We start from the raw sequence: 89,572 nt of genomic DNA on the forward strand, positions 1-89,572 counted from the left end.
TCCCACGCACCACCAACAAAATGACCCGCATGAAACCGCTTCCCCATCAAACGACCCTGCATGTCAACAAAACAAACCAAAACCGTGTCAATCTCACCCGCAGAAACCTGCGACCTCAGATCCTCCAAACGCGCGTCATCGCCCATTCCGTTCATCCCTCGTCACTGTTAGAGACCCCAGCCTCTTGCTGCTTTCAACGAGCCGTTAATCCTCGGCTGCGTTCTTTTCCATTTCCATAACCAGGCGCGTTTCCAGAACCTGCCCGCTTTTGTAGAGGATCGGATAGGCGATGGCGGCGATATGCCCGTGCAGGTCACGCATCGCGCGCAACGTCTCAAGATGCAGATCGCTGGATTGGAAGCTTTCAGTCTGTCCACGCTCAAGACGTTTCAGATGCGCCTTGCGGCTGTCGCGCGACATCCGTTTAACTTCGGCCTTGTCCAGCACCAGACGGCGGGCGCAATCCATGTCATCAACCAACAGAACGTGACGGGCCAGAGAGAAGCTTTCCAGTACCTCCGCATGCAGGTCCGTAAGCTCTTTCCAACCCTGCACCGAAAACTCGGAACGTTCGGTGTGCTTGATCTGCGCTGTTCGGGTCATGCGGTTTGAAACCACATCGCCGGCAGCCTCAAGCCGGATGGCGTATTCCACCAGCTCGCGTGCGGACTTCACCTGCGCCTTGCTCATGTTTTGACGCGGCATGCGGGCGACGAAGCGGCGGATTTCGGTTAGCTGCGCATTCACTTTCTTGTCCTGCTCCCACAGGGCAGAGATAGCGTCGCTGTCGTCCTTCTCATAGATATCCAGCACAGGGCGGAACATGCGCTCAACCTGGGTCACCATTTGCAGCAGTTCATGCCGAACCGAGGACATTGCCACGCTCGCTCCCGACGCGCTGGGATCGCCCAGCGGGCTAAGCACGTCTGTGAACTGGTCCATCACATTAGTCTCGACTTTGGGTTCGGGCAGCAGCACGGTCATCGGGCGTTCCAGCCAGTTCACAAAGCCGGTCGCCAGCAGGAACACAGCCAGGTTGAAACCGATATGCGCTAAGATCAGCGACTGCCCTGCCCCGGCAACCATCAGCGCCTCATGCGTGCCTGTCACGTTGACCGCGATGAGCATGATCAGCGCAGCACTGCCCCGCAATAGCAGGTTGGCTAGCGGGATGCGCCGCGCAGAAATCGTTAGATCGCGCGTCAGCCAGATCGGGATGAAGGCCGAGCCCAGATTGGCCCCCAGCACCAGTGACAGCCCGGCAGCAAATGGTATTGCCCCGATTTGAACAAGCGTCACGCACATCAGGATCGTTGCGACCGAACTGTGCATTACAAACGCCAATACCGCGCCGACGATAAAGGAGGTGAAATAGTCATTTTCCAGATAACCCGCGATTGCAGGCAGGAACGCGCTTTCGCGGATCGGATCTACCGCCTCGCGCAGAAACTGAAGTGAAACCAGAATGAACGCGACGCCTAGGATGATCCTGCCCATCAGCCGCACATTTGCGCGATCCGATTTCAGGTACAGCCACCCGCCAAGGGCTAGCAAGGCAGGCTGCAACCAACCCAGATCGTAAGACAGAACCTGAATAACCAGCGCCGAACCCAAATCGGCCCCAAGAACGCCAGCCAGAGCCATTCCAAAGCTGACCATGCCAGCCGCGGCAAACCCGGTCAGCAGAACTGCCACAGCAGCCGAGCTTTGTAGTATCGTTGCTAGAACCATACCGGCCCCACCCGCAACGAAGCTGTTGGTATGGCGGGTCAGGATCGATTGGAATAGGGCACCAAAGCGCCGCTCGATACCGGTGCGCACCAGGCGAACGGCAAACAGCAGCAACATGGTCGCCGCGAAAATCTCGATCAAAAAGCCTGCTATGGCCATATGCTCATACCTTCCCGCCCCGGTCAGCGCGGCGGCGCCTCAGGGGTCTTATTCTTGTTCTCGGTATGGATGCTAGCATATTGGGTTTCATTTCCCTCGGTCTAATCCCGACGCAAGGTCTTTCACTCGCGTCGGGATATTGGTTTTAGCCGTAGCGATAAGGTCGCCCTGCCTTTTGCATTTCGGCGTTGTAGCGTTTGAAGATATCGACCACCTTGGCCTTGAGCTCGGACTCGGCGGCGATTTCGTCCCAGAACTTGACGGCGGCTTGCTCGACCGTCGCCCATTCTTCGTCCGGAATTGTCGTCAGCTGCATTTTGGTGCCATTGACGCGCAGATTGGCTTCACCGCCCCAATACCACCACTGACGGTAGTAATGCGATTGGTCACAACAGGCGCGGAACAAGGTTTGCAGGTCTTCGGGCAATTCGTTCCAACGATCCATATTGGCAAAGAAGTGGCCCGCCCATGCACCCGAAATATTGTTTGTCAGGAAGTAGTTGGTCACATCCGCCCATCCGACGGTATAGTCTTCGGTGATGCCGGACCATGCAACGCCATCAAGCTCTCCGGTTTGCACAGCTACCTCGATATCTTCCCATGGCAACGTCACGGGAACCACGCCGAACTGGCTGAGGAACCGGCCCGCCGTTGGGAAGGTAAAGACGCGTTTGCCTTTCATATCTTCCAACGAGTTAATCGGGTCCTTGGTGGCAAAGTGGCAGGGATCCCAGGCCCCGGCGCTAATGTGTTTGACGCCGACCTTGGCATATTCCTCGTCCCAAATCTCATTCAAGCCCCATTGGTTAAACAGGACTGGAACGTCTAGGGAATAACGCGAAGCAAATGGAAAATATCCTCCAAAAACAGTTAGTTCCGTTGGCGAAGCCATCGAGTCATCATCAGATTGCACCGCGTCGATGGTGCCTTTCTGCATTGCGCGGAACAGTTCCCCGGTGGGCACGATCTGATCCGAATAGAACAGCTCGATCTGCATACGGTCGCCTGCGATTTGATTGAACATGGCAATAGCCGGGTCAATCACATGGGCTGCAAGCGACGGCCCTGCATAGGTCTGCAACCGCCACGTAATCGTATTCTGTGCCAGCGCGGGCGCGGCCAGAGGTGCAGCTGCAACGCCCACCCCGGCAGTTTTCAGAAACTTACGTCTTGTCGTCATGTCAATTTCCTCTCCGTTGAAGTTTGCGTGCCCGTTCGTTGGGCATTCTTATTAATTTCCATAGACATAGCCGGGCAGCCAAAGCGCAATTTCCGGGAATGTCATAATAATTATCAGGGCCAGCACCATCACTCCGACGAAGGGAATGACCGAGCGGTAAATGTCTTTCAGGCTGATCTCGGGCGGGGCCATGGCCCGCATCAAGAACAGATTATAGCCAAAAGGCGGTGTCATATAAGCGATCTGCGTGGTGATCGTATACAGCACCCCGTACCAGATTAGATCAAAGCCCAGCAGACCAACCAGCGGCACGTAAAGTGGCGCTACGATGACCAGCATCGCAGTGTCGTCCAGAAACGTACCCATGACGATAAAGCTTAGCTGCATCAGGATCAGGATCATCCAGGGCGACAGGCCCAGTTGTTCGGTGAACAGGTTTTCGATGGCTTTCACCGCTCCCAGACCGTCAAACACAGCACCAAAGCCCAACGCGGCAAGGATTATCCACATGAACATACATGAAATCGCCAGAGTCTGCTTGGTGCAGTCTTCGAATATCTTCCAGGTCATGCGGCGCTTGACGACCGACACGATCAGTGCCGCCAGCGCCCCGATGGCCGAGCTTTCCACCAGCGAAGTCCAGCCATTAACAAACGGCACCATCATCGCGGCGAAAATGATCAGCGGCAGTGCCCCTGCCCCGAGCAGCCGGATTTTCTCGGCCCGCGGCACGGTGTGCGCGTCTTCCATCGTAGGGCCAAGGTGGGGCTGAATTCGACAGCGTATCCAGATGTACAGGATGAACAGACCCGCCATCAGCAGGCCCGGAAGGATACCGGCCAGCCAAAGCTGCCCAACCGGTTGCCGCGCAATCATGGCATAAAGCACTAGCACCACGGATGGCGGCACAAGGATACCCAGACTGGACCCGGCCTGAATTACCCCGGTCACCATGGTTTTGTCGTACCCGCGCCGCAATAGTTCCGGCAGAGCAATCGTCGCTCCGATGGCCATACCCGCAACACTGAGGCCATTCATGGCCGAAACCAATACCATCAGCCCGATGGTTCCAATCGCCAGCCCACCATTCACCGGCCCCATCCACACATGGAACATCCGGTACAGGTCATCAGCCAGACGGCTTTCGCTGAGCACATAGCCCATGAAAATGAACATCGGCAGCGTCAGCAACGGATACCACTTCATCAGCTTCATCGCCGCCGAGAACGGGATATCCTGACCACCGGTCCCCCAAAGCGCAAGAGCTGAGATGGTGGCGACCGCACCGATCGCGCCAAAAACACGCTGGCCGGTGAACAGCATCAGCATCATCGACGCGAACATGAAAATGGCGATAAATTCGTGGCTCATGCCTGCGGCACCCCGATCTCCTGCCCGTTGATCCGGGCTATGTCTTTGAAGAATTCTGAAATCGCCTGCAGCAGCATCAGGAAAAAGCCGAAAACCATAATGGTTTTGATCGGCCAGATATAGGGCCGCCACGCGGTCGAGGACCGCTCCAACCGACCGATCTCTTCACTGCCGGTTAATAGGCCGGTGAAGTAGGACACCGGCTCGTCCCCCCAATAGCCAAGGCTATAGGCTGTCGAACCCAACCCGCCATAGAACAGAACGCCCAGATAGAGGATCAGCAGGATCACGGTAAACGCGTCGAACCAAGCTTTCTTGTGCGGGCTCCAGTTGTGATAAAACAAGTCCATCCGCACGTTCGATCCCATCTGGATCGAATATGGCCCGCCCACGATGTAATAGGTCACCATTGCGAACTGTGCCATTTCCAGCGTCCAGAGCGATGGCAGAAAGAAAGTTTTCGAAATCGAGGACCACAGTAGGATCCCCATCATCACGAACAGCCCCCACATCATCACTCGGCCAATTCGATAATTGACCGCATCGACCACGTGCACATATGCCGCCATCGCCCGGATCATGCCGCACCCTCTGTTTGAAACCCGGCCAAGGTGCGATTGATCCAATCCACAAGATGCCTGGCCATGGCGCGTTGCTGTTCAGGTGTGCGTATCAGGTCGTTGCGTATCTCAATCATCACGTTCGCCAAACCATTGGGCCACGCCTGGGTATCCAGCGTATGCGCCACTCCGTCCGCCGCCGTATAAGGTTCATTTAATTGGGTTACATAAGGTGAATCGGCTGGCACCGACTGCATCATAGCCAAGGCGAACCGATCATCTTTGCCATGTAGGATACCCAGTTCCACTTCCCGCTTATGGCCGTGATAAACCGGAGTGAAACTGTGCACTGTCACCATCAGCTGCAGCGAAGGATGTTGCATGATCTGCCCAGACAGGGTGTTAGAAAACGGCACATAAACATTTTCAATCCGGGCTTGCCGCTCATCCAAAGTCATCGCCGCGTTGGCGGGGACGTCGTACTCTTCACTTCTGACCGGCATGGCGCCTGCGGCTTCGGGCGGGCGGTTGCAGTCATAAACCAGCCGCGACACGCCGCCATGGACCAACGGTGCAGACATCTGCACCGCCATATGCCGCGCTACGCCCAACGCGCCGGGATCCCACGCTATATGGCTTTCACGCGCTTCGGGTGTCAGTCCCATATCGCCCAGAAATTCAGGGATACGGTTCGAGGCGTGTTCGCACACCAGCAGCACCATAGGTGCGCCGTCCGCTGTATCCGTATGAACAACAGTTCCGAAGTCCAATGTGCCGCCCTGCGATTCCGAGAGTAGTGTCGATGTAAAAATTTCCACATGAAGCATTCACCTGTCAATATTTTTCCTGTATAAAATGATCCAAACCTGAACGCGCTGTTAAATTTTTGACATAGCGCAGGATCGAAAGGACCCAGACGTGCGGGTAACGGACAGGCTTCTGGCCCACCGGGACAAGCTGACCCCATCCGAGAGGCAACTGATCAGCGTCCTGCTGGACGACTACCCCATGGCAGGTTTGGGTAGCATCACCGAACTGGCCAGCGCGGCCTCGGTGTCCACCACGACGGTTGCGCGCATGCTGCAGAAAACTGGGTTTGACGGTTATCCGCGGTTCCAGGCCGCCTTAAGGGGTGAGGTCAAAGAGATGATCTCGGGGCCGATTGCCAAGCGCGACGTCTGGCAAAACGACCTGCCCGAAGAGCATATTCTGAACCGTTATTCCCAACAGACGCTTGCCAATCAGAAACGCACGATTGACGAAGTCGACCCGGCGGAATTTGACAGCTTCTGCAATCTGCTCAGCGACTCTGAACGGCGCATCTTCATTACTGGAGGGCGCATCACCGGCACGCTGGCGCAGTATCTCTACTTGCACCTGCAGATGATCCGCCCGGACGTGCGTCTGCTGCCCTTCGCGGCCTCCTGGACCCATGACCTGCTGGATGTGCGCAAGGGCGACGTGCTTATTGCGTTGGATGTGCGGCGGTACGAGAACTCGACCATGCTGATCGGGCAGTTGTGCCAGGAACGCGAGGCCGAGATCGTACTGTTCACCGATCAATGGCGCTCGCCCATTCACCGTCTGGCCAAACATACTTTTGCTGCGCGGATCGCCGTGCCGTCTGCATGGGATTCGATGGCCGCCATTCTGATGCTGTTGGAATGCGTGATCGCCGAAGTTCAGGAACGCCTGTGGGATTCGGTCAAAGAACGCACTGACGAGTTGGAACAGGCCTTCGACCGTACCAAGCTGTTCCGGAAATTCGGCCAAAGCTCGGGTTCTTAACGCCGAATCTCTACAACTGAGCGTGAGGAGTGTTGCCAGCACGCGGGTGCGCGGTCACTTTGGTGTCATGACGTTTGTGACCGACAATCAACTGCCGCTGCTGATCTTGTTCTTTATCATCGGATCGGTTGGCACCGCGTTTCTGTTTCGCAAACCTGCCGGGCATCGGGCCTGGAAACTGGCCGATCTGGTCTGGGTCGTTCTGGGCGGAATCGGTGCGCTGGTGGCGGTTCTGGCCGGGCTTTATACATCGGACAGTTCGCGGCTGGATCGGCAGATTGACGTGGCCTATGCCGCAACGCTTGCCTTTGACCGCGATGCCGCACGGTTCCGGCTTCGGTTTTGCGACCCTGCTTATGACCCGGACACCGCCGTTCTGTGCGATAAGGTTGAATTCCTTTCAGCGTCAACCGCCAGCAATGCAGACCTGCCGCTATTCATCGCCGTAACCAACGAGGTCGCGCCTCTGCAGGGGCTGCATTTCCTGCTTGGAGGGCAAGCGAGGGACGAACAGGACGAAATACGCGCCATGACCGCCAAGGCCGATGCGTTCAGCATCGATCAGTTTCTGGTCTTCACCACTTTGGATGACGCTACTCGGGTTGCGATCGACAATATGCGCCGCAAGGTGCCCGCCATTGCCGGGGACTATCTGATCCTCGCCCAAAGCTATGATGATCTGGTAGAGCAGGTTGGAAAGCTGAAAGACGAATGGGAGTACCTGCAGGAGAATGCGCATATTCTGGTGTTGCAGATCGTGGCGCTATGTCTGGTCAGCTTTGCCGCCCCGTTCCGGTTGGGTAAATCCATTGTCGAGCTGCGCACAACGCTCAGCGCCGGTATGCCTGCGCCAAGCGTTCCGGATCGGCCCCGAGAAAATACCGGGTCAGAGTCCACAGATTCCGTGCCCCCCGACGTACCCACCCCGCCCGCGCATAGCGGTCCGCACTCGTAACTGCACGAGAGCTCAGCAGTGTGATGCGAGGCAAAGCGCGTACCAGCGCAACGTCCTCCATCAAAGGTTGGTCCGGGTAACCTTCGGCTTTCTCATAAACGCGACGTGGCACCAGCAGCCCCTGATCGCCATAAGGCAGGTTGAACACCTGGCTGCGCAGATTGGCCCAGCCGGCGACCCACGCTGGCCAGAACCCGCGCGCCCGAAAGGCTAGACGGAAAGCTGCAGGTTTGCCCGTTGGCAGATGCTCTCCTACTTCTTTGCTCCACCCGTCTTGCAGAATGGTATCGGCATGCAGAACCAACAGCCATTCACTTTTGGCAACCGCACAGCCCTGTCGCAGCTGCCCTCCGCGTGAGGGTGTCCCGGTCACGATCTCGGCCCCTGCCTCTTCGGCAATCTCAAGTGTCTGGTCGGTCGATCCGCCATCGGTGACGATCAGCTCGCGGACCAGACCCGTGTGCAATCCCTCCATCAAGGCAGGCAGGCTTGCCAACAAGGCCTCACCCGCGTTCAGGGTCGGGATGACGATGCTGATCGGTGCTGGCAAGGTGGAAACCCTCTGGTCATGGCGGCGCGATCTCCTATATCACGAGGCCAAGGGAAAAGACGAGGACCACCCCATGCCCAATCGCCGTATTCTGCGCCTTAGCGGTTCGGACACTGACAGCTTTCTTCAGGGGCTGGTCACCAATGATATATCCGGGCTGGATCGCGGGCTGGTCTACGCCGCACTGCTGACCCCTCAGGGCAAGTATCTGGCGGATTTCTTCCTGAAACGCGACGACGATACGGTGCTGCTGGACGTCGCCGAGGATATCGCGGACGGCTTCGTCAAACGGCTGAGCATGTACAAGCTGCGCGCCGATGTATCGATTGACGACAGCGGCCTGAACCTACAACGCGGCACAGGCCCCGCACCCGCGGGTGCCCTGCTCGACCCGCGCCACCCGGATATGGGGTGGCGGGCCTATACGGCTGGGGCCGAGGCCGAAGACGGTACCGACTGGAATGCCATCCGTGTGCAACATTGCATTCCGGAAACCGGCATCGAACTGACACCGGACAGCTACATCCTTGAAACCGGGTTCGAATGGTTGAACGGCGTTGATTTCAAAAAAGGGTGCTATGTCGGGCAGGAAGTCACCGCTCGGATGAAGCACAAGACCGAGCTGCGCAAAGGGCTGCGCAGCGTGCGGGTCAATGGTACCGCGCCTGTCGGGACCGAGATCACGTCGGGCGGCAAACCGGCTGGTACGTTGTTCACCCAGTCGAACGGTCGGGGAATTGCCTATCTCCGGTTTGATCGCGCCACTGGCGAAATGCAAGCAGCCGAGGCCACAGTCACGCTAGAGGCTTAACATGTTGCCATTCCAGCACGGCTGATCTGCTGAACGGCCCTGCACCCTTTGAACACATTCGGTGCGCTGCCACACTGCGATCCGTACATTGAACGGATGCGCCTATGCTTAAGTTATACGCTGCGATCTGGCGTGCCAGCGCCGGGCGGCAGATTATCCTGATCGTCCTGTCCATTGCCATCGCAGGCCTTGCCGCTGTTCCGTTGGAGTTTCAGCGCGATATCGTCAACCATCTAACCTCGGATAATATCGGCACCGAGCGGCTACTTTACCTTGGTGCGGGCATGATGTCGGTCATCCTGCTGAGCCTGGCCCTGAAATGGCTGCTGGGCTACCGCGCCGGGACGCTGGGCGAGGATCTAATTCGAATGATCCGTCAGAGGCTTTTGGTGCGCTCATCGGACCTGAGCGAAACCGGTGAAAAAATGCGCACCGGAACCATGACCACGGCCATCTCGGCCGAGGCCGAGGAATTGGGCAAATTTGCTGGCGGTGCCTTTTCGGACCCGGTGGTGCAAATAGGCACGCTGATCAGCGTGATCGGCTATATCTCATCCACACAACCCGGGCTGGGCATGATCGCCTTTTCAATGATCGTGCCGCAGATCGTGATTGTGCTGGTCTCTCAGCGCAAGGTGAACATCTTCGTGGCGGAGAGGGTCCGCATATTGCGCAGCTCTACCGACAGGCTGACGACCGAAGACATTGACGCTGTGGCGCGGGATATCGAGGCCCAGTTCGACGATATCTACAACACCCGCCGCCGCATGTTCCTGTGGAAACTGTCGGCAAAATTCCTGCTGAGTGTCATCAACGGCGCCGGCACGGTCGGTGTACTGATGCTGGGCGGTTATCTGGTTCTGAATGGCAAAACGGATGTGGGCACCGTTGTCGCCGCCACCAGCGGTCTGGGCCGCATTCAGGGGCCCACAGCCTTTCTGATCGCCTTTTACCGGCAGGTCAGCGCCAACCGCATCAAATACGAACTGATGCTGGAACTGTTCGGCCCCAACCCCGAACAGTATCGTCGGCCCAGAAAGCTGCGCTAAAAAAGACCGCGCGACCTATGCCATCGCGGTCTTTTCAAATCTCACCAAAGCGCCGGTTTATGCGCGCTCGGAATATTCCATGCTTTCGGTGTTCACCACGATCATCTCATCCTGACCGATGAAAGGCGGCACCATGACCTTGACGCCGTTGTCCAGAATGGCCGGCTTGAACGAGTTCGCAGCGGTCTGGCCTTTGACCACCGGCTCAGTTTCGACGATCTTGCAGGTCACTTTCTGCGGCAGCGTGGCGTTCAGCGCTTCGCTTTCATAGAATTCGACCACGATGGTCATGCCGTCCTGCAGAAACGGGCGGCGTTCGCCCAGCAGTTCGGCGGGCAGTTCGATCTGCTCATAGGTCTCAGAATCCATGAACACCAGCATGCCGTCAGATTCGTACAGGAACTGCTGATCTTTCTGTTCCAGGCGCACGCGCTCGACCTTGTCCGCCGAACGGAACCGTTCATTCAATTTCGAGCCATTGCGCAGGTTGCGCAGCTCGACCTGCGCAAAAGCGCCGCCTTTACCGGGCTTTACGTGATCGACCTTAACAGCAGCCCACAGCCCGTCGTTATGCTCAAGCACGTTGCCGGGGCGAATTTCGTTCCCATTTATCTTGGGCATGACATAAATCCTTCACAAACGGTTGATGCGTCAGTTCCCGACCCTATATCTGGCGGGACCACACCTGGCAAGACAACGAGACCTAGTGCTGCACTTGCAGCAAGCTATGCAAATGACGCAACGCAACTATGCATTTTAGCTGTATCCGAATCACATCTAATAGGTCATAAGAACCGTCACGCCGAAAATGCAAGAGCAAGAACAACAAGGAAGACGAGATGAGAGATTTCGTTGACGGCACTGCCTTTAACAACGAGCAAGGCAATCGTGCACGCAAACTTTTCGCGGCCGTTGTGTTGGCTGCACTGGATGACGCTATTGCCGACGACAAAAAATACGGCAATGGCCCCGAACAGATCGCCCGTTGGGCACGCTCGCGCGATGGCCGCGAGGTGTTGTCCTGCGCCGGTATTGACCCGAACGAGCGGGTTGTCAGCGGGCTGATGGAGTTCGTTGGTCGTGGCGTGCGCACCTCGGTTGCGCTGTCGCGTGAAGAAAGCGAGCGTCGCAATGCCGCTCAGCAGGCAGAAGCCGCTTAAATCAAGGCGACTTCTGCAGGAAAAAACGCGCGCCCACCTTCCGGGGCGCGTTTTTCTTTTCGGGTTAAAAGAACAGCAGCCATTGACGGGCTACCCAAATCTCGGCCCCCAACAAGACGGCAAAGAACAGCTTTGCAGGCCCTGACAGACCTCTGCTCCACAGCACCACGTATGACCCCGCACAAAGGGCGAATGAAACCGGCGCCACCCAAAGGGCATGATGCGTGCTGTCCCAATAACTGACCGGGCTGTGAAAGACCCAATCGCTTAGAGGCCAGAATTGCGGGCGTCCGTCCCCCGCATGCAACAGGAAATCCATCGTCAGATGCAACAGCCCCGCAGATGCGGCAACCGTTAGAAACTGCCATCCCCGCCAGACTCCAAGCATCAGCGCCAGCCCCCACAGGATGAACGAGTTATCAATGGCAAACACCGTCTGCCAGACTGATGAGAAGTATAACTCGTCAAAGACGACCTGCGGCGGGATGCCCAAAATGTGCAACGATACCCCGACCATGACATACAGCGACAGGTCGGGCAGCACAGAGCCCAGCACCGCAGCCCACAGGATTGGCCCCCGCGCAGGTCGCGCAAAAGCAGCGGCGCCGATCAAAAGATGCGCGGGCGTGTTCATCCGGGGCTTTCCCTTTGGTGCCAAATCAGGTCATCTGCGCCTCAAGGTATAGGAGACGACCATGGTTCGCGCCATCATGATTCAGGGCACCGGCAGCAATGTCGGAAAATCGGTTTTGGTGGCCGGGCTTGCCCGCGCCTATACGCGGCGCGGGTTGAAGGTGGCTCCGTTCAAACCGCAGAACATGTCCAACAACGCCGCAGTGACCGAAAATGGTGGCGAGATTGGCCGCGCGCAGGCCCTGCAGGCGCGTGCAGCCAAGCGACCAACCCATACGGATATGAATCCGATCCTGTTGAAGCCGGAGACCGATACTGGCGCTCAGATTATCGTTCAGGGCCAGCGCGCGGGTACAATAAAAGCGGGCGATTATCGCAAAGACAAATCCAAACTGCTGGGGGCCGCGCTAGAAAGCTTTGACCGGCTGTGCAGCGATGCAAATCTAGTGCTGATAGAGGGCGCAGGCAGCCCCGCTGAAACCAATCTGCGCAAAGGCGACATCGCCAATATGGGCTTTGCCTGTGCCGCTAACGTGCCTGTGGTTCTGGTCGGGGACATCCACCGTGGCGGTGTCATAGCGCAGATTGTCGGCACCCAGGCGGTTCTGGATGCCGGTGATCTTGAAATGATCTCTGGTTTCGCCGTCAACCGCTTCAAGGGTGACGTTTCCTTGTTCGACGAGGGGCGTGATGACATCGCCGCGCGCACAGGCTGGCCCTGCGTGGGCGTTGTACCGTGGTTTCAGGACGCCTGGAGATTACCGGCCGAGGATATGATGGACATCCGCTCGCACAGTGGAGGGGCCTGTAAGGTCGTTGTGCCGCAACTGGAACGCATGGCGAATTTCGATGATCTTGACCCGCTATCCGCCGAACCGGGCGTCACCGTCGAAATCATCCCTGCCGGACGACCACTGCCCGGCGATGCTAATCTAGTGCTGTTGCCGGGCAGCAAATCCACTATCGGCGATCTGGCTTATTTCCGGGCGCAGGGCTGGGATATCGACCTTTATGCCCATGTTCGTCGGGGTGGCCATGTGCTTGGCCTGTGTGGCGGCTATCAGATGCTGGGCAAAACTATCGCTGACCCCGATGGTGTCGACGGCCGTCCAGGCACGGTTGAGGGGTTGGGCCTTTTGGACGTGACCACCATCATGGCTGGTAAAAAGCAGGTCACCCTGCGTACGGCGCACACTATACCGGGCAACGAGTCGGTCACCGGATATGAAATTCACATGGGCCGAACCGAGGGCCCGGATTGCGATCGCGCCTGGCTTGAGATCGAGGGCCGACCGGAAGGTGCCGCCGACAGCACAGGCCGTATTCGGGGCAGCTATCTGCACGGCATCTTTTCATCCGACGCTTTCCGCGCCCGCTATCTAGAACAACTGGGTGCAGAATCTAATCTGTCATATGAGGATGGGGTCGAGGATACGCTAGACGCGCTGGCAGACCATCTGGAACAGCATATGGATTTGGATCGCCTGCTGGAAATGGCCCGAACGCCGAAGCGCCTCTAAGAATTATTTCAGCTCACGATCAGCCAGCACCCGGTGAATTTCACGTCGTACCATCTTACGAACGTTCCGAGTGATACGTTGCCCCAGAACGCCTTGCAGCTCTTCCCGTACGACCTGCGCGATCAAATCACGCAACGCGTCTTCGCTCATGTTCAACGCGTCTTGCTCTGCAGTTAGGCGAGCTTTGTCCATCGTCAGCGGTTTTTTGCCAGCAGTTAGCTCATCTTTGTCTGTGGGCCGCGCGCGCAGTCCTTTTATTTCCGGTTTCACCGCCGACGCAGAGGCCGCGACCGCAGGGTCCCGTACAAAAGTCGCCTTTGTGGCAGTATCAACTTCTTCGAACATCGTCTCAGCCTGACTGATCTTCGCGGAATAGGTTATGTTGAATTCGTCTTCTGCAGCCCACTCCAAAGGCTTCGTAGACGTCTCGGTCTCTGTAGCCCACTCAAGCGGCTTTGTCGGCGTCCCGGAATAGGCATCTTCACTGTCGCCATCCGGTTCCCATTGGTCTTCGGTTCGGGCAATGGCAGCTTCCAGCGCTTCAATCTTTGAGCTCAGACTGTCAGCCGCGCCGTCCTGCGGCTCGGTTCCCGTTCGTTGTTCGGCAGCGGGTTCAGCGTGTTTCACAACATCGCAGGCCCGCAAGAGCATCGGTTTTACGGAATCTTCAGCCTTGTAAACCGGCTCCACTTTTTCGGGCTGAGGCTTCTCTTTCACGGCCACGTCACCGACTCGCAATGCGTCGGTCAGGACCAGCCTGCCGGGTTTTCGCGAGTTGGGCGACGCCATAACACCCGGCAAATTCCGATCTTCTTCGCTGACCAGACGCTTAATCGAGGACAACACGTCCTCGATTCCCGCTTTTACGACTTTATCCGTCATTGTTCTCTACCGCTCTAACCTTACGGTCGAGTGTAGCCAAACAATCCGAACCAAACAACAGGTAGTATTTGCCCTTAGTCGCGACGCAACGCTTTGAGGACGCGATCCAGGTCCCGGCTTTGCCGGCTGACCTGCGCCGGAGCCTTCTTTACCAAGTTGTAATACAGGGTCGGATCATAAATCTGCACAGCCAGACCCAGACGCTCTGCCGTCAGCAAGCCTTGCGCATCCAGCAGCTGATAAGCGGCACGCGACCGTTCGGTGCGCGATGCGACCTCAGCCAATTGCGCGTCCAAAAGGTCCTGCTGAGCGTTCAGCACGTCCAGAGTGGTCCGCGCGCCCAGGGTTGCTTCCTCCCGGATACCGTCAAAAGCCACTTGCGAGGCCCGGACCCGTTCCGTTGATGCCCGCAGGCTGGCGCTTGCTGCCTGGTACGCAGCATAGGCGTCCGCGACCCCTTGGGTGATGTCTTTCTGCACGTTCAGCAAATTGGCGCGCGATGCGTCACGCGTTGCCATCGCCCGACGGACCGTGGCGGCCAGACGACCACCTGCATAAATCGGCTGCTCAAAACGTAGCGCGATGGTCGCGTCCTCGAGGCTGTCATCATTATCATAGCTTTCGCGCAAACCCGCATCCGCGTTCAGCCTGACATTCGGACCAAGGTTGGCACGCTGCTGTTGCACGAACAAATCCAGCGCTCGCACTTGATGCTGCGCTGACAGAATGGCTGGGTGGTTACGTTGCGCAAGGCTAGTAGCTTCACCCTCGGACCGTGGCAGATTCGGCAGGCTTGGCTGACCGGCGGTACGTCCCGGTGCCTTGCCCACGGCGTTGACATATTCCGCCTGCGCAATGCTCAGGTTTCCGCGCGCGACCGCAAGATCCGCTTGCGAGCTGGCCAGCTGCGCTTCGGACAATGCGACGTCGGTCCGGGTCACCTCACCCACGTCAAAGCGATCCTGAGAGGCCCGTAATTCCTCGGCCGATACATCCACGTTGTTCAGGCGGATCTGAACGGTTTCTTCCTGCAGAAGTACACCCAGATAGGCGTTTAGACCGCGAAACAGGACGTCCTGTTCGACATCCAGCAACGTCTGCCGCGTGGCCAATACAGTTTCCTGCGCCGATTGTTTGCCAAGAACCGAGAAGCCGCCATCATAGATAAGCTGGCTCAATGTAAGGCCGGTGAAAAAATTGGATGGCTCGTCTCTGACCACCCCAGCACTTGTGGAGCTGCGGTTGTAGTTCTGACTAACCTCGACCGCCCAGTTGATGATCGGACGCAGCGCTGACAAGGCAATTGCGACGTCTTCATCAGCTGCACGCAGCAAGGCGCGGTTCTGTTCCAGCAAGCCGCTGGTATTGTAAGCCCCGATAAACGCGTCGGTCAGGTTATCAGCCCATACCGCGCGCCCCGGCACAGCACTAAGCGCGAGTCCCGCAGTCAGTGCCATTGCCTTAAAAATCTTTCCCCCTGCCCTCGAACGCATGACGAAATCCTTCTCAAATCAAAATTACGCTGCCCTGACCGCAGTTTGCGCCGTTGTTTTCAACTAATCAAGGCGGCAGAAAAATATGCCGTAAAATTATAGCGAAAATACACACTCAGTAGAAAATGCCTGCAAAACCGGGGCGTTGGCATTGAATGCATGACGCCAGGTCACCCGACCAGCGGATTTATGCCCGATCCGCACTGTGCCAAGCTCTCCCTCGACAAACAGGCAGGCAATGCGCCCGTGATCCTTCAACTGTGCGATCAGTGCCTCGGGCACCTGCTCAACCCCGCCTTGAATCATGATGACGTCATAAGGACCGTGTTCTGTTGCGCCCTGCGCTAGCGGACCAACATGCACAATCGCGTTGTCCGCATCTGCCTCCATCAGGATCGTTTGTGCTTCGGAAGCCAGATCTTCGTCTTCTTCCACAGCGACCACCAACTGCGCCATTCGGGCCGCGACGGCGGTGGAATAGCCCAGCGCAGGGGCGATATCCAAAACCACTTCGTCATTCGAGATATTCAGTGCATCTAGCATTTTTGCCAACGTCCGCGGCTCGGGCAGACAGCGACCGTCCCCAAGATCGATCACGCCTTCAGCATATGCTGCTTCGCGTTGCGCATCGGGTACAAAATTCTCTCTCTGGACGGTCAGCATGGCGTCAATGATAGGAAATTTTGTTACATCCGAGGGTCGAACCTGTGTATCAACCATCGTACGGCGCCGGGTTGCGAAATCTGTCATTGGATCGCTCATGTTAGTCCCAAGTATTTCAGGCTTTTGCCATATCCGGACGGAACCAGCAACGGCTGCGGTGTTGAAAGTTTCGCCAGATCGCAGAGACTTGGTGTCGCGCCACAATAATCAGCACCCCATGGAAGCGGATTTTTTGCGAGCAACCCTCTGGACGCCCCTAGAGAAAGGTGTTAAAACGCCTGCCACACCACGGCAAGTATTTGATTTTACTTGAAAAGGCGAGTTGGCGGAGTGGTGACGCAGCGGATTGCAAATCCGTGTACACCGGTTCGATTCCGGTACTCGCCTCCAATCCTTTAAAATCTCAACCTGTTTCAAAGGCGTACGGTGCGCTCTATTCGGCCTGCCCTCTCTGAGGGATGACCTCATAGCCCGGCTCTTCCGGTTCATCATCCGTCATTTCGGTCGGAAAACCGGGTGCGGTGATATCCAGCCCGGTCGAGTCCTCCAACCGTTTGATGATGTTCGGCGACAGTTCACGCTCGCCATAACGGGCAATTCCATCCTCAAAGATACGGATCATCACAGGGTTGATTTCCAAGGGCACTCCGGCTCGGTCGGCGACGTCCTGGAACAATCCGATATCCTTTTTGACAAGATCCATGGTGAACGAGATGTCACGCGACCCGTTCAGAATGACCTGACTTTCGGTTTCATGCACAAAGGAGGTGCCCGAGGAAATCTTGATCGCCTCATAGGTGGTGTTCAGGTCCATTCCGGCCGCCTTTGCCGTCACCAACGCTTCGGCACAGGTGATCAGGTTGGCCGTTGCCAGATAGTTGGTCAAAACTTTCAGGACCGAAGCCGACCCCAGTTCCCCAGTATGCAGCACGCGCCGGCCCATCGTGGTCAAAAACGGCAGAATGCGTTCAAAGGTTTCGCGATCACATCCGGCGAAGATCGAGATATTGCCGGTTGCCGCCCGGTGGCACCCGCCCGAGACCGGGCAGTCTACGGCGGCACCGCCCCGTTCGATCACCATGGCGCCCAGCCGTTTGACCTCGGCCTCGTCGGTGGTCGACATCTCCATCCAAATCTTGCCCGGCCCGACTTCTGGCAGCATGCCCTGCATCACTGCGTCCGAGGCAGCCGGGGACGGCAGGCAGGTGATAACGGAATCACAATCCCGCATCATCTGTGCCGGGCTTTCGGCGGCATTGGCACCTTTGGCTACAAAATCGGCCACAAGATCGGAGTTGAGGTCATGAACCGTCAGGTCAATCCCATTGCGCAGAAGCGAGCCGGACAGTTTGCCGCCCACATTTCCCAAACCGATAAATCCGACTTTCATAATTCCCTCCTGACGGTCGTATTCGGGTTTGAGTATCCGTGTTGTCTTTCGGAAACGAAAATGATTAATAATGCCAGTTATGGTCAAAAAAATTTGGTGATACATGGACCGCCTGCCGAACCCTGCATGGCTGCGCAGTTTCGAAACCGCTGCGCGGCATCTAAACTTTACGACCACAGCGAAAGAGCTGGGGCTGACGCAGACGGCGGTATCTTTGCATATCCGCTCGCTCGAGGCGGAACTGGGCCAAAAGCTGTTCACCCGGAATGCCCGGCGGTTAGAGCTGACCGAGCTGGGCCATTCTTATTCCCTGACTGTGCGGCGTGCGCTCGGCGACATTGCGCTGTCCACCAACAGCCTATTCGGCCCCGCCTCGCGCCAGACTCTGACAATCCGCGCGGCGATATCGACAGCCACATACTGGGTCGCTGCGGAACTGCCCGGCTTTTCCGCGCGCCATCCGGATATCCCCGTGCGTCTGGTATCGCATATCTGGAATGACAGCGTGGCACCAGGCGATGTGGATGTGGAAATCCGGCTGGGTTATGGCGATTGGCCAGGGGTCCAGTCCGAAAAGCTGACAGATGAAAAGTTGGTTCCAGTGTGCCGGGCCGGGGACGGCCCCCTCACTCTGAATACCCTGCAAGAAGGCCCTCTCATTCACATCCTTGGATACGAGGACAACTGGGCGCGGTATTTTCAGGCCAACCATATCGCTCCTCCGGATCAACCGCCCAGCCATTCAGTCGACACCTCGGTCGCTGCGCTGCAACTAGTGATGGCTGGTGCGGGTTATGCGACGGTGCTGGAACGGTTCGCCCAAAACGCGATCCGGCAGGCTGCGCCCATCGCGATTGCAGGACCTGCGATTCCCTTTGCCCAGTCGCATTACCTGATCAGCGCCCAGGGTGCCGCCCAACCGACCGACGCAGCCGGGTTGTTTTGCGCCTGGCTGCGGGAACGGCTGGCTGCGCATGCCGCGGATTGACACAGGCTGGTCGCTTTTCTGACCTGATCGAAATCGCCGTGTGCCTCATGCTTGACAAGGCCCCTGCCCGTGCCGCATGTCCCTTGCGTTGGTGTCCATCTTCGGATGGATGAAAAGGGAATGCGTCAGCGGGCAACCGTCAAACGCAGCCGCCCCCGCGACCGTGACCGGAGAGGGTGCCCAATGCCACTGGCCTGTAAGGCCGGGAAGGCGGGACATCTGCCGGGGCAAACGCCCCGACATCCGCAAGCCGGGAGACCTGCCAGCGCCCGAAGTTGAAACCGGACGGGGTGATCCGGTGTCGGGTCCATGTGCAGACGTGGCCCGCATGAAACCCCGTCCCCTGCGAAGAGGATTTGGGGGGATGAGAGACGTGACCGAGGTTGCACCAGTCGAGCTGCTGGTCTGCACCACCTGTCGTCGTGGCCTGCCAATTGAGGACGATGCACAGCGTCCGGGCACCCTGCTGCACAAGGCATTGGAAGATGCAGGTTTGCCCGAGGGGATCGCGCTGAAGCCGGTCGAATGCCTGTCCAACTGCGATCAGGGATGCTCGATTGTGCTGCGCGGCGGGCCGACCCGCTGGACCTTTGTTTACGAAAACCTGAACGAAACCGACCATGTCGACACCATTGTCGAAGGCGTCACCAAGTACCTCGCCGCCGATGACGGTCTGGTCAAATGGCGCGAACGTCCCGAACATTTCCGCAAAAACTGTGCGGCCCGCATTCCCCCGATTGGAGCCCTGAAATGAGCAATCTCGAAAAACTCCCCGTCACTGTGATCACCGGCTTTCTGGGCTCGGGCAAAACTACTCTGGTCAAGCACCTGATGCAGAACCCGCAGGGCAAACGTCTGGCCGTTGTCGTCAATGAATTTGGCGATGTTGGCGTTGATGGCGATATCCTGAAATCCTGTGCCATCCCCGATTGCCCGGCGGAAAACATCATGGAGCTGGCCAATGGCTGCATCTGCTGCACCGTGGCCGATGATTTCATTCCGACCATCGAGGCCCTGATGGCGCTGGAACCGCGACCCGATCACATCCTGATCGAAACCTCTGGCCTCGCCTTGCCCAAGCCGCTGCTGAAAGCCTTTGACTGGCCCGATATCCGCTCGAAGATCACCGTGGATGGCGTGATCGCGCTGGCCGATGCCGAAGCCGTCGCCGCCGGGCGTTTCGCCCCGAATGTCGAGGCCGTTGACGCCCAGCGCCTGGCCGATGACTCGATCGACCATGAAACGCCCCTCTCCGAAGTGTTCGAGGATCAGATCTCCTGCGCCGACATCATCCTGCTGACCAAGCCCGATCTGGCAGGCCCGGAAGGTGTTGCTAAGGCCAAGGAAGTCATTGCAGCCGAGGCCCCGCGTCCGCTGCCCGTGGTTGAGGTTGCCGAGGGGGCTGTAGATGTCCGTGTTGTTCTGGGCCTTGAGGCAGCGGCCGAAGATGACATGGATGCCCGCCCGTCGCATCACGACGGACATCACGACCACGAGCATGACGATTTCCAAAGCATCATAGTCGAGTTGCCGGAACAGACCGACCCGGCCCAACTGGTCGCCAATATCGAACGTTTGGCGAATGAGCTGAACATTCTGCGCGTCAAAGGCTATGCCGCAGTTCAGGGCAAACCGATGCGTCTGTTGGTGCAGGCCGTTGGCGCCCGTGTGCGTCACCAATACGACCGCCCGTGGGAGCCCGGCGAGGAACGCCGCTCGCGTCTGGTCGTGATTGCCGAGCATGACGACATTAAGGAAGCCGCGATCCGCGAAATCCTCGTGGGTGTGACCGAGGCCGCCGAGTAAGCCATGCACGTCGTCTTCCGCGAAAGCCACGGGTTAGAGGAAACAGAGACCCCGACCGACCTGGGCCAGAGCCCGGCGGATCTGGTGGTGCTGTCCTTTTCGGACAGCGACCTTGGCGCTTTCGCTGCAGGCTGGCATCGCGGCGGCGGCGCTGACGGACGAATGCCCACGATGCGGCTGGCCAACCTGACGGCGCTAAAACACCCTCTGTCCGTCGACACCTATGTCGAGCAGACACTCGAGGGCGCGAAAGGCATTCTGATCCGTCTCATTGGCGGCGTACCCTACTGGTCCTACGGTCTGCAGCAGGTTTTGTCGTTGGCACAGGCCAAGGGCATCGCGCTAGCCGTATTACCCGCCGATGGGCGCGAGGATACGCGGCTGGACGACTATTCCACCTTGCCCGTGTCCACACTGCGGCGACTGGCGCATCTGTGTGATACTGGCGGAGAAGTCGCGGCGCAGGCCGCATTGGCGCAGATGGCGCTGGCGGCGGGGCTTTATGCCGGGCCGGTGATGGGAGCCAAGACCCTGCCGGAATGTGGTGCTTGGTGCCCGGATCGCGGCGTGATCGCGGCAGATACCGCGTTCTCAGGCGACGCGAAACGCATCATCGTCACGTTTTACCGCGCTTACCTGACCTCGGCTGACACCGCCCCGGTCGCAGCACTGATCAGAAGCTTGCGCGCGCGAGGGTTCGATGCGGTTGGATTATTTGCGCCATCCCTGAAAGCGCCCGCAGCCGCCGATTGGCTGCGCGAACAGGTCGTTGCTCTGACCCCATCGGCGATCATCAACGCCACCTCTTTTTCAGGCAAAGGCGCGTCTGGGACGTCCCCATTGGATGCGGCGAATGTGCCCGTATTCCAGATTGCACTCGCCACGTCGCGCCGAAAGGCTTGGGCCGAGGCGGAACGCGGACTGTCCCCCGCCGACCTCGCCATGCATGTGGTGCTGCCTGAGGTGGACGGGCGTATCTCAGCAGGCATTGCCTCGTTCAAGGAACCGGGCAAGCGCGATCCGCATCTGGAATATTCCCGCTTTGCCCATCGGGCCGAGCCCGAACGTATCGAGGCCATAATCGACCGGGTGACTGGATGGCTGGCGCTGCATAACAAGACCAAGGCCGATCAGATCCCGGCGCTGGTGCTATCCACCTATCCAGGCAAGGACTGGCAGATGGCCCATGCGGTGGGTTTGGACGCGCTGGCCTCAGCCGAGGCGATGCTGTCCGATATGCATGGCGAAGGCTATGACACCGCTCCCGCTGAGCCCATTGCCGACACATTGATGAACGCGCGAATTTCGTGGCCGCAACAAGACTACCAGACGGCGCTCGCAGACTTGCCTGAACAACTGCGCACTGACCTCAATACAGTTTGGGGACGGGCCGAGGATGACCCGACCTTCAAGGATGGAGCCTTCCACTTCACCGCTCTGCGACGCGGTAAGGCACTGGTCGCGTTGCAACCCGAACGTGGCACGCCCGAGCTGCGCGATGAAGATTACCACGACCTCTCGCGCACCCCGCGCCACGGCTATGTGGCCTTCTATCTGTGGCTGCGCAAAGGGTTGGGTGCCGATGCGCTGATCCATATAGGGGCGCATGGCACGCTGGAATGGTTGCCCGGCAAATCCGTCGCCCTGTCGGCGAACTGCTGGCCCGAGGCGTTGATCGGCGATCTGCCGGTCATCTACCCCTTCATCGTCAACGACCCCGGCGAGGCCGCGCAGGCCAAACGGCGGATCGGAGCCATCACACTGGGCCACATCCCGCCCCCGATGAAGGAAAGCGGCACGCCGGACCGGATGGTACGGTTGGAATCCTTGCTGGATGAGTTCTCGAACGCCGACGGGCTGGACCCCAAGCGCCGCGACCGTCTGCAGGAAGACATCCGGGATGAAGCTCAGGCCATTGGGTTGGAAAGCGATCTGGGTCTGGATCAGGCCACCTGCACCGCCGAAGCGATCACCCGCATCGACCGTTTTGTCTGCGACATCAAGGAAAGCCAGTTCGGCGACGGGCTGCATATCTTTGGTCGCGTGCCCGAATTCACTGGCAATTTCGACCCCGCCCCTTCCGCCCACGCCGAGCGCAGCGCCCTGATTGATGCGTTGGCAGTAAAACGGATCGAGGCCGGGCCGTCTGGCTCACCCTATCGGGGTCGGTCGGATGTGCTACCGACGGGGCGGAACCTCTACACCACTGATCCGCGTTCGGTGCCAACTCGCGCTGCTTATACGCAAGGCGTGAAACTAGCCGAAGAACTGGTGCGGCGCCATCTGCAAGAGGAAGGCGACTACCCGAAGGGGCTGATCGTCGACCTGTGGGGCTCGGCCACCATGCGCACAGCGGGCGAGGAATTCGCCATGGCGCTGCATCTACTGGGTGTGAAGCCCGTTTGGGACAAAGGGTCTGAACGAGTGTCGGGCATCGAAGTGCTACCGATCACCGATCTCAGCCGCCCGCGCCTTGATGTGACCCTGCGCGTATCGGGCCTGTTCCGGGACGTGTTCCCGACGCTTTCGGCACTGTTTGGTCAGGCCATCCGTGCCCTGTCAGATCGTGAAGAAGCTCCGGATTGGAACCCTTATGCCGGGCAAACGCCTACAGCACGGGTCTTTGGGCCGGCCCCGGGCAGCTATGGCGTGAACATGACGCAACTGTCTGAAATATATACGGGTGAAGCCAGAACACAGGCGGGCGAAGCATGGCTCCAGGCAAGTTCTTTTGCGTTAGAGGGCGACCATATCGTGCATGATGTCACCGGCATCACCGCACGTGTCGCCAATGCCGATAGTTTTGTCCACCTGCAGGATCTGACTGAGACCGACCTGCTGCTGGCCAACGATTATGCCACGCATGAGGCCGGGTTTGCCGCTGCTAAGAAGATCACCGGCGGCAGCGCGCAACTGTACCATCTGGATAATACCAACCCCGACAATCCCCGCGCCCGCACCCTGCCCGAGGAAATCAGCCGCGTTGTTCATGCCCGCGCTGCCAATCCCGGTTGGATTGCAGGGATGCAGCGCCACGGGTTCCGCGGGGCAGCCGAGATCGCAGCGACGCTGGATCATATGGCATCTTTTGCCCACCTGTCTGGGACGGTCGCGCCGCATCTGTTCGATCTGTACCACGACGCCACGCTGGGCGACGTCGAGGTTGATGCCTTTCTGCAAGACGCCAACCCGCAAGCCCATCAAGCCATGCAGGACCGGTTCCGCGCGTTGCTTGAGGCCGGGCTGTGGGACACGCGCCGGAACTCGATCCGCGCTGATCTGGAGGGGTTGGGATGAGCGCCCCCGCTTCTAAACCTGTTGTTCAGGGCTGGTGCCCCGGCGCGCATCGTCCGATGATGTCGGGCGACGGGCTGGTGGTGCGAGTACGCCCTCGACTGGCGCGGCTGAATGCAACGCAGGCTTTAGGGCTGTGTGAGCTGGCCGAGCGTTTCGGCAATGGCACCATCGATCTGACCAACCGTGCCAATCTGCAGTTGCGTGGCGTGAATGAGGCCGATCATCAAAGGCTGCTTACCGAACTCTCCGCGCTGGACCTTTTGGACGCAGAGCCCGGCATTGAAGTGCGGCGCAATATTCTGGTCTCACCGCTTTATGAAACGGGTGATCTGACGGCACGGCTGGCACAATCTTTGATCCATCATCTGGCCGACCTGCCTGCCCTTCCGGCGAAATTCGGTTTCGCCATCGACACAGGCCCTTCCCGTCTTTTGGCCTCGGATTCGGCGGATATCCGGCTGGAGAACGGCCCGGACGGCTTGATCCTGCGCGCTGATGGTTGCGGGACCGGGCGTGCCGTGTCCGAGGCCGAAGCCATCAACCGACTTATCGCACTGGCCGAATGGTTTGCCGAAAACCAAACCTCTGACAATCGCCGTATGGCACGTGTGGTTGCAGCCCAAAGCCTGCCACAGGACTGGCAAGGCAGCCTGCCTGGCGCGGACGGTACTCCACTGCAACCCGGCGCTTGTGAATTAGGCGCGCTCTATGGCGCAGCGTTCGGTCAACTGCCCGCACGGCGTCTGTTCAGCTTGATTGAAGACACGGGCGCATCCGCCCTGCGGGTGACCCCATGGCGGTTGTTCCTGCTGGAAGGCGGGGCGGCGATCCCGGCCCCGGCCTTTGTCACAGATGGCACCGATCCGCTGATGACAACCGACGCCTGCCCCGGCGCCCCGTTCTGCCCGCAGGCGCAGGTAGAAACCCGTGCAGTTGCCCGTACGCTGGCTCCACGCGTCGAAGGCAGCCTGCATGTCTCGGGCTGCTCAAAGGGATGCGCCCGAATGGGGAGCGCTGATGTCACTTTGGTTGGTCGCGATGGACGATTTGACCTTGTCAAACAAGGCCGCGCAGGGGATGAGCCCTGCCAGCGCGGGCTGACCCCCGAAACACTTATGACCATGGACCTGACCTGATGCCCTATGAATATGAAACCAATGGCGCGGCGATCTATAAGGAAAGCTTCGCCACCATCCGGTCCGAGGCCGATCTGGCCCGGTTCGACGCCGACGAAGAACAGGTCGCCGTCCGCATGATCCATGCCGCCGGGATGGTCGGGTTGGAAGAGTTCGTGCATTTCTCGCCCAATTTCGTGACCTCCGCCCGCACGGCCCTGGAAGACGGCGCGCCCATCCTGTGTGACGCGCGCATGGTCAGCGAAGGTGTGACCCGGTTCCGCCTGCCCGCCGACAACGAGGTGATCTGCACCTTGCATGACGAGCGTGTGCGCCCACTAGCCGCCGAGATGAACAACACGCGCTCGGCTGCCGCGCTGGAGCTGTGGCGTCCGCATCTTGAAGGTGCCGTAGTTGCTATCGGCAACGCGCCGACCGCTCTGTTTCACCTGCTGAACATGCTGGAAGACCCCGATTGCCCACGCCCCGCCGCCATCATTGGCTGCCCCGTGGGGTTCGTCGGTGCGGTCGAATCCAAGGACGCCCTGTGGGCAGCCCAGCCGGTGCCGTCCTGCATCGTCAAAGGCCGTCTGGGTGGCAGCGCCATCACCGTCGCAGCCGTCAACGCCATCGCGAGCCGGGCGGAATGAGCGCGGGCAAGATATACGGCGTGGGCCTCGGCCCCGGCGATCCCGATCTGATGAGTGTCCGGGCCGACCGTCTGCTGCGCAACGCGCGCCATGTGGCCTTTTTCCGCAAGCCGGGCCGCAGCGGTCAAGCGCGCAAGATCGTCAATGGGATGATCCCCAACGGTGCGATTGAATTCCCGATGGAATACCCCGTCACCACCGAAATCCCGCTGAACGACCCGCGGTATAACGAGCTGCTATCGGCCTTCTATAAAGACTGCGCCGCGCATCTGAAGAAACTGTCGGAACAGGGTGAAGACGTGGTGGTCCTGTGTGAAGGTGATCCGTTCTTCTACGGATCTTTCATGCATCTTTACAGCCGCTTGCGCGATGAAGCTAATGTCGAAGTTGTACCTGCCATCACAGGTATGTCTGGAGCGTGGACAGCAACCGGTGACCCGATCACATGGGGCGATGACGTACTGACCGTTTTGGTAGGTACCCTGCCCGAGGAAACGCTGGCGGAACGCATGGCGCAAACCGATGCTCTGGTCGTAATGAAGATCGGGCGCAATGTCGACAAGGTGAAACGGGCGCTGAAAACCGCTGGGCTCTATGATCGCGCGTGGATCGTCGAATTTGCGCAGATGCCAAACCAGCGCGTTTGCAGACTTTCCGAAAATTGCGAAGGCATCACCCCCTATTTCTCTATCATCATCGTGCACGGTCAGGGGCGACGACCATGAGCGGCTGGGTCAAGATCGCGGGCCTCGGACCCGGAAAGGAAGATCTGGTAACACCCGAGGTTGCCGCTGCATTAGCCGAAGCGACGGATATCGTCGGCTATATCCCATATGTCGCACGCGTGGCCGAACGCCCTGGCCTGACGCTACATGCCAGTGACAACCGGGTCGAGATCGACCGGTCGCAGCACGCGCTTCGGATGGCTGCCGAAGGTAAACGTGTGGTCGTTGTGTCCTCGGGCGATCCAGGCGTGTTTGCCATGGCGGCTGCTGTGTTTGAAGCGCTGGAGAACGGTCCAACCGAATGGCGCGAAATTCCCATCGACGTGCTGCCGGGTATCACCGCGATGCTGGCGGCGTCGGCCCGCGCGGGCGCGCCTCTGGGGCATGATTTCTGCGCCATCAACCTCAGCGACAATCTGAAACCGTGGTCATTGATCGAAAAACGTTTGCGCCTTGCCGCGCAAGGGGATTTCGCGATGGCGTTTTACAATCCTCGCTCAAAATCCCGACCCGAAGGCTTTGTAAAGACGCTGGAAATTTTGCGCGAAGAATGCGAGCCCGAGCGCCTGATCCTGTTCGCCCGCGCCGTTTCTCGCGCGGACGAGGCGATCCGTATTTCGACACTGGCCGAGGCGACACCGGACATGGCCGATATGCAGACCGTTGTCATCGTAGGTTCATCCCTCACTCGTGTAATCGAGCGGGAGAGCAACCCGATCGTCTATACCCCGAGGTTCACACCGGAATGAGCCAGCCAGTCCAGAACCTGCGTCACGCTTGTCAGCTCATGCCGCTGCGGCAGGGCAGGACGGTCGATCATCAGCACCGGCACGCCCAGCGCCCGGGCGGCATCCAGCTTGGCACGGGCTCCGGTGCCGCCTGCGTTCTTGGACACCACCAATTCAATGTCATGGCGCTGCATCAGCGCCCGGTCATCCGCTTCGGAAAACGGCCCGCGCGAGACAACCACATCGCAATTCGGCAGCGGCAAGGTCACGGGTTCATCCACCAGCCGCAACAGATAATGATGCTGGGGCTGGGCGGCGAAGTTCTCAAGATGCATTCGTCCCACGGCCAGAAAGACACGCTGCGCCGGGCCAGACAGAGCGCCCACTGCGCCGTCGATATCCGGGACATGCTGCCAAAGGTCACCCTGCTGCGCCGTCCAAGCCGGACGAGTCAGCGCGGTCAGCGACACATTGGCTTCGCGGCAGGCTGCAATAGCGTTCCGGCTCATTTGCGCGGCAAAGGGATGGGTCGCGTCTACCACGTGGGTAACCGCGTGATCGCGAAGGTACTGCGCCAGCCCGTCTGCACCGCCAAAACCACCGACACGAACCAGCAAGGGTTGGGAGCGAGGGTTATCGACCCGTCCAGCATAGGAATAGGTCGCCGAGATACCCTGTTCGGCCACGGCCTTGGCCAACCCGTTGGCCTCGGTCGTACCGCCAAGGATCAGGAGGTGTGTCATGCATGAAGCTCCGTGGCTGACCGTTCTGGGGTTGGGCGAAGATGGACTGGATGGCCTGCCGCCCGCAAGCCGTCAAGTACTGGAACGGGCCGAAATAGTCATGGGCCCGCCGCGGCACCTGTCGCTTATCCCCGAAACCGGCGCACAGAGGGTTGAGTGGCCGGTGCCTTTCGCCGATGGCTTGCCGATCCTGACCGGCTTTCGGGGCCGACCGACTGTGGTTTTGGCCTCGGGCGATCCCTTTTGGTTTGGTGCCGGGTCGGTTATCGCGCGTAACTTCGAGGCCGGAGAATGGACGGCCCTGCCCGGTCAGTCGACCTTTTCCCTTGCGGCTGCGCGCCTGGGCTGGCCGCTGGAATCTACGCTGACATTTGGTCTGCACGCGGCCCCGCTAACCCGGCTGCGGCCTGATCTGGCGCCCGGAGTGCGCGCCATCCTGTTATTGCGAGACGGCAAGGCGGTGGCGGAACTGGCCACCTACCTGACCGAAACCGGCTTTGCTGACACCCGCCTGCACGTGATGGAAGCCTTGGGCGGCCCTCGCGAACGGGCCCGCAGCGTGTCGTTGACAGAAGCTCTGCTGGGCGGGTTCGATCACCCGGTCTGCGTCGGGCTCGAGGTAGCAGGCGAAGGCCGTGCCTTTCCAAAGGCATCCGGCAAACCGGATGAGATTTTCGAAACCGACGGCCAAATCACCAAACGCCCTGTCCGGGCGCTGACCTTGTCGGCACTGGCCCCGCAGCGAGGCGAACACTTGTGGGATATCGGCGGCGGCACGGGGTCGATCAGCATCGAATGGCTGATGTGTGACCCGACCCTGACGGCCACAACCATCGAACCCCGCGCGGATCGCGCCGAGCGCATTCGCCGCAATGCTGATACATTGGGGCAGGACCGGCTGAACGTTGTGCATGGCACCGCTCCGGGCTCGCTTGGTGGCCTAACCTTGCCGGACGTGGTTTTCGTCGGCGGTGGTCTCAGCACCGAATTGATGGAGTGGCTGCAAGCCGCCCTGCCCAAAGGCACCCGGCTAGTCGCCAATGCTGTGACATTGGAAAGCGAAGCTTTGCTGGCGCAGTGGCAGGGTAAACTTGGCGGAGAGCTTTTGCGCATTGAACTGGCACAGGCCTCGGCGCTTGGCCCCCGACGCGGCTGGAAGTCCGCCTACCCTGTGGTGCAGTGGAGCGTCACCCTATGATCGTCGCGGGATTGGGGTTTTCGTCCACGGCCACGCTGGATAGCCTACACGCGGCATTTGATCGGGCCAGCAACGGGCAGCCTGTGGACGCGCTGGCAACGGTGGCGGATAAAGACGGCCATCCCGCACTGGCCGAATTCGCCTCGGTCATCGATTTGCCCCTGCATTTTGTTGCCCCAGCCGATCTGGTCGGGCAACGCACACTCACCTGCTCGAACCGCAGCCGCGCCACCTATGGCACCGGCAGCGTGGCCGAAGCATCCGCCCTTGCCGCCGCCGGTTCTGGTGCGCGGCTGATCTCACCCAGACAAATATCGGACGACCGGCTTGCCACCTGCGCCGTCGCCGTTGGAGGACAAAAATGACCGTTCATTTCATTGGTGCCGGACCGGGCGCTGCCGACCTGCTGACCCTGCGTGGACGTGATATCATCGCGTCATGCCCCGTGTGTCTTTATGCCGGGTCGCTGGTGCCTGAGGAAATCCTCGGTCACTGCCCCGAGGGCGCAAAGATCGTGAACACCGCGCCGATGGACCTAGACCAGATCATGGCCGAGATTGAGGCCGCGCATCAGGCTGGTCAGGATGTGGCGCGGCTGCATTCCGGCGACCTTTCGGTCTGGTCGGCGATGGGTGAACAAATCCGAAGGCTGAAGGAAATGGGCATCCCGGTCAGCGTAACCCCCGGCGTGCCGTCTTTTGCGGCCGCTGCCGCAGCCTTGGGCACCGAACTGACCTTGCCCGGTCTGGCGCAATCTGTTGTCCTGACCCGGACGCCGGGCCGTGCATCGTCAATGCCAGAAGGCGAGACGCTTGAGAATTTTGCCCGCACTGGGGCGACTTTGGCCATTCATCTCTCGATCGGCAATCTGGACAAAGTGATTGCTGACCTGACCCCTGCGTATGGCGCAGACTGTCCCGTGGCCGTGGTGTATCGGGCCAGCTGGCCGGATGAGCGGATCATCCGCGCCACGCTGGACAACCTGAAAGAGGCGCTGGATGACAGCATCGCGCGTACTGCGTTGATCATGGTTGGCCCGGCGCTGGCGGGCGAAGGGTTCGACGAAAGCTGCCTGTATTCAAAAGATTATGATCGTCGCTATCGCCCGCAAAGCGCCGATAGCCCGTGGTCAAGCTGGAGTCATGGAGATGACTAATCCTCCGGGTCTTCTGATTTCGGCCCCGTCGTCGGGAACAGGCAAGACAACAGTAATGTTGGGCCTGCTGCGGGCTTTGGCTGAAGATGGCCTAACCGTACAACCGTTCAAAAGCGGCCCCGATTACATCGACCCTGCCTTTCACCGGGCAGCCGCAGGGCGGGCCTCGTTCAATCTGGACAGCTGGGCGATGGGTGATCCGTTGTTGAACGCGATTTCGGCGCAAGCTGAGGGTGCGGATATAGTGGTCGCCGAGGGCTCGATGGGGTTGTTCGATGGCGTGGCCAAGCCGGGCGAGCTGGGGCATGGGTCTAGTGCCGAGACCGCGCAGCGCATGGGCTGGCCCGTGGTGCTGGTGCTGGATGTAGGCGGTCAGGCGCAATCGGCAGCCGCAACGGCTCTGGGGTTTCGGATGTATAACCCGGACCTGCCCTTTGCCGGAGTGATCCTGAACCGCTGCGCCAGCCCCCGGCATGAACGATTGACCCGTCTGGGCATGGAACGCGCCGGTTTGCCGGTTCTGGGCGTTTTACCCCGACGCGGAGATCTGACCCTTCCGGAACGCCATCTGGGATTGATTCAAGCGGTCGAGCATCCCGATCTGGAAAGCGCAATTGTCGGCTACGCCGCGTTTCTGCGCGAACATGTGGATCTTGAGGCTATTAAAGTGGCGGCCTCCTCAGGCCCCAATGAGCCATCGTCAGCCGCGCTGCCGCGCCCCCCGGCGCAACGGATTGCACTGGCCCGGGACGCCGCGTTTTCCTTCACCTACCCGCATTTGCTAGAAGGGTGGCGTGCTGCGGGGGCTGAGATATTGCCGTTTTCCCCCCTTGCGAACGAAGCACCTGCCGCTGATGCCAACCTGGTTTGGCTGCCTGGCGGATACCCCGAACTGCATGCCGGTACGTTGGCTGCTGCCGACACATTCCAGACCGGCCTGCGCAAACATGCCGAAACCAAACCCGTACATGGGGAGTGCGGAGGTTACATGGCGCTGGGTCAAGCATTGATCGACAAAGAAGGTGTCCAGCATCAGATGGCTGGCTTGTTGGGACTCGTGACTTCGTATGAAAAGCGCAAGTTCAATTTGGGATACCGACGCGCGGAATTGCTGGCCCCGATGCCCGGTTTTGCAGCCGATACCGCTTTGCGGGGGCATGAGTTCCACTATTCCTCGATCATGGAACAACCCGACGCACATCTGGCGCGGGTGTTTGATGCCGAAGGGGCCGAGGGTCCGCAGACCGGATCGGTACGCGGCAACGTTACCGGTACTTTCTTTCACTTGATCGCTGAGGCCTCGGCATGAGCGGGTTCGTATCCTTCATCGGTTCCGGCCCCGGTGACCCCGAGCTTTTGACCCTGAAAGCAGTCGACCGGATGCAAAAAGCCGATGCGGTACTGTTCGACGACCTTAGCAGCGGCCCTATCCTGAGCCATGCACGCGACGACGCCGATTTGGTGGGCGTGGGCAAACGCGCCGGGCGACCTTCGCCCAAGCAAGATCACGTCAGCCGCCTGCTGGTGGATTATGCCAAGACCGGTGCCCGCGTGGTGCGATTGAAATCCGGCGATGGTGGGTTGTTCGGCCGGTTGGAAGAAGAGCTTGTCGCCCTGCGCGCCGCCGGGATCGAGTATGAGATTATTCCCGGCATCCCGTCGGCCGTTGCAGCCGCTGCAGCGGCGGGGATACCGCTGACTCGACGTCTGACCGCGCGGCGGGTTCAGTTTGTCACCGGTCATGACGTCAGTGGCAAACTGCCCGAAGATCTGAACCTGCCTGCACTGGCCGATCCGGATGCGACGACGGTGGTGTTCATGGGTAAACGGACCTTTCCCCTATTGGTTAAGGCTCTACACGACCATGGCTTGCCACTGAACACTCCAGCCCTGATGGCCGAGTCCGTTTCGACCCCCGACCAGAGCCTTCATCGCGCTACCATTGGCGTGCTGTCGGACAAGCTGGAATCTGAAATCGGCACAGCTCCGGCCCTGATCTTGTATGGCCCATTGGCAGAGTTCGACGATGTTTGACCTGACTTTGATCGGAATTGGTACTGGCAACCCGGATCACGTGACCTTTCAGGGCGCGCAGGCTATTCGCGATGCAGACCTGATCCTGATCCCCCGCAAAGGCGAGAACAAGGCCGATCTGGCCGGGCTACGCGAAGAGATCATCGCCGCTGTGACCGACACACCGCCACAGATCGCCTATTTCGATATTCCCAAACGCCGGGCCGACGATGGTTATCTGCGTGGCGTCGACGAATGGCATGATGCAATTGCCCTACGCTGGCACGAGGCAATTGCGGCTCATCCGAATGCGCAGCATGTGGCGCTGCTGATCTGGGGCGACCCGTCGCTTTATGACAGCTCACTGCGAATCGCGTCACGATTAGACCCTCGGCCGCAGACACGGGTAATCCCAGGAATCACCGCCCTGCAGGCGCTGACAGCGGCTCATGCCATCCCAATCAATGATCTAGGTGCGCCTTATGTCGTGACGACTGGACGACGCATCCGGGATGAGGGTTGGCCTACAAATGCCTCAAAAGTTGCGGTAATGCTGGATGGTGAATGTTCATTTCAAACCTTGGACATGGCCGATTACGACATTTGGTGGGGTGCCTATGTCGGCATGAATGAGGAAACCCTAATCAAAGGCGCTCTGACCGATGTGGCGCAGGAGATTTTGGACACCCGCGCCAGGGCACGCGCCGACCATGGCTGGATCATGGATATCTATTTGCTGAAAAAGCGCGTGATCTGACCTAAAAGGTCGCAAATGACGATTGCGCGGTTGGCATCATAGCGGCTAAATAAAAGCGTCTGGTCCTGCCGGAGACATCCGGATGCTAAGAGGGAATGTGGTGCGACTGCCATGGCAGCCAAGTCCACAGCCGCCCCCGCGACTGTAAGCGGAGAGCCCCTGTTCAACCAGCCACTCCTGTTCTCAGGGGGAAGGCGAACAGAGGCATCGACCCGCAAGCCAGGAGACCTGCCAGGCGACAATTGAAACACCGGCCGTCGGGTGCGGCGGCAAAGGAGAATAAAAGATGGCAACACAAACGCAAACAGCATCCGCCTCGCGCGCTGGTATCCTTCCGGTCATGTTCGCGGTGGTTCTGGGTCTGGGCATCATTACCCTGACCGGTCACGTACAGGCTGCAGCGCTGCACGATGCAGCCCACGACGTGCGCCACGCGACCGGCTTCCCCTGCCACTAAGAACATGTTCAGTCGTATACTGACCAGCGCGTTGTTCGCTGGTGCTGCAGCGGGGCTGATAGCCGCCTTGCTGCAGTTGGTCTTTGTGCAACCTGTATTGCTACACGCGGAACTGTACGAATCCGGTGAGCTGGTCCATTTCGGGGCCGAGGCCGTTTCGGCCCATCCCGAACTGCCGGGCATGTTCTCGGAACTGACCCGTGACGGGCTGAGCGTTATCTTCACCATGCTGACCTATACCGGCTATGCGCTGCTGATGGTTGCGCTGATGTCAGTTGCCGAAGGCCAGGGTCACACGATTGATGGCCGTACTGGTGTTCTGTGGGGTCTGGCGGGGTTCATCGCCTTTCACCTGGCGCCCGGCTTTACCCTGGCGCCTGAAGTGCCCGGTGTCGCCGCTGCCGACGTCTATGCTCGTCAGGTCTGGTGGTTTGCCACTGTGGGTGCCGCGATTGTTGCACTGTGGCTGATTGCCTTTGGCGGCAACCTGATCAGCTATGTGATCGCTGCGGTTTTGTTGCTGGCACCACATCTGATTGGTGCTCCTGAACCAGATGTGTTCACCGGCCCCGTCCCGACGGAAATCGGTGCTTTGTTCGCCGCCCGCGCCTTTGGCATCGGTCTGGTTGCTTGGGTTCTGGTCGGCACCTTTGCCGGCTATTTCTGGCAGAGCGAAGGCAAACGCGTCGAAGCGACGGCTTAATCCTCCAACATAATGACGCGCCGGGTTCCGCCCGGCGCGTTTCTTTTTGCACTCAAGGAAAGAAAAATGGCACGCTCACTTGCCCTTTTTGCGATCGGCCTGGTGTTCGGCGGTGGTGCTGGCTTTGTGCTGGCGGCCGCCAATGGCGTCACTTTTGACGGCCACGATCACGGCGACCCGTCCCATCACGGCGGCGCGCATGCTGAAGCGATGGCACATGACCATTCGACTACGGTAAACTTGCCCTCCGGGGCGGACGCCCCCAGCGTCGCAATCGCTTTGACCCAAGACCCGATGGCCGGGTGGAACCTGCACGTCATGCCTCAGAATTTCCGGTTTGCCCCGGAAAACGCGTCGACTGACGACGTAGACGGCGAAGGCCACGCGCATGTTTACATAAATGGCGAGAAACTGGCCCGTCTCTACGGTAACTGGATCCACATTCCAGACCTGCCGAAAGGCGAAGTCGAAGTTTCCGTGTCGCTGAACGCAAACAGCCACAGTGCGTTGACAGTCGACAATGTACCAGTCGTCGCGGCAGTGACCGTTCAGGTCGACTAAAGCGCCGGAATACGTGCGCGCAAACACATCCGAAGCCGCCCGCAGGGTCGGGCGTCTTCGATCCAACCTGCGGGGCTGTCCAAGTAGGTCTGGCAGGTTGCCGCGATGTCTTCGGCATCGGCAACAACATTAACCCCCGAAAACACGTAAGACGCCCGCCCGTGGGCTTGCAGCGCCAGTGCCGTCGGCTCCGCGCAGCCACTGAAGCAGGCGTGATCCGTGACCTCAACCCGGTCATTCAAACCTGCCCGAGTCAGCGCAGTATCCACAGCCTGTTTCTCGGCCTCAGAGTCGCGGTTTCCCGCACAGCTGCTGCAAATCAATAGGCGTATCGGGTCCACGTGTGGCCTCGTGTTTGGTCGTTTGCATGTTTCTGCGGCTTTCCGGCCCTTGGCGCAATCCCGAATGCGCACAGGAATGTGCGTGCACCGAACCCGGATTTCTGGCATCACTCGAAAGGCCACATCAAACGAGGCACAATCATGCGCGCGCTTTTAGGTTTGCTCTGTCTTCTTGCCCTGCCCGTTGGGGCCGAGGAACCACTGTCAGGCTGGGCGGTATATCCGACTGACAAAACCTATGAACAGCTGGTTGCGGATACAAAGTCCGCCGTAAAAGAAAACGGGCTGATCGTGGTCACACAGGCCGGTCCGACCAAGGCCGCTGCGGCCCGCGGCATCATCATTCCCGGCAATCTGGTGATTGGGGCCTTCAACAACGACTACGCCGTGCGCGTTCTGGAAACCTCGGTCAGTGCCATGATCGAGGCACCGGTCCGCTTTTATGTAACCGAAAACGACGACGGTACGGCCACCCTGTCCTACAAAACACCCAGCTTTGTCTTTGCCCCCTATGTCTATGAAGGCGGAGAGCCATTGCGCGATATTGCCCAAGAACTCGACACAAAGTTTAAGGCAGTGGCGGAATCCGCCGTCAAATAGTCACACTGACGTGATCCTGCTTGCGTCCGGGCGCGTCCTCCGCAATCTGCTGAGCAGCGAAAATTTCGGAGCATAAAGAATGCAGGACCTCTCTACCCGCGCGGCTGACCTTCTGGCCCAACGACTGTACGAGGCCGGGTGCCGCCACGCGTTTGGCATGCCGGGCGGCGAGGTTCTGACGTTGGTGGACGCGCTAGAACAGGCCGGGATCACCTTTCACCTGGCCAAACACGAAAACGCCGCCGGTTTCATGGCCGAGGCGGTGCATCACCGCGACGGAGCGCCTGCCATTCTGGTGGCCACACTGGGCCCCGGCGCGATGAACGGGATTAACGTCGTCGCAAACGCGCTGCAGGACCGGGTGCCGATGATCGTTCTGACCGGCTGCGTCGATGAGGATGAGGCGCTGACCTATACACATCAGGTGATGGACCACGCGCAGGTTTACCGCTCGATCACCAAGGGGACGTTCAAACTGACGGCACAGGGCGCGGATGTTGTCACGGATAAGGCGGTTTCGCTAGCCAATCAGCCGCGCCCCGGTCCGGTTCACGTCGACGTGCCGATCTCGGTCGCGGATACGCGCGTATCCGGGATAAAACGCCGCCGTCTGGTCAAACCCGCTGCCGTAGCGCCCGAAGGGAACTGCGTTGAGAAAGCCCGCCGTTGGGTGGCCGAGGCTGAACGCCCCATCGCGATTGTGGGTCTGGACGTGCTCTACGACGACTCGCGCAATGTGGTGCAGGCCTTTTTGGAACATTTCAGTATTCCCTTCGTGACCACCTACAAGGCAAAGGGCGTCGTGCCCGAGGATCACCCTTTGTGCCTCGGCGGCGCAGGTTTGTCTCCACTGGCCGACAAGCATCTGGTGCCGCTGGTCGAGCAATCCGATCTGGTTCTTTGTCTGGGCTATGACCCGATCGAAATGCGCCCCGGCTGGCGCGAGATCTGGGACCCCGAGGAAAAGCGCGTTATCGACATCTCGTCTGTGGTCAACGATCACTATATGCATCAGGCTGGGTTGAACTTGGTCGCTCACACGGGTGCTACGCTTGAGGCCATCGCCAAGGGCAACCCCTCTCGGGCGACGTGGCCCGAAGGAGAGCCCGCGCAGGTCAAAGCTGCATTGGCGCAGGCTTTCCCCTCTGATGACGACTGGGGCCCGGCAGCGGTGATCGCCGAAACCCGTGCCGCCCTGCCCTCTGACACGCTGGCCACTGCCGACAGTGGCGCGCACCGTATCCTGCTGAGCCAGATGTGGAATTGCTACGAAGAGCGCGGGCTGATCCAATCCTCGGCCCTGTGCACGATGGGTTGCGCGGTTCCGATGGCCATCGGCCTGAAACTGGCCGAGCCAGACCGCCCGGTCATCAGTTTCTCTGGCGACGCCGGGTTCCTAATGGTTGCCGGAGAGCTTTCGACCGCAGCCGAGATGGGCGGCAACCCGATCTTTTTGGTCTTTGTCGATGCCAGCCTTGCGCTGATCGAGTTGAAACAGCGTCAGCGTCAGATGGGCAATGTTGGGGTGGATTTCGACCGCCACGACTTTGCCGCGATGGGACAAGCCTTTGGTGGCTATGGACATACCGTCCGCAACCGCGCAGAACTGCGGTCGGCGCTGGAACAGGCGGTCAAAACCGACCGCTTTACCGTCATCGCCGCAGAAATCGAGCGTGGAGGATATGATGGCCGCATCTGAGGGACCGCTGAAGGGCATCAAAGTACTGGACCTTTCACGCATTCTGGCCGGGCCAACTTGCACTCAGTTGCTGGGCGATCTCGGGGCGACAGTCATAAAAATCGAAAACCCGGCCAGTGGCGGCGATGATACGCGGCAATGGGGGCCCCCGTACGTTGAGGATGCCGAGGGTAATCGATCGGACCTCAGCGCATATTTCATGTCGGCCAACCGCAACAAGAAATCCGTCGCCATCGATATTGCCACGCCGGAAGGGCAAGCCGAGATCAAACGGCTGGCGTCGCATGCCGATATCCTGATCGAGAATTTCAAGCCAGGCGGGCTGGCAAAATATGGGCTGGATTATGCCGCGCTGTCGCAAGAATTCCCAAGCCTCGTCTATTGTTCGATCTCGGGTTACGGCCAAACCGGTCCGAATTCGTCCAAGCCCGGCTATGACCTGATGGCGCAGGGCTATGGCGGGATCATGTCACTGACGGGCGACCCCGAAGGCGCACCGATGAAAGTAGGCGTAGGTATCGCCGACGTGATGTGCGGGATGTACGCCTGTGTTGGCATTCTGGCCGCTCTGCGCCACCGGGATCAGACCGGCGAGGGCCAACAAATCGACCTGGCATTGGTCGATACACAGGTTGCGTGGCTGATCAACGAGGGCGTAAATTTCCTGACTTCGGGCAATGTCCCCCAGCGTAGAGGCAACGGTCATCCCAACATCGTGCCCTATGAAGTTTACGAAACCTCGGACGGTCACGTGATTCTAGCCGTGGGCAATGACGGCCAGTTCCGACGTTTCTGCGACTTTATCGGCAAACCTGAGCTGACGAATGACCCGCGCTTTGCCACCAACCCGGCGCGTCTGGAAAACCGGGATGCTCTGAACGCGGTGCTGCGCCCGACGGTTCAATCTTATGATACAGCCACCGTGATAGCCGAGCTTGAAACCCGCAAAGTACCCGTCGGCCCGGTGCGGACGCTAGATCAGGTTTTTGCCTCGGATCAGGTCGCGGCACGGCAAATGCAGATCGCGATGCAGGCCGCCCCGGGTGAGGTGCAACTGATCGGGAATCCGCTGAAACTGTCCCGTACTCCGGTCACCTATCGCAGCGCCCCGCCCGAATTCGGAGCGGATACTCAGACCGTATTGAACTCCGAAAATCCGTTCGAAGATTGAAACACAGTGCCCGTTTCGGCGGCATGTTGCTGAAACATGCCGTTGAATCGGCGGTTTTTTTCACGTTTTCCACACACAGCTTTTCACCAATTCGAGAGCAGCGGCGATACTGATACGACGCCGTCAGAGTCTCTGCTACATCGAATAGTGTAGAAATTCGCAACTGGATCGGACCAATCGCATGAAACAGGATGTTTTCGGACAGATGAACACCCTCAGCCAATCGGCAAGCGTCGAGGCGTGGAATGGTGTTCTGCTTGGGTTCATGGCACACGCGGCCATAACGCCGCAACATCTGGGCAAGGTGCTTGAGCTTGAGCCCGACTTTGCGCTGGGTCACGCCATCAAAGGCCTGTTTATGGTTCTGTTGGGCCGACGTGAGATGACAGCAGTCGCGGTCGATGCCCTGTCAGAGGCCAAATCCGCGATGGAGCGGCAACCGATCACGGAACGCGAGCGCATGTATGTCGAGGCGTTAGGTCTATATCTGGACGATCTCCCCTCGCAAGCCATTCAGAAATTCGAGCAGATTCTGCGTGCCCATCCGCAAGATACCCTGGCTATGAAACTCAGCCACGCCACCCGGTTCGTTCTGGGCGATCCAACCGGTATGCGCCGGTCAATCGAGCGGGTTTTGCCCGCTTATGAACCAGATCACCCAGGGCGTGGCTATCTTCTGGGCTGTCACGCCTTCGCGCTGGAGGAAACGGGCGAATACCAAAAGGCCGAGATTGCCGGGCGCCAAGCCCTTTGGATGGTTTCTGATGACGCCTGGGGTTTGCATGCGGTGGCCCATGTGCACGAGATGCAGGGCAATGCGCAGCTAGGTCTGGACTGGTTGGCCGGACGCGAGGACGCCTGGACCCATTGCAACAACTTCCGCTATCACGTTTGGTGGCACAAAGCGCTGATGCATCTGGACTTGGGTCAGGTCGAGCAGGTGATGGAGCTGTATGACACTCATGTTCGCCAAGACAAAACGGACGATTACCGCGATATCTCAAACGCAACCTCGCTGCTGTCACGCCTGGAACTGGAAGGCGTCGACGTGGGCAATCGCTGGGAAGAACTGGCCGACCTCAGCGCGGCCCGGACCGAGGATGGCTGTGTGGTCTTCGCCGACCTTCACTATCTGCTGGCATTGACTGGTGATAACCGCAGCGAAGCGACCAGCAAGATGTTGCAGCGCATCCAGAAAGACGCGCAGCGCAATCAGGGCGATACCCCGGTCCGCATGTCCGATCCGGGCATTGCGGCCTCCAAAGGGTTAGAGGCTTTTGGCGAGGGGCAGTACGCCGCCGCCTTCGACTTTTTATCGAGTGCCCGCAATGGTATGCAGCTGGTAGGTGGCAGCCACGCCCAACGTGATGTATTCGAGCGCATCACCATTGATTCGGGCTTGCGCGCGGGTCGCCTGGATGCTGTCGAGCGCATCCTGGATGATCGCCGCGCCAAACGGGCCGGTGGCGAGGACAATTACGCACTGGCGCGCCGCGCATTGATCGACGCGGCCCGCGACGACGGAGACGCACAAAGCGTCCCGGCTGAATAACAAAAACAAAGACCAAGAAGGACAGAACACGTATGGCGACTGCATCGCCCGCTTCTGATTTTGCACCTGTGGCTGCTTCGGCAGCCGCCCCTGTCCATGTGCGTGACCCGCGCCTGGACTTCTATCGCGGCATTGCGATGTTCATCATCCTGATCGCGCATATCCCGAACGACCCCTGGGCCAAGTGGATTCCAGCGCGGTTCGGTTTTTCTGATGCGACCGAGATCTTCGTGTTCTGTTCCGGCATGGCTTCGGCCATCGCCTTTGGTGGAGCTTTCCTGCGCAAAGGCTGGTGGATGGGCACCGCCCGCGTGGCGTTCCGCATCTGGCAGGTTTACTGGGCACACATCGCACTGTTCTTCTTTGTCGCCATGTCCATGGCCGCGCTGAACGAAAGCGGGTTATTCGAGAAGGACTATATCTCTGCCCTGAACCTGCAGCATTTCTTCAACGACCCTGCCCCGCAGATCGTTGGCCTGTTCACACTGACCTACGTGCCAAACTATTTCGACATCCTGCCGATGTATCTGGTGGTTCTGGCGATGATGCCGCTGGTCATGGGCCTGTCGCGGATTGGCTTCTGGGCGGTTGCTTTGGCATCGGTCACACTCTGGCTGGTGGCGCAGACCGACGTTCTGGACCTGCCGGCCGAGCCGTGGTCCGACCGACAATGGTTCTTCAACCCCTTTGGCTGGCAATTGCTGTTTTTCACCGGTTTTGCCTTCATGCGCGGTTGGATTCCCGCACCTCCGGTGTCAAAAACGCTGATCTGGGCGGCGGCGCTGTTCCTGATTTTCTCGATGCCTTTTGGATCATGGAAAGTATTCACCTGGATCAACGCAATTGCCCCCGATCTGGCGGATGAAATCCGCAAGGTCTGGCCGGTTACGAAAGAGCTCCGCGACAAGACCGATTTTGGCCTGTTCCGGTACCTGCACTTCCTGTCGCTGGCTTATCTGGGCTGGGTCGCTGCAGGTGAGCATGGCCATCGCCTGATCGCCACCGGTCACGGCGCGGCGACTAAAGTCTGGCAATTCCTGCTGACCGTGATCACCAAGGTTGGACAGCAATCACTGGCGGTATTCGTATTTTCCATGGCAGCAGCACGGCTTATCGGCGTCGGACTGGACCAGAGTGGGCGGGATTTTGCCAGTGTGTTCATCGCTAACATGATTGGCTTTGCGATGATCATCGGCGTGGCTTACATGGCCGCTTGGTTCAAATCACAACCTTGGAAGTCAAAGAAATGAATTTTACACGTCGCGCATTTTTGGCCTCGACTTCGGCGCTTGCCTTTGCGCCGGCCACATTTGCCACCGGCGGGGAAACCCCCTTTGACCGCAATGACGTTATCGCGATGGCCAAGGATCTGGCCAGTCGCCCCTATGCTGAACGCGAAATGGTGCCGCAGGAATGGCAAGACCTGACCTACCAGCAGTATCGCTCGATCCGGTTCCGTCTGGACCGTGCGCTTTGGTATGAAACCGAGACGCCCTTCAACGTCGATTTCTTTACGCCGGGCCTGTACTTCCCGCGCACTGTAAAAGTCGAAACCGTTGAAAACGGCATGACAACTCCGGTCGTTTTCGATCTGGAGATGTTCGACAAATCCGAGGATGTGCCCGAGTTGCCGATCGACGACACGCTGGGCTTTTCCGGCCTACGCCTGCGCACCGAGATGCACCGCCCCGGCAAAACCGATGAGTTCTGTGTCTGGCAAGGTGCCAGCTATTTCCGCGCCATCGGCCTGCACGAGGTCTATGGCCTGTCCGCCCGCGGTCTGGCGCTGAAAACCGGCGATCCGGATGGCGAGGAATTCCCCGAATTCATCCGGTTCTGGCTGGAGCGCCCCAAGCCCGGCCAACGTGACATGGTGGTTCACGCGCTGATGGACAGCCCCAGCGTGACTGGTGCCTATCGGTTCAACGTCACCGCAGGCGCGGATTGCGTAATGGACATCGAAGCCACCCTGTTCCCGCGCGAAGAACTGACGCATGTGGGCATCGCACCGGGCACCTCGATGTTCCTGTTCGATCAGACCAACCACAGCCGGTTCGACGATTTCCGCCCCGCCGTCCACGACAGCGATGGCCTGCTGATCCGCAACGGCGCCGGAGAAGTCATTTGGCGGCCGCTGGCCAACCCGACGCGCCTGCAGATTTCGTCCTTCGTCGACATGAACCCGCGCGGGTTTGGCCTGTTGCAGCGGAAACGTGAGTTCTCGGACTATGCAGACCTTGAGGCGAACTACCACAAACGCCCCGGTCTGTGGGTCGAACCCGGATCTGATTGGGGCAAAGGCTCGGTCACGCTGGTCGAGATTCCGGCAGATCAGGAAATCTATGACAATATTGTCGCCTACTGGCGCCCGATGGAGCCGTACGCCGCAGGTAGCCAGGTTGACCTGTCCTACCGCCTGATTTGGGGGGATGAGCCGCAGCGCACGCCGATGCCGCGCGTAATCAACACCGCCATGGGTGAAAACACTTTTGGCGAAGGGCGTCTGGCCGTCATCGACTTTGAACCGTCCGAGTTGTTCGAAGACCCCGAGGCGATGACGATCTTTGTCAATTCACCCCATGCCGAAACATCCGAGGGCGTGCTGCAGCGCAACCCGGACACTGGTGGGCTGCGGCTGGCCTTTTCATTCCAGCCGGGCGACCGGAACCACGTGGAACTGCGGGCGCAGTTACTGAAAGACAAACAGCCGGCCTCTGAAGTCTGGCTTTATCGTTGGACCGCATGACCGAAGACTTGCATATCATGCCGCCCGAGGCACCGTTGGCCATGCCTGCGCAGGACTTCAGCGCAGGCTTCCGTGACGCGCAGGTGCCCGAGGGCCAGCGCCCCTCGACCGGGTTCTGGCGCGCTTTGGCGTTTTCGCCTGCGATGGCGGCGACCTTGGGCCTGCTCTGGGTGATGTCCGACTGGTTCGGGGCCGAAGGGATCAACCTGATCGAAGCCATCCTTCTGGCGCTGATCTCGTTCAACTTCTTCTGGATTTCCTTCACGGTCTGCACTGTGCTTCTGGGCATGGTCTCACTGTCCCGGCAGGAACAGCCCATCCGTCAAGGCCGCCCGCAACCGCTGCGCGTGGCGCTTCTGATGCCGGTCTATAACGAGGTGCCGTGGAACGTGCTGGGCAACGCCCGCACAATGCTTGAGGATTTACAGGCACGGGGTGGTCAGCACCACTATGCCATGTTCATCCTGTCCGACACCCGCGACCCCGAGATCGCGGCACAGGAACAGGCCAGTATCGAGGCGCTGCGCACGACCCTCGCCCCTGGGCTGGAGCTGTATTACCGCCGTCGCGAGGAAAACACAGATCGCAAAGTCGGCAACATCGCCGATTGGGTCAGCCGCTGGGGCGCGGATTGGGATGCGATGTTGGTGCTGGATGCCGACAGCCTGATGACGGGCCGCGCTATCCTGCGCCTGACCGATTCACTGGCACGTGATTCCGGTGCCGGCCTGATCCAGAGTTACCCGCAACTCATCGGTGCGCAATCGGTCTTTGCCCGGATGCAGCAATTCGCCAACGGCGTTTATGGCATCGCCTTTGCCGAAGGTTTGGCCCGTTGGTGCGGGCAAGAGGGCAACTATTGGGGCCACAACGCCATCATCCGTACACAAGCCTTCGCCAATTGCGCGGGCCTGCCGAAACTGCGGGCGTTCAACGGCCAGGAAAAGCTGATCATGAGCCACGATTTTGTCGAGGCCGGTCTGATGCGCCGCGCGGGCTGGGGCGTTCGGTTCTTGCCGCGCATCCGGGGCTCTTATGAAGAAACGCCCCCCACACTGATCGACCATGCTCTGCGCGACCGTCGCTGGTGTCAGGGCAATCTGCAGCACCTAAAACTGCTGGGATCAGCCGGGTTCCGTGCGGTCTCGCGGTTCCACATGTTCCACGGCGCAGTTGGCTATCTGATGTCGCCACTGTGGTTTGCGCTGCTGGTGATGTGGGCGTTGATTGGACAGGGCGAGGATGCATCGGTGCTGCATTATTTCAGCCCGGATAACCCGCTATTCCCGCAATGGCCCGAAATGTCGGAAACCCGCCATGTGCTGATCATTCTGGTGATGTATGCGATGTTGCTGGCACCTAAAGTGTTGGGTGTTCTGGCCCTACCCCTCAGCGGTGTGCGCTATTCGGATTTCGGCGGCGGTTCAAAGTTCCTGACGTCGTTCCTAGCCGAGGTTATCCTGTCGATCCTTTACGCTCCGATCCTGATGGTACAGCAGATGATCGCGGTGTTCCGCACGGCCCTGGGCTTGCAAAAAGGCTGGTCGCCCCAAGCCCGGGACGGTGGCAGCTATAGCCTGCAAACGCTGATCCTGTGCCATATGCTGGAAACCGTCAGTGGCATCGCGCTGAGCGTCGGGATCCTGTCTGGCCTAGTTTCGATCTGGCTGGCTCCGATTGCCATCAGCCTTGCGTTGGCAGTTCCTCTGTCTGCGCTCAGTGGCGTGTCCGCTGGTACTGCGCGGCGCATGGTCGGGATGAAAGAGGATTTCCACGAACCCGCCATCACACGTTCAGCCCGGCGTCACCGAAATGAATTGAAACGCCTGATTGAGGGTAAGGCGGTCATGACCCCTGCCGAGTGATTAGCCGCCCGGCAGGCCTTCGTACCAATCCACCATCATGTCTGCCCAGCCATTGGGCACGGTGTGGCCGCCGGGAAACAGCGCGAATTCCAGCATGCCGCCTTCCGCACATCCGGTCCACCTGCGCCGCATGAACTGACCCGTGGTCGAGAAACCGCTGGGTTTGGTGTCAACGCATTCATTCGCAACCCGCCAGATTTCCAACCCAGCAAAGATGTCGCCCTGATGGAACCGGCCACCGCCTAGAATACGGCCCTCTAACGGCACCACATTGTCGGTCCAGCCATGAGTGTGGAACATCCGCACCGGCCCTTCACAGCTTTCGGGATGTGGTCGCCAAAATCCGCCGGAAACCGGTACATAGGCCGAAAACGTATCGGGTGCTGCGCAGGCAAGATAATACACCATGAACGCCCCGGCCGAGAATCCTCCCAACACCACGCGATCCTCATCCACGCCGAACCGCGCCGAGGCATCCTGTACTGCTTCGGTCAGAAAGGCGGCTTCGTCCCGCCCATCCCAGCCGGGAAAGAAGTTCCAGCTTTGGCGACCATTGCGCTCCGAGCCCTCGGGGGCCATGACAGCATAGCCGCGCGCCAGCAAAGGCTCGACCATACTGCGGTTTTTCAACGTGCCGGTCGCTGACCCACCATAGCCGTGCAGGAAGACGACCAGTGGCGGGTTATCCGCCTCGGGCAATTCGATGTGATAGCCGCCCGACTCGGTTTCGCACATGCCCTCTTGTTCAGCACATGCGGCCCATCCGGCATGCCCCGCAAATGCCAACCCCGCAGCCAAGGTGAATGCCCGGATCATCCTGTCTCTCCTGTATCATGTTGAACCGGCAAACCGGCACGCACCCATCCCGGCCCTGCTGCCGAACCCAGCATGCCCTCGGGTACGTCAATGATGTTTGTGAACCCTTCCTCGGTCAATCTATTGCTCAGCCGGGCTGATCGGACCCCGCGCGCACAGATCAATGCAATGGGGGCGTCGCGATCATTGCCCGTCAGTTCTGCCAGCGCCTGTGCAAAATCATCGCGGCGCATGTCCAGCGGATGTGCCCCTTGACCCACGCCCGTAGACTGCCATTCCCGAGGGGTGCGAATATCGACCAGCAAAATTTTCCCGGAAACTGCCTGCTGATGCGCGTCCTGTACGCTCAGCCGGTCGCCCGAGTAGTCTGGGGGGATCAAGCGGTATTCCCGAACTGCAAAGCCTGCGACGACGGCCGCGCCTGCGCCCAAAAGAACCCATCGACGTGTTTGTTTTGCTTTGTCTGCCACGCGGCTCCCTCCTGGTCCGACGGGATGTGTTTATCACAGGCCGAATTTCGAATCCGCGTTGAATTTCAACCGGCAGATCAAGATCGCGTCATTGTTTCGCACCCCAATCTACGGTGCTAGGACTGTGTGTAAAACTTGCAATAGCTGGACAGTTAGAAAATTATCCTTAAAAACCAGTACTACTTTTGACCGCCCAGACCGGAGTATCGCACTTGTCCCTATTCCTCATCGCGGCCCTTCCCTTCCTCGGAGCTGTTTTCCCAGCCCTTCTGATCCGGGCAGGACGAAACGCAGCAGCATCAGCCGCCGGGCTGACCACCTTTCTGGCGCTTATGGGGCTGTTGATCCACATCCCGTCCGTCATGCGCGGAGATGTCGTCACAGCCCGGTTCGAATGGATACCGGCACTGGGACTGAACGCGAATTTTATGCTGGACGGTCTTGGGTTTCTATTTGCGCTGCTGATCCTGGGGATCGGGTTGCTAATCATCCTCTACGCGCGGTTCTACCTGTCACGCGAAGACCCGATGGGGCAATTCTATACCTATCTTTTGTTGTTTCAGGGCGCGATGGTCGGGATCGTCCTGTCAGACAACATCCTTCTTTTGCTTATTTTCTGGGAACTTACATCACTAAGCTCATTCCTTCTGATCGGGTACTGGAAACATCTGCCTGAGGGCCGTCAGGGTGCGCGCATGGCGCTGGCCGTGACCGGCGGCGGCGGGTTGGCGATGATCGCGGGGATGCTGATCCTGGGCAATATCGTGGGCTCATATGACCTGAGCGTCATCCTACAGAACAAAGAACTGATCCAATCCTCGCCCTTTTACATGCCCGCGCTGATCCTGATCTTGCTGGGCGCTTTCACCAAGTCGGCGCAGTTCCCGTTCCACTTCTGGCTGCCGCATGCAATGGCCGCGCCAACACCGGTTTCTGCTTACCTGCACTCAGCTACGATGGTGAAGGCCGGACTGTTCCTAATGGCGCGGATGTGGCCCGTTCTGGCGGGGACGGATGCGTGGTTCTACATCGTGGCGACTACAGGTCTGGTGACCATGCTGATCGGGGCTTGCATTGCCCTGTTCAAGGATGATCTGAAAGCGCTGCTGGCGTTTTCGACCGTGTCACATTTGGGTCTGGTCACGATGCTGCTGGGCTTTGGCACCAAGATTGCCGCTGTGGCCGCGATATTCCACATCATCAACCACGCGACCTTCAAGGCAGCATTGTTCATGACCGCCGGGATCGTGGATCACGAAACCGGAACCCGTGATGTCAAACGTCTGGGCGGGTTGCGGCAGTTGATGCCAATCACCTTTACCATCGGCACCATTGCAGCCCTGTCCATGGCGGGCCTGCCGCCGTTGAACGGCTTCCTGTCCAAGGAAATGATGCTTGAGGAGACGGTCCACACCACCTGGCTGCACTCGCATTACCTAGTGCCGGGTCTGGCTCTGCTGGCGGCGCTGTTCTCGGCCGCCTATTCCTTCCGCTTTGTCGGGCATGTGTTCCTTGGCCCGCAGCGCAATGATTATCCGCACCATCCGCATGATCCACCCGTGGGCCTATGGTTGGCCCCGGCATTCCTTGTGGTGCTGGTGGTGCTGATCGGTCTGTATTCGGCTGCAATTGTTGGGCCTTTGGTCGCGGTTGTATCCAGCGCCGTGATTGGTGGAGAGAAACTGCCGTATTATTCCCTGAAATTGTGGCATGGCTTCACACCAGCGCTTTACATGTCGGTTGTGGCCACGCTGGGCGGTTTGTTCCTGCTGGCGCTGCATCATCGCGGTGAACAGCTGTGGAACGCACTGCCTCGCCCCGAGGCAAAGGTTATCTTCGAAGCCGTTATTGGCGTGTTGACCACACTCAGCCGTTGGATCACCGACACGTTGCATAACGGTGTGATCAGTCGCTACGCCATCATCCTGGTCGCGTTCACTGTCGGGCTTGGCTATTACGCCTATACAACAGGTACGATCGGACCCGAAACACGCGATCCTCTACCTATCCAGATCATCCCATTCATCGGCTGGATTTGTCTGGTGGGCGCAACACTGGCGATCATGTGGTTCCATCGCAACCGCCTGCTCTCGCTGGTGCTGATCGGCGTCGTCGGTTTGATCGTCTCGATGGCGTTCAACTACCTCTCGGCCCCGGATCTGGCGTTGACTCAGATATCGGTCGAGGTGGTGACGATGATCCTGTTGCTGCTGTCGCTAAACTTCCTGCCCACGGATACCCCCTGGGACAGTAGCGCAGCACGGCGTTGGCGGGATGCGGCGATCTCGGTGGTGGCTGGCCTTGGCGCGGGCGGGCTGATCTATGCGCTGATGCTGCGGGACTTCGCCTTTCCGACGATTTCCGAGTTCCACCTGGCCAATTCCTACAAAGGTGGCGGCGGCACCAATGTGGTCAACGTGATCCTGGTGGACTTCCGGGGCTTTGATACCTTTGGCGAGATCATCGTTCTGGGCATCGCCGCCCTGATCATCTTTGCCCTGACTGAGGCCGTTCTGGGCACCAATGTCCGCAGCTATCTGTTGAATCGTAAGCCGCACTGGCCGCAATCGGGGGATTCACATCCGCTGATGATGGTTGTGGCCACCCGCGTGATGATGCCAATTGCCCTGATGGTTGGTGCCTACATCTTTTTCCGCGGTCACAACCAGCCGGGGGGCGGGTTCATCGCCGGTCTGATCGTCGCGATTGCCTTCCTGATGCAATACATGGCGAGTGGCTACACATGGGCCATCGAACGGCAACGGTTCTACTATCACGGCACCATCGGTTGGGGCGTTCTGATCGCCGCCGCCACGGGGATCGGAGCGTGGTTTAATGAGCGCCCGTTCCTGACCAGCGATTTCGGCTATCTCCATTGGCCACCACTGGAAGAGTTCGAATGGGCCACCGCCATCCTCTTTGACACCGGCGTATTCCTGGCCGTGCTGGGTGCGGTGATGCTGGCATTGGACAGCCTGTCGCGGTTCGCGTGGCAGCCGGGCATGGCACAGGAATTCCCGATGGATATCAACCCGCTGCGGGATGATCAGAAAGAAGAAGATAAAAAGGAGCAGGCCTGATGGAAGCGCTCGTAGCCTCAGCCGTAGGCATAATGACCGCCGCCGGGATTTTCCTGATCCTGCGTCGCCGCACATTCCCTGTCATTCTGGGCCTGTCGCTGATCACCTATGCGGTGAACGTGTTCCTATTCGCCACCGGGCGGTTGGCGCTGGACGCGCCTGCCGTTCTGAACAAGTACGAAGAGGTTCCCTATACCGACCCGTTGCCGCAGGCTCTGGTGCTGACCGCCATCGTAATTTCCTTTGGGATGACTGCCGTGATCGTAATGATCGCACTGTCCGCATATTTGTCCTCGAAGGATGACCATATCGACATGACCGCACAAGACAGTGTCGACCGCGCGGGAGAAGACGCATGAACCACTGGATCGTAGCGCCGATCGTCCTGCCCGCGATCCTGGCCCCGTTCATTATTATGGTCCTGCGATACCATCTGGACCTGCAGCGCATCTTTTCGGTCGCCGGTGTGGTGGCTTTGCTGGGGATTGCCCTGACCATCACTGCGCAGGCCGCAGGCGGTGATATTTTGGTTTATGAGTTGGGCGACTGGCCCGCACCCTTCGGCATCGTTCTGGTGCTAGACCGCCTCTCTGCGATGATGGTCTTGCTGACCGCCCTGCTTGCCTTGCCCATTGTGCTGTACGCCATCGCATCCGGATGGGATGACCGGGGGAAACACTTTCATGCGCTGTTCCACTTTCAGCTCATGGGCGTTTGCGGCGCCTTCCTGACGGGCGACGCCTTCAACCTGTTCGTGTTCTTTGAGGTACTGCTGATCGCGTCCTACGGTCTGATGACGCATGGCGGCGGTTCGGTGCGGCTCAAGGCTGGGGTGCAGTATGTGGCCTATAACCTGCTGGGCTCAACCCTGTTCCTATTTGCCCTCGGCACGCTTTATGCAGTGACCGGAACACTGAACATGGCCGATCTGGCCGTTCGCGTCGCTGAAATCCCGCCCGAGGATACGGCCCTTCTGCGGGTTGGCGCGGTGCTGTTGCTGCTGGTTTTTTGTATCAAGGCTGCTGTCTTACCACTGCATTTCTGGCTGCCTGCCAGCTACGCCAACGCGCCTCTGCCCGTCGCAGCCCTTTTTGCGATTATGACCAAGGTGGGTGCCTATTCGATCCTGCGTGTTGATACGCTGGTATTTGGGCCGGATGTGGCTGTAACGCAAGGATTGCTGGGCGACTGGCTGCAACCCGCAGCGCTGCTGACGCTGGCTGTAGGTGCCATTGGTATTCTGGGTACGCAACACATCGCGCGGATGGTGGCCTTTTGCGCCATTGCATCGATGGGTACTTTGCTGATCGCGATTTCGCTGTTCACCGAAACCTCCACCGCAGCCGCGCTGTACTACATATTCCACTCGACCCTGGCGACGGCGCTGCTGTTCCTGGTGACCGATCTGGTGATGGCACGTCGGGGCGGAGCCATCGTACCAATGGCGCCGATGGCACAAAGCGGGCTGATCTCGGCCCTGTTCTTTGTCGGGGCAATTGCGCTGGCGGGGATGCCACCGCTGTCGGGCTTTATCGGCAAGCTGTTGGTGCTGGACGCAGCACGCGACGCGCCGGATGCAACCGCGATCTGGGCCGTGATCCTGATCGGATCTTTCGTCACCATCGTCGGGCTGGCGCGCGCAGGTACGCTGATCTTCTGGAAAAGCTATGACGCCCAGCACAACCCCGCGCCCGAGGTGGAAGACGAAGAAGAAGCCCCGGCCCTGCCCGCGCCCGAGCCGAACCCCGGGATGGCCTTCACCGCCATCTTCGGCACAGTTCTGGGCCTGGTCATGTTGACCCTGTTCGCGGGTCCTGCCCTGACTTACGCTGGCAAAACAGCAGAACAGTTGTTTACACCTGAAAACTACATCTCGGCCGTTCTGGGAGGAGAAGAGTAATGAGACTTCTGCACCGGATATTCCCGCACCCGCATCTAACAATACTGCTGACGCTGGTGTGGATGCTGCTGGCGAACTCACCTTCGCTGAATTCGTTGGTGTTCGGGCTGCTGCTCGGGATCATCATTCCCTTCATCACTCAGCCCTACTGGCCCGACCGCCCCAAGCTGCGCAACTGGCCGATGATCATCGAATACATGCTGGTGGTGTTGTGGGATATCGTAATGGCCAACATCACGGTGGCCCGGATCATTCTGTTTAAGCGCGATGCGGACCGGCAACCCAACTGGGTCTGCATTCCGTTGGAACTGCGCACCCCTGAGGCCATTACTGTATTGGCCGGAACCATCACAATGACCCCCGGCACGGTCAGTTGCGATCTGTCGGCGCAAGGCCACAACCTGCTCGTTCATTGCCTGGACGCACCTAACCCTGACGAAGTGCGTGACCAGATCAAAAGCCGCTATGAGCGCCGCCTGAAGGAGATTTTCGAATGATCGAGATTGCGATCTGGTTTGCCTTCGCCTGTTTTGGGACAGCTATCATGCTGTGCCTGTATCGGATTATCTCGGCCGAAGGTGTCGGCACCCGTGTTCTGGCGCTAGATACGATGGTGATCAACACCATCGCGCTGATGATCCTTTATGGGCTGGCCCTGGGGACTGAGATTTTTTTCGAAGCCGCCATGATTATCGCCATGCTCGGATTTGTCTCAACCGTGGCCTATGCGCGCTTTATGCTGCGCGGCAACATCATCGAGTGAGGGCATTATGAGTTTCTTGTTCGAATTTTTAGTCGCCTTCTTTCTGGTGGTTTCCGGCATATTCGGCTTTGTCGGATCCTTCGGAATGATCAAGCTGAAAGACCCCATGTCCCGCCTTCATGCCCCCACTAAGGCAACCACTCTGGGTGTTGGCGGCGTGTTAATTGCGTCGATCATCCATTCGGCTCTGATTGAAGAGCACCTGTCACTGCATGAACTGCTGATCACCCTGTTCCTGTTCCTGACCGCTCCGATCACAGCCCTGTTCATTGCCAAATGGCATATTCACCGCCATGAAAAACCCAGCGATCTGCCAGATGCGGGCGAGGATGAGCTTTGGGCCACCCACGCGGTCGAACAGGTCGAAGACGTCCCAGATCACAGCAAGACCTGAGTTCCATGCATCACCCTCCGCTGCCCCTGACCCGTGATCTGGTTTTGATTGGCGGCGGCCATACCCACGCGTTGGTGCTGCGGAAATGGGGGATAAACCCATTGCCCGGGGCGCGAGTGACGGTGATCAATCCCGGTCCCACTGCGCCTTATTCCGGCATGCTACCCGGCTTTGTCGCCGGGCATTACCAGCGATGGGAGCTGGACATCGATCTAGTGCGCCTGGCCCGTTTTGCTGGTGCATGCGTTATCCTAGGTCCGGTCGAAGGTATCGACGTCGACCGGCGGCAAGTACACGTGCCTGGACGGCCGCCTTTGGCATTTGATGTGGCCTCGGTCAATGTCGGGATCACCTCGGACATGCCGACCCTGCCCGGATTTTCCGACCATGCGGTTCCGGCCAAACCTTTGGGGCCATTTGCCTCGCGATGGGCTGAGTATCTGGATGGCACCGGTCCTGCTTCGGTTGCAGTGATTGGCGGCGGGGTCGCGGGCGTAGAGTTGGTGATGGCCATGGCGCACGCCCTGCGCACTAAAGGCCGCACGGCGAAGGTGGCGCTGATCGACAACGCTTCGGTTCTGGCAGCAACAGGGGCCAAGGCGAGCATGACCATTCGAAAGTCGGTGGCTGACCTAGGTGTTGAGGTAGTCGAAAATACCGCAATTTCACGCATCGAACAGGATCACATTCTTTTGGAGGATGGCCGCAAGGTTCCGGCCACGTTTATCACCGGGGCTGCAGGCGCGCGTCCTTATGATTGGATCGCTCAAACGGGGCTTGATTTACATGACGGCTACATCCGTGTGGACGCCAATCTGCAATCCAGCGATCCGGCAATTTTTGCCGCCGGGGATTGCGCCCATCTGGCGGACAACCCACGCCCCAAGGCCGGGGTTTATGCGGTACGAGAAGCTCCGGTATTGTTCGGCAATCTGCGCGCCGCTCTGGGAGCCGGAACGATGCGGCGATATCAGCCGCAGAAGGATTACTTAAAGTTAATCTCACTGGGTGGCAAATCCGCACTGGCCGAACGCCTCGGAACCTCATTCAGCGGGCCGGTGATGTGGCGATGGAAGAACCATATTGACCAGAGCTTTATGAACAAATTCCGCAACCTGCCCGAAATGGAACGCCCCGCCCTGCCGCGTCACCATGCGGCGGGCTTGCAAGAGGCGCTGGGTGAAAAACCCATGTGCGGTGGTTGCGGGGCTAAGGTTGGACGCGGCGCATTGCGGTCCGTTCTGGATGAGCTGCCAGCGCCGAACCGCGACGACATCACCCCCTTACCCGGTGACGACGCCGCCTTGCTGAAAACCGGCGGGGCGCGTCAGGTTATGACCTCGGACCATCTGCGCGGCATCACCGATGATCCGGTGATGATGACTCGCATCTCCGCCGTTCACGCGCTGGGGGATATTTGGGCCATGGGGGGCAATCCGCAGGCGGCGACGGCTACGATCATCTTGCCGCGCATGTCACCGCAATTGCTGCACCGTACCTTGTCCGAGATCATGACCACCGCCACCGAGGTCATCCGCGATGCCGGGGCCGAGATCGTCGGCGGGCACAGCTCGTACGGGGATGAGATGACTATCGGTTTCACCCTGACCGGCCTGTGCGACAATGACCCGATCACTCTTTCGGGTGCACATCCGGGGGATGTGCTGATCCTGACGAAGCCACTGGGCAGCGGAGTGTTAATGGCCGCCGAAATGGCCGGTCAAGCCAAGGGTAGCTGGGTTGCAGATGCATTTCGGCAAATGGTTCAGCCGCAGGGCGAAGCCTCGAGCATTTTGTCGGGGGCGCATGCGATGACGGACGTAACCGGCTTCGGGCTGGCCGGGCATCTGCTGGGTATGTGCGAGGCCTCGGATTGCGGAGCGGTTCTGGATCTGGATGCAATCCCCCTGATGACCGGTGCGTTGGAACTGGCAGCTCAAGGCGTCAGGTCGACGATTTTCAACGAAAACCGCGCGACCGTTCCGGAAATTCCGCCTTCAGAAAAGGCCGATCTTCTGTTCGACCCACAAACCGCCGGAGGGCTACTGGCCGCGGTCGCTGCCGAACAGGCGCATGAACTGTGCGAACAGTTAAGGCACGCAGGCTATCCGGCGGTCATCATTGGGCATCTGACCGATATCCGGGGATTGCGGCTTCAAAGCTGATCCAGAATTCCCTCAACTTTTGCGGCGGCATTGTTCAAACCTGCTTCGTCCAGCTCCGCCATTTCCACCTGTGCGATAATCTTGGAAGTACGCGCGCGGGTCGATTTGGAATAAGCCGGGTCATAATGCTGTTCCATCAGGGCCCGCGTTAGCGCCCGCTTGTCGCCTGCGTCAATCAGCGCCAGCCATCCATCCACCACGTCATGCCCCCGATGAAAGCGGAGCGGAGACAGGCGATCGCGCAGCCGTTCTGCATCCGAGAGGATATCGTCGTAGGCCTTCACCAGATACTCTGAACGCGCCGCAAGGGACGCAGACACCTGAATGCGCGGCGCCGCGCGCAACGTGGCCCACAGGCTTGGCGGCAGGACCAGGGACCCGATCTTGGAGGATTCTGCCTCGACCACCACTGGGCGCGCGGGGTCCAGACCGCACAACGCTGCGGCCAAAGCGGACTCAAAGGCTTTCTGACTGGGCTGACCGCCTGGCATTTCACCCAACAAAGATCCCTTGTGGTTTGCTAGATCTTCGAGGTCCAGAACCAGAACGCCGCGCAATTTCAGGTGCGCCAGAAGGTCGGTCTTGGCCGTGCCCGTATACCCATCCAAAGCTACCAACCGATGCGGCAATGGATCGTCATAGAGGTAGCGATTCACCAGTCGGCGGTAGGTTCGATATCCGCCGTCGACTACTTCGGCCCGCCAGCCGATCTGTTGCAGCATCCATGTGAATGACCCTGATCTCTGCCCACCACGCCAACAATAGACCAGGGGTTTCCAGCCACCCTCGTGGTGCGACAGGTTGTGTTCGATATGGTTTGCGGCGTTTCGGAACACCAGCGCGGCACCCAGTTTGCGGGCCAGAAACGGGCTTTCCTGCACATAGATCGTGCCAACCTGCGCGCGCTCTGCGTTGTCCAGAACCGGTAGGTTGATGGCGCCGGGCAGATGATCCTCGGCATATTCCGCAGGACTGCGCACGTCGATCACAGTGTCGAAATCATGCGCATAAAGGCCGGGCAGATCAGAAAATTTCAGAGCCATGCCAATGATCTATCCTGCGGTACGTGGAATGGAAAGGTACAGTGTCAGGCCGGAACAGGCTCAATCAATTCCGGCCCGCTGGCTCGGTTTGAATTCACCGTTGGATCAACGCGGTAGAAATCTAAGACACCCTCGGCCCCGGGTATCATAAGACGCGCGGCCCCCTTCCCCGCCTCTCCCAACCAAAGAGGCCAGTCGTCGGGTTCCAGGATCAACGGCATCCGGTGGTGAAGGGTGCTGAGGCGGCGATTGGCCGGGGTTGTGACAATAGCGCAAGTGCCTTGCCGCGTGTCCTTAGCCCCCCAATCTTGCCAGACCCCGGCAAAGGCAATCGGCGCACCATCCTTGCGGTGAATGTACCACGGCAGTCGGGTGCCTTGTCCGGTCTTGGTCCATTCGTAAAAGCCCGTCGCCACGATCAAACAGCGCCGTTCGCGGCAAGCAGCGCGGAACGCAGGCTTTTGAGCCAATGTCTCGGCCCGGGCATTTATCAGCAGCGGCCCGGCCGTCTCGGATTTGTACCAATGCGGAAGAAAGCCCCAGCGCAGCGGATCCAACTTGCGCCCCTCTTCACCGGCTCGCACCACATGTACTTGATTTGTTGGGCAAACATTGAAATTCGGCACAGCAGGCAACGTGTTTGCAGGTCGCGCAGAAAACAGCTGCGCCATTGCATCATTGGGAAGGGTTATTGCAAACCGTCCGCACATGGGTAATGAACCATCATTAATCGTTTCATACAGGCACAGGGTGTCACGGGGTCACATGCAAAATCAAACAGCGAAAACCCTTAAAGGCAAGGCAGTGGCAGCTCTGGATGCAGGCAAACTGCAACAGGCACTGAAAAAGGCACAGTTGGGCGTCAAAAAATTCCCCAAGGATTCAGATTTCCACGCCATCTCGGGCTTTGTGCTGACTGAAATGAAGCAATACAGGAAGTCCATCCCTCATTTCATCGAAGCCTCCCGGATGAAGCCGGACGATCCGCAATTCGTGGAAAACCTGGCAAATGCCTTGATGCAGACGGGGCAGATTCCTAAGGCGCTGGATTACACCGAGCAAAAATTGGAACAGTTCCCTAATAACAAAGAACTAAACCGTGTACTAGATGAGATCCATTTAAAAGGCAGCAACTGGCGCATGATCATAGAACATGCGAGCAAGAGGCTGGAAAGTGAACCCGACGATGTGAACCTTCTGGCCAAGCGGGCCAGAGCCTATTCGAAGATCGGTTTTGTCGAAGATCATTCACGAGATATTGCCCGAGCGTATGAGTTGGAACCAGAAAGCATAAAGATTGCCTTCCAGAAATCAGTCAACCTGCACCAGAGTGGCGACAAGGACGGGTCAAAAGAAATTTTACAACGCATTCTGGATGCAGAGCCCGAAAACACATCCGCCCTGCTGCAGATGTCGACAATGGTCTCCAAAGAACACGTACCGAAATTGATGGCCGAAGTTGAAACCGCCGTCGCAAACAGGGGCGAGGACCACAGCGAATTAGAGTTCGCCAAGGCGAATCTGATCTCAAAGATTGATGGCATGAATGCGGCCATGCCTCAATTTGAACGAGCCAATAGGATACAACACGACAGCAACCCCTATGATGCCGTCGAAGAAGAGGAAAAACTGAACCGGATCACCGGTCTGTTCTCTGTTGATGTTCAGTTGCCTCAATCCACGTCAGCCGACGCACCGGTTCCGATTTTTGTTCTAGGTCAACCACGCTCGGGCACTACTATGATGGAGATGATGCTCAGTTCGGCTCCGGATATCGCAGGATGCGGCGAGCTGACGTTGGGGGCTGACCTCTCGCGCGATATTGAAACGGGCGAACAAAGGTTTGACGCTGCAAAAGCCGCTGAATTTGCAGAACAGTTTCGTAAGCTGATGCCGCCGATCCCTGTTGGATCGATCGCTTTTGTCGACAAGATGCCGCACAATTATCAGCGCGTAGGCTTCCTGTTGGCCGCCTTCCCCAACGCAAAGATCGTTAATATGCTGCGTGATCCACGCGATGTCGGATTGTCCAAGTGGATCAGGCGGTTCCCGGCTGGTGGGATGCGCTATGCTTCAAACCTGGCCGCAATTGCCCATTCGGCGAATATGTACCGCCGTTACATGGCCCATTGGGATGCCGTGTTCGGAGATCGAATTCTGACCGTTCCTTACGAAAAACTCGTGGCCGACCCGAAAACCTACAGCCAGCAAGTTGCCGCGTTCTGCGATATCGAGTGGAACGACTCCATAATGCATCCCGAGAAAAACACCAAGCAGGTCAGAACGGCCAGTGTCGATCAGGTCCGCAACAAAATCTCGACAAAGTCTATTGGTGGTTGGCAGAGCGTATCCGAACACCTGCGTCCCATGTTGGACGGGTTCGATCCGGCGCTCTGGCCCGAGTATGACTTGGGCTGAACAGGGCTAAAACACGAATGGCCGCATCCGGGATGCGGCCTATTTCTTTGCTAAGGCGCTTACTTATTTCTGTTTGATGCGACCGTCCAGGTAAGGCTGATATGGCGCATTTTCGGCTAGATATTCAGCGGCTACATCCGCCAGATCCGGACCGAAGTCATAGGCGTTCTTGTCGTCACCCGTAAACATTGTGTAGCCATTCCCACCATTGCGAAGGTAGTTATTCGTCACCACCAAGTATGTGGCTGTTGGATCAATCGGCTCGGCACCATTTTCTTTCACTACCATTACGTCACTGACGCGGCCTTCATTGGGCGCAATTTCCGGATCCCAAGTGAAGGTAATGCCAGCCACCTGCGGAAACCGGCCGTCGACTTCGTCCACTTTACTCACACCGCTTTCCAGGGCATCGATTACACCTTGCCCGCTGAGTTCAAAAGTCGAAAGTGTGTTCTGAAATGGCAGAACCGTCATCACTTCACCCATGGTGATATCACCGGGATCTATCGAGGCTCGCAACCCACCTGAGTTTGCTATCGCGATCTGTACGCCCTGATCAGCGACACGCGCCAGCATGGCGTCGGCCACCAGATTACCCATCTCGCATTCCTGCACACGACAGATAGATCGGTCGCCCTCGATGGCGTCTGCGGCACTGGCCACCACCTTGTTACGGATTTCATCCAGCGGCACAGCCAGTTCTGCGATACGGTCCAGCGCGGACTGATCCTCGGTCACGGTATTGTCCATGATCAGCGGTTCACCTACCGCTTCGACCACGTTGCCGTCATCGTCGAAGATCACGTTCAACTCACCCAGAAACTTGCCGTAGGCATAGGCCTGCACGATTTGGACACCATTTACCTCGGTCGGGTACGGGCCCGCCGCCTTGTCTGACACGTTCGACAGATAAGTGTTCGAATGCCCACCTACGATCACGTCCACGCCACTGGTTTCCTGCGCTACGCGTTGATCCACACCATATCCGGAATGGCTGAGCACGATGATTTTGTTCACGCCTTCTCCGCTCAATCTGTCCACTTCTGCCTGCACTGCCGGGGCCGGATCAGAAAAGCTGACATTTGGGCCAGGCGAGGAAATTTCATGCGTATCTTCGGGCGTTAGGCCAATCAGCCCAATCATTTCCCCGCCCACTTCAATGACAGTGGACTTCTTGATTTTATCGGTCAGCAACTCTTCGTCGGCAATATCCGCATTCGACATCAAAACCGGAAAATCGACCGCGTCGATAAATCCCCGTAGCACTTCGGGGCCGTCGTCGAATTCGTGGTTACCCACGGTCATCGCGTCATACCCCAGTTTGTTCATGAACTCTGCCGCGACCTTGCCCTTGTAATAGGTGTAGAACAAAGATCCCTGGAACTGATCACCACCATCAACAAGGATCGAGTTTTCTGCCCGTGCCCGTGCGTCATTTACTGCAGTAACCAACCGGGCCGAACCGCCGAAACACTTGCCCTCTGCCTGGTCTTCCTCGTCACAGGCGCTGTCATATTTGTTGATCGGCTCAAAACGTGCATGGAAATCATTGGTATGCAGAATCGTCAACTTATATTCAGCTGCGGCCATGCCTGCGGTCAGGCCCAGAACCGCGGCGGACGCTAAAAAGCGGGTGAACATCTTCATACTCCTTTTATTTGATTGACGTGATGGTGCGCTCGCCGACAAGAAGAGTCAAAGGGGGAAATCCGTCTTGATTCTGCCCGCCCAGCGGGGCATCAGAGCCTTATGCTGATTTACAAGATTTTTCGGGCCGATGAATGGGCTGCGTTGCAGGATCAGGGTGCCTCGGACGGCGCGACGATTGATATATCCGACGGCTATGTCCATTTCTCGACCGCCGAACAGGCCGCCGAAACCGCGGCTAAACACTTTGCCGGTGTCGAGGGGCTGACGCTGCTGGCCTGTAATGCCGACGCAATGGGTGATGATCTGAAATGGGAGGTCTCGCGCGGGGGCGCTTTGTTCCCGCATCTTTACCGTCAGATACGCATGACGGATGTCGTCTGGTCACGCCCCCTTCCCCTCGACGGACAAGCCCACCAATTCCCCGAGGGGATGGAATGACCACTTTCATCGACCCAGATCGAAACCAGTTCGAAGCATTCAAGGCGCTGGACCGTGATCATCCGATTGAGATGTTGAATCTGGTGAAGTTTCGCGACAAAGCCGTATATCCGGCGGGTCACGATCTGGCAGATGCAGGTCTTTCTGGCGCGCAGGCCTATCGCAATTACGGTGTGGAAACCGCTCCGATCATCGCTCGACTGGGAGCGTCGATCTTATGGCGCGGCGCGTATCAGACCACTCTGATCGGTCCCCAGGATGAGGAATGGAACGAGGTCTTCGTCGCCCGCTATCCAACCGCGCACGCGTTTCTGGAAATGGTAACGGATCCAGATTATCGGGCCGCAGTGGTGCATCGGCAGGCGGCAGTGGAAACCTCGCGCCTGATCCGCTGCGCACCGGCCAAAGGTGGAGAGGCTTTCGGATGAAACTGACCGAGAAACTGGGGCTGGCTATCCTGCACAAGATGGATCCCGAAGGCGCCCATGGTATGTCAATCAAGGCGCTGAAGGCTGGGCTGGCCCCAATGCCGGGACCGGTCACATCGTCCCGTCTGAAAACCCAAGTGGCCGGACTGGACCTGCCCAACCCGGTCGGTCTGGCCGCTGGTTTTGACAAGAACGGAGAGGTTCTGACCCCCCTCTCACGGACCGGCTTTGGCTTTATCGAAGTGGGCGCCGTTACCCCACGCCCGCAGCCCGGCAATCCCAAGCCTCGCCTGTTCCGCCTGACCGAGGACAAAGCCGCCATCAACCGCTTTGGCTTCAACAACGAAGGCATGGAGGTCATGGCACGCCGCCTGGCTGACCGCCCCAAGAATGCGGTCATCGGCTTGAACCTTGGTGCGAACAAGGACAGTGAGGACCGCCCGGGCGACTTTGCCAAAGTGCTAGCCCATTGCGCCGCGCATCTGGATTTCGCCACGGTCAATGTCTCGTCCCCCAATACTGAAAAGCTGCGGGACCTACAGGGCAAGGCCGCGCTTGGCGCGCTGCTGGGCGGCGTAATCGAGACTCGAAACGGCCTGCCCCGGCCTTTGCCGATTTTCCTGAAAATTGCCCCTGACCTGACCGAGGCTGAATTGCAAGACATCGCTGATGTTGCGCAGGAAACAGGCGTTGACGCGGTGATCGCGACCAACACCACGCTGTCGCGTGATGGGCTGCGCAGTGGGTACAAGGGTGAAACCGGCGGCCTGTCCGGCGCGCCTCTGTTCGAAAAATCAACCCGTGTTCTGGCGCGGCTCAGCCATCTGACCGAAGGGAAAATTCCGCTGATCGGCGTGGGTGGTATCAGCAGCGCGGAACAGGCCTATGCCAAGATCTGCGCCGGGGCATCTGCCGTGCAGCTTTACACCGCGCTGGTGTATGGCGGCATTTCGCTGGCTGCGGAAGTTGCGCAAGGCTTGGATGAATTGCTGGCGCGAGACGGGTTCAACAACGTTGCGCAAGCCGCTGGAACTAAAAGAGAGGATTGGCTGTGATTGCATATTGGCACAACCCGCGTTGTTCGAAATCCCGCGCCGGGCTGGGGTTGCTGGAAGAGAATGGCGCGCAAGTCGAGGTCCGAAAATACCTGGAAGACGCGCCCTCGGCTGATGAGCTACGCGCAGTTCTGGGTAAGCTGGGCGTCACCGCCATCGACATGATGCGCACAGGTGAGAAGCAGTTCAAAGAGCTGGGTCTGACCAAAACCTCCTCTACTGACGAGCTGATCACCGCAATGGCCGAAAACCCGATTTTGATCGAGCGTCCTTTGGCCATTGCAGGTGACAAGGCCGCCATCGGGCGCCCGCCCGAGAGCCTGCTGGCGCTGCTTTAAGCCACCTGCGCCTCAAGCCGGGGATAGCGCCAGCCCATAGTGACGCCGCGCGCGATGTTCAGAACCATCAGCGCGGCCCACAGGCCGTGGTTGCCAAAGGCAGGCACCAGAATCAACAGGGCAACCACATAGATCGCAACCGACTGGATCATCGCGTTGCGCATCGCACGGGTCCAGGTGGCACCGATATAGATACCGTCGAACATCCAGCTGGCCACCCCGATCGCCGGGGCCAATGCCGCCCAGATCAGATAGTCCCGCGCTGCCGTGCGCACCTCATCCGAGGTGGTCATCAGGTCGATCAGTGCAGGCCCCGCTAGCCAGAACACGGCCGCCAGCACGAACGCTCCGCCAACGCCCCATTGGGAAGCCATGATGGACGCTCGCCGAACCTGAACCCGGTTCCTTGCGCCCACGGCACTGCCGACCAGGGCCTCGGCGGAAAAGGCGAAGCCGTCCAGGGCAAACGCGGTGATTTCAAGGAATTGCAGCAAGACCTGATTGGCAGCCAGATTCACATCGCCTAGATCGGAACCCACGAACAGAAACGTCGTGAACGATCCCGTCAGCAAAACCGACCGGATCAGGATGTCAGCGTTCACCTGCATCATCCGGCGCAACCGTGCCGCATCGAAAATTCGAGGCCAATCGCGCCACTGGTTCCCTTTGAACGCTTCGCGGCACAGCCACAGGCCCAGCGCCAACCCGGTCCATTCCGCGATAAGGGTGGCAATGGCCACTCCTTCGACGCCCCAACCCAGCCCAAGCACGAACCACAGGTCCAGCAGGATATTCAGCCCATTCATCCAGATTTGTAGGATGAACACGCCACGGGTCTGCTCAATCGCGATCAGCCAGCCCGTCACGGCAAAAAGTGCAATCGTCGCCGGGGCACCCCAAATGCGGATTTGCAGATAGTCCCGTGTCAGCGCCTCAACCTCGGGGCTGGCGGGCGACAGTGCAAACGTCCCCCAGAACAGCCCGACTTGCGTCAGGATAAAGAACAGCCCCGCCGCGCCGCCCAACAGCAGCCCGCGCATCAAAAGCGCGCCGGTTTCCACCGTATCCCCTGCCCCGCGCGCCTGTGCCGCCAGACCAGTCGTGCCCATGCGCAGAAAGCCAAAAATCCAGTAGATTGCTGACAGGATAACCGCGCCCATGCCCACGGCCCCGATGGGCGCAGCCAGCCCCATCTGTCCGACCACACCGGTATCCACGGCCCCTAGAATGGGGACCGTGGCATTCGACAGCACGATCGGAACAGCAATTTTCAGTACCCGCTTATGTGTCAGGGGTGCTGAGGTATGCTGCGTCACGGGTTACTCACTTTCCACCTTCGGCTGCGGCATCAAGAAATGCCCCGTTGCCTGCGCGATGGGTCGTGCGTGGTTGTCCTGCCAGGCCTCAACCCGGACCGAGGCGTAGCGCCTGCCGGACCGGCTGACAAAGGCACGGGCGTATGCGTCCCGCGGCAGGCCAGAGCGTAAGTAATCAACTGTGAAATCAACAGTTTTGGGGAATCGTACCGCATCGGCTTTGAACAATTCTTCCGGGTCAATCTCACCACTTTCAATACGGGGAAAGAAATGCTCCCAACTCAGAGTGATGACCGCCGTCACCTCAAGAAAAGCAGCTGTGACCCCGCCATGCAATGCAGGCAGCAAAGGGTTTCCGATCAGCTTGTCGTCAAAGTTCAGCACACCGGTCAGTTCATCACCACGACGGTCGAAGGTGATGTTGAGAAAGCGGATATAGGGTACGCCGTCGACAATCGCTTTCAGCGCCGCATCGCGACGTTGCTTGACCACCTGCATGGGTTCTGGACGAGAACGCGCCATTACAATCCCTCCACCGTGAAGGCGCCCGCTGCTGTTGCGACCGGAAGTTCTTGATCTTCATCCATCGCAGTCGCCCGGACAAACGCGACGTTGCGGGTGATGTGGTAGCAAGTGGCATGCGTGGTGATGACCTGCCCTGGCGACGCCGCCCGCATATAGTCAATTCTCAGGTCAATTGTCGCCGTCCCGCCAGGGGCAGACGGGTGGGACATGACCGCTGCGCCACAACACGTGTCCAACGCGGCAAACACGGCACCGCCGTGGATGACGCCTGTTCTGGGATCTCCGACCAGATCCGCATTATAAGGCATTGAGATTTCAGCCTCGCCATCACCGATTGTCGTCAGCTTCAGACCAAGCGCTTTTGCATGCGGAATCGCCTCAATGAACTGGCGCGCAATCTCTACTTTGTCGACCATGTTTGCATGTCCTTTGAATTCCGCCCTTTATGAGCCTGCGCCTTGCAAAAGCGCAAGACCGCCTGTTGCGCTTGCCGCCACGACGCCCTAGTTTGCTGCTGAGGAGGCCGCGAATGACTGACAACCGTTTGTCATTAAACGAGATGTGCGACGAGTTCGACGTAACCAAGCGCACCTTGCGTTATTACGAATACATCGAACTGCTGCAGCCTGAACGCGAAGGCCGCTCTCGTTATTACGGGCCGCGGGAATGCGCGCGCATGAAGTTGATCCTGCGCGGTCGACTGTTTGGATTTTCGCTGGAAGAGATTCGGCAGTGGCTGCTGATCTACGAAGATCAGGGAAATCAGGCCCAGATGGCCGAGTTCATAAAGTTGGCGGATCGTCAGATGCCGGAGCTGATAAAGCAGCGTCAGCAACTGGACGAGGCGATGGAAGAACTTCAGCGCCTGCGTGACCAGACCGCTAAATCTCTGGGTTGATCCCCGGCGGGTTCGAACGGCCAAACTGACCTTCAGATCATTCTGACATCGCGGCCCTGCGCTGACCTCGCCCAACCTCAACGAAATTCCGTTACGTAACGTCTACAATTGAGCGCTATCTCCGCCTTGACGCGAGAGGATGCTACGTCAACTTTCATAGTGACGTAGCGTTTGCATTACGTGAACGTCATCTACGTGTTGTAACCTGCGCATCGACTGCGCAACTGACTTTGATAGACGCCAGTGACGAGAGTGCTGAAACCATGACCGAAGATCTGATGACCATCCGTGAAATGTGCGAGACATATGATGTCACGCCGCGCACTTTGCGATTTTACGAGGCCAAGGAACTTTTGTTTCCGATCCGCGAGGGCCAGAAACGTCTATTCACTAAACGTGACCGGGCGCGCCTTAAACTGATCCTGCGCGGCAAGCGCTTTGGCTTTAGCCTGGAAGAGATCCGGCAGCTGCTGGACCTGTACCATGTGGGCGACCAGCAAATGACCCAGATGACCCGTACGTTTGAAATTGCGCGGGAGCGTCTGGCGGATATGGAAGCCCGCCGGGAAGAGCTGACGCAAGCCATTGACGATCTGAAAGAACAGTTGCGCTGGGGCGAAAAAGTCATCGCCTCGATGAAGAACGAGAACAAAGCCGCCGAGTAACCCTGGCGGCTCAATCCCCGGACATCTGAAATTAAGGGAGCTTCAAATGCCCGTCTACAACGCGCCAACAAAAGACACTCAGTTCATTCTGCACGATGTTCTGAAAATCTCAGACTCGGATATTCCGGGGTACAGTGAACTGGAAGCCGAATTTACCGGTGCCGTTTTGGAAGAGGCCGGCAAAGTCGCGACCAATGTGCTGCATCCGTTGAACGTGGTGGGAGACACCGAAGGCTGTCGCTTGGAAAATGGTGTGGTTTACACGCCCACGGGCTTCAAAGACGCGTTTGAGCAGATGAAGGAAGGCGGCTGGACTGGCCTCGACATGCCCGAAGAGTATGGCGGTCAGAACATGCCCTACGTCATCGGCACGGCTGTGGGCGAGATGTTCTCAGGCGCGAACCAGGCCTTCACGATGTATCAGGGCCTGACCCATGGCGCGGCCTCGGCCATTCTGGCGCACGGTTCGGACGAGCAGAAGAACAAGTACCTGCCCAACATGGTCAGTTGCGAATGGACCGGCACCATGAACCTGACCGAACCGCATTGCGGCACCGATCTGGGCCTGATGCGGACCAAGGCGGAACCGCAGGGCGATGGCAGCTACAAGATTTCGGGCCAGAAGATATTTATCTCGGCCGGCGATCACGACATGGCCGACAACATCATCCACCTGGTGCTTGCCAAAATCCCCGGCGGCCCCGAGGGGATCAAAGGCGTGTCTCTGTTCATCGTGCCCAAGTTCATCGTGAACGAAGACGGGTCACTGGGTGAGCGCAACGGTGTCTCGGTTGGTAAAATCGAAGAGAAAATGGGCATCCACGGCAACTCGACTTGCGTCATGAACTATGACGAAGCCACCGGATGGCTGCTGGGCGAGGAACACAAGGGCATGCGTGCCATGTTCACCATGATGAACGAAGCGCGACTGGGTGTGGGCATGCAGGGTCTGTCCCAAGCCGAGGCTGCGTTCCAGAACGCTCTGGAATACGCCAAGGATCGCCTTCAGGGCCGCGATGTAACCGGTGTGAAGAACCCCGACGGCCCTGCCGACCCACTGATCGTACACCCGGATATTCGCCGCAATCTAATGGATCAGAAAAGCTTCACCGAAGGCGCACGCGCGTTCATCCTGTGGGGCGCGACCATGATCGACAAGGCGCACCGCTCGGGCGACAAGGACGCGGATGGGCTGATCTCTCTGTTGACGCCAGTCATCAAAGGCTTCCTGACTGATGAAGGCTACGACATGACCGTTCAGGCGCAGCAGGTCTATGGCGGGCACGGCTACATCGAGGAATGGGGCATGTCGCAATATACCCGCGACGCCCGGATTGCGATGATCTACGAAGGCGCGAATGGCGTTCAGGCGCTCGACCTCGTGGGCCGGAAACTGGCGCAGGATGGCGGCAAGCACGTCATGGCGTTCTTCGAAATGGTCAAATCCTTCTGCAAGGAAAACGGTGGCCAGGACGAAGCCTATGACAAGGCTTTCATCGAACCGCTAAAGGCCGCGTCCAAAGACCTACAGGCTGCTGGTATGTATTTCATGCAAGAAGGCATGAAGAATCCGAACAATGCTCTGTCTGGTTCTTATGACTTCATGCACATGTTCGGTCATGTTTGTCTGGGTCTGATGTGGGCGCAGATGGCTAAAGCCGCGCAGGAAGCTCTGGACGGCGGTGCCTCGGACAAAGCGTTCTACGAGACCAAGATCAACACCGGTCGCTTCTACATGGCGCGCCGCCTGCCCGCCACGGGCATGCATCTGGCGCGCATCCAGACCGGCGCGGATACAGTCATGGCGCTTGAGGCTGCTAACTTCTGATCACAACCCGGCTTCGGGACCCAGTCCCGAGGTCGGACTTTCCAAGGAGAGACAATGCCAAAACGCTTTCGCCTGACCCGCCGTTTTCCGGTCGCCATGACCGAGGACAGCTATCGCAAGCTGCGCGGGTTCGCGCACGAGGCCGGGTTAGACGAAGGTGAGGCGTTGTCCTTTCTGTTCGAGAATTTCAACAGCGTGATTAACGAGGAAAAACTGACCCGAAAACTTCGCGTTTTCAATTCCGAGCTCGAGGCGCGCAAGCGCTGAGGGAATCATTCACACCCACGAAGGGTGTGCGTGTTTTCAGCAAGACGAACCCCATGTCGGCTATGCCGGTTCGGCTTTCTCGAAATACGCAGATTGCGGCACTGCACCATGCGCCTTGGGAGGGGCGATAGCATGACCATAAAACTTCACTGTTTCGGAGAGAGCGGGAATTCCTACAAGGCCGCACTGGCGCTTGAGATGTCGGGGCTGGGCTGGGAGCCCGTCTTTGTCGATTTCTTCAACGGTGAGACCCGCACGCCAGAATATCGTGCCGACGTCAACGAGATGGGCGAGGCGCCTGTTCTGATCGACGGCGATTTCCGGACCACGCAATCAGGTGCCATTCAGGCCTATGTGACCGAGAAATCGGGCAAGTTCGGCGGCAAGGATCGCGACGAGAATTTCGAGATTTTCCGCTGGGTCCTTTGGGACAATCACAAGCTCAGCTCGATGGCCGGGCTGACTCGTTTTCTGATCAATTTCCTGCCCGAAAAGCACCGCAACCCGGACGTCATCGCCTTTAACCAAGGGCGACTGAAGGCAGCTTATCAAGTTTTGAACGACCATTTGAATGGCCGCGACTGGATCGTTGGCGATGGCGTGACCAACGCCGATATCAGCTGTTGCGGTTACCTGTATTACCCCGAACCATTCGGCTTTGAGCGTGCCGACTGGCCCCATATCGATGCTTGGTTGACGCGCCTTAGCGAACAGCCCGGTTGGAAACACCCCTATGACCTGATGCCCGGCAAACCGTCGGATCGAGCTTGAGGAGAAGACCCATGACCGAAGCTTATATTTATGACGCCCTGCGCACCCCGCGCGGCAAAGGACGCAAGGATGGCAGCCTGCACGAGGTGACCTCGGTGCGTCTGTCCGCCCTGACCTTGAACGCGATGAAAGAGCGCAACAACCTGGAAGGCCACGCCGTCGAGGACGTAATCTGGGGCAACGTTACTCAGGTGATGGAGCAAGGCGGCTGTCTGGCACGCTCGGCAGTTCTGGCCTCGGATTTGGAGCAGTCGATCCCCGGTCTGGCGATCAACCGCTTTTGTGCCTCGGGCATGGAAGCCGTGAATTTGGCAGCAAACCAGGTCAAAGGCGGCGCAGGTGAAGCCTATATCGCAGGCGGCGTTGAAATGATGGGCCGGGTTGCCATGGGCAGCGACGGTGCGGCGATTGCCGTTGACCCGACGCTGGCGATGGACACCTATTTCGTACCGCAGGGTATCTCGGCCGACATAATCGCCACCGAGTATGGGTTCAGCCGTGATGACGCCGACGCGCTGGCTGTCGAATCGCAAAAACGTGCCGCTGAGGCTTGGGAAGACAACCGTTTCGAGAAATCGGTCATCACCATCAAAGATCAGAACGGCCTGACCATACTGGACCGCGACGAGTACATGCGCCCCGGCACCGACATGCAGAGCCTTGGCGCGCTGAACCCCTCATTCGCGATGATGGGTGAACAGATGCCGGGCTTCGACAAGGTCGCGATGATCAAATATCCACATCTGGAGCGGATCAACCATATCCACCACGCTGGCAACAGCTCAGGCATCGTCGATGGTGCCGCCGCCGTGCTGATCGGCAACAAGGAGTTTGGTGAGAAATACGGTCTGAAGCCGCGCGCCCGCATCAAGGCGACCGCCAAGATTGGCACCGACCCGACCATCATGCTGACCGGCCCGGTTCCGGTGACCGAAAAGATCCTCGCCGACAACGGCATGAAGATCAGCGATCTGGACCTGTTTGAAGTGAACGAAGCCTTCGCCTCGGTCGTGCTGCGGTTCCAGCAGGCGTTCGATGTGGATCCGGCACTGGTGAACGTGAACGGCGGCTCAATCGCGATGGGTCACCCACTGGGCGCGACCGGTGCGATGATCATCGGCACATTGCTGGATGAGCTTGAGCGTCAGGACAAGGAAACCGGTCTGGCCACGCTCTGCATTGCATCTGGCATGGGTGCAGCAACCATTATCGAGCGTGTCTGATGCCCAAGCTGGACCTCTCTCAGATCCCGTTCAAAGGGGGCTCGTCCTATCCCGGCAAGCTGGCGCAGGCGACCGCCGGTCGTTTCGTTCAGCGCGTGGGCGATGCGGGTGGGTTGACTCAATACGGGGTCAACATCGTGCGGCTGGAACCGCAGGGCACGTCCTCGCTGCGCCACTACCACATGGAGCAGGACGAGTTTGCCATCATTCTTAGCGGCAGTTGCACGTTGATCGACGATGATGGTGAGCATGAATTGCACCCCGGCGATTGCGCCGCTTGGCCTGCAGGTGAGGCCAATGGCCATCACCTTGTGAACAAAACCGATGCGCCCATGACCTTTCTGGTCGTGGGCACACGGACCCCGACCGAGACCGGCTATTACAGCGACATAGACATGATGGTGAAGGATGACGAAAACGGCTTCGCCTTCACCCGCAAGGATGGCAGCCCGCTGACGGCTGACCAGATTGGAGATGACAATGACTGATTTCACTCTGACCAAAGACGCGGACGGCGTCGCCTTCATCACCTGGGATGCCCAGGGCAAATCCATGAACGTCATGACCCGCGAGGCGTTCGAACTGGTCAGTGCGTTGATCGATCAGGCACTTGAAGATGATGAGGTCAAAGGCATCGTAATCATCAGCGGCAAGGAAGGGTCTTTTGCCGGTGGCATGGACCTAGGCACGCTGGCCACCATCCGTGAGGAAGCAGGCGATGAACCGGCGCAAGCCCTGTTCGACTTTGTCATGGGCGGCCACCACATCCTGCGCAAGCTTGAGCTGGCAGGCATGGACCCCAAGACGAAAAAAGGCGGTAAGCCGGTGGTATGCGCTATCAATGGCACTTGCGCCGGGATCGGAACCGAGATTGCGCTGGCCTGTCACCACCGCGTCATGACAAGCAACCCCAAAGCCAAGATCGGCCTGCCCGAGATTCTGCTGGGCATCTTCCCCGGCGGTGGCGGCACCACGCGCTTTAGCCGAATGGTTGGTGCGATGGCTTCGGCCCCTGTCCTGCTGGAAGGCAAGATGATGGACCCGGCCAAAGCCAAGGGAGCGCAGCTGATCGACGCCGTGTCTGACGATCCGGTCGCTGCCGCGAAAGAGTGGGTGCTGAACGCAAAAGACGCCGATCTGGTCAAACCATGGGATGCCAAAGGTTACAAGATGCCCGGCGGTGCCCCCTATCACCCTGCTGGCTTCATGACCTTCGTCGGTGCCAACGCGATGGTGAACGGCAAAACCCAAGGCGCTTTCCCGGCCGCTAAGGCTTTGCTGAGCTCGATCTACGAAGGCGCAATGGTCGATTTCGACACCGCCCTGCGGATTGAGGCGCGGTGGTTCACCTCGATCCTGATGAACCCATCTTCGTCGGCGATGATCCGGTCACTTTTCCTGAATAAGGAAGCGCTGGAAAAAGGCGCAGTGCGTCCTAAGGATGTGCCCGACCAGCGTGTCAGCAAGGTCGGTGTTCTGGGCGCGGGCATGATGGGGGCCGGTATTGCTCTGGTTTCTGCACAGGCTGGTATGGAAGTGGTTCTGGTCGACCGTGACCAAGAGGCCGCCGACAAAGGCAAAGCCTATACCGAGAGCTATCTGGACAAGGGTATCAAGCGCGGCAAGGTCACGACTGAAAAGAAAGAGGCCATGCTGGGCCGTATAAACGCGACCCCGAATCTGGAGCACCTGAAGGGCTGCGATCTGATCATCGAAGCGGTCTTCGAAGACCCAGGCGTAAAGGCCGAGATGACCCAGAAAGTCGAGGCGATCATCCCCGAGGATTGCATCTTTGCCTCGAACACCTCGACCCTTCCGATCACCGATCTGGCCAAGGCCAGTGCGCGGCCTGAACAGTTCATCGGCATCCACTTCTTCTCGCCCGTCGAGAAGATGTTCCTGGTCGAGATCATCAAGGGCAAGGAAACTGGTGATCGCGCGGTCGCCAAGGCTCTGGACTATGTGCGCCAGATCCGGAAAACACCGATCGTGGTCAATGATGCGCGCTTCTTCTATGCCAACCGGTGCATCATCCCTTACATCAACGAAGGTGTTCGGATGATCGCCGAAGGTGTGAACCCTGTGCTTATCGACAACGCCGCGCGTCAACTGGGCTTCCCTGTCGGTCCGATCCAACTGACCGACGAGACCTCAATTGATCTGGGGGCCAAAATTGCCCGCGCCACCAAGGCTGCGATGGGCGACGCCTATCCGGAGAGTCCGTCGGACGATCTGATCTTTTGGATGGAAGAGCAGGGTCGTCTGGGCCGCAAGGCAAATGCGGGCTTCTTCGACTATGACGACAAGGGCAAGCGTGTCGAATACTGGAAAGGCCTGCAAGAGAAGTATCCGCATGCCGAAGACCAGCCTGACCTGATCGAAGTGCAGGAACGTCTGATGTTCGCGCAGGTTCTGGAAGCAGTCCGCGCGCTGGAAGAAGGTGTTTTGGAAGACATCCGCGAAGGCGACGTGGGCGCAATCCTGGGCTGGGGTTTTGCGCCCTGGTCGGGCGGTCCGCTCAGCTGGTTGGACATCATCGGCACGCCTTATGCGGCCGAGCGCTGTGATCAACTGACTGAGGCCTATGGCGAGCGTTTCGCCTGCCCGCCGCTGCTGCGTGAGATGGCAGAGAAAGGTCAATCCTTCTATGGCCGCTTCAACCCGGAAGCAAAGGCCGCCTGAAGAAAAACGCTGGCGCATGCCCCCATGCGCCAGCGTTACCTTGCTGTCTCAGATACAGCTTCCCAATCAGATCATCATGGCGGGACGACCCGGCCGCCCCGGGCGCCGTGCCCCCCTGGCGGGTCTCGTGGGTACAATCGGGTGATCAAAGACCGGTGCTGGCAGCGAGCCCAGCGAATTTGCCAATACTGCAACGTCACCGCGCCTTGCGGTCAGATAGATCAAATCTGCAGCGGCCTCGGCCGCAACGACCTCATATGATGCGCTACCAGTGACATTGCGCGACCCAAAGCGGCCCGAGGGACAGAAGGCCCGGAAGCCGCCTTCGATATAGATCACCTCATCCTGATCGAAGAACAAAGTGCTGATGTCGAAACAGGACGCAGGCACATTCGATGTGATGCGGAACATGCCGCTTAGCAGCCTGGCCGACACAACAGGCAGACTTACCGGCAGCGTGATCGGATCATGACCCAGTTTGGTGTTATCCAACGCCACGCCCTGTTCTGGCATCAACCAGACTGGCCGGCCATTATAAGCCGCATGTGACGGCACACGGATCGGCATTCTTTCCGCCTTGGTCTCATCAGGCGGAACCGTGATACAATCCGTCGCAATACGGCTTACAGCCTTGAAACCATTGTTCAATGTACGAATAAGGTCGCCTACCTGAAGCTCTTCTACCGGCTTCCAACCACCCTTGGTTGCAACCTTGGTGCCGTGTACCAGACCGCCTCGGCGTGCGTTCAACGCGGCCTGCGGTTCTGCGACGTTCTGGTATTCAGAACGTTCTGCATAATCAATTACACTGTCTACTTTCAACAAGAACCGAACCCACTTTTTACTCACTACAACTACGTTCGATGATTAACACGGGATTAAGTGGGGTGACTTATTTTTGACATACTGCGGCCAAATTTGGGCCCTTTCGGGGTCAAAAAACGCCCCAAACTCAAACAACATAGTAAAAATTTGCAAAATTGGACTCGAATTGGAAACTATTCGCGGTCAATCGCATCAAATGCATAGCCGAATCTGGCGATGTCTTCAGCGCAGGCTTCGGCGACAGCTTTAGCCGTCTGTTCCGAATAATATTCCCGATAATCTTTCAACCGCTCGGATCGGTTGAGCCTTGGTAAGGTCAGGTGAAACCCTAGATAATCAAACAAGGGGTCCGCGTCCTGATCAAACTGTTCCAGGCGGATGTAGAACTGGCATTGTTCTACCCCATCCGCGCGCGTCATATAGTGCCGTGCCGCGTTCCGCCGGGAGGACCGCGTTGTGTCGGGGTGCAAGACGAACTCATCAAAGGTCAGCGCCTTTGCCAATGAAACCGCTGGATGGTCAAAACCCTGAACACGCAACCAGTGATAATAGCTGACGATCCGATCCCACGGGTTACGCACCAGAGTGAAGGTGGTCAGCGACTGCAATTCCTCAATCGAAACAACGCCGTCGATATCGGCCAGGGTCGAATGTTTCCACAAACGGCCCCTGCCCTTCAACGCTTTGGTCCGTTTACGTCGCCGCACAGCCTTGGGTGTATCGCCGATCAAGATGTCATCCTTCATCGCTCGCTCTTCGAGCGCCTGCGCCAAGGATGTGCCGCCAGTCTTGGGTATATGGACGAACACGTACCCGCGCCCGCGCGAGATGATCAAGCGACCTCTCCCAATGCAGCGGCGCGCTTTGACCGCCAGCCCAGCAACGCCCCTGCCGCTGCGATCAGCCCGATCCCGGCGATCTGCATGACGCCAATTGTCTGGCCCAGCGTCACCCAGGCGAACAGCGGGCCAAAGATCATCACCGAGTATTCAAACACCGCCACATAAGAGGGCTCACCGATCTGATAGGATTTGATCAGCATGAAGACCGCAATCGTTGAGCCAACTGCCTGAATGACAATCCAAATCAGTGCGGGTTGCATCTGCCAGACCATACCGCGAGTCACGAACCCATCGGGGAAGGAATGCGGCACGAATGAAAGCACCGCCAGTCCGATCGCCCCGGCCAACCCAAGCGTTATGATCATGGCCGCCAACAGCGCCACCGTGCTTTCCTGCGCGCAATGGCTGCGTGTGATGATGGCGCTGAGGGCATAAAAAAACCCTCCGGCAACCGGCAACAAGGTCTTGGCGTCGAACTCATAAGGGTTGAGCTGCAGCACGCACAGAGTGCCTGAAAATCCGATCACAACCGCCAGAATACGCCAAGGGCCAATCCTTTGACCTAAAGCCAGCGCCGAGATCAACAGCACGAAGATTGGAGATGTAAACAGGCCCGCCAGCGCTTGCGCAATCGGCATTAACGCCAGCGAAGCGAAATAGAACAGCATCGCCAGCGTAATCAGCACACTGCGCAATATGACCGGCCCAAGCCGCTGCGGGCGCAGACTGCCCATGCCCAACAGTGACAGGCCAACGATCAGCGGCAGCATTAACAAGGCTCGGCTAAGATGGAACTGCCACAGGCCAATCGTTTCGGACAACAGGATCACGACATTGTCGATCACACCAATGATCGCCATGGAGCTGACCATAAGCACCGCGGCCAATATCGGTGAGGTCTGAGTATCTGCCTGCATTCTGCGCCCCAGTTGCAAAGTGGTGCGTGACACTCTGATTTGCCGCGCATCGCGATATACAGCACATTTACAAATCGGCGTGCAACAGGTTTGCGCCTTTGGATTTTACCATGCTAAGCTGATGCAAAATAAGTACGAGCAACCCTCATCTTGAAGACAGCACTTAAACAGTACCAGCGGATCGAAGCCACCGGTCTGTGGCGTCCCACGCCCGATATGCAACGGCGTGAGGTGGTGGTGTCGATTGGTGAGGCCACGCTGACCATCTCAGACTTTAACGAACAGGCGCTGACCCATTGGTCTTTGGCCGCGCTGGTACGACAGAATCCGGGCGGTTTTCCTGCAATCTTTAATCCGGACGGCGACCCGGCCGAAACGCTAGAGCTGGAGGAAACCGAAACCACGATGATCGAGGCCATCGATCGCCTGCAGCGCGCCATCGACCGGGCACGGCCGCATCCCGGTAGGTTGCGCTGGCTCAGTGTTGCTGGTGTGCTAGCCGCCGTTGCCGCACTTCTGCTGCTGTGGATGCCGGCAGCGTTGCAGAACCACGTTGTTTCAGTCGTGCCTGATATCAAGCGCGAGGATATCGGGAATACGATTCTGCAGCGGATCGAGCGTGTCTCGGGGCGGGCCTGTACGTCCGAGGATGCGCAGGTCGCGCTGGATCAACTAGCCTCACGCACTGGCGTACGGAAAATTGTTATCCTGCCCGCCGGGGTGCAGACCAGCCTCAGCCTGCCGGGCGGTATCATTCTGCTGAACCGGTCGCTGGTCGAAGATCACGAAGACCCTTCGGTCGCCGCGGGTTATATCATCGCTGAACGCGCCCGAACGCAGGCGCAGGACCCGCTGGACGATCTGCTGGACCGCACAGGTCCCACAACCGCATTCCGCCTGCTGACGACCGGAGAGCTGACACCCGCGAATATCGACGCCTATACCGAACAGGTTCTGTCCGAACCGCGCCCCACCCTGCCAGAGGATGAATTGTTGGAGGTGTTCGCGCAGGCCGCGCTGCCGTCAACGCCATACGCCTATGCCGTAGATGTCACGGGTGAGACAGTGCTAGGCCTGATCGAGGCCGACCCGATGGCAGGTCGCCCCCTACAGCAGGTTTTGCCGGACCGTGATTGGGTCCGGCTGCAAAACATCTGCGGCGAATAGCTTACTTGGTGCCAAACATCCGGTCGCCTGCATCGCCGAGACCGGGCATGATATAGCCTTTTGAGTTCAACTCGCGATCCAGAGAAGCAGTGACGATTTTGACATCCGGGTGTGCTTCCTTCATGCGTTCCACGCCCTCGGGCGCGGCAAGCAGGCAGAGGAAGCGGATATCGGTCGCCCCGGCCTCTTTCAGCAGATCAATCGCAGCGGCTGAACTGTTGCCGGTGGCCAGCATCGGATCAACGGCAATGACCAGTCGATCCTTTAGCCCTTCGGGGGCCTTGAAGTAATACTGCACCGGCTTCAGCGTTTCCTCATCCCGGTAGAGCCCGACAAAACCAACACGGGCCGAGGGGATAAGCTCCAACACCCCGTCCAGCATCCCGTTCCCGGCGCGTAGGATCGACACCAGCGCCAATTTCTTACCGGCCAGAATGGGGGCGTCCATTTCTTCCATCGGAGTTTCGATATGGCGGGTGGTCAACTTCAGCTCGCGCGTGACTTCATAGGCCAGCAACAAAGTGATCTCGCGCAGCAACTGGCGGAACACAGCGGTGGATGTGCCTTTGTCCCGCATGAGCGTCAGCTTGTGCTGCACCAGCGGGTGGTCAACGACGGTCAGGTGTTCGCTCATGTTCTCTCCAGTCTTTTCTTGACCCGCGCGCGGGTGTCATCATCGCAAAAGGCAGCCGCAAGGGCCGTGTCATTTAGGGCTGCAAAATCCTCGGCTTCCCAGCCGAAGGCTTTGCTCAGCATCTCATATTCACGTCGCATGGTGGTATGGAAAAACGGCGGGTCATCGGTGGAAACGGTGACTTTGACGCCTGCATCGCGCAGTTTCGCGATCGGATGGGTGTCGAAATTGGGAAACAGGCCCAGAACCACATTAGATCCGGGGCAAACCTCAAGCGTGATTTCACGGTCGACCAGCTCCCGGATCAGGTCCGGGTCTTCAATGGCGCGAACACCGTGCCCAACCCGTTCCACCCCCAGATCGCGGATCGCATCACGCACGCTTTCGGGGCCGCCGAACTCGCCAGCATGGGTGGTCAGGCGCAACCCGGCCTCACGCGCGCAGTCAAAGGCCCACTGGTAATCGCCCTGCGCACCCACGGATTCGTTGCCGCCCATACCGAACCCGGTGATCCAGTCTCCGGCGGTCTCTGCCGCACAATGGGCGCTGATCTTCGCCTGTTCCGGTCCGAAATGGCGGACACAGGTGACAACGCCTCGCAAGGTGATATCAAACTTGCGCTCGGCCTCATCGGCCGCGTCCTGAATGGCGTTCAGATAATCACGCCAGGCGCCCAGATCTCCACCACCACAGAAATCGGGGCTCAGGAAGGTTTCGGAGTAAACCACACCGTTGGCAGCGCTCTCTTCGAGGATTGCTAGCGTCAGACGGCGGAAATCCTCGGGCGTTTTCAACACTTCGCAAGCGGCCTCATAGACGCTGAGGAAATGGGCGAAGTCGCGGAAGTCGTAACTTCCGTCAGTCTTAAAAACCCCACTCAGGTCGATGCGTTTTTCATGCGCCAGTTGGCGAATAAACGCAGGCGGGGCCGCGCCTTCGTGATGCAGGTGGAGTTCGATCTTGGGCAGGTCTGCGACGGTCATAGAAAACTCTTCCCCGGCCCTTGTGCCGGAATATTCAAGTGATGCGCGACGCTGGCAGCGACGTCGGCGAAATTGACCGCGCCGATCTGGCCTGCGCCCCGCCCGACGATCAGAACAGGTACTTGCTCGCGCGTGTGGTCGGTGCCGATCCAGCTAGGATCGTTGCCATGATCGGCTGTCAGCACCATCAGGTCTCCGGGGCGTAGTTTTTGCAGGATCACACCGATCTCGTGGTCGAACCATTCCAGCGCGCGGGCATAGCCGCTGATGTCGCGGCGATGACCATAAAGGCTGTCGAACTCGACGAAATTGGCAAAGGTCAGGCTGCCCTCTTCGGCCTTATCGACCAGATCGGACAGATGGACCATCAGTTCGGCGTCCGAGCCCTTGCGCAGGGTGTCGATCCCCTGCATCGAGAAGATATCACCGATTTTACCCACCGCGTATACGCGCCGTCCGGCGTCCTGCGCCCAGTTGGTCAGAACCGGCGCGGGTGGCAGGATGGCGAAATCTTTGCGGTTGGTGGTGCGGATGAAGCCGTCTTCAGGTGAGCCGACAAAGGGCCGCGCGATAACACGCCCCACTTTCATCTCATGCAGACGGGGCGCCAGCGCTTTGCACATCTCCAGCAAGCGTTCGAGGCCAAAGCTTTCCTCATGCGCTGCTATTTGGAACACACTGTCGGCCGAAGTGTAGCAAATCGGCCATCCAGTCCGCATATGCTCGGCCCCTAGTTCGGCAATAATCGCCGTGCCTGAAGCATGACGATCGCCCAGAATGCCTTCGGTTCCGGCGGCCTTGGCTGCGGCGCGGGTCAAATCAGGTGGGAAAGACGGCGTGGTATCCGGGAAATAGTGCCAATCCCACGGCACCGGCAGCCCGGCCAATTCCCAATGCCCGGACGGCGTATCCTTGCCCGGGGAGTGCTCTCGCGCGCAGCCCCATAGTCCTGAGGGAGTGGCCTGCAATCCGGGCGTTTCTGCACCCGATGCCAGACGCGTCGCTGCCCCCAAACCCAACGCGTCCAGATTGGGTAGGTGCAGTGGTCCTGTGCGCCCTTCTTCCGCCCGCCCTTCTGCACAGGCCTGAGCGATATGGGCCAGCGTATTGGCGCCGGTGTCGGGGATTTCACTATTAAAGAAGCGCCCTGCGTCCAGCGCGCCGCCGATACCAACCGAGTCCATCACCACCAGAAAGGCACGGGTCACGGCGTGATCCTTTCATGCACAAGCGTCGGGGTGATGGTGGCGCCTGAGCCGACTGTGATGGCCCGCAGGACCGAGTCGGCAGCCTGCCGCGCGGCGTCTTCGCGGGCGGCGTGGACCACGGCCAAGGGGGTGCCTTTGTCAACTTTGTCCCCCAGCCGAACAATGCCCGACAGGCCAACTGCGGGGTCGATGACATCGTCTTCGACCTGCCGCCCACCGCCCAGCGCAACTACGGCGAGGCCCAGCGCCTCACCGTCAATCGCCGCTATGTAGCCCGCATCCGGTGCCGGAACTTCGAGGATTACACTTGCTTCGGGCAAGTATCGCGACCAGTTGTCGACAAACTGTAACGGCCCGCCCACGGCAGCCATCATACGGCCGAAGCGTTCAGCTGCACGACCGTCACGGATCACATCCGTGATCTTATCGCGCCCCTCATCTGCAGATGCGAACATACCGGCATCGGTCAGCAGAACCCCGCCCAGTTCCGCCGAAATTTCGGCCAAAGGTTCGTAATGCGCGTTGGTCAAGACATTCATCACCTCGGCCACTTCCAAGGCGTTGCCCAGCGCCGGGGCCAAAGGTTGATGCATGTCTGTAATCACTGCCGACGTCCGGCACCCTGCCGCATTCGCGGTTTCCGTCAGGGCCTGCGCCAGTTTGCGGGCGTCTTCCAGCGTTTTCATGAACGCGCCGCTGCCCACCTTTACGTCCAGTACCAAAGCTTCGGGGCTGGCAGCCAGTTTCTTGGACAGAATCGACGCTGTAATCAGGTCCAGGCTTTCCACCGTCGCCGTCACGTCGCGGATCGCATAAAGCCGCTTGTCCGCAGGCGCGATCTGCCCGGTAGCACCGACAATTGCCGCACCGGTATCGCGCAGGATCTGCGTCAGACGGTCCTGCCCGATCTGGGTACTGACGCCGGGAATAGCCTCAAGCTTGTCTAGCGTACCACCGGTGTGGCCCAATCCACGGCCCGAGATCATTGGGACATAAGCCCCCAGCTCAGCCAGAGCCGGGGCCAGCACCAGACTGACGCTGTCGCCCACCCCTCCGGTCGAGTGTTTGTCGATCACCGGACCGTCAAAATCCCAGCTTAGAACATCGCCGCTGTCACGCATCGCCACAGTCAGATCGGCGCGGCCCTGTGCTCCCAGCCCGCCCATGCAGACGGCCATGGCAAAAGCCCCGGCCTGCGCGTCACTGACGCCACCATCTGCAAGGCCTTGTGCGAACCAGGTCAGTTCGGCACTGCTGGGCACTTGTTCTCGGCGCAGTTTGGCAATGATCGAACGGGCATCCATTTGCTCAGACATCCGCCATGTGTGTGGCGTCAAACGCGCCCGGTAGAAGGTCACCGATAGTGGTTTCCAATTCGGCGCCGTCGACACTGGCCAAGGTCACCTTGACGTCACGCTTGCCGAACTCGGCCAGTTTCTGTCGGCACCCCCCACAGGGCGGAACCGGCTGCGGCGAGGAGGCAACAACATAGACTTCAGTCAATTCCTGTTCGCCGGCTGCGACCATGGCAGCGATGGCACCGGCCTCAGCACAGGTGCCTTCAGGATACGCCACGTTTTCGACGTTACAGCCTGCAAACACTTCACCCGACGCCGCGCGGATCGCAGCGCCAACCTTGAAATTGGAATAGGGCGCATAAGCTTTTTTCCGGACAGACAGAGCTGCATCTTTCAAAGACATGGCGATTCCCTAATTTTTGATCATCTGGTCAGAAAGTCATACCCTAAATGAAACCGGCCGGGGAGTTGAAGCCCCGGACAGCAGATTTCTGGGCCAAAATCCTCTTAGCCCAGCGTTGTGTTGAACGTGCCCGGCAACGTGACCTCGAGCAGTTCCACATCTTCCGACGGATCGGACAAGCGCGTGCGCATACCTGGCGGGATGACAAAAGCATCACCCTGTTCCAACCGATAAGCATCGCGCCCTTCGCCCTCAAGCGTAACCTCCCCACCCATGACAAAGGTAAAGTGGATATCCGTGTCATGAACAGCCCAAACCGGATCGCCCTGCCCTTTGCGCACGACCTGCACCCCGGCCACGCCTTTGGTGTTTTCGGCAATCGTAGTATCGCGGCAGATATAGCCCGGCAGGCGGAACGGCTCCCACTGGGCGCCTTCGGCCTGATTGAAGACGAACCGCTGGCCTTGCCACTCCCGTTCAGGGCGGTAGTGGGGTGTGGGCAGGTCCATATCATGGTCAATCTCCGTGACATGTTCAGCCGGAACGCCGATCTCGATCACCTGTACATTGTCCGAGGCCTCAAGCACGCGGTGGCGGATTTCGGGTGGCTGGATAAAGCAATCGCCCGCAGTCAGATGCATCTTGTCACCCTGATCTTCATAAACAACGTCCACCCAGCCATGGATGCAGAAGATCAGCTGAAACCCGACCTTGTGAAAATGCACCATATCCGGCACCGGCCCTCCATCAGGAATGCGGATATGGCTGGCGATGATCGATCCGCCCAACCGATCCGGCACAAGATCACGGTAGTGCATTCCCGCCCGCCCAATGATCCATGGCGCCTGATCCTTGAGCCTGCGCACTACGAAGGAATGCACCGTTTCAGGCATGATCATCGGCGGGTTCAACTCATCAATCTCGACCCGAGTGCCGTTTGGGGCCACCAGAGTGCGCTGGCCCCCGGCAAATTCATCCGGGTTATCCGTCAGGATGCGTAATGTGCCGGGTGTTTCGGGAGCATCCTTTTCAATCCGCACGCGCAGACCATGACCAGAGAATACGGCGGTGCGTGGATCGTCGGCGGGATAGATCATGTCCATCCGCATCCCCAGAACCTTGGTATAAAACGGTATGTCTTCGCGTAATTCCTGCGTGGGCAGGCGGATTTCAGCGCATGTCCGGCTTTGCGATTTGCTCATCTGATGTTCCATCGGGCTTGGATTTTGGCCATCCGATCAGAACGGCAGCCAAAATGCCAATCGAAAAGAACATCTCGAGCGTTTCTTCCAGCACGAACAGACGGGTCGCCATGACAGTCGTCATACCCTCACCCAAGGCGCTGCTGATCTCTTCCAATCCCTGCGCCACAACGGCACACATACCCGCCAAAAAGAACACCAGTAGAAATGGCGCCCGTTCCCTTAACGCCCGCCATCCATTCGGTATCCCATGCCAGACGACCCCGCCTAGTACGATCACGGCCAGAACCACACGCAAAATCGTCATGTCTAATAGAAGGTCCAACCCGTGCAGAATGAAGTAAGGAACGCTGTCTACTGCATAAATATCTGCTTCAAGCTCTCGTTCCGCCAACAGCAGCAGAACCACGCCAATATATAGCCGGCTGATCCCACGATAACGGTACAGCGCCGCCAAACCCGCAACCAGCAACGCCGCAGCTGAGCCTGTTTCTATCAGACCACCTTCCTGGTTGAACGCCTCGGCCTGCATCGGCCACACTGAAATCGCGCATAATATCAACACCGCCACGACCAGGGCCGCCCGAAAGGCGAAATGGTCAATTCCAAACTTGTTTGTGTTCAGCGAAAGGGTCTTCTCCATCTCGCCGTTTTCTTTAAAGCGCATGCCGATATTCTCGATCCGGAAGGGGGTATTTTCGAAAGTTGCGGGAGTTTAGGTCTTTTGCTGCGGAAAGCAACCACAGCGGCGCAACAGTCGCGTTTAACGAATTAAGTAACGCAGCGTAGCCAAGCAGAAAAAAATAGTTTAATGCTAAATCAAATTTCAAAACGGAGCTGAAACGCCATGTCAGATACACCCAGCCTGCGGCAGGCCGCGCTTGATTACCACGCCTATCCAAAGCCGGGAAAGCTGGAGATCAGAGCCACGAAACCGATGGCAAATGGCCGTGATCTGGCCCGTGCGTACTCGCCGGGCGTGGCTGAGGCATGCCTTGAAATTAAAGCCAATGCAGCCGATGCAGAACGCTATACAGCGCGCGGGAATCTGGTGGCGGTCGTCTCGAACGGGACAGCGGTTCTGGGGTTGGGCAATATCGGTGCGCTCGCCTCGAAACCGGTGATGGAAGGCAAGGCGGTTCTGTTCAAGAAATTCGCTGGGATCGACTGTTTTGATATTGAGGTCGATCAGCCTGACCCTGAAAAGCTGGCTGATATCGTCTGCGCGCTCGAACCGACCTTTGGCGCCATCAATCTGGAAGACATTAAGGCACCCGATTGTTTTATCGTGGAAAAACTGTGCCGTGAGCGCATGAACATCCCTGTCTTTCACGACGATCAGCACGGGACAGCCATCGTCGTCGGTGCCGCCGCCAAAAATGCGCTGCATGTGGCCGGCAAAAAATTCGAAGACATCAAAGTCGTCTCGACTGGCGGCGGCGCGGCAGGAATCGCCTGCCTGATGATGCTGGTGAAACTGGGCGTTAAACGCGAGAATATCTGGCTGTGCGATATTCACGGTCTAGTTTACGAAGGCCGCACTGAGGATATGAACCCACACAAGGATCAATTCGCGCAAAAATCGGACTTACGCACGTTGGACGACGTGATTGGCGATGCAGATCTGTTTCTAGGCCTTAGCGGCCCTAACGTGCTGAAGCCCGAGATGGTTCAGAAAATGGCCAAACAGCCGATTATTTTTGCGCTGGCCAACCCTACCCCCGAAATTCTACCGGATGCAGCGCGCGAGGTTGCCCCTGATGCAATCATCGCCACTGGTCGTAGCGACTTTCCCAATCAGGTGAATAACGTTCTGTGTTTCCCCTTCATTTTCCGCGGCGCGCTGGATGTGGGCGCAACTGAGATCAATGATGAGATGCAGATCGCCTGTGTGGACGGCATCGCAGAAATGGCACGCGCCACCACCAGCGCCGAAGCCGCCGCTGCGTATAAGGGTGAACAGCTCACTTTCGGGCCGGATTACCTGATCCCGAAGCCCTTTGACCCGCGTCTTGTGGGCGTAGTATCTTCGTCCGTTGCCAAAGCGGCAATGGAAAGTGGCGTGGCCAAACGCCCGATTGCAGACATCGAAGCGTATAAAGAGCGCTTGAACCAGACCGTGTTTAAGTCCGCGTTGCTGATGCGTCCGGTATTCGAGGCCGCGTCGGTCGCCTCTCGCCGGATCGTCTTTGCCGAGGGCGAGGAAGAGCGGGTACTACGAGCCGCACAGGCCATTTTGGAGGAAACTACCGAAACTCCGATCCTGATCGGCCGCCCCGAAGTGATTGAGACGCGTTGTGAACGGCTGGGGCTGACGGTGCGTCCGGGTCAGGACTTTCAGATCGTCAACCCGCACAACGACCCTCGTTATTATGACTATTGGAATTCGTATCATGAGATTATGCAACGCCGCGGAGTGACGCCCGATCTGGCGAAGGCAATCATGCGCACGAACAACACCGCAATTGCTGCCATTATGGTGCACAGGGGTGAGGCTGACAGCATGATCTGTGGTACCTTCGGCGAGTACCGCTGGCATCTGAATTATGTGCAACAGGTTCTGGCCGACGGTGACCTGCGCCCTCATGGCGCGCTGTCACTGATGATCCTTGAAGACGGCCCTCTGTTCATCGCTGATACCCATGTACGGCAATTGCCAACGCCCGAAGAGTTGGCCGAATCCACACTCGGGGCCGCGCGCCACGTTCGCCGGTTCGGGATCGAACCCAAGATCGCATTCTGCTCGCAATCGCAGTTCGGCAATCAGGCTGAAGGTTCGGGCAAACGTTTGCGGGCCGCCCTGGATATCCTGGATGCCGAGCCGCGAGATTTCACCTATGAGGGTGAGATGAACCTCGACCTGGCGCTGGACCCGGAACTCCGGTCGCGGATTTTCCCGAATTCGCGTCTGGAGGGCACGGCAAATGTTTTGGTCTTTGCCCATGCAGATGCGGCCAGTGGCGTGCGCAATATACTGAAGATGAAAGCCGACGGGCTGGAGGTTGGACCGATCTTGATGGGGATGGGCAACAAGGCGCATATCGTAACTCCGTCCATTACGGCTCGCGGGTTGCTGAACATGGCCGCCATTGCAGGTACACCCGTGGCGCATTACGGCTGACCTCAAGAAACAAAAAACTCAGGCACCCGCGCGGGTGCCTGAGTCGTTTCGACCTCTGATGATTCTTTGCACGCAAGAGTTTGCAGGTTTGCAAACACGTGCTCTCAAAGATCGAAAATTTATACAAGAAAATTACTTTGCAAAAATTTGCAGCTCAACCCAGCTAATTCTGCAAATTTTTTGCGATAAACTGACGCGCTGTCAGCCGCATGGCTTGCCCGGTTTGCCGGGGATGCCTAACACATTCCAAAAGCTGTGTTGGAGGAGAGGACGCCATGGCCTATCAGGATGTGTATGAAAGCTGGAAGACCGATCCCGAAGGGTTCTGGATGGAGGCCGCCAAGGGGATCGATTGGATAAAGCCGCCGACCAAGGCTCTGTTTGACGACAACGCGCCGCTTTATGAATGGTTCTGCGACGCCAAGGTCAACACCTGCTGGAATGCGGTGGACCGCCACGTCGAGAACGGCCGCGGAGAGCAAACGGCCATTATCTATGACAGCCCAATAACCCACACAAAGCGCGAGATTTCCTATGTCGAGCTGCGCAACCGCGTGGCCACTCTGGCTGGGGCGCTGCGGGCCAAGGGCATCGAGAAAGGCGACCGGGTCATCATCTACATGCCGATGATCCCCGAAGCGCTTGAGGCGATGCTGGCCTGCGCCCGTCTGGGCGCTGTGCATTCCGTCGTGTTTGGCGGTTTTGCCAGCAACGAACTGGCGGTGCGGATCGACGATGCCAAGCCCAAGGCGATCATCGCTGCGTCCTGCGGGATGGAGCCAGGCCGCGTGGTCCACTACAAACCACTACTTGACGGCGCCATCGACATGGCTAGCCACAAGCCCGAGTTCTGCGTAATCTTCCAGCGCGAACAAGAAGTCGCGCAACTGGTCGAAGGTCGCGATTTCAACTGGCACGGGTTCCAATACGGGGTCGAACCGGCGGAATGCGTGCCGGTGGATGGCAACGACCCGGCCTATATCCTCTATACTTCCGGTACCACCGGCGCCCCGAAGGGCGTGGTACGCCCCACTGCCGGTCATCTGGTGGCACTGAACTGGACGATGAAGAACATCTATGACGTCGACCCCGGAGACGTCTTCTGGGCGGCGTCGGATGTGGGTTGGGTCGTTGGGCATTCTTATATTTGCTATGCGCCGCTGATCCACGGCAACACCACCATCGTCTTCGAAGGCAAGCCCGTCGGCACCCCCGACGCGGGCACGTTCTGGCGGGTGATTTCCGAACATAAGGTCAAAAGCTTCTTCACCGCTCCCACCGCAATTCGCGCCGTCAAGCGCGAGGACCCTTCGGGCGAATTGATCACGAAATACGACCTATCTAGCCTGCGTGCCCTGTTTCTGGCCGGCGAACGCGCCGACCCTGACACGATTGAATGGGCTCAGGACGCCCTGCAAGTGCCAGTGATTGACCACTGGTGGCAAACCGAAACCGGCTGGACAATCGCCGGTAACCCGCTGGGGATCGAGGAACTGCCGGTCAAGCTGGGTTCTCCCGCCAAACCGATGCCGGGCTATGATGTGCAGATTCTGGATGAAGGCGGTCATCCGATGAAACCCGGCGAATTGGGCGCGATTGCAGTGAAATTGCCGTTGCCTCCGGGTACGTTGCCGACGCTTTGGAATGCGGAAGAGCGGTTCAAAAGCTCATACCTCAATCAATTCCCCGGATATTATGAGACCGGTGATGCGGGCATGATTGATGAGGACGGATACCTATATATCATGGCGCGCACGGATGACGTGATCAACGTCGCAGGCCACCGCCTGTCCACTGGTGGGATGGAAGAGGTTCTGGCCGCACACCCCGACGTCGCCGAATGTGCCGTGATCGGTGTGTCGGACCAGCTCAAGGGTCAGATGCCCGTTGGCTTCCTATGCCTGAACGCGGGTTGCGACCGCGATCATGGTGAGGTTGTGCAGGATGTGGTCAAGCTGGTGCGCGAAAAGATCGGCCCGGTTGCTGCGTTCAAAACGGCCGTGGTGGTGGATCGTCTGCCAAAGACCCGGTCGGGAAAAATCCTGCGCGGGACAATGGTGTCGATTGCCGACAGCAAAGACTACAAAATGCCCGCAACCATCGATGATCCGGTCATTCTGGATGAAATCACCGTGGCGCTGAAATCAATCGGGTTCGCGCAGTAACCAAGCCTCGGGCGGCCTTTGGTCGCCCACCCTTCGGCTTTCCCTTGCAACCGGACACAAGGCCCCTACTGTCTGCTCAAGACAGTGAGGCCCCATGACACATAAAGACATCTGGCGTCTGACCGCCACCGACCTGACCGCCCTGACCCGCAGTGGCGACCTGAGCGCCGAGGACGCGGTGCAAAGCGCCGTTGACCGAATGCACCAGACCAATCCCGACCTGAACGCGGTGGTCGAAGATCTGAGCGCCGAGGCGCTGGAGCGCGCGCGCGCCCTCGATCAGGCGCGGTCTCAGGGCGCGCCAGCTGGTCCGCTGCACGGGGTGCCCGTCACGATCAAAATCAATGTTGACCAAAAAGGCCACGCTACTTCCAACGGCGTTGTCGCTTTGAAAGATGTGATTGCGCCGGATGACGCACCGATTGTCCGTAACTTGCAGAACGCCGGGGCCGTGGTGATTGGACGCACCAACACGCCCGAGTTCTCGTTCCGAGCCGATACCGACAACCCGCTGCACGGTCGTACGCAAAACCCGTGGGGACGCCATATCTCGCCCGGCGGGTCCTCGGGGGGTGCAGGGTCTGCCGTGATGGCTGGGATTGGAGCGCTGGCGCATGGTAATGACATTGGCGGCAGCTTGCGGTTTCCGGCTGCCGCCAATGGTGCTGTCACCGTTAAACCCGGCCTCGGCCGTGTACCCGCCTGGAACCCAAGTCAACAAGCCGAGCGCGGACTCCTGGCCCAATCCATGTCGGTACAGGGGCTGATTACCCGCTCGGCCGCGGATCTTCACCTATCGATGCCCAGCCTGATCGCGGCTGACCCGCGTGATCCGTTTCACGTCCCGATGCCCTGGCGCGGTGTACCCATGGAAGGCCCCATCAAAGTCGCCTTTACCAAAGACACCTTTGGCTATGCGCTGCACCCTGAGGTCGATAAGGCGCTGGACACTGCACGCGATGCGCTGATCGATGCGGGTTATCAGGTGGAAGAAGTCTCACCTCCGGATGTGTTTGATTGTGGGCGAACTGGTTACCGCGCACTGATGGGTGAGGTCCTAACCCTGTTGAAAAACGATATCGAGGCTTCAGGTTCTGAAACCATACGCAGTATTTTCGATGTCTACTTTCAGGAGTTCCCCCCCATTACCGGCACCGAACTGCTTCAGATGATGGCTAAGCGCAGCCACTATGCGCGGGAATGGTCACTCTTCATGCAGGATTACCCGTTGGTCCTGTCACCGTTCCTACCACAGCCCTTTTTCAAACCTGACCGGGACACCGAAGGGGCCGAAGGTGTGCACGAGGTTCTGGGCTGTGCCGTCTATTCCTACGCGATGAATTTCCTTGGGCTCCCCGCCGCCTGTGTCCCCGCTCGGCTAGCCGAACTGCCACAAGGGCCACAACCGATCAACGTCCAGATCGCCGCCCAGCACTGGCGCGAAGATATGGCTGTTGACGCCGCCGCCGCAATAGAGTCGCGCGTGGGACAGATGTGCCTGCCGCTTTGGCAGAAAATGGAAACATCCGCCTGAACAGGGCCAACCACAAAAATTGACCCCGGGTTTTTGTGCCCGGGGTCCGCTTGCTTAAATAAACCTGGAGATCTGACAACGAGCGTAGCACCACCTACCCTCGCCGGCGCGAAAACTGCGCAATCATTCGAATACGCCGTCTGGTGGCCACTCACTCCCACCTTTGGCGTGTTCTCCGGGCAAGACTAGATTACCAAAGGATGAATCAAACACCTGTGAACTGGATCACATAAGTCGGAAAAAGGTTCACCGTCGAGGCATCAGGTGAATTGTTCCGAGATCAGTCGCTCTTCTAATCCGTGTCCGGGGTCAAAAAGGATACGGTGCTGGATCGCGGGTTCGGAGCGAATTTCAACCCAGTCGATATCGGGAAAGGAAACCGAATCCGCATCAGCCATGACCGGGCGTTTATCCGCGTCCAGCACGTCGAAGCGAACCTTCGCAATCTTGGGCAGCAGAGCCCCGCGCCATCGGCGTGGACGGAATGCCGCAATCGCCGTCAGGGCCAGAACGTCCGATCCGATCGGCAAAATCGGTCCGTGTGCTGAATAATTATATGCCGTCGACCCCGCGGGCGTGGACAGCAAGGCACCATCGCAAACCAATTCGGCCATCCGCACGCGACCATCGACGCTAATTTTCAGCCGCGCAGCTTGCGGACCGGCTCGCAACAACGACACTTCGTTGATCGCCAGTGCCTCGTGCAACTTACCGGACTGATCCATGGCCTGCATGGCCAGCGGGTTGATCACCTCTTCTTCGGCCGCAGCCAGACGATCCAACAGGTCGTCTTTGTGGAACTCATTCATCAGGAACCCGATGGTGCCGCGATTCATGCCATAAACCGGCGTGTCCAGATGCTGCATGTTGTGCAGCGTGTGCAACATGAACCCATCACCCCCCAATGCGACCACCACATCCGCATCCCTGGGTGCTGCGTTGCCATACCGTTTCACAAGGCTTTCCCGCGCGGTTTGCGCCACTTTGACGTCGCTGGCAAGAAAGGCGATTCTCTTAGTCATCTTTTCCGGTTTCCGGTGTTACGCATTTGGTTCCGAAACAAACATACCTTTCCCCAATAGGCCAGACTTGACGCCACAGCGGACCAAATCGTCGCTTTACGGCTTTTGCATATGAATCGTTTCCGATAGGAAATCCGCAAGATTCTTACCCAGCCCTGTGGAGCCCCCATGAACGCTAATCTTCGTGATACCGGTTTTTTCACCCAGTCCCTATCCGAGCGTGATCCTGAGCTTTTCGGCTCGATCACATCCGAGCTGGGCCGCCAGCGCGACGAGATCGAGCTGATCGCGTCCGAGAACATCGTTTCTGCCGCCGTGATGGAGGCGCAGGGCTCGGTGATGACCAACAAAT

The 89,572-nt window shown here is 58.7% G+C and carries 86 protein-coding genes, 1 tRNA gene, 2 pseudogenes and 2 riboswitches; of the genes and pseudogenes, 55 read left to right on the plus strand and 34 right to left on the minus strand.

Features of this window, described 5'->3' with window-relative positions; translation table 11 throughout:
- From ACR0DT_RS21860 to ACR0DT_RS21885, 6 genes and pseudogenes are all read right to left on the minus strand, one after another.
- A pseudogene (locus tag ACR0DT_RS21860) lies at positions 1–146 on the minus strand (glutamine synthetase); the annotation flags it as partial.
- A 58-nt stretch (positions 147–204) separates the two neighbouring features.
- Positions 205–1,890 (minus strand): Na/Pi cotransporter family protein, encoded by a 1,686-nt coding sequence (locus ACR0DT_RS21865; protein ID WP_480712795.1) that lies wholly within the window; start codon positions 1,888–1,890, stop codon positions 205–207.
- A gap of 145 nt (positions 1,891–2,035) precedes the next feature.
- The gene (locus ACR0DT_RS21870; RefSeq protein WP_480712796.1) at positions 2,036–3,070 is read right to left on the minus strand and encodes a TRAP transporter substrate-binding protein; all 1,035 of its coding nucleotides are present in this window, start codon (positions 3,068–3,070) and stop codon (positions 2,036–2,038) included.
- Between the two features lie 51 nt (positions 3,071–3,121).
- Complete coding sequence (locus tag ACR0DT_RS21875) at positions 3,122–4,441, minus strand: TRAP transporter large permease (RefSeq protein WP_480712797.1); 1,320 nt, start codon at positions 4,439–4,441, stop codon at positions 3,122–3,124.
- The gene (locus tag ACR0DT_RS21880; RefSeq protein ID WP_480712798.1) at positions 4,438–5,022 is read right to left on the minus strand and encodes a TRAP transporter small permease subunit; all 585 of its coding nucleotides are present in this window, start codon (positions 5,020–5,022) and stop codon (positions 4,438–4,440) included. Before ACR0DT_RS21880 ends, ACR0DT_RS21875 begins: the two co-directional genes overlap by 4 nt.
- A complete protein-coding gene (locus ACR0DT_RS21885) occupies positions 5,019–5,819 on the minus strand; it encodes an N-formylglutamate amidohydrolase (protein WP_480712799.1) in 801 nt (266 codons plus the stop codon). Before ACR0DT_RS21885 ends, ACR0DT_RS21880 begins: the two co-directional genes overlap by 4 nt.
- A gap of 100 nt (positions 5,820–5,919) precedes the next feature.
- Between ACR0DT_RS21885 and ACR0DT_RS21890 the strand changes: the two genes are divergently transcribed.
- On the plus strand, positions 5,920–6,789 hold the full coding sequence (locus tag ACR0DT_RS21890) for a MurR/RpiR family transcriptional regulator (protein ID WP_480712800.1): 870 nt from the start codon (positions 5,920–5,922) through the stop codon (positions 6,787–6,789).
- An 830-nt stretch (positions 6,790–7,619) separates the two neighbouring features.
- Here ACR0DT_RS21890 and ACR0DT_RS21895 read toward each other — a convergent pair.
- Positions 7,620–8,294, minus strand: a complete 675-nt coding sequence (locus tag ACR0DT_RS21895; RefSeq protein ID WP_480712801.1) for a TIGR04283 family arsenosugar biosynthesis glycosyltransferase — start codon at positions 8,292–8,294, stop codon at positions 7,620–7,622.
- A gap of 73 nt (positions 8,295–8,367) precedes the next feature.
- Here ACR0DT_RS21895 and ygfZ point away from each other — a divergent pair, with 73 nt between their 5' ends.
- Both ygfZ and ACR0DT_RS21905 read left to right on the plus strand, forming a co-directional pair.
- Positions 8,368–9,105 (plus strand): CAF17-like 4Fe-4S cluster assembly/insertion protein YgfZ, encoded by a 738-nt coding sequence (ygfZ, locus tag ACR0DT_RS21900; protein ID WP_480712874.1) that lies wholly within the window; start codon positions 8,368–8,370, stop codon positions 9,103–9,105.
- A gap of 104 nt (positions 9,106–9,209) precedes the next feature.
- Positions 9,210–10,154, plus strand: a complete 945-nt coding sequence (locus tag ACR0DT_RS21905) for an ABC transporter transmembrane domain-containing protein (protein ID WP_480712802.1) — start codon at positions 9,210–9,212, stop codon at positions 10,152–10,154.
- Positions 10,155–10,211: 57 nt separating this feature from the next.
- Here ACR0DT_RS21905 and efp read toward each other — a convergent pair whose 3' ends face one another.
- Entirely contained in the window at positions 10,212–10,775 is a 564-nt protein-coding gene (gene efp, locus ACR0DT_RS21910) for an elongation factor P (protein ID WP_170349189.1), read from the minus strand.
- 218 nt (positions 10,776–10,993) lie between these two features.
- On the opposite strand from efp, the gene ACR0DT_RS21915 reads away from it, so the two are divergent.
- On the plus strand, positions 10,994–11,314 hold the full coding sequence (locus tag ACR0DT_RS21915; RefSeq protein ID WP_037310273.1) for a DUF6280 family protein: 321 nt from the start codon (positions 10,994–10,996) through the stop codon (positions 11,312–11,314).
- Between the two features lie 64 nt (positions 11,315–11,378).
- On the opposite strand, the gene ACR0DT_RS21920 is transcribed toward ACR0DT_RS21915, so the two are convergent.
- Positions 11,379–11,948 (minus strand): cobalamin biosynthesis protein CobQ, encoded by a 570-nt coding sequence (locus tag ACR0DT_RS21920; RefSeq protein WP_480712803.1) that lies wholly within the window; start codon positions 11,946–11,948, stop codon positions 11,379–11,381.
- Between the two features lie 61 nt (positions 11,949–12,009).
- Between ACR0DT_RS21920 and ACR0DT_RS21925 the strand changes: the two genes are divergently transcribed.
- The gene (locus ACR0DT_RS21925; protein ID WP_480712804.1) at positions 12,010–13,467 is read left to right on the plus strand and encodes a cobyric acid synthase; all 1,458 of its coding nucleotides are present in this window, start codon (positions 12,010–12,012) and stop codon (positions 13,465–13,467) included.
- Between the two features lie 3 nt (positions 13,468–13,470).
- On the opposite strand, the gene ACR0DT_RS21930 is transcribed toward ACR0DT_RS21925, so the two are convergent.
- The 3 genes from ACR0DT_RS21930 to ACR0DT_RS21940 all read right to left on the minus strand — a co-directional run bounded on the left by ACR0DT_RS21930 (position 13,471) and on the right by ACR0DT_RS21940 (position 16,592).
- A complete protein-coding gene (locus ACR0DT_RS21930) occupies positions 13,471–14,349 on the minus strand; it encodes a prolipoprotein diacylglyceryl transferase (protein ID WP_480712805.1) in 879 nt (292 codons plus the stop codon).
- 74 nt (positions 14,350–14,423) lie between these two features.
- Entirely contained in the window at positions 14,424–15,842 is a 1,419-nt protein-coding gene (locus ACR0DT_RS21935) for a TolC family outer membrane protein (RefSeq protein ID WP_480712806.1), read from the minus strand.
- A 96-nt stretch (positions 15,843–15,938) separates the two neighbouring features.
- Entirely contained in the window at positions 15,939–16,592 is a 654-nt protein-coding gene (locus ACR0DT_RS21940) for a protein-L-isoaspartate O-methyltransferase family protein (protein ID WP_480712807.1), read from the minus strand.
- 229 nt (positions 16,593–16,821) lie between these two features.
- On the opposite strand from ACR0DT_RS21940, the gene ACR0DT_RS21945 reads away from it, so the two are divergent.
- A tRNA-Cys gene (locus ACR0DT_RS21945) sits at positions 16,822–16,895 on the plus strand.
- Between the two features lie 43 nt (positions 16,896–16,938).
- On the opposite strand, the gene ACR0DT_RS21950 is transcribed toward ACR0DT_RS21945, so the two are convergent.
- Entirely contained in the window at positions 16,939–17,895 is a 957-nt protein-coding gene (locus ACR0DT_RS21950; RefSeq protein WP_480712808.1) for an NAD(P)-dependent oxidoreductase, read from the minus strand.
- A gap of 103 nt (positions 17,896–17,998) precedes the next feature.
- Between ACR0DT_RS21950 and ACR0DT_RS21955 the strand changes: the two genes are divergently transcribed.
- From ACR0DT_RS21955 to cobJ, 8 genes are all read left to right on the plus strand, one after another.
- Positions 17,999–18,883, plus strand: coding sequence for a LysR substrate-binding domain-containing protein (locus ACR0DT_RS21955; RefSeq protein WP_480712809.1), 885 nt, complete (start codon positions 17,999–18,001; stop codon positions 18,881–18,883).
- 72 nt (positions 18,884–18,955) lie between these two features.
- Positions 18,956–19,164: riboswitch (cobalamin riboswitch) on the plus strand.
- Positions 19,165–19,247: 83 nt separating this feature from the next.
- Positions 19,248–19,637: a DUF1636 family protein gene (locus ACR0DT_RS21960; RefSeq protein ID WP_480712810.1), complete on the plus strand. Its 390-nt coding sequence runs from the start codon at positions 19,248–19,250 to the stop codon at positions 19,635–19,637.
- Positions 19,634–20,689: a cobalamin biosynthesis protein CobW gene (cobW, locus tag ACR0DT_RS21965; RefSeq protein WP_480712811.1), complete on the plus strand. Its 1,056-nt coding sequence runs from the start codon at positions 19,634–19,636 to the stop codon at positions 20,687–20,689. Before ACR0DT_RS21960 ends, cobW begins: the two co-directional genes overlap by 4 nt.
- A 3-nt stretch (positions 20,690–20,692) precedes the next feature.
- Positions 20,693–23,986: a cobaltochelatase subunit CobN gene (cobN, locus tag ACR0DT_RS21970; RefSeq protein ID WP_480712812.1), complete on the plus strand. Its 3,294-nt coding sequence runs from the start codon at positions 20,693–20,695 to the stop codon at positions 23,984–23,986.
- A complete protein-coding gene (gene cobG, locus ACR0DT_RS21975; protein ID WP_480712813.1) occupies positions 23,983–25,122 on the plus strand; it encodes a precorrin-3B synthase in 1,140 nt (379 codons plus the stop codon). The genes cobN and cobG overlap by 4 nt, the downstream gene beginning before the upstream one ends.
- Positions 25,122–25,751, plus strand: a complete 630-nt coding sequence (locus ACR0DT_RS21980; RefSeq protein ID WP_480712814.1) for a precorrin-8X methylmutase — start codon at positions 25,122–25,124, stop codon at positions 25,749–25,751. Before cobG ends, ACR0DT_RS21980 begins: the two co-directional genes overlap by 1 nt.
- Positions 25,748–26,476 carry a precorrin-2 C(20)-methyltransferase gene (locus ACR0DT_RS21985; protein ID WP_480712815.1) on the plus strand — a complete coding sequence of 243 codons (729 nt, stop codon included), beginning with the start codon at positions 25,748–25,750 and terminating at the stop codon, positions 26,474–26,476. The genes ACR0DT_RS21980 and ACR0DT_RS21985 overlap by 4 nt, the downstream gene beginning before the upstream one ends.
- Positions 26,473–27,225, plus strand: coding sequence for a precorrin-3B C(17)-methyltransferase (cobJ, locus tag ACR0DT_RS21990; RefSeq protein ID WP_480712816.1), 753 nt, complete (start codon positions 26,473–26,475; stop codon positions 27,223–27,225). The genes ACR0DT_RS21985 and cobJ overlap by 4 nt, the downstream gene beginning before the upstream one ends.
- Here cobJ and ACR0DT_RS21995 read toward each other — a convergent pair.
- Positions 27,198–27,947 (minus strand): cobalt-precorrin-6A reductase, encoded by a 750-nt coding sequence (locus ACR0DT_RS21995; RefSeq protein ID WP_480712817.1) that lies wholly within the window; start codon positions 27,945–27,947, stop codon positions 27,198–27,200. The genes cobJ and ACR0DT_RS21995 overlap by 28 nt on opposite strands.
- On the opposite strand from ACR0DT_RS21995, the gene cbiE reads away from it, so the two are divergent.
- From cbiE to ACR0DT_RS22040, 9 genes are all read left to right on the plus strand, one after another.
- Positions 27,946–29,145, plus strand: coding sequence for a precorrin-6y C5,15-methyltransferase (decarboxylating) subunit CbiE (gene cbiE / locus ACR0DT_RS22000; RefSeq protein WP_480712818.1), 1,200 nt, complete (start codon positions 27,946–27,948; stop codon positions 29,143–29,145). The two genes, ACR0DT_RS21995 and cbiE, sit on opposite strands and share 2 nt — an antisense overlap.
- Positions 29,142–29,510: a cobalamin biosynthesis protein gene (locus ACR0DT_RS22005; RefSeq protein ID WP_480712819.1), complete on the plus strand. Its 369-nt coding sequence runs from the start codon at positions 29,142–29,144 to the stop codon at positions 29,508–29,510. The genes cbiE and ACR0DT_RS22005 overlap by 4 nt, the downstream gene beginning before the upstream one ends.
- Complete coding sequence (cobM, locus tag ACR0DT_RS22010; RefSeq protein ID WP_480712820.1) at positions 29,507–30,301, plus strand: precorrin-4 C(11)-methyltransferase; 795 nt, start codon at positions 29,507–29,509, stop codon at positions 30,299–30,301. The genes ACR0DT_RS22005 and cobM overlap by 4 nt, the downstream gene beginning before the upstream one ends.
- The gene (locus ACR0DT_RS22015) at positions 30,288–31,610 is read left to right on the plus strand and encodes a cobyrinic acid a,c-diamide synthase CobB (protein WP_480712821.1); all 1,323 of its coding nucleotides are present in this window, start codon (positions 30,288–30,290) and stop codon (positions 31,608–31,610) included. The genes cobM and ACR0DT_RS22015 overlap by 14 nt, the downstream gene beginning before the upstream one ends.
- Positions 31,607–32,335 (plus strand): uroporphyrinogen-III C-methyltransferase, encoded by a 729-nt coding sequence (gene cobA, locus ACR0DT_RS22020; RefSeq protein WP_480712822.1) that lies wholly within the window; start codon positions 31,607–31,609, stop codon positions 32,333–32,335. Before ACR0DT_RS22015 ends, cobA begins: the two co-directional genes overlap by 4 nt.
- Complete coding sequence (cobF, locus tag ACR0DT_RS22025; protein WP_480712823.1) at positions 32,328–33,071, plus strand: precorrin-6A synthase (deacetylating); 744 nt, start codon at positions 32,328–32,330, stop codon at positions 33,069–33,071. Before cobA ends, cobF begins: the two co-directional genes overlap by 8 nt.
- 43 nt (positions 33,072–33,114) lie before the next feature.
- Positions 33,115–33,321, plus strand: a riboswitch (cobalamin riboswitch).
- 36 nt (positions 33,322–33,357) lie between these two features.
- Complete coding sequence (locus ACR0DT_RS22030; RefSeq protein ID WP_170349258.1) at positions 33,358–33,528, plus strand: CbtB domain-containing protein; 171 nt, start codon at positions 33,358–33,360, stop codon at positions 33,526–33,528.
- 4 nt (positions 33,529–33,532) lie between these two features.
- Positions 33,533–34,231: a CbtA family protein gene (locus tag ACR0DT_RS22035; RefSeq protein WP_480712824.1), complete on the plus strand. Its 699-nt coding sequence runs from the start codon at positions 33,533–33,535 to the stop codon at positions 34,229–34,231.
- 66 nt (positions 34,232–34,297) lie between these two features.
- Positions 34,298–34,792: a hypothetical protein gene (locus ACR0DT_RS22040; RefSeq protein ID WP_480712825.1), complete on the plus strand. Its 495-nt coding sequence runs from the start codon at positions 34,298–34,300 to the stop codon at positions 34,790–34,792.
- On the opposite strand, the gene ACR0DT_RS22045 is transcribed toward ACR0DT_RS22040, so the two are convergent.
- Positions 34,789–35,133, minus strand: coding sequence for a DUF1636 family protein (locus ACR0DT_RS22045; protein WP_480712826.1), 345 nt, complete (start codon positions 35,131–35,133; stop codon positions 34,789–34,791). The two genes, ACR0DT_RS22040 and ACR0DT_RS22045, sit on opposite strands and share 4 nt — an antisense overlap.
- 141 nt (positions 35,134–35,274) lie before the next feature.
- Between ACR0DT_RS22045 and ACR0DT_RS22050 the strand changes: the two genes are divergently transcribed.
- The 7 genes from ACR0DT_RS22050 to mdoH all read left to right on the plus strand — a co-directional run bounded on the left by ACR0DT_RS22050 (position 35,275) and on the right by mdoH (position 44,766).
- Positions 35,275–35,733 (plus strand): DUF302 domain-containing protein, encoded by a 459-nt coding sequence (locus tag ACR0DT_RS22050; RefSeq protein WP_480712827.1) that lies wholly within the window; start codon positions 35,275–35,277, stop codon positions 35,731–35,733.
- Between the two features lie 79 nt (positions 35,734–35,812).
- Complete coding sequence (locus tag ACR0DT_RS22055) at positions 35,813–37,432, plus strand: thiamine pyrophosphate-binding protein (protein ID WP_480712828.1); 1,620 nt, start codon at positions 35,813–35,815, stop codon at positions 37,430–37,432.
- Positions 37,419–38,603, plus strand: a complete 1,185-nt coding sequence (locus ACR0DT_RS22060; protein WP_480712829.1) for a CaiB/BaiF CoA transferase family protein — start codon at positions 37,419–37,421, stop codon at positions 38,601–38,603. The genes ACR0DT_RS22055 and ACR0DT_RS22060 overlap by 14 nt, the downstream gene beginning before the upstream one ends.
- Positions 38,604–38,784: 181 nt before the next feature.
- The gene (locus tag ACR0DT_RS22065) at positions 38,785–40,155 is read left to right on the plus strand and encodes a tetratricopeptide repeat protein (RefSeq protein WP_480712830.1); all 1,371 of its coding nucleotides are present in this window, start codon (positions 38,785–38,787) and stop codon (positions 40,153–40,155) included.
- A 32-nt stretch (positions 40,156–40,187) separates the two neighbouring features.
- Positions 40,188–41,405 (plus strand): OpgC family protein, encoded by a 1,218-nt coding sequence (locus ACR0DT_RS22070; protein ID WP_480712831.1) that lies wholly within the window; start codon positions 40,188–40,190, stop codon positions 41,403–41,405.
- On the plus strand, positions 41,402–42,901 hold the full coding sequence (locus ACR0DT_RS22075) for an OpgD/OpgG family glucan biosynthesis protein (RefSeq protein ID WP_480712832.1): 1,500 nt from the start codon (positions 41,402–41,404) through the stop codon (positions 42,899–42,901). The genes ACR0DT_RS22070 and ACR0DT_RS22075 overlap by 4 nt, the downstream gene beginning before the upstream one ends.
- A complete protein-coding gene (gene mdoH / locus ACR0DT_RS22080; protein ID WP_480712833.1) occupies positions 42,898–44,766 on the plus strand; it encodes a glucans biosynthesis glucosyltransferase MdoH in 1,869 nt (622 codons plus the stop codon). Before ACR0DT_RS22075 ends, mdoH begins: the two co-directional genes overlap by 4 nt.
- Here the strand turns inward: mdoH and ACR0DT_RS22085 are convergent, their stop codons facing one another.
- Positions 44,767–45,582, minus strand: coding sequence for a CE1 family esterase (locus ACR0DT_RS22085; protein ID WP_480712834.1), 816 nt, complete (start codon positions 45,580–45,582; stop codon positions 44,767–44,769).
- Positions 45,579–46,052: a rhodanese-like domain-containing protein gene (locus ACR0DT_RS22090; RefSeq protein ID WP_480712835.1), complete on the minus strand. Its 474-nt coding sequence runs from the start codon at positions 46,050–46,052 to the stop codon at positions 45,579–45,581. Before ACR0DT_RS22090 ends, ACR0DT_RS22085 begins: the two co-directional genes overlap by 4 nt.
- Before the next feature lie 212 nt (positions 46,053–46,264).
- On the opposite strand from ACR0DT_RS22090, the gene ACR0DT_RS22095 reads away from it, so the two are divergent.
- Genes ACR0DT_RS22095 through selD form a run of 7 tightly spaced genes read left to right on the plus strand, consistent with a single transcriptional unit; the run spans position 46,265 to position 54,354 of the window.
- Positions 46,265–49,132 (plus strand): monovalent cation/H+ antiporter subunit A, encoded by a 2,868-nt coding sequence (locus ACR0DT_RS22095; protein ID WP_480712836.1) that lies wholly within the window; start codon positions 46,265–46,267, stop codon positions 49,130–49,132.
- Positions 49,132–49,491, plus strand: a complete 360-nt coding sequence (locus ACR0DT_RS22100; protein ID WP_480712837.1) for a Na+/H+ antiporter subunit C — start codon at positions 49,132–49,134, stop codon at positions 49,489–49,491. Before ACR0DT_RS22095 ends, ACR0DT_RS22100 begins: the two co-directional genes overlap by 1 nt.
- Positions 49,488–51,032: a monovalent cation/H+ antiporter subunit D gene (locus tag ACR0DT_RS22105; RefSeq protein ID WP_480712838.1), complete on the plus strand. Its 1,545-nt coding sequence runs from the start codon at positions 49,488–49,490 to the stop codon at positions 51,030–51,032. Before ACR0DT_RS22100 ends, ACR0DT_RS22105 begins: the two co-directional genes overlap by 4 nt.
- Positions 51,032–51,529 (plus strand): Na+/H+ antiporter subunit E, encoded by a 498-nt coding sequence (locus ACR0DT_RS22110; protein ID WP_480712839.1) that lies wholly within the window; start codon positions 51,032–51,034, stop codon positions 51,527–51,529. The genes ACR0DT_RS22105 and ACR0DT_RS22110 overlap by 1 nt, the downstream gene beginning before the upstream one ends.
- Positions 51,526–51,795 carry a K+/H+ antiporter subunit F gene (locus ACR0DT_RS22115; protein ID WP_480712840.1) on the plus strand — a complete coding sequence of 90 codons (270 nt, stop codon included), beginning with the start codon at positions 51,526–51,528 and terminating at the stop codon, positions 51,793–51,795. The genes ACR0DT_RS22110 and ACR0DT_RS22115 overlap by 4 nt, the downstream gene beginning before the upstream one ends.
- Positions 51,796–51,802: 7 nt before the next feature.
- A complete protein-coding gene (locus ACR0DT_RS22120) occupies positions 51,803–52,189 on the plus strand; it encodes a Na+/H+ antiporter subunit G (protein WP_480712841.1) in 387 nt (128 codons plus the stop codon).
- Positions 52,190–52,194: 5 nt separating this feature from the next.
- A complete protein-coding gene (gene selD / locus ACR0DT_RS22125; protein ID WP_480712842.1) occupies positions 52,195–54,354 on the plus strand; it encodes a selenide, water dikinase SelD in 2,160 nt (719 codons plus the stop codon).
- Here the strand turns inward: selD and mnmH are convergent.
- Positions 54,345–55,397: a tRNA 2-selenouridine(34) synthase MnmH gene (mnmH, locus tag ACR0DT_RS22130; protein WP_480712843.1), complete on the minus strand. Its 1,053-nt coding sequence runs from the start codon at positions 55,395–55,397 to the stop codon at positions 54,345–54,347. The genes selD and mnmH overlap by 10 nt on opposite strands.
- A gap of 44 nt (positions 55,398–55,441) precedes the next feature.
- The gene (locus ACR0DT_RS22135; protein WP_480712844.1) at positions 55,442–56,107 is read right to left on the minus strand and encodes an SOS response-associated peptidase; all 666 of its coding nucleotides are present in this window, start codon (positions 56,105–56,107) and stop codon (positions 55,442–55,444) included.
- 55 nt (positions 56,108–56,162) lie between these two features.
- On the opposite strand from ACR0DT_RS22135, the gene ACR0DT_RS22140 reads away from it, so the two are divergent.
- Positions 56,163–57,815, plus strand: a complete 1,653-nt coding sequence (locus ACR0DT_RS22140; protein WP_480712845.1) for a tetratricopeptide repeat-containing sulfotransferase family protein — start codon at positions 56,163–56,165, stop codon at positions 57,813–57,815.
- Positions 57,816–57,878: 63 nt separating this feature from the next.
- Here ACR0DT_RS22140 and ACR0DT_RS22145 read toward each other — a convergent pair whose 3' ends face one another.
- On the minus strand, positions 57,879–59,456 hold the full coding sequence (locus ACR0DT_RS22145; protein ID WP_480712846.1) for a bifunctional metallophosphatase/5'-nucleotidase: 1,578 nt from the start codon (positions 59,454–59,456) through the stop codon (positions 57,879–57,881).
- Between the two features lie 108 nt (positions 59,457–59,564).
- Between ACR0DT_RS22145 and ACR0DT_RS22150 the strand changes: the two genes are divergently transcribed.
- From ACR0DT_RS22150 to arsC, 4 genes are read left to right on the plus strand one after another with little or no spacing between them, the layout of a single operon-like run.
- A complete protein-coding gene (locus tag ACR0DT_RS22150; RefSeq protein ID WP_480712847.1) occupies positions 59,565–59,903 on the plus strand; it encodes a DUF952 domain-containing protein in 339 nt (112 codons plus the stop codon).
- Positions 59,900–60,331: a DUF1330 domain-containing protein gene (locus tag ACR0DT_RS22155; protein ID WP_480712848.1), complete on the plus strand. Its 432-nt coding sequence runs from the start codon at positions 59,900–59,902 to the stop codon at positions 60,329–60,331. Before ACR0DT_RS22150 ends, ACR0DT_RS22155 begins: the two co-directional genes overlap by 4 nt.
- On the plus strand, positions 60,328–61,386 hold the full coding sequence (locus ACR0DT_RS22160) for a quinone-dependent dihydroorotate dehydrogenase (protein ID WP_480712849.1): 1,059 nt from the start codon (positions 60,328–60,330) through the stop codon (positions 61,384–61,386). The genes ACR0DT_RS22155 and ACR0DT_RS22160 overlap by 4 nt, the downstream gene beginning before the upstream one ends.
- Positions 61,383–61,724, plus strand: a complete 342-nt coding sequence (arsC, locus tag ACR0DT_RS22165) for an arsenate reductase (glutaredoxin) (RefSeq protein WP_480712875.1) — start codon at positions 61,383–61,385, stop codon at positions 61,722–61,724. The genes ACR0DT_RS22160 and arsC overlap by 4 nt, the downstream gene beginning before the upstream one ends.
- Here the strand turns inward: arsC and ACR0DT_RS22170 are convergent.
- The 3 genes from ACR0DT_RS22170 to ACR0DT_RS22180 are packed head-to-tail and all read right to left on the minus strand — an operon-like array spanning position 61,721 to position 63,981.
- Positions 61,721–63,040 (minus strand): MATE family efflux transporter, encoded by a 1,320-nt coding sequence (locus tag ACR0DT_RS22170; protein ID WP_480712850.1) that lies wholly within the window; start codon positions 63,038–63,040, stop codon positions 61,721–61,723. The genes arsC and ACR0DT_RS22170 overlap by 4 nt on opposite strands.
- A gap of 3 nt (positions 63,041–63,043) precedes the next feature.
- The gene (locus ACR0DT_RS22175) at positions 63,044–63,562 is read right to left on the minus strand and encodes a PaaI family thioesterase (protein WP_480712851.1); all 519 of its coding nucleotides are present in this window, start codon (positions 63,560–63,562) and stop codon (positions 63,044–63,046) included.
- Positions 63,562–63,981 (minus strand): PaaI family thioesterase, encoded by a 420-nt coding sequence (locus tag ACR0DT_RS22180; RefSeq protein WP_480712852.1) that lies wholly within the window; start codon positions 63,979–63,981, stop codon positions 63,562–63,564. The genes ACR0DT_RS22175 and ACR0DT_RS22180 overlap by 1 nt, the downstream gene beginning before the upstream one ends.
- A 113-nt stretch (positions 63,982–64,094) precedes the next feature.
- Here ACR0DT_RS22180 and ACR0DT_RS22185 point away from each other — a divergent pair, with 113 nt between their 5' ends.
- The 8 genes from ACR0DT_RS22185 (at position 64,095) to ACR0DT_RS22220 (ending at position 71,899) form a co-directional block, all read left to right on the plus strand.
- Entirely contained in the window at positions 64,095–64,463 is a 369-nt protein-coding gene (locus ACR0DT_RS22185) for a MerR family transcriptional regulator (RefSeq protein WP_480712853.1), read from the plus strand.
- Positions 64,464–64,726: 263 nt separating this feature from the next.
- Positions 64,727–65,128, plus strand: a complete 402-nt coding sequence (locus tag ACR0DT_RS22190) for a MerR family transcriptional regulator (protein WP_170349298.1) — start codon at positions 64,727–64,729, stop codon at positions 65,126–65,128.
- A 46-nt stretch (positions 65,129–65,174) separates the two neighbouring features.
- The gene (locus ACR0DT_RS22195; RefSeq protein ID WP_480712854.1) at positions 65,175–66,956 is read left to right on the plus strand and encodes an acyl-CoA dehydrogenase C-terminal domain-containing protein; all 1,782 of its coding nucleotides are present in this window, start codon (positions 65,175–65,177) and stop codon (positions 66,954–66,956) included.
- Positions 66,957–67,010: 54 nt separating this feature from the next.
- Positions 67,011–67,223, plus strand: coding sequence for a hypothetical protein (locus ACR0DT_RS22200; RefSeq protein WP_480712855.1), 213 nt, complete (start codon positions 67,011–67,013; stop codon positions 67,221–67,223).
- Between the two features lie 132 nt (positions 67,224–67,355).
- Positions 67,356–67,994: a glutathione S-transferase family protein gene (locus tag ACR0DT_RS22205; protein WP_480712856.1), complete on the plus strand. Its 639-nt coding sequence runs from the start codon at positions 67,356–67,358 to the stop codon at positions 67,992–67,994.
- An 11-nt stretch (positions 67,995–68,005) separates the two neighbouring features.
- On the plus strand, positions 68,006–69,217 hold the full coding sequence (locus ACR0DT_RS22210; protein ID WP_480712857.1) for an acetyl-CoA C-acetyltransferase: 1,212 nt from the start codon (positions 68,006–68,008) through the stop codon (positions 69,215–69,217).
- On the plus strand, positions 69,217–69,705 hold the full coding sequence (locus ACR0DT_RS22215) for a cupin domain-containing protein (RefSeq protein WP_480712858.1): 489 nt from the start codon (positions 69,217–69,219) through the stop codon (positions 69,703–69,705). The genes ACR0DT_RS22210 and ACR0DT_RS22215 overlap by 1 nt, the downstream gene beginning before the upstream one ends.
- Positions 69,698–71,899, plus strand: coding sequence for a 3-hydroxyacyl-CoA dehydrogenase NAD-binding domain-containing protein (locus ACR0DT_RS22220; protein WP_480712859.1), 2,202 nt, complete (start codon positions 69,698–69,700; stop codon positions 71,897–71,899). The genes ACR0DT_RS22215 and ACR0DT_RS22220 overlap by 8 nt, the downstream gene beginning before the upstream one ends.
- A 66-nt stretch (positions 71,900–71,965) precedes the next feature.
- On the opposite strand, the gene ACR0DT_RS22225 is transcribed toward ACR0DT_RS22220, so the two are convergent.
- The 3 genes from ACR0DT_RS22225 to ACR0DT_RS22235 all read right to left on the minus strand — a co-directional run bounded on the left by ACR0DT_RS22225 (position 71,966) and on the right by ACR0DT_RS22235 (position 74,516).
- Entirely contained in the window at positions 71,966–72,724 is a 759-nt protein-coding gene (locus ACR0DT_RS22225) for a Hint domain-containing protein (protein ID WP_480712860.1), read from the minus strand.
- A gap of 173 nt (positions 72,725–72,897) precedes the next feature.
- Positions 72,898–73,560 carry a sulfotransferase family 2 domain-containing protein gene (locus ACR0DT_RS22230; RefSeq protein WP_480712861.1) on the minus strand — a complete coding sequence of 221 codons (663 nt, stop codon included), beginning with the start codon at positions 73,558–73,560 and terminating at the stop codon, positions 72,898–72,900.
- Positions 73,557–74,516 (minus strand): DMT family transporter, encoded by a 960-nt coding sequence (locus ACR0DT_RS22235; protein WP_480712862.1) that lies wholly within the window; start codon positions 74,514–74,516, stop codon positions 73,557–73,559. Before ACR0DT_RS22235 ends, ACR0DT_RS22230 begins: the two co-directional genes overlap by 4 nt.
- A gap of 117 nt (positions 74,517–74,633) precedes the next feature.
- On the opposite strand from ACR0DT_RS22235, the gene ACR0DT_RS22240 reads away from it, so the two are divergent.
- Complete coding sequence (locus ACR0DT_RS22240; RefSeq protein WP_480712863.1) at positions 74,634–75,650, plus strand: hypothetical protein; 1,017 nt, start codon at positions 74,634–74,636, stop codon at positions 75,648–75,650.
- A 1-nt stretch (position 75,651) separates the two neighbouring features.
- On the opposite strand, the gene upp is transcribed toward ACR0DT_RS22240, so the two are convergent.
- The 7 genes from upp to ACR0DT_RS22275 form a co-directional block, all read right to left on the minus strand.
- Positions 75,652–76,284 (minus strand): uracil phosphoribosyltransferase, encoded by a 633-nt coding sequence (upp, locus tag ACR0DT_RS22245; protein WP_480694418.1) that lies wholly within the window; start codon positions 76,282–76,284, stop codon positions 75,652–75,654.
- Positions 76,281–77,267, minus strand: a complete 987-nt coding sequence (locus tag ACR0DT_RS22250; protein WP_480712864.1) for an adenosine deaminase — start codon at positions 77,265–77,267, stop codon at positions 76,281–76,283. Before ACR0DT_RS22250 ends, upp begins: the two co-directional genes overlap by 4 nt.
- Complete coding sequence (locus ACR0DT_RS22255) at positions 77,264–78,475, minus strand: phosphopentomutase (RefSeq protein ID WP_480712865.1); 1,212 nt, start codon at positions 78,473–78,475, stop codon at positions 77,264–77,266. The genes ACR0DT_RS22250 and ACR0DT_RS22255 overlap by 4 nt, the downstream gene beginning before the upstream one ends.
- Entirely contained in the window at positions 78,472–79,779 is a 1,308-nt protein-coding gene (locus ACR0DT_RS22260) for a thymidine phosphorylase (RefSeq protein WP_480712866.1), read from the minus strand. Before ACR0DT_RS22260 ends, ACR0DT_RS22255 begins: the two co-directional genes overlap by 4 nt.
- Before the next feature lie 4 nt (positions 79,780–79,783).
- Positions 79,784–80,176 (minus strand): cytidine deaminase, encoded by a 393-nt coding sequence (locus ACR0DT_RS22265; RefSeq protein WP_480712867.1) that lies wholly within the window; start codon positions 80,174–80,176, stop codon positions 79,784–79,786.
- A 104-nt stretch (positions 80,177–80,280) separates the two neighbouring features.
- Positions 80,281–81,378, minus strand: coding sequence for a cupin domain-containing protein (locus ACR0DT_RS22270; RefSeq protein WP_480712868.1), 1,098 nt, complete (start codon positions 81,376–81,378; stop codon positions 80,281–80,283).
- Positions 81,347–82,045 (minus strand): hypothetical protein, encoded by a 699-nt coding sequence (locus tag ACR0DT_RS22275; RefSeq protein ID WP_480712869.1) that lies wholly within the window; start codon positions 82,043–82,045, stop codon positions 81,347–81,349. Before ACR0DT_RS22275 ends, ACR0DT_RS22270 begins: the two co-directional genes overlap by 32 nt.
- A gap of 180 nt (positions 82,046–82,225) precedes the next feature.
- Here ACR0DT_RS22275 and ACR0DT_RS22280 point away from each other — a divergent pair, with 180 nt between their 5' ends.
- The 3 genes from ACR0DT_RS22280 (at position 82,226) to ACR0DT_RS22290 (ending at position 88,198) form a co-directional block, all read left to right on the plus strand.
- Positions 82,226–84,499 (plus strand): NADP-dependent malic enzyme, encoded by a 2,274-nt coding sequence (locus ACR0DT_RS22280; RefSeq protein ID WP_480712870.1) that lies wholly within the window; start codon positions 82,226–82,228, stop codon positions 84,497–84,499.
- 275 nt (positions 84,500–84,774) lie between these two features.
- Complete coding sequence (prpE, locus tag ACR0DT_RS22285) at positions 84,775–86,664, plus strand: propionate-CoA ligase PrpE (protein WP_480712871.1); 1,890 nt, start codon at positions 84,775–84,777, stop codon at positions 86,662–86,664.
- 94 nt (positions 86,665–86,758) lie between these two features.
- Positions 86,759–88,198: an amidase family protein gene (locus ACR0DT_RS22290; protein ID WP_480712872.1), complete on the plus strand. Its 1,440-nt coding sequence runs from the start codon at positions 86,759–86,761 to the stop codon at positions 88,196–88,198.
- Between the two features lie 260 nt (positions 88,199–88,458).
- Here ACR0DT_RS22290 and ACR0DT_RS22295 read toward each other — a convergent pair whose 3' ends face one another.
- A complete protein-coding gene (locus ACR0DT_RS22295) occupies positions 88,459–89,220 on the minus strand; it encodes an NAD kinase (RefSeq protein WP_480712873.1) in 762 nt (253 codons plus the stop codon).
- 168 nt (positions 89,221–89,388) lie between these two features.
- Here ACR0DT_RS22295 and glyA point away from each other — a divergent pair.
- A pseudogene (gene glyA / locus ACR0DT_RS22300) lies at positions 89,389–89,572 on the plus strand (serine hydroxymethyltransferase); the annotation flags it as partial.

The sequence above is a fragment of the Ruegeria sp. BI11 genome, from assembly GCF_056538005.1.

What these genes read in the sequence shown, in the direction of transcription:
- ACR0DT_RS21930 (WP_480712805.1), bottom strand. Translation starts at nt 14,349, where the DNA reads ATGACGGATAAAGTCGTAAAAGCGGGAATCGAGGACGTGTTGTCCTCG.
- ACR0DT_RS21950 (WP_480712808.1), bottom strand. Translation starts at nt 17,895, where the DNA reads ATGAAAGTCGGATTTATCGGTTTGGGAAATGTGGGCGGCAAACTGTCC.
- ACR0DT_RS22270 (WP_480712868.1), bottom strand. Translation starts at nt 81,378, where the DNA reads ATGAGCAAATCGCAAAGCCGGACATGCGCTGAAATCCGCCTGCCCACG.
- ACR0DT_RS21875 (WP_480712797.1), bottom strand. Translation starts at nt 4,441, where the DNA reads ATGAGCCACGAATTTATCGCCATTTTCATGTTCGCGTCGATGATGCTG.
- ACR0DT_RS21980 (WP_480712814.1), top strand. Translation starts at nt 25,122, where the DNA reads ATGCCCTATGAATATGAAACCAATGGCGCGGCGATCTATAAGGAAAGC.
- ACR0DT_RS22015 (WP_480712821.1), top strand. Translation starts at nt 30,288, where the DNA reads ATGGAGATGACTAATCCTCCGGGTCTTCTGATTTCGGCCCCGTCGTCG.
- prpE (WP_480712871.1), top strand. Translation starts at nt 84,775, where the DNA reads ATGGCCTATCAGGATGTGTATGAAAGCTGGAAGACCGATCCCGAAGGG.
- ACR0DT_RS22295 (WP_480712873.1), bottom strand. Translation starts at nt 89,220, where the DNA reads ATGACTAAGAGAATCGCCTTTCTTGCCAGCGACGTCAAAGTGGCGCAA.
- ACR0DT_RS22180 (WP_480712852.1), bottom strand. Translation starts at nt 63,981, where the DNA reads ATGGTCGACAAAGTAGAGATTGCGCGCCAGTTCATTGAGGCGATTCCG.
- cobF (WP_480712823.1), top strand. Translation starts at nt 32,328, where the DNA reads ATGTTTGACCTGACTTTGATCGGAATTGGTACTGGCAACCCGGATCAC.
- ACR0DT_RS22220 (WP_480712859.1), top strand. Translation starts at nt 69,698, where the DNA reads ATGACTGATTTCACTCTGACCAAAGACGCGGACGGCGTCGCCTTCATC.
- ACR0DT_RS22275 (WP_480712869.1), bottom strand. Translation starts at nt 82,045, where the DNA reads ATGCGCTTTAAAGAAAACGGCGAGATGGAGAAGACCCTTTCGCTGAAC.
- ACR0DT_RS22070 (WP_480712831.1), top strand. Translation starts at nt 40,188, where the DNA reads ATGGCGACTGCATCGCCCGCTTCTGATTTTGCACCTGTGGCTGCTTCG.
- ACR0DT_RS22265 (WP_480712867.1), bottom strand. Translation starts at nt 80,176, where the DNA reads ATGTCTTTGAAAGATGCAGCTCTGTCTGTCCGGAAAAAAGCTTATGCG.
- cobJ (WP_480712816.1), top strand. Translation starts at nt 26,473, where the DNA reads ATGAGCGGCTGGGTCAAGATCGCGGGCCTCGGACCCGGAAAGGAAGAT.
- selD (WP_480712842.1), top strand. Translation starts at nt 52,195, where the DNA reads ATGCATCACCCTCCGCTGCCCCTGACCCGTGATCTGGTTTTGATTGGC.
- ACR0DT_RS21925 (WP_480712804.1), top strand. Translation starts at nt 12,010, where the DNA reads ATGGTTCGCGCCATCATGATTCAGGGCACCGGCAGCAATGTCGGAAAA.
- ACR0DT_RS22110 (WP_480712839.1), top strand. Translation starts at nt 51,032, where the DNA reads ATGAGACTTCTGCACCGGATATTCCCGCACCCGCATCTAACAATACTG.
- cobW (WP_480712811.1), top strand. Translation starts at nt 19,634, where the DNA reads ATGAGCAATCTCGAAAAACTCCCCGTCACTGTGATCACCGGCTTTCTG.
- ACR0DT_RS22215 (WP_480712858.1), top strand. Translation starts at nt 69,217, where the DNA reads ATGCCCAAGCTGGACCTCTCTCAGATCCCGTTCAAAGGGGGCTCGTCC.
- cobN (WP_480712812.1), top strand. Translation starts at nt 20,693, where the DNA reads ATGCACGTCGTCTTCCGCGAAAGCCACGGGTTAGAGGAAACAGAGACC.
- ygfZ (WP_480712874.1), top strand. Translation starts at nt 8,368, where the DNA reads ATGCCCAATCGCCGTATTCTGCGCCTTAGCGGTTCGGACACTGACAGC.
- ACR0DT_RS22195 (WP_480712854.1), top strand. Translation starts at nt 65,175, where the DNA reads ATGCCCGTCTACAACGCGCCAACAAAAGACACTCAGTTCATTCTGCAC.
- ACR0DT_RS22030 (WP_170349258.1), top strand. Translation starts at nt 33,358, where the DNA reads ATGGCAACACAAACGCAAACAGCATCCGCCTCGCGCGCTGGTATCCTT.
- ACR0DT_RS21960 (WP_480712810.1), top strand. Translation starts at nt 19,248, where the DNA reads ATGAGAGACGTGACCGAGGTTGCACCAGTCGAGCTGCTGGTCTGCACC.
- ACR0DT_RS22085 (WP_480712834.1), bottom strand. Translation starts at nt 45,582, where the DNA reads ATGATCCGGGCATTCACCTTGGCTGCGGGGTTGGCATTTGCGGGGCAT.
- ACR0DT_RS22160 (WP_480712849.1), top strand. Translation starts at nt 60,328, where the DNA reads ATGAAACTGACCGAGAAACTGGGGCTGGCTATCCTGCACAAGATGGAT.
- ACR0DT_RS22005 (WP_480712819.1), top strand. Translation starts at nt 29,142, where the DNA reads ATGATCGTCGCGGGATTGGGGTTTTCGTCCACGGCCACGCTGGATAGC.
- ACR0DT_RS22200 (WP_480712855.1), top strand. Translation starts at nt 67,011, where the DNA reads ATGCCAAAACGCTTTCGCCTGACCCGCCGTTTTCCGGTCGCCATGACC.
- ACR0DT_RS21865 (WP_480712795.1), bottom strand. Translation starts at nt 1,890, where the DNA reads ATGGCCATAGCAGGCTTTTTGATCGAGATTTTCGCGGCGACCATGTTG.
- ACR0DT_RS21880 (WP_480712798.1), bottom strand. Translation starts at nt 5,022, where the DNA reads ATGATCCGGGCGATGGCGGCATATGTGCACGTGGTCGATGCGGTCAAT.
- ACR0DT_RS22155 (WP_480712848.1), top strand. Translation starts at nt 59,900, where the DNA reads ATGACCACTTTCATCGACCCAGATCGAAACCAGTTCGAAGCATTCAAG.
- ACR0DT_RS22105 (WP_480712838.1), top strand. Translation starts at nt 49,488, where the DNA reads ATGAACCACTGGATCGTAGCGCCGATCGTCCTGCCCGCGATCCTGGCC.
- ACR0DT_RS21995 (WP_480712817.1), bottom strand. Translation starts at nt 27,947, where the DNA reads ATGACACACCTCCTGATCCTTGGCGGTACGACCGAGGCCAACGGGTTG.
- ACR0DT_RS21920 (WP_480712803.1), bottom strand. Translation starts at nt 11,948, where the DNA reads ATGAACACGCCCGCGCATCTTTTGATCGGCGCCGCTGCTTTTGCGCGA.
- ACR0DT_RS22250 (WP_480712864.1), bottom strand. Translation starts at nt 77,267, where the DNA reads ATGACCGTCGCAGACCTGCCCAAGATCGAACTCCACCTGCATCACGAA.
- cbiE (WP_480712818.1), top strand. Translation starts at nt 27,946, where the DNA reads ATGCATGAAGCTCCGTGGCTGACCGTTCTGGGGTTGGGCGAAGATGGA.
- ACR0DT_RS22120 (WP_480712841.1), top strand. Translation starts at nt 51,803, where the DNA reads ATGAGTTTCTTGTTCGAATTTTTAGTCGCCTTCTTTCTGGTGGTTTCC.
- ACR0DT_RS21905 (WP_480712802.1), top strand. Translation starts at nt 9,210, where the DNA reads ATGCTTAAGTTATACGCTGCGATCTGGCGTGCCAGCGCCGGGCGGCAG.
- ACR0DT_RS21985 (WP_480712815.1), top strand. Translation starts at nt 25,748, where the DNA reads ATGAGCGCGGGCAAGATATACGGCGTGGGCCTCGGCCCCGGCGATCCC.
- ACR0DT_RS21870 (WP_480712796.1), bottom strand. Translation starts at nt 3,070, where the DNA reads ATGACGACAAGACGTAAGTTTCTGAAAACTGCCGGGGTGGGCGTTGCA.
- ACR0DT_RS22135 (WP_480712844.1), bottom strand. Translation starts at nt 56,107, where the DNA reads ATGTGCGGACGGTTTGCAATAACCCTTCCCAATGATGCAATGGCGCAG.
- ACR0DT_RS22145 (WP_480712846.1), bottom strand. Translation starts at nt 59,456, where the DNA reads ATGTTCACCCGCTTTTTAGCGTCCGCCGCGGTTCTGGGCCTGACCGCA.
- cobA (WP_480712822.1), top strand. Translation starts at nt 31,607, where the DNA reads ATGAGCGGGTTCGTATCCTTCATCGGTTCCGGCCCCGGTGACCCCGAG.
- ACR0DT_RS22150 (WP_480712847.1), top strand. Translation starts at nt 59,565, where the DNA reads ATGCTGATTTACAAGATTTTTCGGGCCGATGAATGGGCTGCGTTGCAG.
- ACR0DT_RS21940 (WP_480712807.1), bottom strand. Translation starts at nt 16,592, where the DNA reads ATGACAGATTTCGCAACCCGGCGCCGTACGATGGTTGATACACAGGTT.
- mdoH (WP_480712833.1), top strand. Translation starts at nt 42,898, where the DNA reads ATGACCGAAGACTTGCATATCATGCCGCCCGAGGCACCGTTGGCCATG.
- ACR0DT_RS22115 (WP_480712840.1), top strand. Translation starts at nt 51,526, where the DNA reads ATGATCGAGATTGCGATCTGGTTTGCCTTCGCCTGTTTTGGGACAGCT.
- ACR0DT_RS22140 (WP_480712845.1), top strand. Translation starts at nt 56,163, where the DNA reads ATGCAAAATCAAACAGCGAAAACCCTTAAAGGCAAGGCAGTGGCAGCT.
- ACR0DT_RS21935 (WP_480712806.1), bottom strand. Translation starts at nt 15,842, where the DNA reads ATGCGTTCGAGGGCAGGGGGAAAGATTTTTAAGGCAATGGCACTGACT.
- ACR0DT_RS22280 (WP_480712870.1), top strand. Translation starts at nt 82,226, where the DNA reads ATGTCAGATACACCCAGCCTGCGGCAGGCCGCGCTTGATTACCACGCC.
- ACR0DT_RS22205 (WP_480712856.1), top strand. Translation starts at nt 67,356, where the DNA reads ATGACCATAAAACTTCACTGTTTCGGAGAGAGCGGGAATTCCTACAAG.
- ACR0DT_RS22050 (WP_480712827.1), top strand. Translation starts at nt 35,275, where the DNA reads ATGCGCGCGCTTTTAGGTTTGCTCTGTCTTCTTGCCCTGCCCGTTGGG.
- ACR0DT_RS22190 (WP_170349298.1), top strand. Translation starts at nt 64,727, where the DNA reads ATGACCGAAGATCTGATGACCATCCGTGAAATGTGCGAGACATATGAT.
- ACR0DT_RS22065 (WP_480712830.1), top strand. Translation starts at nt 38,785, where the DNA reads ATGAAACAGGATGTTTTCGGACAGATGAACACCCTCAGCCAATCGGCA.
- ACR0DT_RS22100 (WP_480712837.1), top strand. Translation starts at nt 49,132, where the DNA reads ATGGAAGCGCTCGTAGCCTCAGCCGTAGGCATAATGACCGCCGCCGGG.
- ACR0DT_RS22210 (WP_480712857.1), top strand. Translation starts at nt 68,006, where the DNA reads ATGACCGAAGCTTATATTTATGACGCCCTGCGCACCCCGCGCGGCAAA.
- ACR0DT_RS22035 (WP_480712824.1), top strand. Translation starts at nt 33,533, where the DNA reads ATGTTCAGTCGTATACTGACCAGCGCGTTGTTCGCTGGTGCTGCAGCG.
- mnmH (WP_480712843.1), bottom strand. Translation starts at nt 55,397, where the DNA reads ATGGCTCTGAAATTTTCTGATCTGCCCGGCCTTTATGCGCATGATTTC.
- ACR0DT_RS22055 (WP_480712828.1), top strand. Translation starts at nt 35,813, where the DNA reads ATGCAGGACCTCTCTACCCGCGCGGCTGACCTTCTGGCCCAACGACTG.
- efp (WP_170349189.1), bottom strand. Translation starts at nt 10,775, where the DNA reads ATGCCCAAGATAAATGGGAACGAAATTCGCCCCGGCAACGTGCTTGAG.
- ACR0DT_RS22290 (WP_480712872.1), top strand. Translation starts at nt 86,759, where the DNA reads ATGACACATAAAGACATCTGGCGTCTGACCGCCACCGACCTGACCGCC.
- upp (WP_480694418.1), bottom strand. Translation starts at nt 76,284, where the DNA reads ATGAGCGAACACCTGACCGTCGTTGACCACCCGCTGGTGCAGCACAAG.
- ACR0DT_RS22060 (WP_480712829.1), top strand. Translation starts at nt 37,419, where the DNA reads ATGGCCGCATCTGAGGGACCGCTGAAGGGCATCAAAGTACTGGACCTT.
- ACR0DT_RS22175 (WP_480712851.1), bottom strand. Translation starts at nt 63,562, where the DNA reads ATGGCGCGTTCTCGTCCAGAACCCATGCAGGTGGTCAAGCAACGTCGC.
- ACR0DT_RS22260 (WP_480712866.1), bottom strand. Translation starts at nt 79,779, where the DNA reads ATGGATGCCCGTTCGATCATTGCCAAACTGCGCCGAGAACAAGTGCCC.
- cobM (WP_480712820.1), top strand. Translation starts at nt 29,507, where the DNA reads ATGACCGTTCATTTCATTGGTGCCGGACCGGGCGCTGCCGACCTGCTG.
- ACR0DT_RS22075 (WP_480712832.1), top strand. Translation starts at nt 41,402, where the DNA reads ATGAATTTTACACGTCGCGCATTTTTGGCCTCGACTTCGGCGCTTGCC.
- cobG (WP_480712813.1), top strand. Translation starts at nt 23,983, where the DNA reads ATGAGCGCCCCCGCTTCTAAACCTGTTGTTCAGGGCTGGTGCCCCGGC.
- ACR0DT_RS22040 (WP_480712825.1), top strand. Translation starts at nt 34,298, where the DNA reads ATGGCACGCTCACTTGCCCTTTTTGCGATCGGCCTGGTGTTCGGCGGT.
- ACR0DT_RS22185 (WP_480712853.1), top strand. Translation starts at nt 64,095, where the DNA reads ATGACTGACAACCGTTTGTCATTAAACGAGATGTGCGACGAGTTCGAC.
- ACR0DT_RS21955 (WP_480712809.1), top strand. Translation starts at nt 17,999, where the DNA reads ATGGACCGCCTGCCGAACCCTGCATGGCTGCGCAGTTTCGAAACCGCT.
- ACR0DT_RS21915 (WP_037310273.1), top strand. Translation starts at nt 10,994, where the DNA reads ATGAGAGATTTCGTTGACGGCACTGCCTTTAACAACGAGCAAGGCAAT.